107 protein-coding genes, 1 tRNA gene and 1 pseudogene (2 of these 109 cut by a window edge) are annotated in these 111,711 nt (G+C 73.8%); 45 read left to right on the plus strand and 64 right to left on the minus strand.

Features of this window, described 5'->3' with window-relative positions; translation table 11 throughout:
• Positions 1-58 carry the 5' end (the start) of a cystathionine gamma-synthase gene (locus tag Q3W71_RS05480; protein ID WP_302918172.1) on the minus strand. The gene continues 1,085 nt to the left of window position 1, outside the view, so the window shows 58 of its 1,143 coding nt (coding positions 1-58); its start codon is at positions 56-58; its stop codon lies off the left edge, out of view.
• Positions 59-180: 122 nt separating this feature from the next.
• On the opposite strand from Q3W71_RS05480, the gene Q3W71_RS05485 reads away from it, so the two are divergent.
• The 8 genes from Q3W71_RS05485 (at position 181) to Q3W71_RS05520 (ending at position 9,217) form a co-directional block, all read left to right on the plus strand.
• Positions 181-600 (plus strand): HIT family protein, encoded by a 420-nt coding sequence (locus Q3W71_RS05485; protein ID WP_302918173.1) that lies wholly within the window; start codon positions 181-183, stop codon positions 598-600.
• Positions 601-766: 166 nt separating this feature from the next.
• Positions 767-1,429, plus strand: a complete 663-nt coding sequence (gene msrA, locus Q3W71_RS05490; RefSeq protein WP_302918174.1) for a peptide-methionine (S)-S-oxide reductase MsrA — start codon at positions 767-769, stop codon at positions 1,427-1,429.
• A 203-nt stretch (positions 1,430-1,632) separates the two neighbouring features.
• Positions 1,633-3,417, plus strand: coding sequence for an N-acetylglutaminylglutamine amidotransferase (locus tag Q3W71_RS05495; protein WP_302918175.1), 1,785 nt, complete (start codon positions 1,633-1,635; stop codon positions 3,415-3,417).
• A gap of 2 nt (positions 3,418-3,419) precedes the next feature.
• Positions 3,420-5,237, plus strand: a complete 1,818-nt coding sequence (gene ngg / locus Q3W71_RS05500) for an N-acetylglutaminylglutamine synthetase (protein ID WP_302918176.1) — start codon at positions 3,420-3,422, stop codon at positions 5,235-5,237.
• A complete protein-coding gene (locus Q3W71_RS05505; RefSeq protein WP_302918177.1) occupies positions 5,234-6,448 on the plus strand; it encodes an osmoprotectant NAGGN system M42 family peptidase in 1,215 nt (404 codons plus the stop codon). The genes ngg and Q3W71_RS05505 overlap by 4 nt, the downstream gene beginning before the upstream one ends.
• Positions 6,449-6,763: 315 nt before the next feature.
• The gene (locus Q3W71_RS05510; protein ID WP_302918178.1) at positions 6,764-7,693 is read left to right on the plus strand and encodes a ribonuclease Z; all 930 of its coding nucleotides are present in this window, start codon (positions 6,764-6,766) and stop codon (positions 7,691-7,693) included.
• Positions 7,690-8,199 carry a GNAT family N-acetyltransferase gene (locus Q3W71_RS05515; protein ID WP_302918179.1) on the plus strand — a complete coding sequence of 170 codons (510 nt, stop codon included), beginning with the start codon at positions 7,690-7,692 and terminating at the stop codon, positions 8,197-8,199. The genes Q3W71_RS05510 and Q3W71_RS05515 overlap by 4 nt, the downstream gene beginning before the upstream one ends.
• A gap of 61 nt (positions 8,200-8,260) precedes the next feature.
• Positions 8,261-9,217, plus strand: coding sequence for a S1C family serine protease (locus Q3W71_RS05520; RefSeq protein WP_302918180.1), 957 nt, complete (start codon positions 8,261-8,263; stop codon positions 9,215-9,217).
• Between the two features lie 89 nt (positions 9,218-9,306).
• On the opposite strand, the gene Q3W71_RS05525 is transcribed toward Q3W71_RS05520, so the two are convergent.
• Both Q3W71_RS05525 and Q3W71_RS05530 read right to left on the minus strand, forming a co-directional pair.
• Complete coding sequence (locus Q3W71_RS05525; RefSeq protein ID WP_302918181.1) at positions 9,307-10,677, minus strand: cystathionine beta-synthase; 1,371 nt, start codon at positions 10,675-10,677, stop codon at positions 9,307-9,309.
• Between the two features lie 82 nt (positions 10,678-10,759).
• Positions 10,760-11,116: a YkvA family protein gene (locus tag Q3W71_RS05530; protein WP_302918182.1), complete on the minus strand. Its 357-nt coding sequence runs from the start codon at positions 11,114-11,116 to the stop codon at positions 10,760-10,762.
• A gap of 161 nt (positions 11,117-11,277) precedes the next feature.
• Between Q3W71_RS05530 and Q3W71_RS05535 the strand changes: the two are divergent.
• The 3 genes and pseudogenes from Q3W71_RS05535 to Q3W71_RS05545 all read left to right on the plus strand — a co-directional run bounded on the left by Q3W71_RS05535 (position 11,278) and on the right by Q3W71_RS05545 (position 14,794).
• Positions 11,278-12,401, plus strand: a pseudogene (locus Q3W71_RS05535) (SGNH/GDSL hydrolase family protein).
• Positions 12,402-12,477: 76 nt separating this feature from the next.
• Positions 12,478-13,281 (plus strand): SGNH/GDSL hydrolase family protein, encoded by an 804-nt coding sequence (locus tag Q3W71_RS05540; RefSeq protein WP_302918183.1) that lies wholly within the window; start codon positions 12,478-12,480, stop codon positions 13,279-13,281.
• A gap of 250 nt (positions 13,282-13,531) precedes the next feature.
• Entirely contained in the window at positions 13,532-14,794 is a 1,263-nt protein-coding gene (locus tag Q3W71_RS05545; RefSeq protein WP_302918184.1) for an acetyl-CoA C-acetyltransferase, read from the plus strand.
• Between the two features lie 31 nt (positions 14,795-14,825).
• Here the strand turns inward: Q3W71_RS05545 and Q3W71_RS05550 are convergent, their stop codons facing one another.
• The 4 genes from Q3W71_RS05550 to Q3W71_RS05565 all read right to left on the minus strand — a co-directional run bounded on the left by Q3W71_RS05550 (position 14,826) and on the right by Q3W71_RS05565 (position 17,212).
• On the minus strand, positions 14,826-15,146 hold the full coding sequence (locus Q3W71_RS05550; RefSeq protein ID WP_302918185.1) for a hypothetical protein: 321 nt from the start codon (positions 15,144-15,146) through the stop codon (positions 14,826-14,828).
• A 105-nt stretch (positions 15,147-15,251) separates the two neighbouring features.
• Positions 15,252-16,010, minus strand: a complete 759-nt coding sequence (locus tag Q3W71_RS05555; protein WP_302918186.1) for a Bax inhibitor-1/YccA family protein — start codon at positions 16,008-16,010, stop codon at positions 15,252-15,254.
• Between the two features lie 195 nt (positions 16,011-16,205).
• Positions 16,206-17,021 carry a Bax inhibitor-1/YccA family protein gene (locus Q3W71_RS05560; protein WP_109900256.1) on the minus strand — a complete coding sequence of 272 codons (816 nt, stop codon included), beginning with the start codon at positions 17,019-17,021 and terminating at the stop codon, positions 16,206-16,208.
• Positions 17,022-17,131: 110 nt separating this feature from the next.
• Positions 17,132-17,212: transfer RNA gene (locus tag Q3W71_RS05565), tRNA-Leu, on the minus strand.
• 101 nt (positions 17,213-17,313) lie between these two features.
• Here Q3W71_RS05565 and Q3W71_RS05570 point away from each other — a divergent pair.
• Entirely contained in the window at positions 17,314-19,167 is a 1,854-nt protein-coding gene (locus Q3W71_RS05570) for a hypothetical protein (RefSeq protein WP_302918187.1), read from the plus strand.
• Positions 19,168-19,242: 75 nt separating this feature from the next.
• On the opposite strand, the gene Q3W71_RS05575 is transcribed toward Q3W71_RS05570, so the two are convergent.
• From Q3W71_RS05575 to Q3W71_RS05625, 11 genes are all read right to left on the minus strand, one after another.
• Positions 19,243-20,574, minus strand: coding sequence for an NAD(P)/FAD-dependent oxidoreductase (locus Q3W71_RS05575; RefSeq protein ID WP_302918188.1), 1,332 nt, complete (start codon positions 20,572-20,574; stop codon positions 19,243-19,245).
• A gap of 128 nt (positions 20,575-20,702) precedes the next feature.
• Positions 20,703-21,266 carry a hypothetical protein gene (locus Q3W71_RS05580; RefSeq protein WP_302918189.1) on the minus strand — a complete coding sequence of 188 codons (564 nt, stop codon included), beginning with the start codon at positions 21,264-21,266 and terminating at the stop codon, positions 20,703-20,705.
• A 150-nt stretch (positions 21,267-21,416) separates the two neighbouring features.
• Complete coding sequence (locus Q3W71_RS05585; protein WP_302918190.1) at positions 21,417-22,820, minus strand: DUF58 domain-containing protein; 1,404 nt, start codon at positions 22,818-22,820, stop codon at positions 21,417-21,419.
• Complete coding sequence (locus Q3W71_RS05590) at positions 22,820-23,827, minus strand: MoxR family ATPase (RefSeq protein ID WP_302918191.1); 1,008 nt, start codon at positions 23,825-23,827, stop codon at positions 22,820-22,822. The genes Q3W71_RS05585 and Q3W71_RS05590 overlap by 1 nt, the downstream gene beginning before the upstream one ends.
• Positions 23,827-24,414, minus strand: coding sequence for a hypothetical protein (locus Q3W71_RS05595; protein ID WP_302918192.1), 588 nt, complete (start codon positions 24,412-24,414; stop codon positions 23,827-23,829). Before Q3W71_RS05595 ends, Q3W71_RS05590 begins: the two co-directional genes overlap by 1 nt.
• A 114-nt stretch (positions 24,415-24,528) precedes the next feature.
• Positions 24,529-25,266, minus strand: coding sequence for a DUF4129 domain-containing protein (locus Q3W71_RS05600; RefSeq protein ID WP_302918193.1), 738 nt, complete (start codon positions 25,264-25,266; stop codon positions 24,529-24,531).
• A gap of 78 nt (positions 25,267-25,344) precedes the next feature.
• Complete coding sequence (locus tag Q3W71_RS05605; RefSeq protein ID WP_302918726.1) at positions 25,345-26,058, minus strand: uracil-DNA glycosylase; 714 nt, start codon at positions 26,056-26,058, stop codon at positions 25,345-25,347.
• Positions 26,059-26,077: 19 nt separating this feature from the next.
• Positions 26,078-26,764 (minus strand): dienelactone hydrolase family protein, encoded by a 687-nt coding sequence (locus tag Q3W71_RS05610; protein WP_302918194.1) that lies wholly within the window; start codon positions 26,762-26,764, stop codon positions 26,078-26,080.
• Between the two features lie 189 nt (positions 26,765-26,953).
• Positions 26,954-27,427: a hypothetical protein gene (locus tag Q3W71_RS05615; RefSeq protein WP_302918195.1), complete on the minus strand. Its 474-nt coding sequence runs from the start codon at positions 27,425-27,427 to the stop codon at positions 26,954-26,956.
• Positions 27,428-27,590: 163 nt separating this feature from the next.
• Complete coding sequence (locus Q3W71_RS05620; RefSeq protein ID WP_302918196.1) at positions 27,591-28,610, minus strand: hypothetical protein; 1,020 nt, start codon at positions 28,608-28,610, stop codon at positions 27,591-27,593.
• A complete protein-coding gene (locus Q3W71_RS05625; RefSeq protein ID WP_091394259.1) occupies positions 28,607-28,939 on the minus strand; it encodes a PadR family transcriptional regulator in 333 nt (110 codons plus the stop codon). Before Q3W71_RS05625 ends, Q3W71_RS05620 begins: the two co-directional genes overlap by 4 nt.
• Positions 28,940-29,036: 97 nt before the next feature.
• On the opposite strand from Q3W71_RS05625, the gene Q3W71_RS05630 reads away from it, so the two are divergent.
• Positions 29,037-29,663 (plus strand): LysE family translocator, encoded by a 627-nt coding sequence (locus Q3W71_RS05630; RefSeq protein WP_302918197.1) that lies wholly within the window; start codon positions 29,037-29,039, stop codon positions 29,661-29,663.
• Positions 29,664-29,666: 3 nt separating this feature from the next.
• Here the strand turns inward: Q3W71_RS05630 and Q3W71_RS05635 are convergent, their stop codons facing one another.
• The 5 genes from Q3W71_RS05635 to eno form a co-directional block, all read right to left on the minus strand.
• A complete protein-coding gene (locus Q3W71_RS05635; RefSeq protein WP_302918727.1) occupies positions 29,667-30,599 on the minus strand; it encodes a Ppx/GppA phosphatase family protein in 933 nt (310 codons plus the stop codon).
• Between the two features lie 187 nt (positions 30,600-30,786).
• Positions 30,787-31,326, minus strand: coding sequence for an amino-acid N-acetyltransferase (locus tag Q3W71_RS05640; RefSeq protein WP_302918198.1), 540 nt, complete (start codon positions 31,324-31,326; stop codon positions 30,787-30,789).
• Positions 31,323-31,880, minus strand: a complete 558-nt coding sequence (locus Q3W71_RS05645; RefSeq protein ID WP_302918199.1) for a DUF501 domain-containing protein — start codon at positions 31,878-31,880, stop codon at positions 31,323-31,325. The genes Q3W71_RS05640 and Q3W71_RS05645 overlap by 4 nt, the downstream gene beginning before the upstream one ends.
• Before the next feature lie 34 nt (positions 31,881-31,914).
• Complete coding sequence (locus tag Q3W71_RS05650) at positions 31,915-32,553, minus strand: septum formation initiator family protein (RefSeq protein WP_302918200.1); 639 nt, start codon at positions 32,551-32,553, stop codon at positions 31,915-31,917.
• 32 nt (positions 32,554-32,585) lie between these two features.
• On the minus strand, positions 32,586-33,869 hold the full coding sequence (gene eno, locus Q3W71_RS05655) for a phosphopyruvate hydratase (protein WP_302918201.1): 1,284 nt from the start codon (positions 33,867-33,869) through the stop codon (positions 32,586-32,588).
• Between the two features lie 250 nt (positions 33,870-34,119).
• Here eno and Q3W71_RS05660 point away from each other — a divergent pair, with 250 nt between their 5' ends.
• The gene (locus Q3W71_RS05660; RefSeq protein WP_302918202.1) at positions 34,120-34,812 is read left to right on the plus strand and encodes a hypothetical protein; all 693 of its coding nucleotides are present in this window, start codon (positions 34,120-34,122) and stop codon (positions 34,810-34,812) included.
• Entirely contained in the window at positions 34,809-35,684 is an 876-nt protein-coding gene (locus tag Q3W71_RS05665) for an NAD(+) diphosphatase (protein ID WP_302918203.1), read from the plus strand. Before Q3W71_RS05660 ends, Q3W71_RS05665 begins: the two co-directional genes overlap by 4 nt.
• Before the next feature lie 91 nt (positions 35,685-35,775).
• Here Q3W71_RS05665 and Q3W71_RS05670 read toward each other — a convergent pair whose 3' ends face one another.
• From Q3W71_RS05670 to mfd, 4 genes are all read right to left on the minus strand, one after another.
• A complete protein-coding gene (locus Q3W71_RS05670) occupies positions 35,776-37,395 on the minus strand; it encodes a DUF885 domain-containing protein (protein WP_302918204.1) in 1,620 nt (539 codons plus the stop codon).
• Between the two features lie 89 nt (positions 37,396-37,484).
• Positions 37,485-38,471, minus strand: coding sequence for a nucleoside triphosphate pyrophosphohydrolase (locus tag Q3W71_RS05675; protein ID WP_302918205.1), 987 nt, complete (start codon positions 38,469-38,471; stop codon positions 37,485-37,487).
• A gap of 2 nt (positions 38,472-38,473) precedes the next feature.
• Entirely contained in the window at positions 38,474-39,193 is a 720-nt protein-coding gene (locus Q3W71_RS05680; RefSeq protein WP_302918206.1) for a hypothetical protein, read from the minus strand.
• A gap of 127 nt (positions 39,194-39,320) precedes the next feature.
• The gene (gene mfd / locus Q3W71_RS05685; protein WP_302918207.1) at positions 39,321-42,968 is read right to left on the minus strand and encodes a transcription-repair coupling factor; all 3,648 of its coding nucleotides are present in this window, start codon (positions 42,966-42,968) and stop codon (positions 39,321-39,323) included.
• A gap of 421 nt (positions 42,969-43,389) precedes the next feature.
• On the opposite strand from mfd, the gene Q3W71_RS05690 reads away from it, so the two are divergent.
• A complete protein-coding gene (locus Q3W71_RS05690) occupies positions 43,390-44,313 on the plus strand; it encodes a cyclase family protein (RefSeq protein WP_302918208.1) in 924 nt (307 codons plus the stop codon).
• A gap of 205 nt (positions 44,314-44,518) precedes the next feature.
• Here the strand turns inward: Q3W71_RS05690 and Q3W71_RS05695 are convergent, their stop codons facing one another.
• Positions 44,519-45,559, minus strand: coding sequence for a S66 peptidase family protein (locus Q3W71_RS05695; RefSeq protein ID WP_302918209.1), 1,041 nt, complete (start codon positions 45,557-45,559; stop codon positions 44,519-44,521).
• 83 nt (positions 45,560-45,642) lie between these two features.
• Here Q3W71_RS05695 and Q3W71_RS05700 point away from each other — a divergent pair, with 83 nt between their 5' ends.
• Complete coding sequence (locus tag Q3W71_RS05700) at positions 45,643-46,677, plus strand: hypothetical protein (RefSeq protein ID WP_302918210.1); 1,035 nt, start codon at positions 45,643-45,645, stop codon at positions 46,675-46,677.
• 103 nt (positions 46,678-46,780) lie between these two features.
• Positions 46,781-49,567, plus strand: coding sequence for a phosphoenolpyruvate carboxylase (ppc, locus tag Q3W71_RS05705; protein WP_302918211.1), 2,787 nt, complete (start codon positions 46,781-46,783; stop codon positions 49,565-49,567).
• A gap of 284 nt (positions 49,568-49,851) precedes the next feature.
• Here the strand turns inward: ppc and Q3W71_RS05710 are convergent, their stop codons facing one another.
• Complete coding sequence (locus Q3W71_RS05710) at positions 49,852-50,619, minus strand: hypothetical protein (RefSeq protein WP_302918212.1); 768 nt, start codon at positions 50,617-50,619, stop codon at positions 49,852-49,854.
• A gap of 50 nt (positions 50,620-50,669) precedes the next feature.
• Between Q3W71_RS05710 and rmuC the strand changes: the two genes are divergently transcribed.
• Positions 50,670-51,851 carry a DNA recombination protein RmuC gene (gene rmuC, locus Q3W71_RS05715; protein ID WP_302918213.1) on the plus strand — a complete coding sequence of 394 codons (1,182 nt, stop codon included), beginning with the start codon at positions 50,670-50,672 and terminating at the stop codon, positions 51,849-51,851.
• 148 nt (positions 51,852-51,999) lie between these two features.
• Here the strand turns inward: rmuC and Q3W71_RS05720 are convergent, their stop codons facing one another.
• Positions 52,000-52,461 carry a hypothetical protein gene (locus Q3W71_RS05720; RefSeq protein WP_302918214.1) on the minus strand — a complete coding sequence of 154 codons (462 nt, stop codon included), beginning with the start codon at positions 52,459-52,461 and terminating at the stop codon, positions 52,000-52,002.
• Between the two features lie 160 nt (positions 52,462-52,621).
• A complete protein-coding gene (locus Q3W71_RS05725) occupies positions 52,622-53,602 on the minus strand; it encodes a 4-hydroxy-3-methylbut-2-enyl diphosphate reductase (protein ID WP_302918728.1) in 981 nt (326 codons plus the stop codon).
• Between the two features lie 177 nt (positions 53,603-53,779).
• On the opposite strand from Q3W71_RS05725, the gene xseA reads away from it, so the two are divergent.
• Together xseA and Q3W71_RS05735 are read left to right on the plus strand one after the other, a co-directional pair.
• Positions 53,780-55,003 carry an exodeoxyribonuclease VII large subunit gene (xseA, locus tag Q3W71_RS05730; RefSeq protein WP_302918215.1) on the plus strand — a complete coding sequence of 408 codons (1,224 nt, stop codon included), beginning with the start codon at positions 53,780-53,782 and terminating at the stop codon, positions 55,001-55,003.
• 36 nt (positions 55,004-55,039) lie between these two features.
• Positions 55,040-55,249, plus strand: coding sequence for an exodeoxyribonuclease VII small subunit (locus Q3W71_RS05735; RefSeq protein ID WP_167181668.1), 210 nt, complete (start codon positions 55,040-55,042; stop codon positions 55,247-55,249).
• Positions 55,250-55,304: 55 nt separating this feature from the next.
• On the opposite strand, the gene Q3W71_RS05740 is transcribed toward Q3W71_RS05735, so the two are convergent.
• From Q3W71_RS05740 to Q3W71_RS05750, 3 genes are all read right to left on the minus strand, one after another.
• Positions 55,305-56,153 (minus strand): hypothetical protein, encoded by an 849-nt coding sequence (locus tag Q3W71_RS05740; protein WP_302918216.1) that lies wholly within the window; start codon positions 56,151-56,153, stop codon positions 55,305-55,307.
• 302 nt (positions 56,154-56,455) lie between these two features.
• Positions 56,456-57,265 (minus strand): hypothetical protein, encoded by an 810-nt coding sequence (locus Q3W71_RS05745; RefSeq protein ID WP_302918217.1) that lies wholly within the window; start codon positions 57,263-57,265, stop codon positions 56,456-56,458.
• 186 nt (positions 57,266-57,451) lie between these two features.
• The gene (locus Q3W71_RS05750; RefSeq protein ID WP_302918218.1) at positions 57,452-58,189 is read right to left on the minus strand and encodes a DUF4245 domain-containing protein; all 738 of its coding nucleotides are present in this window, start codon (positions 58,187-58,189) and stop codon (positions 57,452-57,454) included.
• A 157-nt stretch (positions 58,190-58,346) separates the two neighbouring features.
• Between Q3W71_RS05750 and glpX the strand changes: the two genes are divergently transcribed.
• The gene (gene glpX / locus Q3W71_RS05755) at positions 58,347-59,378 is read left to right on the plus strand and encodes a class II fructose-bisphosphatase (RefSeq protein WP_302918219.1); all 1,032 of its coding nucleotides are present in this window, start codon (positions 58,347-58,349) and stop codon (positions 59,376-59,378) included.
• A complete protein-coding gene (locus Q3W71_RS05760; RefSeq protein WP_302918220.1) occupies positions 59,375-60,358 on the plus strand; it encodes a DMT family transporter in 984 nt (327 codons plus the stop codon). The genes glpX and Q3W71_RS05760 overlap by 4 nt, the downstream gene beginning before the upstream one ends.
• A 55-nt stretch (positions 60,359-60,413) precedes the next feature.
• Here Q3W71_RS05760 and Q3W71_RS05765 read toward each other — a convergent pair whose 3' ends face one another.
• Positions 60,414-61,343: an NAD-dependent epimerase/dehydratase family protein gene (locus Q3W71_RS05765; RefSeq protein WP_302918221.1), complete on the minus strand. Its 930-nt coding sequence runs from the start codon at positions 61,341-61,343 to the stop codon at positions 60,414-60,416.
• A 140-nt stretch (positions 61,344-61,483) separates the two neighbouring features.
• Here Q3W71_RS05765 and Q3W71_RS05770 point away from each other — a divergent pair, with 140 nt between their 5' ends.
• Complete coding sequence (locus Q3W71_RS05770) at positions 61,484-62,182, plus strand: TetR/AcrR family transcriptional regulator (protein WP_302918222.1); 699 nt, start codon at positions 61,484-61,486, stop codon at positions 62,180-62,182.
• Here the strand turns inward: Q3W71_RS05770 and Q3W71_RS05775 are convergent.
• From Q3W71_RS05775 to Q3W71_RS05805, 7 genes are all read right to left on the minus strand, one after another.
• On the minus strand, positions 62,157-63,143 hold the full coding sequence (locus Q3W71_RS05775; protein ID WP_302918223.1) for a hypothetical protein: 987 nt from the start codon (positions 63,141-63,143) through the stop codon (positions 62,157-62,159). The genes Q3W71_RS05770 and Q3W71_RS05775 overlap by 26 nt on opposite strands.
• Positions 63,144-63,209: 66 nt before the next feature.
• Positions 63,210-64,178: an NAD(P)/FAD-dependent oxidoreductase gene (locus Q3W71_RS05780; RefSeq protein WP_302918224.1), complete on the minus strand. Its 969-nt coding sequence runs from the start codon at positions 64,176-64,178 to the stop codon at positions 63,210-63,212.
• A gap of 115 nt (positions 64,179-64,293) precedes the next feature.
• A complete protein-coding gene (locus Q3W71_RS05785; RefSeq protein ID WP_302918225.1) occupies positions 64,294-64,947 on the minus strand; it encodes a rhomboid family intramembrane serine protease in 654 nt (217 codons plus the stop codon).
• A 158-nt stretch (positions 64,948-65,105) separates the two neighbouring features.
• Positions 65,106-65,792: a lytic transglycosylase domain-containing protein gene (locus Q3W71_RS05790; protein WP_302918226.1), complete on the minus strand. Its 687-nt coding sequence runs from the start codon at positions 65,790-65,792 to the stop codon at positions 65,106-65,108.
• Positions 65,793-66,071: 279 nt separating this feature from the next.
• Entirely contained in the window at positions 66,072-67,487 is a 1,416-nt protein-coding gene (locus Q3W71_RS05795; RefSeq protein ID WP_302918227.1) for a PhoH family protein, read from the minus strand.
• A 408-nt stretch (positions 67,488-67,895) separates the two neighbouring features.
• Positions 67,896-68,228 carry a hypothetical protein gene (locus Q3W71_RS05800; protein WP_088996011.1) on the minus strand — a complete coding sequence of 111 codons (333 nt, stop codon included), beginning with the start codon at positions 68,226-68,228 and terminating at the stop codon, positions 67,896-67,898.
• A 31-nt stretch (positions 68,229-68,259) separates the two neighbouring features.
• Positions 68,260-68,604, minus strand: a complete 345-nt coding sequence (locus Q3W71_RS05805) for a hypothetical protein (protein WP_302918228.1) — start codon at positions 68,602-68,604, stop codon at positions 68,260-68,262.
• A gap of 264 nt (positions 68,605-68,868) precedes the next feature.
• On the opposite strand from Q3W71_RS05805, the gene Q3W71_RS05810 reads away from it, so the two are divergent.
• The 3 genes from Q3W71_RS05810 (at position 68,869) to otsB (ending at position 70,716) form a co-directional block, all read left to right on the plus strand.
• Positions 68,869-69,309, plus strand: coding sequence for a helix-turn-helix transcriptional regulator (locus Q3W71_RS05810; protein ID WP_302918229.1), 441 nt, complete (start codon positions 68,869-68,871; stop codon positions 69,307-69,309).
• A gap of 162 nt (positions 69,310-69,471) precedes the next feature.
• Positions 69,472-69,825, plus strand: a complete 354-nt coding sequence (locus tag Q3W71_RS05815; RefSeq protein WP_302918230.1) for a hypothetical protein — start codon at positions 69,472-69,474, stop codon at positions 69,823-69,825.
• A gap of 66 nt (positions 69,826-69,891) precedes the next feature.
• Positions 69,892-70,716 carry a trehalose-phosphatase gene (gene otsB / locus Q3W71_RS05820; protein WP_302918231.1) on the plus strand — a complete coding sequence of 275 codons (825 nt, stop codon included), beginning with the start codon at positions 69,892-69,894 and terminating at the stop codon, positions 70,714-70,716.
• 39 nt (positions 70,717-70,755) lie between these two features.
• Here the strand turns inward: otsB and Q3W71_RS05825 are convergent, their stop codons facing one another.
• The 4 genes from Q3W71_RS05825 to Q3W71_RS05840 form a co-directional block, all read right to left on the minus strand.
• Complete coding sequence (locus tag Q3W71_RS05825) at positions 70,756-71,526, minus strand: isoprenyl transferase (RefSeq protein WP_302918232.1); 771 nt, start codon at positions 71,524-71,526, stop codon at positions 70,756-70,758.
• Positions 71,527-71,557: 31 nt separating this feature from the next.
• Positions 71,558-72,700, minus strand: a complete 1,143-nt coding sequence (locus tag Q3W71_RS05830; RefSeq protein WP_302918233.1) for a geranylgeranyl reductase family protein — start codon at positions 72,698-72,700, stop codon at positions 71,558-71,560.
• A gap of 789 nt (positions 72,701-73,489) precedes the next feature.
• The gene (locus tag Q3W71_RS05835; RefSeq protein WP_302918234.1) at positions 73,490-74,347 is read right to left on the minus strand and encodes a hypothetical protein; all 858 of its coding nucleotides are present in this window, start codon (positions 74,345-74,347) and stop codon (positions 73,490-73,492) included.
• A gap of 37 nt (positions 74,348-74,384) precedes the next feature.
• Entirely contained in the window at positions 74,385-76,229 is a 1,845-nt protein-coding gene (locus Q3W71_RS05840) for a phosphoenolpyruvate carboxykinase (GTP) (protein WP_302918235.1), read from the minus strand.
• 374 nt (positions 76,230-76,603) lie between these two features.
• Here Q3W71_RS05840 and Q3W71_RS05845 point away from each other — a divergent pair, with 374 nt between their 5' ends.
• Positions 76,604-77,206 (plus strand): GtrA family protein, encoded by a 603-nt coding sequence (locus Q3W71_RS05845; RefSeq protein WP_368050263.1) that lies wholly within the window; start codon positions 76,604-76,606, stop codon positions 77,204-77,206.
• Between the two features lie 63 nt (positions 77,207-77,269).
• A complete protein-coding gene (locus Q3W71_RS05850; RefSeq protein ID WP_302918237.1) occupies positions 77,270-77,995 on the plus strand; it encodes a GtrA family protein in 726 nt (241 codons plus the stop codon).
• 61 nt (positions 77,996-78,056) lie between these two features.
• Here the strand turns inward: Q3W71_RS05850 and Q3W71_RS05855 are convergent, their stop codons facing one another.
• A complete protein-coding gene (locus Q3W71_RS05855; protein WP_302918238.1) occupies positions 78,057-78,629 on the minus strand; it encodes a PH domain-containing protein in 573 nt (190 codons plus the stop codon).
• A 170-nt stretch (positions 78,630-78,799) separates the two neighbouring features.
• Complete coding sequence (locus Q3W71_RS05860; RefSeq protein ID WP_302918239.1) at positions 78,800-79,675, minus strand: biotin--[acetyl-CoA-carboxylase] ligase; 876 nt, start codon at positions 79,673-79,675, stop codon at positions 78,800-78,802.
• Between the two features lie 105 nt (positions 79,676-79,780).
• On the opposite strand from Q3W71_RS05860, the gene Q3W71_RS05865 reads away from it, so the two are divergent.
• Positions 79,781-81,364 carry an acyl-CoA carboxylase subunit beta gene (locus tag Q3W71_RS05865; RefSeq protein ID WP_302918240.1) on the plus strand — a complete coding sequence of 528 codons (1,584 nt, stop codon included), beginning with the start codon at positions 79,781-79,783 and terminating at the stop codon, positions 81,362-81,364.
• A gap of 61 nt (positions 81,365-81,425) precedes the next feature.
• On the opposite strand, the gene Q3W71_RS05870 is transcribed toward Q3W71_RS05865, so the two are convergent.
• The 5 genes from Q3W71_RS05870 to Q3W71_RS05890 all read right to left on the minus strand — a co-directional run bounded on the left by Q3W71_RS05870 (position 81,426) and on the right by Q3W71_RS05890 (position 85,345).
• Positions 81,426-82,328: a hypothetical protein gene (locus tag Q3W71_RS05870; RefSeq protein ID WP_302918241.1), complete on the minus strand. Its 903-nt coding sequence runs from the start codon at positions 82,326-82,328 to the stop codon at positions 81,426-81,428.
• Positions 82,321-82,821 carry a SigE family RNA polymerase sigma factor gene (locus Q3W71_RS05875; RefSeq protein WP_302918242.1) on the minus strand — a complete coding sequence of 167 codons (501 nt, stop codon included), beginning with the start codon at positions 82,819-82,821 and terminating at the stop codon, positions 82,321-82,323. Before Q3W71_RS05875 ends, Q3W71_RS05870 begins: the two co-directional genes overlap by 8 nt.
• Positions 82,822-82,884: 63 nt before the next feature.
• On the minus strand, positions 82,885-83,868 hold the full coding sequence (locus Q3W71_RS05880; protein ID WP_302918243.1) for a ketopantoate reductase family protein: 984 nt from the start codon (positions 83,866-83,868) through the stop codon (positions 82,885-82,887).
• A gap of 30 nt (positions 83,869-83,898) precedes the next feature.
• Positions 83,899-84,507: a class I SAM-dependent methyltransferase gene (locus Q3W71_RS05885; protein ID WP_302918244.1), complete on the minus strand. Its 609-nt coding sequence runs from the start codon at positions 84,505-84,507 to the stop codon at positions 83,899-83,901.
• A 94-nt stretch (positions 84,508-84,601) separates the two neighbouring features.
• Positions 84,602-85,345, minus strand: a complete 744-nt coding sequence (locus tag Q3W71_RS05890) for a M50 family metallopeptidase (protein WP_302918245.1) — start codon at positions 85,343-85,345, stop codon at positions 84,602-84,604.
• 100 nt (positions 85,346-85,445) lie between these two features.
• Here Q3W71_RS05890 and Q3W71_RS05895 point away from each other — a divergent pair, with 100 nt between their 5' ends.
• Both Q3W71_RS05895 and Q3W71_RS05900 read left to right on the plus strand, forming a co-directional pair.
• Positions 85,446-85,991 (plus strand): Uma2 family endonuclease, encoded by a 546-nt coding sequence (locus Q3W71_RS05895; protein WP_302918246.1) that lies wholly within the window; start codon positions 85,446-85,448, stop codon positions 85,989-85,991.
• A 204-nt stretch (positions 85,992-86,195) separates the two neighbouring features.
• Positions 86,196-86,948: a GH25 family lysozyme gene (locus tag Q3W71_RS05900; RefSeq protein ID WP_302918247.1), complete on the plus strand. Its 753-nt coding sequence runs from the start codon at positions 86,196-86,198 to the stop codon at positions 86,946-86,948.
• Positions 86,949-87,052: 104 nt separating this feature from the next.
• Here Q3W71_RS05900 and Q3W71_RS05905 read toward each other — a convergent pair whose 3' ends face one another.
• Positions 87,053-87,280, minus strand: a complete 228-nt coding sequence (locus Q3W71_RS05905) for a hypothetical protein (protein WP_302918248.1) — start codon at positions 87,278-87,280, stop codon at positions 87,053-87,055.
• 89 nt (positions 87,281-87,369) lie between these two features.
• The gene (locus Q3W71_RS05910; RefSeq protein WP_302918249.1) at positions 87,370-89,283 is read right to left on the minus strand and encodes a serine/threonine-protein kinase; all 1,914 of its coding nucleotides are present in this window, start codon (positions 89,281-89,283) and stop codon (positions 87,370-87,372) included.
• A 91-nt stretch (positions 89,284-89,374) separates the two neighbouring features.
• On the opposite strand from Q3W71_RS05910, the gene Q3W71_RS05915 reads away from it, so the two are divergent.
• The 6 genes from Q3W71_RS05915 to Q3W71_RS05940 all read left to right on the plus strand — a co-directional run bounded on the left by Q3W71_RS05915 (position 89,375) and on the right by Q3W71_RS05940 (position 94,134).
• The gene (locus Q3W71_RS05915; protein WP_302918250.1) at positions 89,375-89,587 is read left to right on the plus strand and encodes an acyl-CoA carboxylase subunit epsilon; all 213 of its coding nucleotides are present in this window, start codon (positions 89,375-89,377) and stop codon (positions 89,585-89,587) included.
• Between the two features lie 147 nt (positions 89,588-89,734).
• Entirely contained in the window at positions 89,735-90,190 is a 456-nt protein-coding gene (locus Q3W71_RS05920) for a hypothetical protein (protein WP_302918251.1), read from the plus strand.
• Positions 90,187-91,563: a hypothetical protein gene (locus Q3W71_RS05925; protein WP_302918252.1), complete on the plus strand. Its 1,377-nt coding sequence runs from the start codon at positions 90,187-90,189 to the stop codon at positions 91,561-91,563. Before Q3W71_RS05920 ends, Q3W71_RS05925 begins: the two co-directional genes overlap by 4 nt.
• Positions 91,564-91,607: 44 nt before the next feature.
• On the plus strand, positions 91,608-92,741 hold the full coding sequence (locus Q3W71_RS05930) for a S8 family serine peptidase (RefSeq protein WP_302918729.1): 1,134 nt from the start codon (positions 91,608-91,610) through the stop codon (positions 92,739-92,741).
• Between the two features lie 72 nt (positions 92,742-92,813).
• Entirely contained in the window at positions 92,814-93,470 is a 657-nt protein-coding gene (locus Q3W71_RS05935) for a nucleoside triphosphate pyrophosphatase (protein WP_302918253.1), read from the plus strand.
• 10 nt (positions 93,471-93,480) lie between these two features.
• Complete coding sequence (locus Q3W71_RS05940; RefSeq protein WP_302918254.1) at positions 93,481-94,134, plus strand: O-methyltransferase; 654 nt, start codon at positions 93,481-93,483, stop codon at positions 94,132-94,134.
• A gap of 192 nt (positions 94,135-94,326) precedes the next feature.
• Here the strand turns inward: Q3W71_RS05940 and Q3W71_RS05945 are convergent, their stop codons facing one another.
• From Q3W71_RS05945 to Q3W71_RS05960, 4 genes are all read right to left on the minus strand, one after another.
• Entirely contained in the window at positions 94,327-95,634 is a 1,308-nt protein-coding gene (locus Q3W71_RS05945) for a sugar MFS transporter (RefSeq protein WP_302918255.1), read from the minus strand.
• 60 nt (positions 95,635-95,694) lie between these two features.
• The gene (locus Q3W71_RS05950) at positions 95,695-96,450 is read right to left on the minus strand and encodes an ABC transporter permease (protein ID WP_302918256.1); all 756 of its coding nucleotides are present in this window, start codon (positions 96,448-96,450) and stop codon (positions 95,695-95,697) included.
• A gap of 21 nt (positions 96,451-96,471) precedes the next feature.
• Positions 96,472-97,431: an ATP-binding cassette domain-containing protein gene (locus Q3W71_RS05955; protein ID WP_302918257.1), complete on the minus strand. Its 960-nt coding sequence runs from the start codon at positions 97,429-97,431 to the stop codon at positions 96,472-96,474.
• A gap of 128 nt (positions 97,432-97,559) precedes the next feature.
• Entirely contained in the window at positions 97,560-98,174 is a 615-nt protein-coding gene (locus Q3W71_RS05960) for a PadR family transcriptional regulator (protein ID WP_302918730.1), read from the minus strand.
• A 147-nt stretch (positions 98,175-98,321) separates the two neighbouring features.
• Between Q3W71_RS05960 and Q3W71_RS05965 the strand changes: the two genes are divergently transcribed.
• Entirely contained in the window at positions 98,322-100,073 is a 1,752-nt protein-coding gene (locus Q3W71_RS05965) for a biotin carboxylase N-terminal domain-containing protein (protein ID WP_302918258.1), read from the plus strand.
• 153 nt (positions 100,074-100,226) lie between these two features.
• On the opposite strand, the gene Q3W71_RS05970 is transcribed toward Q3W71_RS05965, so the two are convergent.
• Positions 100,227-101,120 carry a LysR family transcriptional regulator ArgP gene (locus Q3W71_RS05970; protein WP_302918259.1) on the minus strand — a complete coding sequence of 298 codons (894 nt, stop codon included), beginning with the start codon at positions 101,118-101,120 and terminating at the stop codon, positions 100,227-100,229.
• Positions 101,121-101,190: 70 nt separating this feature from the next.
• On the opposite strand from Q3W71_RS05970, the gene Q3W71_RS05975 reads away from it, so the two are divergent.
• Together Q3W71_RS05975 and Q3W71_RS05980 are read left to right on the plus strand one after the other, a co-directional pair.
• Complete coding sequence (locus Q3W71_RS05975) at positions 101,191-101,787, plus strand: LysE/ArgO family amino acid transporter (RefSeq protein ID WP_302918260.1); 597 nt, start codon at positions 101,191-101,193, stop codon at positions 101,785-101,787.
• Between the two features lie 91 nt (positions 101,788-101,878).
• Positions 101,879-103,318 carry a GuaB1 family IMP dehydrogenase-related protein gene (locus Q3W71_RS05980; RefSeq protein WP_302918261.1) on the plus strand — a complete coding sequence of 480 codons (1,440 nt, stop codon included), beginning with the start codon at positions 101,879-101,881 and terminating at the stop codon, positions 103,316-103,318.
• A gap of 41 nt (positions 103,319-103,359) precedes the next feature.
• On the opposite strand, the gene Q3W71_RS05985 is transcribed toward Q3W71_RS05980, so the two are convergent.
• Positions 103,360-104,490 carry a hypothetical protein gene (locus Q3W71_RS05985; RefSeq protein ID WP_302918262.1) on the minus strand — a complete coding sequence of 377 codons (1,131 nt, stop codon included), beginning with the start codon at positions 104,488-104,490 and terminating at the stop codon, positions 103,360-103,362.
• Between the two features lie 56 nt (positions 104,491-104,546).
• Positions 104,547-105,122 (minus strand): TetR/AcrR family transcriptional regulator, encoded by a 576-nt coding sequence (locus Q3W71_RS05990; protein ID WP_302918263.1) that lies wholly within the window; start codon positions 105,120-105,122, stop codon positions 104,547-104,549.
• 85 nt (positions 105,123-105,207) lie between these two features.
• On the opposite strand from Q3W71_RS05990, the gene Q3W71_RS05995 reads away from it, so the two are divergent.
• From Q3W71_RS05995 to Q3W71_RS06010, 4 genes are read left to right on the plus strand one after another with little or no spacing between them, the layout of a single operon-like run.
• Positions 105,208-105,654 carry a DoxX family membrane protein gene (locus tag Q3W71_RS05995; RefSeq protein ID WP_302918264.1) on the plus strand — a complete coding sequence of 149 codons (447 nt, stop codon included), beginning with the start codon at positions 105,208-105,210 and terminating at the stop codon, positions 105,652-105,654.
• A gap of 25 nt (positions 105,655-105,679) precedes the next feature.
• Positions 105,680-106,162: a MarR family winged helix-turn-helix transcriptional regulator gene (locus Q3W71_RS06000; protein WP_302918265.1), complete on the plus strand. Its 483-nt coding sequence runs from the start codon at positions 105,680-105,682 to the stop codon at positions 106,160-106,162.
• A complete protein-coding gene (locus Q3W71_RS06005; RefSeq protein WP_302918266.1) occupies positions 106,156-107,889 on the plus strand; it encodes an ABC transporter ATP-binding protein in 1,734 nt (577 codons plus the stop codon). The genes Q3W71_RS06000 and Q3W71_RS06005 overlap by 7 nt, the downstream gene beginning before the upstream one ends.
• Positions 107,886-109,916: an ABC transporter ATP-binding protein gene (locus Q3W71_RS06010; RefSeq protein ID WP_302918267.1), complete on the plus strand. Its 2,031-nt coding sequence runs from the start codon at positions 107,886-107,888 to the stop codon at positions 109,914-109,916. The genes Q3W71_RS06005 and Q3W71_RS06010 overlap by 4 nt, the downstream gene beginning before the upstream one ends.
• A gap of 3 nt (positions 109,917-109,919) precedes the next feature.
• On the opposite strand, the gene Q3W71_RS06015 is transcribed toward Q3W71_RS06010, so the two are convergent.
• Together Q3W71_RS06015 and thrS are read right to left on the minus strand one after the other, a co-directional pair.
• Positions 109,920-110,798, minus strand: coding sequence for an alpha/beta fold hydrolase (locus Q3W71_RS06015; RefSeq protein ID WP_302918268.1), 879 nt, complete (start codon positions 110,796-110,798; stop codon positions 109,920-109,922).
• Between the two features lie 93 nt (positions 110,799-110,891).
• Positions 110,892-111,711, minus strand: the 3' portion of a protein-coding gene (thrS, locus tag Q3W71_RS06020; RefSeq protein WP_302918731.1) for a threonine--tRNA ligase. It continues 494 nt past the right edge of the window; the window shows 820 of its 1,314 coding nt (coding positions 495-1,314); its start codon lies off the right edge, out of view — the gene reads right to left on this strand; it ends in the stop codon at positions 110,892-110,894.

The following is a 111,711-nucleotide window of genomic DNA, read 5'->3' on the forward strand; positions in this document are numbered from 1 at the left end:
TGCGGGCCTCGGGGTCCTGACCGGCGTGGATGGCGAGCGTCTCGAAGCCGTGACTCATTCCCGGAACGTTAGTCGTCCCGCCCGTCCCAGCCCATGGAACCCGGGGCAGCTCACCTGCGCGCCGAACCTGGTCGACGCGCCGTCCGCCGGGCAGCCGGCGGCCGGGACTACCCTGCCGGGATGAGCGGGTGCGTGTTCTGCGGCATCGTGGCGGGCGAGGTCCCGGCGTTCCGGGTGGCCGACGAGCCGGACGGGGTGGCGTTCCTGGACACCCGGCCGGTCTTCAAGGGACACGTGCTCGTGGTGCCGCGCACCCACCTGGTCACCCTGGCGGACCTGCCGCCCGAGGCGCTCGCCGGCTACTTCGGCCTGGTGCGGCGCATCGCGGTGGCCGTGGAGACCGGTCTGGGGGCCGGCGGGACGTTCGTGGCGATGAACAACAAGGTGTCCCAGTCCGTCCCCCACCTGCACACCCACGTGGTTCCCCGGACCAAGGGGGACGGGCTGCGCGGCTTCTTCTGGCCCCGCACCCGCTACGCCGACGACACCGACGCCGCCGACCACGCCGCCCGGGTCGCCGCCGCCCTGCCCACCCCCTGACCGGGGGCCTCCGGGGTGCGGCCGGGGCGGCTCTGGCGCCACCAACCGCCCCCGGAGCGACGGCCGCGCCAGCGCCCGACGCGGTCGCGCCTGAGTGGTGGTGGGGCGGGTAAGGATGCGGGGTCCACCGGCGTTGCACGCTGGGAGAGGACGAAAGGAGTCCCACGTGTTCCTGCGCCGTATGAAGGCCGATCTTCCGACCCCGGACCAGGCCCTGCCGGGCCGCCCGATCTCGATGCCGGTCGCCGACCGGCACGAGGTGCTGGGCACCCCGCTGAAGGGTCCGTTCCCCGAGGGCGCCCAGGTCGCCGTGTTCGGGATGGGCTGCTTCTGGGGTGCCGAGCGGCTGTTCTGGTCCCTGCCCGGCGTCTTCACCACCTCCGCCGGCTACGCGGGCGGCATCACGCCGAACCCGACGTACGAGGAGGTCTGCTCGGGGATGACCGGGCACGCCGAGGCGGTCCAGGTGGTCTACGACCCCAGCGTGATCAGTTACGAGGACCTGCTCAAGGTCTTCTGGGAGAACCACGACCCGACCCAGGGCATGCGCCAGGGCAACGACGTGGGCACCCAGTACCGGTCGGCGATCTACACGACGACCGACGAGCAGCTGGCCATCGCCGAGGCGTCGCGGGACGCGTTCGCCCCGATCGTGGCGCGGGCCGGCAAGGGCGAGATCACCACGGAGATCCGCCCGCTCGGCACGTACTACCTGGCCGAGGACTACCACCAGCAGTACCTCGCGCCGACGAAGAACCCGAACGGGTACTGCAACCACGGCCCGAACGGGCTGAGCTGCCCGGTCGGCGTGGCGCGTACGGCGGGCTGACCGTCCCGACAGTCCGATTCCGGGCCTGCGGTGTTTGTCACACCGCAGGCCCGGCACATTTCCGGCATCCGTTCGGGCCGGGACAGGAACCACCGCCCGGGACCGCCCGCTACCGAGAGTGGCGGGCATTCTAGCCAACCTGTCATCTGACTGTCATCGGCTCAACGGGCGAACTGCAACATCCTCTGGCAGCATGGGCTCGCATGTGCGGACTTGCGGGTGAGTTCCGCCGTGACGGTTCACGCGCCGATGTGGCGGCGGTGGAGCGCATGGCGGCCACGATGAGTGACCGAGGGCCCGACGACAGCGGGGTGTGGTCCCAGGGGCCGACGGCCCTGGGCCACCGGCGTCTGAAGATCATCGACCTCTCGGCGGCGAGCGGCCAGCCACTGGTCGACCCCGACGCCGGCCTGACCGGCGTCTTCAACGGCTGCGTCTACAACTACCGGGAACTGCGGGCGGAACTGACGGCCCGGGGCCACCGCTTCTTCTCCACCGGCGACAGCGAGGTCGTGGTCAAGGCGTACGCCGAGTGGGGCCTCGACTTCGTCGACCACCTGGTCGGCATGTTCGCCGTGGCGATCAGCGAGCGGGACACCGGACGGCTGGTGCTGGCCCGGGACCGGCTCGGCATCAAGCCGCTCTACCTGGCCGAGACGCCCGGCGTGGTGCGGTTCGCCAGCACCCTGCCGGCGCTGCTGGCCGGCGGTGGGGTCGACACCACCATCGACCCGGTAGCCCTCGCCCACTACCTGAGCTTCCACAGCATCGTGCCGCCGCCGCGCACCATCCTGCGCGGGGTGAGCAAGCTGCCGCCGGCCACCGTCCGGGTCTACGAGCCGGACGGGCGCACCCACGAGCGGGTCTACTGGGATCCGTCGTTCACCCGCGACGCCGGCCGGACCGGCTGGTCCGAGCGGGACTGGCAGGACGCCCTGCTGGAGTCGCTGACCACCGCCGTGCGCCGGCGGATGGTCGCCGACGTGCCGGTCGGCGTGCTGCTCTCCGGTGGCCTGGACTCCAGCCTGGTGGTCGCCCTCCTCGCCGAACAGGGGCAGCGCGGGCTGGCCACCTTCTCCATCGGGTTCGACGCGGTCGGCGGCCGGGAGGGCGACGAGTTCGTCTACTCCGACCTGGTGGCCAAGACCTTCGACACCGACCACCACCAGATCAGGGTGGCCGCCGGCGACCTGGTGCCGCCGCTGGAGGCCGCCGTCGCGGCCATGAGCGAGCCGATGGTCAGCCACGACTGCGTGGCGTTCTGGCTGCTCAGCCAGGAGGTGTCGAAGCACGTCAAGGTGGTCCAGTCCGGCCAGGGCGCGGACGAGATCCTCGGCGGCTACCACTGGTACCCGCCGCTGGCGGGCGTCGACCGGGAGCGGGCCCTCGACACGTACGCCCGGGCGTTCTTCGACCGGGACGCGGCCGGGCTGGCCCGGGTGCTCAACCCGGCCTGGCTGGCCGACGGCGACCCGGCGCGGGAGTTCGTGGCCGCGCACCTGGCCCGGCCCGGCGCGCAGACAGCTGTCGACGCGGGCCTGCGGATCGACACCCAGGTGATGCTGGTCGACGACCCGGTGAAGCGGGTGGACAACATGACCATGGCGCACGGGCTGGAGGCCCGCGTGCCGTTCCTCGACCACGAGTTCGTCGAGCTGGCCGCCGGCTGCCCACCCGAGCTGAAGCTGGCCCAGGGCGGCAAGGGCGTGCTCAAGGAGATCGGCCGCCGGGTGCTGCCGCACGAGGTCATCGACCGGCCCAAGGGCTACTTCCCGGTGCCCGGCCTGACCCACCTGGAGGGGAAGCTGCTCGACCGGGTCCGGGACGCGCTCACCGACCCCGCCGCCCGCCGCCGCGACCTGTTCCGCGCCGACTACGTCGACGCGCTGCTGGCCGACCCGAACGCCGAACTGACCCCGCTGAACGGAAACAAGCTGTGGCAACTCGGACTCCTGGAAATGTGGCTCCAGAGCCACGGAATCGACTGACCGTGACCGACACCATCGCGACCGGGATGGCGCGCCTCGACCGGGCCCGCAGCGACGTCCGGCGGTACGAGCGGGTCGGTCCGGGCGGCGACCCGGTGGCGCCGGGCGGCGACGAGCCGCCGGCCGACGCCGCGGGCGTGGTGCTGGACTGCGGCTGGGGCCGGCTGGTCTTCGGGCAGACCTTCGCCGACCAGGCCGCCGTCGCCGACGTGCTGCGCTCCGAGGCGGCCGGCTCCCGGGACATCTGCATCTACCTGCGGGACCCGCACGTGCTGGTCTCCCGGCTGCCGGACGAGCTCTTCATCGACCCGTCGCTGACCTACCGGTTGCCGCTCGGCCCGGAGCAGCGGGCCGCCGAGGCGCCGGTCGACCTGCCCGGGGTACGCGTCCGGCCGCTGCGCGACGCCGCCGACGCGGACGCGGTCAACCGGATCTACGCGGCCAACGGGATGGTCACCGCGCCGGTCGACGTGCTGGTCGCCAACGCCCGCACCGACCGCTTCCTGCACCTGGTGGCCGAGGCGGCCGACGGCGCGATCGTCGGCACCGTCACCGGCGTGGACCACGTCGCGGTCTTCGGCGACCCGGAGCGCGGCGCCAGCCTCTGGTGCCTGACCGTCGACTTCAACCGGGCCCCGCCCGGCACCGGGCAGGCGCTGATCACCGAGCTGGCGTCCCGGCTGGTCGCCCGCGGCCGGGCGTACGTGGACCTGTCGGTGCTGGCGGAGAACGAGGGGGCGATCCGGCTCTACGAGCGGCTCGGCTTCCACCGGACCGCCACGCTCTGCGTGAAGCGGAAGAACCCGATCAACGAGCGGCTCTTCCTGCCCGCCCTGCCCGACGGCTACGACCGGCTCAACCCGTACGCCCGGATCGTCGCCGACGAGGCGATGCGCCGGGGCATCCGGGTGGAGGTGACCGACCCGGCCTGGGGCGAGCTACGACTGACCAGCGGCGGCCGGACCGTCCTCACCCGGGAATCGCTGTCCGAGCTGACCTCGGCGGTGGCGATGAGCCGCTGCGACGACAAGCGGGTCACCCGGCGGATCCTCGCCGAGGCCGGCCTGTCGGTGCCCCGCGGCCGGACCGCCACCGGCGACGACGGCGACACCGCCTTCCTGGCCGAGGTCGGCCGGGTGGTGGTCAAGCCGGCCCGCGGCGAGCAGGGCAACGGCATCACGGTCGGGGTGGCCGACCCGGCGGCGCTGGCCACCGCGGTCGAGCTGGCCGCCCGGTTCTGCCCGGACGTACTGATCGAGGAGTTGTGCGACGGCGAGGACCTGCGGGTGGTCGTGATCGACCACGAGGTGGTGGCCGCGGCGGTGCGCCGCCCGGCCGCCGTCACCGGGGACGGGGTGCACGACATCGCCGAGCTGGTCGAGCGGCAGAGCCGCCGCCGGGCGGCCGCCACCGGCGGCGAGTCCCGGATCCCGGTCGACGAGATGACCCGGGACGTGCTGGCCGAGGCCGGCTACACCCTGCGCGACGTGCTGCCCGAGGGGGAGGTGCTGGTGGTGCGCCGGACCGCCAACCTGCACACCGGCGGCACCATCCACGACGTCACCGGCGACCTGCACCCGGAGATCGCCGAGGCGTGCGTGGCCGCGAGCCGGGCGCTGGACATCCCGGTCACCGGGCTGGACCTGCTGGTCGGCTCCCCGGACCGGCCGGAGCACGTCTTCATCGAGGCCAACGAGCGGCCCGGCCTGGCCAACCACGAGCCGCAGCCGACCGCCGAACGCTTCGTGGACCTGCTCTTCCCCGGCACCCGGGCCCCGCAGCGGCTCTGGTCGCCGGCCGGCGCGGGAGGTGCCGGGTGAGCCCGCGACCGCTGGAGATCGACCTGGACTACCTGCGCCAGGTGCTGGTGGAACTGCTGGAGATCCCGAGCCCGTCCGGGCGTACCGACCACGTGCAGCAGTACGTCGGCGAGCGGCTCTCCGCGCTCGGCATCGGCTCCACGCTGACCCGGCGCGGGGCGCTGAGCGCCTGCCTGCCCGGCCCCCGGGCCACCGGCGCCGACCGGGCGATAGTGGTGCACACCGACACCATCGGCGGGATGGTGAAGCGGCTCAAGGAGAACGGCCGGCTGGAGCTGAAGCCGATCGGCACGCACAGCGCCCGGTTCGCCGAGGGCGCCCACGTGCGGATCTTCACCGACGACCTGGACCGGGTGATCACCGGCCAGGTGCTCCCGCTCAAGGCCAGCGGGCACCGCTACAACGAGGGCGTCGACTCCCAGGGCATCGGCTGGGAGCAGGTCGAGGTGCGGGTCGACGAGCCGGTCTCCGACATCGCCGGACTGCGGGCGCTCGGCGTCGACGCGGGCGACTTCGTGGCGTTCCTGCCCAACCCGACGGTCACCCCCACCGGGTACGTCAAGTCCCGGCACCTCGACGACAAGGCGGGCGTGGCGGCGGTGCTGACCGCGTTCAAGGCGCTGGTCGACGCCGGCGTGCGCCCGGCGGTCACCGCGCACCTGCTGGTCACGGTGACCGAGGAGATCGGCCACGGCGCCTCGCACGGCCTGGATCCGGACGTGGCGGAGATCGTGTCGGTGGACGCGGCGGTGGTCGCCCCCGGCCAGCAGTCCCGGGAGGACGCGGCCACCCTGGCCATGGGCGACGGGGTGGGGCCGTTCGACTACCACCTGACCCGCAACCTCGCCTCGATCGCCGCCGAGCACGGGGTGCGCCTGGTCCGGGACGTCTTCGACTACTACCGCTCGGACGTGGCGGCGGCGGTGGAGGCCGGGGCGCACGCCCGGGTGGCGCTGCTCGGCTTCGGCGTCGACGCCACCCACGGGCACGAACGCACCCACCTCGACGGGCTGCGCCACCTGACCCAACTGCTCTGCCTCTACCTGCAGAGCGAGCTGGTCTTTCCGGAGTGGGACGCCGAACCGGAGGGCGACCTGGCCGACTTCCCGTCGCTGGCGGTGCAACCGGCCGGCGGGGAGGGCCCCCGGGAGGGCCCGATCGGCATCGCCGACGCCGCCGGGGCCGGCCCGCATTCCCGCTCGGGCATGTGATCGAAATCCGTTGCCGGGGGCAGCGGCACTGGATAGCGTGGCCGTACACGGGAAAGGAGGTGGTCCAGACTTGTATAGCAATCGGACTCGTGAGGTGGCTGTCCGCTAGCCGCTGTCCTCGACAGTAATCCGTCCGCCGCGAGGCGGGCACAGGCACCATCGTCGAGACCGTGTGGCAGCGGTGCGGCGAATCCACGACAGCCACCCGACCCCCGGGGTACCGGCCCAGTCCAGCCGGCCCGCGCGCGAGCGCGGAAGCCCCGGGGGTCGACCCTTTTCCGCCCCCGGGCCGGGGCGGGGCAGCCGGAGGTCAGCGTGTCGATGCGCGAGCTGGTGGTGCTGGGGACGGCCAGCCAGGCGCCCACCCGGCAGCGCAACCACAACGGCTACGTGCTGCGCTGGGACGACGAGGTGATCCTCTTCGACCCGGGCGAGGGCAGCCAGCGGCAGCTCCTCAACACCGGGGTGACCGCCACCGACCTGACCCGGGTCTGCGTCACCCACTTCCACGGCGACCACTGCCTCGGCCTGCCCGGCACCATCCAGCGGCTCTCCCTGGACCGGGTGCCCCGCCCGGTGGCGATGCACTTCCCGGCCGGCGGCGCCGAGTACTTCGCCCGGCTGCGGTACGCGTCCAGCTTCTACGAGACCGCCGAGCTGCGGGTCGAGCCGATCGAGGCCGACGGGCAGCGGATCGCGCTGCGCTGCGGCACGCTGGAGGCCCGCCGGCTGCGACACCCCATCGAGACGTACGGCTACCGGCTGGTCGAGCCGGACGGCTGCCGGATGCTGCCGGAGAGGCTGGCCGCGTACGGCATCAGCGGGCCGGCGGTGGGCGAGCTGCTCCGGGTCGGCCACCTCGACCTCGACGGACGCCGCGTCACCCGGGACGAGGTGAGCGTGCCCCGACCGGGGCAGCGGTTCGCCTTCGTCATGGACACCGGCCTCTGCGACGGGGTGTACGCCCTCGCCGAGCACGCCGACCTGCTGGTGATCGAGTCGACCTTCCTGGAGTCGGAGGCGGCGCTCGCCGCCGAGGTCGGTCACCTGACCGCGGCCCAGGCCGCGCGGGTGGCGGCCGAGTCGGGGGTACGCCGGCTCGTGCTCACCCACTTCTCCCAGCGGTACGCCGACGCGAGCCGGTTCGCCGACGAGGCGCGCGAGCACTTCGACGGGGAGCTGGTGGTCGCGGAGGACCTGCTGACCGTGCAGGTGCCGCCACGGCGGGTAGCCTCGGCCGGGTGAGCGTCACCCTCCGCCCCGCCACCGAGGCCGACCTGATGCCGGTCGGCGCCCTGCACCAGCGCTCCCGGGTCGCCGCGTACTCGTCCTTCCTGCCGCCGGAGTCGCTGGCCGAGCCGACCGCGGAGGCGATGGGGTCGTACTGGGTCGAGCGGTGGGGCTGGGAACGCGACGACCACCTGATGACCGTCGCCGAACGCGACGGCGCGCTGGTCGGCTTCAGCTACGTCGGGCCGGACGACGAGGGTGACCCGGAGACCGGGCTGCTCCACGCGATCCACCTGGCCCCGGCCGAGCGGGGCCGCGGGGTGGGCCGGGAGCTGATGGTCGACGCGCTCGCCACCATGCGGTCCCGGGGCTGGTCCCGGGCGGTGCTCTGGGTGCTGGCGGAGAATGCCCCCGCCCGGCGCTTCTACGAGCGGGGCGGGTGGGCGCCGACCGGGGCGGAGCGGGCGGACCTGATCGGTTCGGCGGTCACCACCCAGCTGCGCTACGCCCGGCCGCTGTGACCGGGCGTTCGCTCTGAGCGGATCGGGGCATGCTCGTCGATCCCGCCGCGTTGCCGGGGTCATGGAGACCGATCACACCGTGCCGGAGCCGGCCGAGGCCGCCGCTCTGGACGCGTACTCCCGGGTGGTCACGACCGTGGCGGCCCGGGTGCTGCCCAGCGTGGCCGCGCTGTCGGTGCGGACCGCGCGCGGGGCCGGGGCCGGCTCCGCGGTCACCGTGGGCGCCGACGGCCTGCTGCTGTCCAGCGCGCACGTGGTGCAGGGCGCCGGCGGCGGGACGGCGAGCTTCGCCGACGGCACCGAGACCCGGTTCCGGGTGGTCGGCGCCGACCCGCTGTCGGACCTGGCGGTGCTGTGGGCCGAGGAGGCCACCGTGGCGCCGGTCGAGCTGGGCGACGCCGACGCGTTGCGGATCGGCCAGCTGGTCGTCGCCGTCGGCAACCCGATGGGGCTGGCCGGCTCGGTCACCGCCGGCGTGGTCTCCGGGCTGGGCCGCTCGCTGCCCGCCCGGGACGGCCGGGTGACCCGGCTCATCGAGGACGTGATCCAGACCGACGCCGCGCTGAACCCGGGCAACTCCGGCGGCGCGCTCGCCGACTCGGCCGGGCGGGTGATCGGGGTGAACACCGCTGTCGCCGGCTACGGGCTCGGGCTGGCCGTACCGATCAACGCCACCACCCGGCAGATCATCGCCGACCTGACCGCCGACGGCCGGGTCCGCCGGGCCTGGCTCGGCGTCGCCGGGGTGCCGGTGCCGCTGCCGCCGGAGGTCGCCGCGCGCACCGGCCAGCGGCGCGGGCTGCGGGTGGTCGAGGTGGTGCCGGGCAGTCCCGCCGGGTTGGCCGGGATCTACCTGGGCGACGTCATCGTCTCGGCCGGCGGGCGGCCGGTGCGCGACGGCCAGGGCCTGCAACGGCTGATGCTCGGCCCGGCGATCGGCACCCGGCTGCCGGTCACCGTGCTGCGCAAGGGCGCCTTCGTCGACGTGGTCGCGGTGCCCACCGAACTGACCCGCTGACCGCCGGCCGCACCGCCGGGCACCGCCGCCGGATACGCGAAGCGGGCCGCTCCCGGCCGGGAGCGGCCCGCTTCGCGGTCGGTCGTGGATCAGCGGGCGCCGAGGTGCGCGAGCAGGTCCTGCCGGGTGAGCACGCCCTTGGGCTTGCCGTCCACCAGCACCAGCGCGGCGTCGGACTTCTCCAGCAGGTTGACCGCCTCGCTCACCGGCTGGCCGCCGCCGATCATCGGCAGCGGGTCGCCCATGTGCCGCTCGATCGTGTCGTGCAGGTGCGCCTGGCCGGTGAAGAGCGCGTCGAGCAGGTCCTTCTCGGCGATCGAGCCGGCCACCTCGCCGGTGACCACCGGCGGCTCGGCCTTGAGCACCGGCAGCTGGGAGACGCCGTACTCGCGCATGTAGTCGATGGCGTCACGGACCGTCTCGGTCGGGTGCACGTGCACCAGCTCGGGCAGCCCGCCCGGCTTGCCGGCCAGCGCGTCGGCCACCGTCGGCTCGGCGCCGGAGTTGTCCAGGAAGCCGTAGCGGGCCATCCACTGGTCGTTGAAGATCTTGGACAGGTAGCCCTTGCCGCTGTCCGGCAGCAGCACCACGACCACGTCGTCCGGGCCGGCCTTGCGGGCCACCTCCAGCGCGGCCACCACGGCCATCCCGCAGGAGCCGCCGACCAGCAGCCCCTCCTCGCGGGCCAGCCGCCGGGTCATCTCGAACGACGCCTTGTCGGAGACCTCGACGATCTCGTCGGCCACGCCCCGGTCGTAGGTCTCCGGCCAGAAGTCCTCGCCGACACCCTCCACCAGGTAGGGCCGGCCGGTGCCGCCGGAGTAGACCGAGCCCTCCGGGTCCGCGCCGATGACCTTGACCCGGCCCTGCGAGGCCTCCTTGAGGTACCGGCCGATGCCGGAGATGGTGCCGCCGGTGCCCACGCCGGCCACGAAGTGGGTGAGCCCGCCCTCGGTCTGCTTCCACAGCTCGGGGCCGGTGGTCTCGTAGTGCGAGCGCGGGTTGGCCGGGTTGCTGTACTGGTTGGGCTTCCAGGCGCCGGGGATCTCCCGGGCCAGCCGGTCGGAGACGTTGTAGTAGGAGCGCGGGTCCTCCGGGGCCACCGCGGTCGGGCAGACCACCACCTCGGCGCCGTACGCGCGCAGCACGTCCTGCTTGTCCTGGCTGACCTTGTCCGGGCAGACGAACACGCACTTGTAGCCCTTGAGCTGCGCCACCAGGGCCAGCCCGACGCCGGTGTTGCCGCTGGTCGGCTCGACGATGGTGCCGCCCGGCTGGAGGATCCCGGCGGCCTCGGCGTCCTCGACCATGCGCAGCGCGATCCGGTCCTTCACCGAACCGCCCGGGTTGAGGTACTCCACCTTCGCCAGCACGGTCGCCTGGATGCCCCTGGTGACGTTGCGCAGCCGCACCAGCGGGGTGTTGCCGATCAACTCGACGACGTTGTCGTAGTACTGCACCTCGTTGTGCCCTTCTCCTCCGGCGCCGGCGCCGGCGGCCGGGCTGGTGATTCGCGGTTTCCCGCGCCCAGGGTACGTCGGGTCAGGGCACCACGTGCCCGGGGATCACCGACCGGCGACGCTCCTCCCACTCCAGGAAGCGCTCGGTCTCGGCGAGCACGCTGCCGGCCAGCCAGGTGACCATGACCGCGTCGTCGGCCAGGCCGAAGATCGCCAGCGGGATCTCCGGAAGCAGGTCGATCGGCGAGACGATGTACGCCGTCGCCGCGGTCATCAGGGCCAGCCGGAGCCCACCGTCGTACTCGCCGCGGGCGGTGGCCCGGATCATCCGGGGCAGCGCCGCCAGCCGCGCCCCGAGCGACGGGCCGCCCCGCGCGCCGGCCATCAGCGCCCGGGCCAGCGCGGTGAACGCCGCGCTCCGCTTCAACGTCTTCGCCATCTCTTCCGCCCCTCTCCGGGTGCCAGGGTGCCGCGCCCGCGCAACCCCGCGCCGGCCGCTCCGGCCGGCACCCGTACCGGTACCCAGCCGTCGTGTTCCCGGCACCCCGCCCGCCGGCACGACGACAGCGTCCTGTCGTGCCGGCGCGATAATGTCGCCTCATGGGGGTCGCGGGTTCCGTCGTACCGGTTGGTCCGGGCTGGCAGCGCGCCCGGCGGGTCGCCCGCCTGGCGGCGATCGGCACGGGCGCGACCGTGGCGGCCGCGGCGGCGACCACCGGCGTGCTGCTCGGCCAGGCCCGGCAGGCCCGGCGCACCATCCCGATGGCCGAGGCACCGCCCCCGCGCTGCGACGGGGTCTACGGCGCCAAGCTGCCCGGCCCGCCGGTCACCATGGTCATCCTCGGCGACTCCTCGGCGGCCGGCTACGGGGTGCACCGTCGCCGGGAGACCCCGGGCGCGCTGCTCGCCACCGGCCTGTCCCGCCGGTTGCAGCGGCCGGTGCGGCTGCACCGGTTCGCCGTGGTCGGCGCCATCTCCGCCGGGCTCCGGCACCAGGTCGAGGCGGCGCTGGAGTGCCGGCCCGACATCGCGGTGATCCTGATCGGCGGCAACGACGTCACCAACCGCACCCCGCTCGGGCTGGCCGTGCGCTACCTGGTCGAGGCGGTCCGGGCGCTGCGCGCCGCCGGCTGCGAGGTGGTCGTCGGCACCTGCCCCGACCTGGGCGCCATCCGGCCGATCCAGCCGCCGCTGCGCTGGCTGGCCCGGCGCTGGAGTCGCCAGCTCGCCGCCGCGCAGACGGTGGCCGTGGTCGAGGCGGGCGGCTGGACGGTCTCCCTCGGCGACCTGCTCGGCCCCCGGTTCGCGGCCGAGCCCACCCGGATGTTCGCCTGGGACCGCTTCCACCCGTCCGCCGAGGGCTACGCGGTGGCCGCCGCCGCGCTGCTGCCCACCGTCCTCTCCGCGCTGGGCGCCGGGCCGGAACGCCGCCCCGCGCCGGTGCGCGGAGAAGGCGTACGGTCGCTGCCGGAGGCCGCGCAGGAGGCGGCCCGGCACGCCGGCACCGAGGTCAGCGGCACCCAGGTCCGGGGCCGCGACCGCGGTCCCGCCGGCCGCTGGGCGCAGCTGCGCCGGCGGGCGTTCTTCGGTGCCGGTGCCGTGCCGCAACCGGGTCGCGCCACCGACTCACCCACAGTGGAGGGACTGGCATGAGCGAGCGATTCATCAGGCTCAGCGCGACGGTGCCTCGTGGCGGCACGCAGCGCAGCGGAGTGCCGTCATGAGCGAGCGCAGCGAGCGAATCATCAGGCTCAGCGCGGAGGTGCCTCGTGGCGGCACGCAGCGCAGCGGAGTGCCGTCATGAGCGAGCAGATGATCACCTCGGGGCTCGCCCGCCGGCTGGGCCGGGCGGCGGCGCTCTCCCTGGTCGCCGGCACGGTGGGCGGCGCGGCCGTCCTCGCCGGCCAGGCCTTCCTCGCCCGCCACCGCCAGTACGCCCAGCCCGAGCTGGGGCTCGCGCTGCGCGCCACGGTCGGCCGCACGGGCGCGCCGCCGCTGCGGCTGGTGCTGCTCGGCGACTCGTCCGCCCTCGGGGTCGGGGTCGCCCGCCTCGACGACACGATCGGCGGCCAGCTGGCCAACCTGCTCGCCGAGGGCCCGTCCGGGCGGCAGGTGCACCTGTCCAGCGTCGGCGTCTCCGGCTCCCGGGCCACCGACCTGGCCACCCAGGTGGCCCGGGCGCTGCTCGGCGAGCGGCCCGACGTGGCGGTGATCCTGATCGGCGCCAACGACGCCACCAGCCTGCGCCGCCCGGCCGACGCAGCCGCGTACCTCGGTGCGGCGGTGCACCGGCTGCGCGAGGCCCGGGTGGAGGTCGTCGTCGGCACCTGCCCCGACCTCGGTGCGGTACGCGCGATCGCGCCCCCGCTGCGGCAGCTCGTCGGCTGGTCCGGGCGGCGCATCGCCCGCGCCCAGACCGCCGCGGTGCTCGACGCCGGCGGCACGGTGGTCGACCTCGGCACCGAGACCGGGCCGGTGTTCCGGGCCGACGCGGGCACCCTCTGCCACGACGGCTTCCACCCCTCCGCCGACGGCTACCGGGTCTGGGCGCACGCCCTGCTGCCCGCCGTGGCCGCCGCGGCGGCCGTCGCCTCCCGCCACTGACCCGCGCCCCCGCCGGGGCGTGACCGCCCGACGCCCTGGCCCGGCGGTCGGCGCCCGGGGCCCGGGGCCGGGCCCAGCGAGATCGTGCTCGATCCTGGATGTAGTGGCCTCCGAGCGCCCCGGTGGCCACTACATCCGGAATCGAGCGCGATCATCCGGCGGCCGGGGGGCGGCGACCGGTTCCCGGGGTGACATTTCCCGCCGGGTGCGCGGCTTCCGTGCCAAGTTACCCGGGGGTTAACGTTGGTTCATGCCGACTGAGTCGTCCCGCGACGCTGTCATCGTCGCCACCGCCCGCTCCCCCATCGGCCGGGCGCACAAGGGGTCCCTGCGCGAGGTCCGCCCGGACGACCTCGCCGCGACCATCGTCCAGGCCGCGCTCGACAAGATCCCGGCGCTCGACCCGACCGAGATCGACGACCTCTACCTCGGGTGCGGCCTGCCCGGCGGCGAGCAGGGCTTCAACATGGCCCGCGTGGTGGCCACCCTGATGGGCCTGGACGGCCTGCCGGGCGCCACCGTCACCCGCTACTGCGCCTCGTCGTTGCAGACCACCCGGATGGCGATGCACGCGATCCGGGCCGGCGAGGGCGACGTCTTCATCTCCGCCGGCGTCGAGTGCGTCTCCCGCTACGCGCGCGGCAACTCCGACGCCCTGCCGCCGGAGGCGCAGGCGCTGGTGGGCGGCGGCTGGGAGAACCCGCGGTTCGCCGAGGCGCGGCAGCGGTCCAAGGCGCGCGCCGAGGCCGGCGCCCCCGTCTGGACCGACCCGCGCGAGGCCGGCGAGCTGCCGGACATCTACCTCGCCATGGGGCAGACCGCCGAGAACCTGGCCCAGGTCTACGACGTGACCCGCGCCGACATGGACGAGTTCGGCGTACGCAGCCAGAACCTGGCCGAGAAGGCGATCGCCGACGGCTTCTGGGCCCGGGAGATCACCCCGGTCACCACTCCGGACGGCACCGTGGTCAGCACCGACGACGGCCCGCGTCCCGGGGTCACCCTGGAGGGTGTCGCCGGGCTGAAGCCGGTGTTCCGCCCGGACGGCCGGATCACCGCCGGCAACTGCTGCCCGCTCAACGACGGCGCGGCCGCCGTGGTGGTGATGAGCGCCCAGCGGGCCCGGGACCTGGGGCTCACCCCGCTGGCCCGGATCGTCTCCACCGGCGTCACCGCGCTCTCCCCGGAGATCATGGGCCTCGGCCCGGTCGAGGCGTCCAAGCAGGCGCTGAAGCGGGCCGGCATGACCATCGACGACGTCGACCTGGTGGAGATCAACGAGGCGTTCGCGGCCCAGGTGATCCCCTCCTACCGCCAGCTCGGCATCCCGCTGGAGAAGCTGAACGTGGCCGGCGGCGCCATCGCCGTGGGACACCCGTTCGGCATGACCGGCGCCCGGATCACCGGCACCCTGCTCAACGCCCTGGAGTGGCACGACAAGAGCATCGGCCTGGAGACGATGTGCGTCGGCGGCGGCCAGGGCATGGCCATGGTCCTCGAACGCCTCAGCTGAGCCAGCACCCGGTGCCGGCAAGGGCCCGGGGTCAGAGCGCGCCGCGGGTCGCCGTCACCTCGGCGGCGGCCCGCGCCAGCACCTCGGGTGGCGGGCCGGCGGCGACCAGGTCGGCGGCGACCACCCGGAGCTGGTCGGGCAGGGCGAGGTCGTTGTCGAGCCGGGGCACCGTACGGCGGGGTTGCCCCTCGGCGTCGGCGGCCAGGTTGGCCACCTCCTGCACCAGCCGGTGCACCAGGTCCCCCCGCGCCGCGTTGCCGCCCGCCGCGGCGGCCGCCCACCGCGGCTGCTCCCAGTGCCCCACCTGCCGCACCAGCAACTCCACCGCCCGCCCCAACTCCGTCCCACTCACCCGCCCACCCTACGACCCCCCCTCCTGTTGATCATGAGGTTGGCGGCGGCAACCGCGATCCACTTCGCCGCCAACCTCATGATCAACGGGGATCCGGGGTGGGGGTTAGCGGCGGAGGTAGGAGAGGAGGCGGAGGATCTGCCAGTAGAGGAAGATCAGGCCGACCAGCACGCCGAAGGCGCAGAGCCAGGCGTACCGGCGGGGCAGGGCGGCCCGGACCGACCGCTCGACCAGGTCGAAGTCGAGGATGAAGCTGAGCGCGCCCGCGATGATGGCGACCACCGAGAAGGCGTACGCGGGCCAAGCGACCTCGCCGGTGAGGCTGTAGATCTCCAGCCCCTGCCGGCCGGTGACCAGGTAGACGACCAGGTTGACCAGGCTGATCGCGACGATGCCGAGCAGCGTGCCGACCACCAGCCGGGCCAGCAGCGGCGTGGCCCGGACCAGCCGGGCCCGGTAGAGCAGCGCCATGCCGAGGAAGACGCCGAAGGTGCCGGCCACCGCCTGCACCACGATGCCCGGGTAGACCATCTCGAACGCCCGGCTGGCCACCCCCAGCAGCAGCCCCTGGAGCAGGGCGTAGCCGACGATCGGCACCGGATTGGTGATGCCCCGCCAGGAGATCACCACGGCGAGCACCACCCCGGCCAGCGCGGTGCCGGCCAGCGCGGCGGGCACCCAGACCGCCTGCGGCACCACCACCCAGGCGGCCGCGGCGGTGACCCCGGTGAGCAGCAGCAGCCCGACCGTGCGGACCACCACGTCGTCGACGGTCATCGCCTCCGCACCGCCGATACCGAGCACCCGCCGCTGCACCCGGCTGGTCTCGTCCAGCCGGGTCAGCACCGGGTTGCTGCTGCGCACGTCGCCTCCTCCGCCGCGTACCCCTCGCTGTCACTCTGCCCCGGCCGGCCCGGCGGCGACGGGCAAACGCCGCGGCCCGGCGCGGGCGGCAGCCGGGCCGGGAAACGACGCCGCGGCCCGGCGCGCGCGGCGGCGGAAAGCGACGGCGCCCGCCACCGCGGTGCGGGGACGGGCGCCGGTCGGCTGCGGGCGGGGTCAGTCGTCGCCCTGGAAGTAGCTCAGCAGGCGGAGCACCTCGAGGTAGAGCCAGACCAGGCTGACCAGGATGCCGAAGGCGGCCACCCAGGAGTAGCGCTGCGGCAGGCCCATCCGGACGCCGTCCTCGACCTCCTTGAAGCTGAGCACGAAGCTCAGCGAGGCGACCACGATGCAGACCAGGCTGAAGCCGATGGCCAGCGGGCTGCCGTCGCGCAGGCCGGTGTTGACGCCGAAGAGCGCGAACACCAGGTTGATCAGCATGACCGCGAAGAGGCCGGCCATGACGGCGATCATGCCCTTGACGAACTTCGGGGTCGCCCGGATGACCTTCGCCTTGTAGAGCATGGCCATCAGGAAGAAGACACCGAAGGTGGCCACCACGGCCTGGAGCACGATGCCGTCGTAGAGCGAGTCGAAGGCCTTGCTGACCATGCCGACGAAGACGCCCTCGACGACGGCGTACGTGACGACCAGCGCCGGATTCGCCATCCGGGAGAACGAGATGATCAGGCCGAGCACCAGACCGACGATCGCGGCGCCCATCCAGGCGACGCCGACCAGAGCGTCGGGCACCAGCACCCAGGCGGCCGCGGCGGAGACGCCGAGGATGCCCAGGAGCGTGACGGTCTTCACCACGACGTCGTCGAGCGTCATGGGGGCGACGGTCGGCGGCGCAACCGGGTAGCCCGCCTCCGTCGGGTACTGCTGGGGGTAGCCGGGCTGTCCGTACGGCCCGGTCGGGGCGTACCCGGCGGAGCGCTCCCGCTCGGCCGCCTGGCCGAGCCGGGCGAGCACCGGGTTCGAAGTCTTCACTGTCAGGCCTCCCTCAGGGGGTTGATGCACGTGAACGTGCACCGTCAAGAGTAAACGGCCCGGCCGGTCCCGTGGAGATCAGCGACCTGAAGGGAAGCTGAAAGTGTCGGTGCCCGGGGCGGGGGTCGAACCCGCACGCCTTGCGGCAGCCGCTTTTAAGGCGGCCGTGTCTGCCGTTCCACCACCCGGGCGAGGGACACCGGCGCGTCGACACGCGCGGTGCAGTGTCACGGTAGCGGGTCGTCGGCGACCCGGCGTACCCCGTCGCCCGGCCCACACTAGGGTCGAGACCGTGAGCAGCGCAGCGCCCACGGCCCCCGACGCCGTCCCTGAACAGGCTGTCCACCCCACCGAAAGGGCGCTCGGGGCCCGACTGGCCCGGCTGCTAGCGGCCGCCCGGCGGCAGCGTACGGACCTGCTCGTCGGGCTGCTCTTCGTGGCGCTCGCCGGTTGGCTCACCCACGGCCTGTGGCCCGACCCGGCCGGCCGGACGCTGGCGCTCAACCCGGCGGACCAGACCCTCTACGAGTGGTTCCTCGCGATGGACTCGCGGGCCCTGCTGGGCGACTTCGGCCTGCTCAGCGACCGGCTCAACGCGCCGGACGGGGTGAACCTGATGACCAACACCTCGGTCATCGCGCTCGGCGTGCTGCTCGCCCCGGTCACCCTGCTGCTCGGCGCGCCGGTCACCTTCGCCCTGCTGGCGGCGGCGAACCTGGCCGGCACCGCGATCGCCTGGTACCTGCTGTTCACCTGGACCCTGCGGGCCCGCCGGCTCGCCGCCGGGCTGGGCGCCGCGCTCTGCGGCTTCGGCCCGGGGATGGTCTCGCAGACCAACAGCCACCTGCACATGACCGCCCAGTGGCTGGTCCCGGTGATCGTCTGGCTGGTGGTCCGGATGCTGCGCGCCGCCGATCCGGGCCCGGCCGCGCCCGGCGCCGACGGCACGGGACGCACCGGGCCGGACCGGCGCCGGCTGACCACCTCGGCCATCGGCCTCGCCGCCGCGGTGACCGCGCAGGTCTTCGTCGGCGAGGAGGTGCTCTTCCTCAGCGCCGTCACGCTGCTGGTCATGGCGGTCAGCTACGCGGTGGTGGACCGGGACCTGGCCCGGCGCGCGCTGCCCGGCTTCGCCGGCGGCATGCTGCTCGCCACCGGGCTGGCCCTGCTCGTGCTCGCCGGGCCGCTGTGGTTCCAGTTCGCCGGCCCGCAGGGCGTCGCCGACGGGATGTTCAGCCCCGACTACTTCTCGGCGGACCTGCGCAGCTGGTGGTCGATCTCCCCCCTGTCGGTGGCCGGCGGCGCCGAGGCGGCCCGGCTCACCACCGGCCCGGCCGAGTACAACACCTTCCTCGGCTGGCCGCTGCTGGCGGTCACCGCCGGCTGCGCGCTCTGGCTGGGCCGCCGCCCGCTGGTCGTCGCCTGCGTGGCCGGCGCGCTCGCGATGGGGGCGCTCTCGCTCGGTCCCCGGCTGGTGCTCGACGGCGACCGCACAGCGGTGCCCGGCCCGTACGCCCTGATCGCCGGGCTGCCGGTGGTGGACGGCGCGCTGCCGATGCGGTTCGCCCTCGCCGTACTGCCGCTGACCGCCACCCTGCTGGTGCTGGCGGTGGACCGGGCGCTGCGCGACACCGGCCGGGTCCGCCGGCTGGTGCCGGCGCTGGTCGGCGCGGCGCTGCTGCCGCTGGCGCCGACGCCGCTGCCCACCGCCGACCGCCCGCCGGTGCCGGAGTTCATCACCGGGGGCCACTGGCGGCAGTGCGTGAAGCCGGGCGGGGTGCTGGTCCCGGTGCCACTGCCCACGCCGAGGGATCCCTGGCCGATGCGCTGGGCGGCCGCCGCCGACGCCGCCTTCGGCATCCCGGAGGGCTTCTTCATCGGCCCGTACGGCCGGGACGGCACCGCCGCGATGGGCACCTTCAAGCAGCCCACCTCGGCGCTGCTGGCCGAGGTCGCCAGGCGCGGCCTGCAACCGGCCATCGGCGACGAGCAGCGCCAGCAGGCGGCGAAGGATGCCGACTTCTGGGGCGCGTCGTGCGTGGCCCTGGCGGTGGACACCCCGCACGCGGAGAGCCTGCGCGGCACCCTGGAGCAGCTCTACGGCCCGGGCACCCGGGTCGCCGACGCCTGGATCTGGCGGGTCTGAGCGCGGGTGGCACGGCCGGGCGCGGAGACGGCGAACGCCCCTCCGGGCGGAGGGGCGTTCGTCGACGTGCGTGGGTCAGCCGCGCGCGGCGCCGACCGGCTGGGACGCCTCGGCGAACTCCTCGCGCGGGTCGTGCAGCTGGCCGAGGGCGACCACCTCGCGCTTGAGGAAGAACGCCAGCGTCCAGTCGACCACCACCCGGACCTTGCGGTTGAACGAGGGGATCCGGCTCATGTGGTACGTCCGGTGCATGAACCAGGCCGGCCAGCCCTTCATCTTGACCCCGTACACCTGGGCGACGCCCTTGTGCAGGCCGAGGCTGGCCACGCTGCCGGCGTGCTTGTGCTTGTACTCCACCGGCTCCCGGCCGCGGATGACGTTGACGATGTTGTCGGCCATCCGGGCGGCCTGGCGCACCGCGTGCTGGGCGCTCGGCGAGCAGTACGCCCCGGGCGGGCCGGTCAGGTCGGGCACGGCCGCGCAGTCGCCGGCGCTCCACGCCCCCTCGACCACCCGGCCGCCGTCGACCACCTGGAGGGTCGGCAGGCAGGTGACCCGGCGCCGCTCGTCGCGCGGGAAGTCGGTCGCGTCCAGCAGCGGCGACGGCTTGACGCCGGCCGTCCAGACGATGGTGTCGGCCTTGAAGCTGTCGCCGTCCGAGAGCTTGACCACCCCGTCGACGCAGGACTCCAGCCGGGTGTCCAGCCGGATGTCCATGTCCCGCTTGAGCAGCTGCTGGACGGTGTAGGCGCCCATGTCCCGGTCGACCTCGGGCAGCACCCGCTGGGTGGCCTCGACCAGCACCCAGCGCATGTCCGTCGGCTTCAGCTCCGGGTAGTAGCGCAGCGCGTCACGGGCCATGTCCTCCATCTCGGCGAGCGCCTCGATGCCGGCGTACCCGCCGCCGACGAAGACGAAGGTCAGCGCGCTGCGGCGGACCTCCGGGTCGGGCGTGGCGGCCGCCACGTCGAGCCGGTCCAGCACGTGGTTGCGCAGGTAGATCGCCTCGCCGATGGTCTTGAACCCGATGCCGTGCTCGTGCAGACCGGGGATCGGCAGGGTCCGGGAGACCGAACCGGGCGCCACCACCACGTGGTCGTACCGGATCTCCCGGGTCGGGCCGCTGATCGGCTGCACCACGGCGGTCCTGCGGTCGTGGTCGATCCGCGTCACCGCGCCCGCCACCACCTTGCACCGGCGCAACTCCCGTCGCAGCGGCACCACGGAGTGCCGGGGGGAGATGTTGCCGGCCGCCGCCTCGGGCAGGAACGGCTGGTAGGTCATGTGGGGCTGCGGGTCCACCACGATGACCTCAGCCTCACGGGAGCTGAGCTTCTTCGACAGGCGCAGGGCCGCGTAGAGACCGACGTGCCCGGCACCCACCACAAGGATCCGCTTCGGATTCACGTCATCTATCTTTCCCCGCGCGGCTCGGCTAATCCCGTTCGCGCCCCCCTTCTGTGACCGAGCACAACCCCTGTGACCTGCGCAACGTGGGTCGGCTGGGGTGGTCGCCGCCGGGCTCGCCCCGGGCGTCACCTGCGCCGCAGCAGCCACCCCAGCAACCCGGTCAGCCCGGCGGCGACCAGCAGACCGGCCACGGTCACCAGCTGGAATCCGCCGTCGCCTCCCGCACCGGCGACCTCCACCAGCAGCACCCCGAGCACCGCGGCGGCGAGCACCACCACGCCGGCCCGGGTCAGCCAGCGGACCAGCACGTCCGGGTCGACCACCGCGTCGTAGGGCAACACCGCGGCCAGCGCGCAGAGGGTGTGCGTGAGGTAGAGCACCGCCGCGACCGCGAGCAGCCGCCAGAGCGCTATCGGCCGGCCGTAGCCGTCGGTGGCCAGCAGCCACCCGCCGACGGTGACCAGCGCCGCGAAGGTCGGCCAGACCCGGCGCGGCCCGACCGCGGGCAGCAGCGCCGCCAGGACCAGTGCCCCGAGCGGCCGCCCGGACAGCACCTGGGCCGGGTACGCCAGCACGAAGCCGACCAGCGCGGTGAGGAAGATGCCGGCGCGGACCAGCAGCGGCACGAGGCTGACCCGGCCGGCCGCGTGCCGGACCGCCCGGACCCGTTCGGTGACCGCGTCGATCATTCCCGCCCGCTCCCGTCCGCCCCCGCCGGCCGCCCCCCGGTCACCTTCGTTCGCGACCGCGGGGTTCGCACGACCGGGCCACTCCTCGCGCTCACCGGGCCACCTTCGTTCGCGACCGCGGGGCTCGCAAACCCGGCTCACTCCTCGCGCTCACCGGGCACCCACCCGGGGGGCCGTGGCCAGCCGGGCCACGTCGCGCAGCACCTGGTCCAGGCTGCCCGCGCCGGCCCAGCCCACCACCGGCACGCCGTGCTCGCGCAGTTGCCCGATCATCGTGTCCCGGTCCAGCCGCCACAGCCGGTACGCCACCTCCGCCCAACCGCGGTCCTTCGGCACCGGCAGCTCGGCCGGCAGGGTGTCCACCGCGACCACGAACCGCCCGGAGCGGGCCAGCCGGGCCAGCATCTGCGCCGACCGTTCGTCCAGCAGCGGGGTGAGCACCACCACCAGGGCGTCCGCGGCCAGCAGCTGCGGCCCGAACACCTGGTCGTAGGGTTCGTGCGGGGAGTGCTCCGGCCGCACGTCGAGCAGCCACTCCAGCACCGTCAGGTACTGCCGGCGACCGGTGGCCGGGCGCAGCCGGCGGGCGCTCGGGCCGTACTCCAGCAGCGAGACCCGGTCGCCCCGGTGCAGGTAGTGCTCGGCGATCGCGGCCGCGGCCCGGACCGTGGTGTCCAGCACCGAGGCGGCGCCGCCGACGCCACCGGAGCGGCCCGCCTCGGCCAGCACGTCGAGCAGGACCACCACCTCCGCGTCCCGGTCGGACAGGGTGGCCGCCACGTGCAGTTGCCGGGCCCGCAGCGAGACCCGCCAGTCGATCCGGCGCAGCCGGTCACCGGGCGCGAAGACGCGCACCCCGGCCAGCTCGCCGCCCTCGCCGGGGCGGCGCGAGTGGTGGGCGCCGACCAGGCCGGCGGCCCGGGGCATCGCCTCCACCGCCTCGAACGGTTCGGTCTTCGGGTAGACCCGGGTGCGGACCGGTTCGGTGATCACCGCGCGGGAGACGAGCAGGCCCTGCGCGGCGGCGACCCGCGCACCGGCCGGGCCGATCGCGTGCCGCCCCCAGCGCCGCGCGGTGCCGGCGAGTTCCAGGTCCGCAGCGGTGGCGGTGGCGAGCGCGGTGACGAACGGGCGGTCGGCAACGGCCGGGGCACCCGGGCCGGGGGCGGTGGCGATCGCGGCGCCGGCGATGCTGGCCCGCTCGATCCGCAGCCAGGGCGAGACCCGGCTGCGGACCACCGCCACGTCGTAGTCGACGGTGTCCGGGTTGCCGACGGTGACTGTGCCGGTGACCTCGCCCCCCTCAACCAGGTGGTCGTCCCCGCCGGCGATCCAGACCTGGGGCAGCGCGGTCGGCCGGCGGCGCAGCGCGTACGCCGTGCCGAGCGCGATCGGCGCGGCCAGCACGATCAGGTCGACCCGGCCGAGCAGCACCGCCGCGATCAGCAGCAGGCCGGTCAGCAGCACCGCCCGGCCGAGCGCCCAGGTGGGCACCCAGCCGGGCGACGGTTCCGGCTCGCCCGCGTCGACCCGCGGCACCGTGGACCCGGCCATCAGCGCCCGGGCCGGCCGGCGGCGTAGCTGGGCAGCGCGCCGCTGGCCGGGGCCGGGGTGCCGGAGAGCACCTCACCCACCACGAAGGACGGATCGACCCGGCGCAGCCACATCTCCGGGCGCAGCGTGATCCGGTGCGCCAGCGCCGGCACCGCCACCTCCTTGACGTCCTCCGGCACCACGTAGTCCCGGCCGGCCAGGACCGCCCGCACCCGGGCCAGCAGCAGCAGCGCCAGCGACCCGCGCGGTGACGCGCCGACCAGCACCGACGGGTGCTCGCGGGTGGCCGCGGTCAGCGCCACGATGTAGCGGCCGACCGAGTCCTCCACCACCACGTCCTCCAGCGCGGCCTGCATGGCGCGCAGCGTGGCGGCGTCGACCACCGGCTTGATGTCGGCCTCCTCGCGGCGGCGGGCCATCCGCCGGCGCAGCACCTCCCACTCCTCCTCGTGCTCCGGGTAGCCGAACGACACCCGCAGCAGGAACCGGTCGAGCTGCGCCTCGGGCAGCGGGTAGGTGCCCTCGTACTCGATCGGGTTGGCGGTGGCCAGCACGTGGAACGGCTCGTCCAGCCGGTACGTCACGCCCTCCACCGAGACCTGCTTCTCCTGCATCGCCTCCAGCAGCGCCGACTGGGTCTTCGGCGGGGTCCGGTTGATCTCGTCGGCGAGCAGCAGGTTGGTGAAGACCGGGCCGGCCCGGAAGGCGAAGTCACCGCTGCGCTGGTCGTAGAGGAAGGAGCCGGTGACGTCGGCGGGCAGCAGGTCGGGGGTGAACTGGAGCCGGCGGAAGTCCAGCCCGAGCGCCTGGGCGAAGGAGCGGGCGGTCAGCGTCTTGCCCAGCCCGGGCAGGTCCTCCAGCAGCACGTGGCCGCCGGCCAGGATCCCGGCGAGGACCAGCTCCAGCGCCTCCCGCTTGCCGACCACGACCTGGCCGACCGCGTCCAGCACCGCCCGGGCGAGGTGGCCGACCTCGGTGGCGGGGATCGTCCGGTCGACGTCGTTCATCACAGTTTCTCCAGTTCGGCGACGATCACCGCGAGGTCGCGCGGCGACGGGGTACGGCGGGGCGGGGTCTCCAGGAAGGTCCACAGCCGCTCGCCCAGCAGGGCACGGGCCCGGGCCGGATCCGACTCGCGGGTCACGCCGTGCCGCTGGCGCAGCCGCTCGTCGGCCAGTTCACCGAGGCGGGGCAGGACCACGGTGGTGAACCGTTCCGGTCGGGTGGCGGACCAGTCCAGCGGGACCTCCCAACCGTTGATCGCGGTGCGCAGCGCGTCCCGGGCGCCCCAGTTCCAGGTGCCCTCGTCCACGCCGATCGAGCTCCGGGGCCCCGCCCCCGGCTGCGGCGGCGGAGGCGTGAGCGCGGCGACGATCCGGCGCACCGCGAAGAGCGCGACCACCCCGGCGATCAGGATCAGCAGGGAGACCCGCAGGCCGACCACGCGCAGCCCGGCGACCAGCACGACCACCACGGCCGCCATGCCGGCCAGGGCGCGCAGCACCTGCCCGACCCGGCCGCCCCGGTCCCGCCCGTCGCCCCGGGGCCGCTCCTCCTCGAAGCTGAGCAGGTCGTCGATGCTGGTACTGCTCACGGCGCCCCCTCGGCTCGCGGCTGCGGGGCTCGCAAACCCGCCTCACTCCTCGCGCTCACGGTGTCACCTCGGCTCGCGACTGCGGGGCTCGCAAACCCGGCTCACTCCTCGCGCTCACGGCGCCGCCTCCGCCGCGACCACCGCGGTGAGTTCGCCACGGAGCCGGCGCAGCGCGGCGCGGGCCTGGTCCCGGGTGTGTTCGTCGACCGGGTGGGTGGCGTACCGCGCCTCCCGGTAGACGTGGGCGAACTCGGCCAGCACGTCGGCGCTGACGATCGCCGGCACGCCGGCGGCCGGGTCGCCGCGCAGCAGGCGGGTGACCAGGTCGGTCGGCGTGTCCCCGGGCAGCCGGGGGACGCCGGCCGCGGCGGCCGCCTCCTCCAGCCGGACCCAGCAGGCGATCACCGCGGTCCGCGGGTCGGTGTCCCGGTCGTCCAGCTCGACCAGGCCCGCGTCGAGGGCGGCGACCACCTCGCGGGCGGTGCCCTCGGCGGTACGCCGGGCCGGCTGCACCGGCAGCGCCCGGGTGGTCCGGCGGATCGCGCCCCGGACCAGGGTCCACACCAGGTAGCCGAAGGCGACCAGCGCGGCCAGCCCGAGCAGCACGATCGCCGCGGTGCCCAGCCACTGTGGGAGCTGCGCCCTGGTGGCCTCCCCCGCGTCGCGTGGCTCGACCGGTATCGACGGTGGCGGCTCCACCGACGGGTAGTCCGGGACGTAGGGCACGTTGTCGGCGGCGGGCGGGATCCGGCTCGCGCCGATCGACGAGTGCGCGGCCGCGAGCGCGGCGAGGGCGAGCAGGGCGGCCACCGCCGCCACCGGCCACCACCTGCGCAACACGCTGAGATCCATCCGGGACTACCTCCGGAGCACCCGGGCACACCACAACGGTCGGTGAGTTCCGTCCGTCATCGCCACCGCCCCGCCGTTTCAGTCCACCCCGGCCAACCGCTTCGCCCGGGCGAACACATCGTCCAGCATCCCTGGTGTCAGCCGTCCCGTGAAGGTGTTCTGCTGGCTGACGTGGTAGCAGCCGAGCAGGTCCGGGGCGGCCGTGCCGGACCAGTGTGCCCCATGGGCGAACGCCGGTCGCGGGCTGGGCGGGCGCTGGCCGTACGTCTCGCGCAGCACCGGCCACCACGCGGCCCAGGCGAACGCGCCCAGCGCGACCACGACACGCAGGGTGGGACGGATCAGCGCGACCTCGCGGTGCAGCCACGGCGCGCAGGTGTCCCGCTCCTGCGGGGTGGGCTTGTTGTCCGGCGGCGCGCAGCGCACCGCCGAGAAGATCCGGATGTCCCGCAGGGTGAGGCCGTCGTCGGCGGAGACGCTGGTCGGCTGGTTGGCCAGGCCGGCCCGGTGCAGCGCGGCGAAGAGCACGTCGCCGGAGCGGTCGCCGGTGAAGATCCGCCCGGTCCGGTTGCCACCGTGCGCGGCGGGGGCCAGGCCGAGGATGGCGATGCGCGCGTCCGGCGGGCCGAAGCCGGGCACCGGCCGGCCCCAGTACTCCTGGTCGCGGAAGGCCGCCCGGCGGGTCCGGGCCACCTCCTCGCGCCAGTCGACCAGCCGCGGGCAGGCGAAGCAGTCGCTGACCGCGCCGTCGAGGTCGGCCAGGTCGGTCGCCCGCGCGGCGCGGGCGACCACCTCGGCGGGCGTACGCGGCTCAGCCAAGCTTGGCCCGGAAGAGTTCGAGGGTACGGGCCCAGGCCGTGGCGGCGGCCCGCTGGTCGAAGTTCTCCGGCCGGTCCTCGTTGAAGAAGGCGTGCGCGGTGCCCGGGTAGTCGTAGGTCTGGCAGCTGCCGCCGGCGGTCTCGATGGCCCGCCGGACGGTCTGTACGCCGTCGGCGGCGGAGGTGCCGTCCGCCTCCGAGCAGTGGATGTGCGCGGCCTTGCCGGCGTAGTCGGCCCACTCGGCGCGCATCCCGTCCCACGGCAGCCGGGGGTAGAAGGCGGCGGTGGCGACGATCCGTTCGGAGCGGGTGGCCGCCCAGAGGGCCAGGCTCGCACCGGCGCAGAAGCCGGCGCACCCGATCTTGCCGGCGACCTCGGGACGGCCGGCGAGGTAGTCGGCGGCGCTGGCGATGTCCGTCGCCGCCTCGTCCATCTGCCGGGCGTTCAGCATTTGCCGGGGCTCGTCCGGCTTGCTGGCCGGGCCGCCGTGCCGGAAATCCGGGGCGAGGGCGACGAAGCCGGCCTCGGCGAACCGGTCGACGACGGCCTGGACGTGGGGCACCAGCCCCCACCAGTCCTGGATGACGATGACCGCGGGGCTCGCCGCACCGCCGGAGGGTATCGCGAGATACCCCTCGCTCGTCCCCCCGTTGCTGGTGAAGCTCACCATTTCGCCCATCGGCCCGTCCTCCTAGCGGTCAGTCATCGTTGGCTGGTCGCCCAGTGGTCCTACGTGCCGGTAGCCTGCCACGCCCCCACCACCGGCGGGAAGACGCGGGAACAGTGGCATTCACCTCCCGTTCGCCTCCCGGTACGCCGACGGCGGCGCGGAGGTGTCCGCGCCACCGTCGGGGTGTCGTACGGGAGGTCAGGCCTTCTTCGTCAGGCAGAGCAGGTAGCCCTTCTTACCCGGCTCGATGCTGTAGAAGACGTAGCCGTCCTCACCCTCCTTGATGTACTGCTCGCAGGCCTCGCCCGTCTTGGCCTGCGCCTCGGTCTGGCCGTCGACCCGGCCGACCACGTTGTACACCGCCTCGCTGGAGGTGCAGTCGACGACCTTGGCGTTGTCGACCTCCTCCTCCTCGGTGCCGGTGATCTCGGGCAGCTCGGCGATGCAGTCGCCCGCCTTCGCCTCGGCGGTCTCGTCGGAGTTCAGGAAGTTGCCGATGGCCGTACCGAGGCCGAACTTCAGCCCGGCGATGACCAGGAACACGACGATCGCGCCCACGACGCCGAACACCTTCTTGCCGCCGGACTTCTTCGGCTCCGGCTCCGCCGGGGGCGGCGCCTGGACGCCCGGCTGGGACTGCGGGGCGGGGGGCGGTGCGACCTGCTCTGACACGGATTTTCCTTCCGAGGGGTTGATGAGCAGACGACACCGTAACGATCACCGGACGACCCCGCTGCCCCGCCGACCTCATCCGTTCAGCCATTTCCCAGCTTCGGCCGGCACGCCGAGACCCCGGTCACTCCACGGTGGGTGACCGGCGTCTCGGGCGGGCTGCTCAGCGGGTGGCGCTCGGGGTGGCGGTGGGGTTCGGGGCCACCGCCGCACCCGGGCCCGGCGTGCCGGTGGCGGTCGGTCCGCCGGTGGGTTCCGGCGTGCCGGTGGGCTCCGGCGTCGGGGTGCCCAGCGGGGGCACGGTCGGCGCCGGTGCGGCCGGGGCGCGCGGCGCGAACGGCGCCTGGTCCGGGCAGTAGGGGTACGTCCGCAGCAGCGGGTTGCCGGTGCCGTTCGGGTCGCGCGGGTCCGGGCAGTCCGGGTAGCCCAGCCGGATCGGGGCGCCGTTCTGGTCGAACAGGCGGGCGTCCTCCACCAGCCGCCCCTCGCTGTCGTAGACGAAGACGTCGCGCACCCGCTCGTACGGGTTCTGCACCGAGATCGGGTCGTAGCCGTAGTCCTGGTAGCCCGCCCGGTCCTCCGCGTTGGCCAGCCCGGCCAGGGCGAAGACGACGAGCACCACGCTGGCCGCGTGCGTCGCCCAGCGGGGCCAGCGCCGCAGCCGCGTCGAGCGGTGGCCGAGCCAGATCGAGGCGAGCACGAGGGCGACCAGCATCACCAGCCCGCCGACCAGTTCGCCGCCGAAGCGCGGCAGCAGGCCGAAGCCGCCGCCCGTGGTGATCACGGTGACCAGCATGGCGGCGAGGTAGCCGCGCACCACCCACCAGGCCGGCCGGAGCAGCCGCAGGAACTCGCTCGCCCGCGCGTAGCCCAGCAGCGGGCCGAGCTGGGTGTCCAGCTGGCGTGCCTGACGGCGGGCCCGGCCGACGGCGGCGGCCACCCGCTGGTCGAGGTTCCGCCCGGCGGCGGTGGCCGGCGCGCCGGCGGCGGCGCGCAGCTCCGCCGCGTACGCCTCGGGCTCGCCGAGGCGCTCGACCAGCGTGCCGTCGGCCTCGGCGGCCACCTCGGCGAGGTGCTCCGGCAGGTCCTCGGTCAGTTCGTCGCGGACCTCCGCCGGCAGGTCGGCCAGCGCGGCCCGGACCCGCCCGACGTAGTTCGCGATCTCCTGCTCCGTGACGGTCATGCCGCCATCCCCCGATCGTCGAGCAGAGTGTCCATGGTGGTGGCGAACGAGCGCCAGAGCTTGCCGGAGCGGGTGAGCTGGTCCCGGCCGGCGGCGTTGAGCGAGTAGTACTTGCGGTGCGGGCCGGACTCGCTGGGCACGACGTAGGTGGTGAGCAGGCCCGCGGCGAAGAGCCGGCGCAGGGTGCCGTAGACGGAGGCGTCGCCGACCTCCTCCAGGCCGGCCTCGCGCAGTCGGCGGAGGATGTCGTAGCCGTAGCCGTCCTCCTCGCGCAGCACGGCGAGGACCGCGAGATCCAGCACGCCCTTCAGCAGCTGTGTGGTGTCCACGATCGGCACACTACTGTGCGATGCGCAGTACCGTCAACGGAATAGTAGCTCGCCACGCCGGTGGCCGGCGGTCGACCGCCCGCCTAGGGTCGGCGGTATGTCGTGGAGCAGCTACGGATCGTTCCTGGTCTTCGCCCTGGTGCTGATCCTGATCCCCGGCCCGGACTTCGCCGTGGTCACCCGCAACACCCTGGCCTCCGGGCGGCGGCGCGGGGTGTGGAGCGCCGTCGGGGTCACCGGCTCCAACGCGGTGCAGGGCATCGCGGCGGCCGCCGGCCTGGGCGCGCTCGTCGTCCGCTCCCAGCCGCTGTTCGAGGCGATCCGCTGGGCCGGCGTGGCGTATCTGGCGTACCTCGGCGTGCAGGCGTGGCGCTCGGCGTGGGTCGGCCGCTACCCGCCGCTGGCCGGCGACGCGGCCCCGCCCGGCCAGGCGGCGGCCGGCTTCCGGCAGGGCTTCCTGTCCAACATCACCAACCCGAAGGTGCTCGCCTTCTACCTGGCCGTGCTGCCGCAGTTCGTCGGCGGGTCGGCGCCGCTGGCGGTGCTGGTGGCGTTCGCGCTCAGCCACGCGGTGCTCTCGCTGCTGTACCTGCTGGTGCTGGTCGGCGCCCTGCACCGGGCCCGGCAGGTGCTCTCCCGGCGGCGGGTCCGCCGCTGGCTGGACGGGCTGACCGGGTTCGCCCTGCTCGGCTTCGGCGCCCGCCTGGCCACCGAACGCGCCTGACCGCTACGGCTGGAGGCTCCAGGCGATGCCGTCGAGGATGTCGTGCTCGGAGGCGACCACCGAGGGCATCCCGGCCCGCTCCATGGCGACCCGGAGCACCAGGGCGCCGGCGCCGATCACGTCGGCCCGGCCCGGGTGCATCACCGGGATCGCCAGCCGCTGCTCGCGGGTCTTGCCGAGCAGGTCGGCCGTCACGTCCGCCACCGCCTGGTACGACACCCGGGCGTGGTGGATGCGGCCCGGGTCGTACTCCTGGAGCCCTTCGGCGATGGCGACCACGGTGGTGACCGACCCGGCGAGCCCGACCAGGGTGGCCGCCTCCCGGCCCGGCACCACCTCCAGCGCCCGGTCCACCGCTGCCGCGATGTCGGCCTGCGCGGCGGCGATCTCGGCCCGGCTCGGCGGGTCGCCGTGCAGGTGCCGCTCGGTCATCCGGACGCAGCCGATGTCCATCGAGATGGCCGCCTCGACCCCGCCGGTGCGGGTGCCCACCACGAACTCGGTCGAGCCGCCGCCGATGTCGATGACCAGGAAGGGCTCGCGCGCGTCGGCGGGCAGCCCGCGGACCGCGCCGGTGAAGGAGAGCCGCGCCTCCTCGTCACCGGTCACCACCTCGGGCGCCACCCCGAGGGTCCGCTCGACCATCTCCCGGAAGTCGGCGGCGTTGGAGGCGTCCCGGGACGCCGACGTGGCGCACATCCGGATCCGCTGCGCGCCGAGCTTGTCGATGTCGGCGGCGTAGGAGGCCAGCGCCACCCGGGTCCGCTCGATCGCCTCCGGGGCCAGCCGGCCGGTCCTGTCGACGCCCTGGCCGAGCCGGACGATCTCCATCCGCCGGCTCAGGTCGACCAGCGGCGCCTCCGGTCCGGCGTCCCGATCGGGCAGGTCGGCCACCAGCAGGCGGATCGAGTTGGTCCCACAGTCGATGGCGGCCACGCGCGTCGTCACGGCAGCAACCCTACGGCAGTCCGCCCACCCCGGCCCGGCGGTCCGGCGCGGCGCGGGCGGGAGCGGTGTTTCCCCGGCGGGTGATACCTCTGAGGCATCGAAATGACTCTCCGGTATCACACTCGTCCACGACCCGCCTCCGGCCGGCCGACCCGCCCGCGGCAGCGACCGGCGCTCAGAGGCGCAGCAGCATCCGGGTGTTGCCGAGGGTGTTCGGCTTGACCCGCTCCAGGTCGAGGAACTCCGCGACGCCCTCGTCGTACGAGCGCAGCAGCTGCTCGTAGACCGGCTGCGGCACCGGCGCACCGTCGATCTCGGTGAAGCCGAACGAGCCGAAGAACCGGGTCTCGAAGGTGAGCACGAAGATCCGGGAGACGCCGATGTCCCGGGCGGCGTCGATCAGCTCACCGACGATCCGGTGGCCGATCTTGCGCCCCCGGCAGGACGGGTCCACCGCTACCGTCCGGATCTCGGCCAGGTCTTCCCACATCACGTGCAGCGCGCCGCAGCCGACCACCGCGTCGTCGGCGGCCCGGACCGCGACCCGGAACTCCTGCACGTCCTCGTAGAGCGTGACGGTGGCCTTGCTGAGCAGCCGCCGGTCGTCGGTGTAGGTGTCCACCAGCCGGCGGATGCCGCGGACGTCGCGGGTGCGGGCCCGGCGGACGACGATCTCGTCCGCGGCGACCCCTGCCTGCTCGGCGACCCCGGTCATTCGCCCGCCGGCACGTCCACGCACGGCCCGGCGGTCCACCAGGGCTCGACCAACTCCAGCGTCTCGTCGCCGAACGGGTTCACCCCGGGCCCGGCGGCCAGCGCGTGACCGAGGTGCACGTGCAGGCACTTCACCCGGCCGGGCATGCCACCGGCGGAGATGCCGGCGATCTCCGGCACGTGCCCGATCGCCTCGCGGCGGGTCAGGTAGTCCTGGTGCGCGGCCCGGTAGCGGGCGGCCAGCTCCGGGTCGGCGGCGAGTCGGTCGGCCATCTCCTTCATCAGCCCGGCGGACTCCAGCCGGCTGCACGCCGCGGTCGCCCGCGGGCAGGTCAGGTAGTACAGCGTCGGGAAGGGCGTGCCGTCGGCCAGTCGCGGCGTCGTCTCCACCACGTCGGGCAGGCCGCACGGGCAGCGGTGGGCCACCGCCCGGGTGCCCCGGGGCGGGCGGCCGAGCTGCGCGGCCACCGCGGCCAGGTCGGCCTCGGTGGCCGGTTCCCGCCGCGGCAGGGGTACGGAATCCGCCGCCGGCTCCTGCGGTGGTACGACAGTCACGGTGCCCATCTCTCGTTCGGTGCCCGGCCGGTGCTCACTTGTCGGGCTGCTCGCCGTTGGCGGCCTCCACGCTCGACCAGAGCGTGTCGTACCAGGGGTCCGGGGTGGTCGGCCGGGCCGGGGCGCCGCGGCCGGCGTCCCGGGCGGCGCCCTCCGGGTCGTTCAGCAGGATCACGATCTTCTCGCCCGGCCGGGTCATGAAGAACCGCTCCCGGGCCTTGGTCTCGATGTACGCCGGGTCCTGCCACTTGGCGGCCTTCTCGGAGAGCTCGGCGATCAGCTTCTCCTGCTCCGCCTGGGACGCCTCCATCCGCTCGATGTCGGCCTGCTGGTCCAGGTAGACCCGCACCGGATAGGTGTAGGCCAGGGCGAGCGCGATCAGCACCGCGAAGAGCACGGTGGCCCGCCCGGTGAAGCGTCGGGGGTGGGGTGCGGTGAGCCGCTTGACCGCGCCGCCGGCCGCCGCGCGCCGGGCGGCGGCCGGCCGGTTCGCGGAGCGTACGCCCTCGGCACCGCGGGCGGCGCCGGGCGCGCGGCCCGCGGCGGCGCGCGGGTCGGCACGGACCCCGCCGTCGCGGACCGATCCCCGGCCGGCCCGGCTCCCGCCCGGCCGGCCCGGCTGACCCGGCCGGCGGGCGGGACGCTGACCGCCCGGTGTGCGGCGCTGCTGCATCGTCACACCCCTCCCCCGAGGCTTCGCGCGACTCAGGCCGAACGGTAGCGCGGGAACGCGCCCGCCCCGGCGTACCGCGCCGCGTCGGCCAGCTCCTCCTCGATCCGCAGGAGCTGGTTGTACTTGGCGACCCGGTCCGAACGGGCCGGGGCGCCGGTCTTGATCTGGCCGCAGCCGGTGGCCACCGCCAGGTCGGCGATGGTGGTGTCCTCGGTCTCGCCGGAACGGTGGCTCATCATGCACTTGAAGCCGGCCCGGTGCGCCAGGTCCACCGCGTCGAGGGTCTCGGTCAGCGAACCGATCTGGTTCACCTTGACCAACACGGCGTTGGCGGCCTTCTCGGCGATGCCCCGGGCGATCCGCTGCGGGTTGGTGACGAACAGGTCGTCGCCGACGATCTGGATCCGGTCGCCGATCGAGGCGGTCAGCGTCTGCCAGCCGCTCCAGTCGTCCTCGGAGAGCGGGTCCTCGATGGACACGATCGGGTAGTCGCCGACGAGCTTGGTGTAGTAGTTGCTCATCTCCTCGGCGGTCTTCGTGGCGCCCTCGAAGGTGTAGGTGCCGTTGTCGAAGAACTCGGTAGCGGCCACGTCGAGCGCGAAGACGATGTCGGTGCCGAGCCGGTAGCCGGCCTTCTCCACCGCCTCGGCGATCAGGTCCAGCGCGGCGGAGTTGGTGGGCAGGTTCGGCGCGAAGCCGCCCTCGTCGCCCAGCCCGGTGGAGAGGTCCTTCTTCTTCAGCACCGACTTCAGCGCGTGGTAGACCTCCGCACCGGAACGCAGCGCCTCGCGGAAGCTGGGCGCGCCGATCGGGGCGATCATGAACTCCTGGATGTCGACGTTGGAGTCCGCGTGCGCGCCACCGTTGAGGATGTTCATCATCGGCACCGGCAGCAGGTGCGCGTTCGGGCCGCCCAGGTAGCGGAAGAGGCTCAGCTCGGCGCTGCCGGCGGCGGCCTTCGCCACCGCCAGGGAGACCCCGAGGATGGCGTTGGCGCCCAGCTCGGACTTGGTGTCGGTGCCGTCGATGTCGAGCATCTTCTGGTCGATGAGCCGCTGCTCGCTGGCCTCGTAGCCGATCAGCTCGTCGACGATCTTGTCCTCGACGTTGGAGACCGCCTTCTCCACGCCCTTGCCCTGGTAGCGGTCGGCGTCACCGTCGCGCAGCTCGATCGCCTCGAAGGCGCCGGTGGAGGCGCCGGAGGGCACCGCGGCGCGGGCCACCGTGCCGTCGTCCAGGCCGACCTCGACCTCGACTGTCGGGTTGCCCCGCGAGTCGAGAATCTCCCGGGCGACGATTCCCTCGATGGTTGCCACTGAGTCGCTCCTCGTTTGTGTGGTTCCGGTCCGTATGGGCCGCGACGGTGCGGCTGAGGCAGGTGTTGAACGCAGCGTATCGGGCGGCGGTCGGGGCCGGGCCGTCCGGGCACACCGGGCCTGCCCTCTCCGACGCAGCTTGACCCGAAACCTGCCCCCGACGGCGGGTTACTCGGACATTCCCGGATTCTCGTACCTCAACCGGCAACGGGTTTGCGTACCGTGGACCCGATCGAGGAGGCTGGGCGCCATGCCCGCCGCCTCGACCACTCTCCGTATGCTCGCCGTGTCGGTCATCGCGTCGCTCACCGTCACCGGCTGCCAGGCCCTCGACGACGCCGGCCGGGCGATCGGGCGTTCCGACCTGGTCAACGACCTCGCCACCCGGCTGGACCGGGCGCTGGAGCTGACCTACTCCGCGGACTACCAGCTGCCGGGCGGGCAGACCGCCAGCATCGCCCAGGCGCAGGAGCCGGCGCGCTCGGCGTACACCTATCCGGGTGGCAAGCTGACCGTCACCGACGAGGCGACCACCCGCTGCGAGACCACCGGCGGCCGCACCACCTGCACCCTGGAGGCGCCGCCCGCGCCGAACAGCAAGCCCTCGGTGGCCGTCTTCAGCGAGGCCAAGCGGCGCGGCCTGGTCACCCCGCCGGTCGTGGTGGGGATGTTGACCGCCGCCGCGCTCGACCCGGACGCGGTGATCACCCAGAGCGACACCACCCTGGCCGGGCGGCACGCCACCTGCGTGGACGTCCGCCAGTCCGCCGGCAACTTCTCCGCCTGCGTCACCACCGAGGGCGCGCTGGGCAGCTTCACCGGGCAGGTCGACGGCAAGCCGGTGGAGCTGGCGCTGAGCCGCTACCGGGAGACCGTCGACCAGGCGGCGTTCGACCTGCCGCCGGGCGCCGGCGTGGTCGACCGCCGCACGACCGACTCGTGACCGCGGCGACCGGCGCCGGCTTCGTGCCCGGGGCGGGGCACGCCGGGCCGCCGGCACCGGAGCACCCGGCGCTGCTGGTGGCCGGCCGGAAGCTGCTGGTCGGGGCGGACGGGCGGCTGCTGCGGGTCGCCGACCTGCCCGCCGACGCCGGCTGGGTGCCGCTCGGCACGCTCGACGGCGTCCCCGTCTGGGGCGCCGTCCGGCCGGGCGACCAGGCCGGCGACCGTCCGGGCGGCGCGGACGACACCGGGTACCCGGGCCGCTGGCTGAGCTGGCGGGCGCTCGCCGCCGAGGTGCCGGAGCCGTTGGCCGCGCTGGCCGGACGGGCCCTGCAGGTGGCCACCTGGCGGCACGCCCACCGCTGGTGCGGCGCCTGCCGCGCCGAGCTGGCCGATGTATCGGGCGAGTCGGCCCGGCGCTGCCCCGACTGCGGCCTGTACGTGCCGATGCAGCTCTCCCCGGCGGTGCTGGTGGCGATCACCCGCCCCGGACCGGCCGGCCGCCCCGACGAGCTGCTCCTGGTGCGCCACTCGTACGGGCCGACCGAGCTCTGGGCGCTGGTCGCCGGGTTCGTGGAGGCCGGCGAGACGCTGGAGGGGGCGGCGCACCGGGAGGTCGGCGAGGAGGTCGGGCTGGCCCTGGACCGGCTGACCTACTTCGGCAGCCAGCCCTGGGCGATGTCCGGCCCCGGGGTGCTGCTGGCCGGCTTCACCGCCACCGTCGCCGACCCGGCCGCCGAGCCGGTCGTCGACGGGCGGGAGCTGACGCAGGCCCGCTGGTTCCCGCTGGACGCGCTGCCGGCGGAGCTGCCGCCGGCGTACTCCATCTCGCGCTGGCTGATCGACGCGGCGGTGGCCGCGGCACGGGCCTGACCGACGACGAGCGGCGGCCCGGTCCCCGAGTGGCTGAGCGCCGACGACCGGCGGCCCTGGAGCCGGGCGGGCCGAGCGCCGGGCGGGGCGGTCAGACGCCGAGCAGGGTGCGCAGGTGGCGCGGGGGCGGGCAGTCGTGGGCGAGCATCGCGTCGTGCCAGTCGCGCACCGGCACCCCGTCGGGACGGGCGGCGGCGATCTCGGCCACCTCGCTGTAGCCGACGAAGTAGGTCGACAGCTGGGTCGAGGTGAGCAGCGCGCGCCGCCACTTGCCGGCCGCCTCCCCCTCCTCCTGGAAGCCGCGCCCGGTCATCAACGCCATCGCCTCGGCCTCGGGCAGCTCCTCGCAGTGCACCAGCTGGTCGAGCAGCGCGTTGATGGTCATCCGCAGCTGCATCTTGAGCTGCTGCAACCGCACCGGCAGGCCGCCGAAGCCGAGCCCGGCCATCAACTCCTCGGCGTAGACCGCCCAGCCCTCGATGAACGGGCCGGAGCGCGCCACCGCGCGCACCCGGGTGCCGCCGACGTACCGGCGGGCGTGGGCGAGCTGGAGGAAGTGGCCGGGCATCGCCTCGTGCACGGTCAGGTTGCGGATCATGTGGTCGTTGTACTCGCGGTAGAACGACTCCACCCGGTGCGCCGGCCAGTCCGCCGGGGTCGGCGCGATGCAGTAGAAGGTGGGCACGTTGGCGGTCTCCAGCGGGCCGGGCGAGTCGCAGTAGGCGACCGCCACGCCCCGGGCGAACTCCGGCATCACCTGGATCACGCACGGGTCGTCGACCAGGGTGACCAGGTCGTGCGCGCGGACGAAGTCGGTCGCCTCGTCCAGCGTCACGCCGGCCAGGTCCACGATGGAGTGGTCGTCCGGGTGTTCGGCGGCGAGCAGGTCCAGCGCCCGGCGTACCGTCTCGTCGTCGGCCGGGCCACCGACCAGCTCGACCGCCGCCGCGCGGATCTCCTCGGTGACCCGGTCCAGGTTGGCCCAGGCGCGGCGCTGGATCTCGGCGGCGCCCAGCTCGGTGTCCAGGGTGTGCCAGAGCCGCGCCTCCCAGCGGCGCCGGCCCAGCCGCGGGTCCCGCCCCGGTCCGGCGTCGGCGGCCAGGCCGGTGCGCAGCCAGGCGACGAACTCCTCCAGCGCCGCGATGGCCGCGGTCGCCGCCGGCGCGACCCGGTCGTGCAGCGCGGGCGCCTGGGTGAGCAGCGCCGACACCTCGTCGCGGATCAGCGCCGCGGTGCCGGTGAACTGCCCCACCGCCGTCTCGGCGTGGATCCGTGGCATGTCGCGCAGCGTCGCGCGGGCGGTGGCCAGCGCGTCCGGTACGGCGGCGAGCCGGCCGGCGAGGTGGGTCAGCCGCACGTCGGCCGGGGCGTACGGGCGGGCGACCAGGGCGTGCAGCAGCGGGCCCGGGTTGTGCCGCAGCGGGTCCCACTCGTGGGTACGGATCTCGGTCACCTCGAACAGCGCCCGGTCGACCAGGCCGGTCAGCAGCGCGTGGTCGACCCGCTCCTCGACGTCCAGCGCGTCCGGGTCGAGTTCGGAGAGCGCGTGCGCGGCGTCGGTCAGCATCGCCCGGTCGGCCGCCACGGCGTCGGCGGAGAGGTCCGGTAGCCGGTCGTCGTACCGGTGGTCCCCCGCCGACGAGGCCAGCCCCGGCCGGCTCTCCAGCAACGCCTCGACGATCCGCTCCGCCACCACCCCGAACGACTCCACCCACCGACCCTAACCGTCCGGCGCGTCCGGCGCGTTGATCATGAAGTTGTTGTCACCCGCCGCGGCGTGTCACGACAACAGCTTCATGGTCAACCCGACTGGTCGGGGGTGCGGGGTTCGGTGGCGCGGATGGCCTGGGCGTAGGCGAGGGTGGTGCGGCGGAGGGCGGCTTCGGGGTCGATTCCCGCCTCGCGGGCCGCGGCGACGGTGGCGAGGAGGCTGGCGCCGAGCCGTGCCTCGGGGTCCACCTGCGACTCGGCGAGCGGGGGCGGCACGGACAGGCCGACCCGGGCGGCCCGCTCCAGGATCTTGGCGGCGAGGGCGAGCGCGGGCTGGCTGAGGGCCACCCCGTCCAGCACCGAGCCGCGCGGCTTCTCGGCCCGCTTGATCCGCTCCCAGTTCTCGGTGATCTCCTCCAGGGTGCCCGCCTCGGCGCCGGCGAAGACGTGCGGGTTGCGCCGGACCATCTTCTCGACCAACCCACCGGCCACGTCGTCGACGGTCCACCGCTCGCCCTCGGGGAGCTCCTCGGCGAGCCGGGCGTGCAGCACCACCTGGAGCAGCACGTCCCCCAGCTCCTCGCGGAGCGCGTCGGTGTCCCCGGCGCCGATCGCGTCGTACGCCTCGTAGCACTCCTCGAGCAGGAACCGGGCCAGGCTCTCGTGGGTCTGGGCCCGCTTCCACGGGTCACCGCCGGGCGAGTAGAGCCGGTCCATCACCGCCACCGCGTCGAGCAACCGGGCGCCGGGCGGATCCCACGAGCCGTACATCAGCTCCAGCTCGGCCAGGCCCGGCTCGCGGGCCAGCCGCAGCCCCAGCTCGCGGGCCAGCGCCTCGTCGCCGGTCGGCCCGGCCAGCCAGACCGCCGTGCCGTGCGCGGCGGCCGCGTCGAGCAGCGCGGCCGTCGCCGCGCTCTCGACCACGGTGACCTCGGCGCCCGCCGCCCGCACGGCCGTGGTCAGCTGGCTCTCCGCGCCGGCCAGCACCGGGGCCTGCCGTACGACGTCCCAGGCCGCCGCGGTCAGCAGACCGGCCGGCAGCCGGGGCGAGGTGACCAGCAGGACGATCCGGGGCATGCTCAGAGGTCGGTCACCGCGTCGGAGCCGGGCTCACCCAGCGGCACGCTCACCGCGGGGGCGTCGCCGGAGAAGCTGAGCACCGGGAACTCCAGCGGCCGGTAGCGCGGGTTGACCGTGACGTCGTAGGACTCGACCGCCTCGGCCAGCGTCTTCCGGGTGGCCAGCGCGCTGCGCAGCTGGTCGCCGTCGAGCTGGCCGGCGGCCGCGTCGTCGGTCACGTCGGCCGGGATCGCGCCCGCCTTGCGGCCGGCCGCGATCAGATCCGCCATCTCCTGCTCGGTCGGCGCGACCGGCGCCGCGGCCGGCACGCCGGACAGGCAGGTGTAGAGAGTGGCCAGCTGCCGCACGTACTCGGTCTCCGGCGAGAGGCCGAGCTGCTGGGCGATCTGCTGCGGCGCCGCCTGCCCGCGCGGCTGGTAGTTCCGCTCGGCCGAGACCCGCTCGCACACCTCGGTCAGCACCAGCACGCTCGCCACCTGACCGCGCCGGGGCAGCTGCGGCCCGGGCAGCTCCGGCTGCTCCTCCTCGGCCGACGGCTGGGCGCTGGGGGACGGCGCCGGGTTCTTCACCCGCGCGTCGTCCAGCACGGCGGTGACCGCATCCTCGGTGATCCGGTGGTCACCGACGTACGCGGCGACGCCGGGCTCGGCACGGCAACCGGAGAGGGCGACGAGGCCGACCGCCACGCTGGCGACGGCGACAAGACGGCGAGCACGCATGGGGGTCACTCTCTCACGCCAACCGACGTCGCTGTGACGCCCCCCACCTCCCCGGTCGGCCCGCCCGGTGACCGGGGAGACGCCGTCGTGGCGCGGCGTCTCCCCGGCCCACCGGAAGCCTGCCGGGTCAGGCGGTCGCGCCGGCCGGGACCGCCGGCGCCGGGTCGCCGAGCACGTCGGAGAGGAGCTGCGCGCACCACTCCAGCAGCGCCTGGTCGCGCAGCGGCTCGCCGCCCACCCGGCGGGTGCTCGGCCGGGGCACGCTGACCTGGTCGAGCGCCGACTTGTAGACCGCGTCCGGGTGGTAGCGCTTGAGCCGCAGCTGCTTCGAGTCCGGCAGCGGCAGCGGGCCGAACCGGATGTGCTTGCCCTGCATGCTCACGTCGGTGAGGCCGTAGCGGCGGGCGAGCAGCCGGAACCGGGCCACCGCCACCAGGTTCTGCACCGGGGCGGGCGGTTCGCCGTACCGGTCGGTCATCTCGGCGACCACCTCGCGCAGCCGCTCCTCGTCCCGCGCTTCCGCGAGCTTGCGGTACATCTCCAGGCGCAGCCGCTCCACGCCGACGTAGTCGTGCGGCAGGTGCGCGTCGACCGGCAGGTCGATCTTGACGTCGACCTCCTCCGCCGGGCGCTCGCCCTTGAACGCCTGCACCGCCTCGCCGACCATCCGCACGTACAGGTCGAAGCCGACGCCTTCGATGTGCCCGGACTGCTCGCCGCCGAGCAGGTTGCCGGCGCCCCGGATCTCCAGGTCCTTCATCGCCACGTACATCCCGGCGCCCAGCTCGGTGTGCTGGGCGATGGTGGCCAGCCGCTCGTGCGCGTGCTCGGTGAGCGGCTTCTCCGGCGGGTAGAGGAAGTAGGCGTACGCCCGCTCGCGACCCCGGCCCACCCGGCCACGGATCTGGTGCAGCTGAGCCAGGCCGAGCAGGTCGGCCCGCTCCACGATCAGGGTGTTGGCGTTCGGGATGTCGATGCCGGACTCCACGATCGTGGTGCAGACCAGCACGTCGAACTCCTTCTCCCAGAAGCCGACCATCACCTTCTCGAGCGCGTCCTCGCCCATCTGGCCGTGCGCCACCGCCACCCGCGCCTCGGGCACCAGCTCGCGGATCCGCCGGGCCGCCCGGTCGATCGACTCGACCCGGTTGTGCAGGTAGAAGACCTGCCCGTCGCGGAGCAGCTCGCGGTGGATGGCCGCGGCCACCTGCCGGTCGTCGTACGCCCCGACGGCGGTGAGCACCGGGTGGCGCTCCTCCGGCGGGGTGGCGATGGTGGACATCTCCCGGATGCCGGTGATCGCCATCTCCAGGGTGCGCGGGATCGGGGTGGCCGACATGCTCAACACGTCGACCGAGGCGCGCATGGTCTTCAGGTGCTCCTTGTGCTCCACGCCGAAACGCTGCTCCTCGTCGACGATCACCAGCCCGAGGGACTTGAACCGGGTGGCCGCCTGGAGCAGCCGGTGGGTGCCGATGACGATGTCGGCGGTGCCGTCGGCGGCCATCGCCAGGGTCTGCTCGGCCTCCTTGGGCGTCTGGAACCGGGAGAGCTGCTTGATGGTCACCGGGAACTGGCTCATCCGCTCGGCGAAGGTGTTGTAGTGCTGCTGCACCAGCAGGGTGGTGGGCACCAGCACGGCCACCTGCTTGCCGTCCTGCACCGCCTTGAACGCCGCCCGGACGGCGATCTCGGTCTTGCCGTAGCCGACGTCGCCGCAGATCAGCCGGTCCATCGGGACCGACTGCTCCATGTCCCGCTTGACCTCCTCGATCGCGGCGAGCTGGTCCGGCGTCTCCTGCCAGGGGAAGGCGTCCTCCAGCTCCCGCTGCCACGGGGTGTCCGGGCCGAAGCTGTGCCCCTTGGACGCCTTGCGGGCGGCGTACAGCTGGATCAGCTGGGCGGCGATCTCGCGGACCGCCTTGCGGGCCCGGGCCTTGGACTTCTGCCAGTCCGAGCCGCCCATCTTGTGCAGGGTGGGCTGCTCGCCGCCGACGTACCGGGAGAGCTGGTCGAGCTGGTCGGTCGGCACGAAGAGCCGGTCGCCGGGCTGGCCGCGCTTGCTCGGCGCGTACTCGATGACCAGGTACTCCCGGGAGGCGCCGTTGACGGTGCGCTGCACGAGCTCGACGTAGCGGCCGATGCCGTGCTGCTCGTGCACCACGTGGTCGCCGGCCTTCAGCTCCAGCGGGTCGATGGTGTTGCGGCGGCGGCTGGGCATCTTGCGCATGTCGCGGGTCGAGGTGCCCCGGCCGCCGGTGACGTCGTTGCCGGTGAGCAGCACGAACCGGGACGCCTCGTCGACGAACCCGCTGGCCAGGCTGCCACAGGTGACCAGCAGCTCGCCCGGGGCCGGCGCGGTCGGCACCTCCTCCACCAGCCGGGCGCCGAGGCCGGCGTCGCGGAGCACCTCGACCGCCCGCTGGGCGGGGCCGTGCCCCTCGAAGACCAGCGCGATCGACCAGCCCTCGCCGGCCCAGCGCTTCAGGTCGTCGACCACCCGGGCGGTCTCGCCGTGGTAGAGCGGGGCGGGCTGGGCGGCCAGGGTCACCGCTATCGCGTCGTCCGGGGTGACCGCCACCTCGGTCGGCTCGTCCTCCCACGGCTGGCGGGCGGGGGCGGCGGCCGGCTCGGCCAGGCCGAACGGGGCGAGCGTCCACCAGGGCTGGCCCAGGGCGCGGGCCGCCGCGCGCACGTCGGCCAGGGTGCGGAAGGCGGCGGCGCCGAGGTCGACCGGGGCCTGTCCGCCGGTGGCGGCCGCGGCCCAGCTGGCCTGGAGGAACTCCTCCGAGGTACGCACCAGGTCGTGCGCCCGGGTGCGGATCCGCTCCGGGTCGCAGAGGATCACGTGGGTGCCGGCTGGCATGGTGTCCAGCAGCAGTTCCAGGCTCTCCTCGCCGAGCAGCGCCGGGACCAGCGACTCCATCCCCTCGACCGGGATGCCCTCGGCCAGCTTGTCGAGGATCTCGGCCAGCTCCGGGTGCCGCTGGGCGAGCGCGGCGGCCCGCTCGCGTACGTCCGGGGTGAGCAGCAGCTCGCGGCAGGGCGGGGCCCAGAGCTGGGCGACCTGCTCGATGGTGCGCTGGTCGGCGACGGCGAAGGTACGGATCTCCTCCACCTCGTCGCCCCAGAACTCGACCCGGGACGGGTGCTCGTCGGTGGGCGGGAAGACGTCCAGGATGCCGCCGCGGACCGCGAACTCGCCGCGCTTGGTGACCAGGTCGACCCGGGCGTACGCCATGTCGGTGAGCCGGCGCGCGACGTCCTCCAGGTCGGCCTCGTCGCCGGCCGCGAGCTGCACCGGCACCAGGTCGCCGAGGCCCTTGAGCTGCGGCTGGAGCAGCGAGCGGACCGGGGCCACGACCACCCGCAGCGGCCCGGTGCGGCCGTGCGCGTCGGCCGAGTCGGGGTGGGCCAGCCGGCGCAGCACGGCCAGCCGCCGCCCGACCGTGTCGGAGCGGGGCGAGAGGCGCTCGTGCGGCAGCGTCTCCCAGGACGGGAAGACGGCCACCTGCTCGGCCGGCAGCAGGCTGCCCAGCGCCGAGGCCAGGTCGTCGGCCTCCCGGCTGGTGGCCGTCACGGCCAGCACCGGCCGGCCGGCTCCCCCGGCTTTCCCGTCGGCGTCCGCCGCGACGGCGGCGACCGCGAACGGCCGCAGCGCCGCCGGCGCGGTGATGTCCAGCCCGTCGACCTGGGCGGCACCGGAGCGCGCCAGGTCACGCGCCCGGGCCAGCCCGGGGTCGGCCAGGGCGGCGGAGAACAGACCGGTGAGCATGTGATCACTTCCAGGGGAGTCGGCACGCGTGGGCAGGCACACGACAGATGCCCCTCGTCCGGCCGGACGGGGGGTGCACGACTGCCAGCCTATCCCCGTCGCCCGACACTCCACGCCCTTCCCGTGCCCGCCGACGAGGGAAGCGGACGCCCGCGCCCCGCGCCCCGCGCCCCGCGCCCCGCGCCCCGCGCCCCGCGCCCCGCGCCCCGCGCCCCGCGCCCCGCGCCAAGATCGTGCTCGATCCTGGATGTAGGGGTGTTCGACACGCCGCGAGGCCACTAGATCCGGGAAGTTGCGCGATCTTGACCTTCGGACGCCGCCCGGGTCGAACGCGATCTTGACCGCCGGGCGGCACCGGGCAGGCCGGGAACGCGGCCAGGGGGAGCTTGACCGGTTGGCGGCTTCATGATCAGGTTTTGCCATGGATGAGGAGTGGCGGGCGCAGTTCGACGCGGAGGTGAGCTTCGCCAACGGCGGCGGGCTGCGGACAGAGGGGTTCCGGCTGGACATCCCGGGCCGGGAGATCAGCGACGCCGACCTGGGCGCGCTCCTGGTACGGCACCTCGGGCTGCTGATGGTCGCCGAGGTCCGGATCAGCAACAAGACGATCATCCAGGAGCCGCACAAGGGCGGCCGCGGCGTGGCCGCCTCCACCGGTGGGACGGCCGGCGCCGGGCGGCGGCTGGTGGAGCTGAGCCACGTCATCAGCGACGGAATGGTCACCCTGCCCGGCTGGCCGGCGCCGCGGATCGGTGACTGGCTGACCTTCGCGGCGTCCCGGGCGAACTACGCGCCGGGCACCGAGTTCCGGGTGGCCCGGATCGACATGATCGCCAACACCGGCACCTACCTGGACTCTCCCGCGCACCGCTGGGCCGACGGGGTCGACCTGTCCGGCGTGCCGCTGGACCGCCTCGCCGACCTGCCCGGCCTCGTGGTCCGGGTGCCCGCCGGCACCCGGGCGATCGACCGGCTGATGCTGGCCCCGTACGACGTCGCCGGGCGGGCGGTGCTGCTGCACACCGGCTGGGACGCGCACTTCGGCACCGACCGGTACGGCGCGCCGGAGGCGCCCCACCTGACCGGGGACGCCGCGCGGGCACTGGCCGAGGCGGGCGCCGCGCTGGTCGGCATCGACTCGATCAACATCGACGACATGAGCCCGGCGGCCGGCGGCGAGCGCCCCGCGCACAGCACCCTGCTCGCCGCCGGCATCCCGATCGTGGAGCACCTGACCGGCCTGGGCGACCTGCCGCCGGAGGGCTTCCGGTTCACCGCCGCCCCGCCGCGGGTCGCCGGCATGGGCACCTTCCCGGTCCGCGCCTTCGCCCTGGTCGACGCCTGACCACCGGCCCGAGCGACCGCCTCGCCGCAGGCGGGCTGACCCGCAGACCAAGATCCACACGAGGTCGGGGATATGGCGGTATCCGCCGCGCCTGGATACCGCCATATCGCCGATCTGGAGTGGATCGCCGCGGGTGGCGCCCCGGGCGCGGCCGGAGCGAGCCGGCGGAGCAGACGTCCGGAGCGGTGGGCCAGCGCCGCGGTGGTCAGTAGCGGACGCTGATGCGGCGTTCGACGGCGTCGACGCGGATCTCGCCGCCGTACGGGACGATCAGCTGCGGGTCGGTGTGGCCCAGGTCGACGTCGAATACCAGCACCGCGTCCGGCGCGTACTCGGCGAACGCCCGGGTCACCGCCGCCCGCTGCGCCGCCGCGTACGCCTGCCGCTGCTCGGGGGTGTGCGGCCGGTCGAAGTCCCAGGCCTTGGCCCGGCCGACCACGGCGGCCGGGAAGGTGGCCAGCAGCCCGCGCTCGCCGAGGTTGCGCAGGATCCGGTAGACCTCGGTGTCCGAGGGCAGTTCCTCGGAGGTCTCGATCAGGAGGACCGAGCCGGCCAACTCGGCGGCCGGGGCGACCCGGTCGGCGGCGAGCAGCCAGTGCAGGATCTCCAGGTTGCCGCCCCAGGTGCGTCCCTCGACCACCCGCTCGGGCCCCTGCCAGGCCCAACCGGCGCCCGGGAACATCAGCGGCTCGTCCGCCAGCGAGGCCGGGTCGCGCCAGTCGTTGGGCTGGTCGCCCCACTCCGTCGCAGGGGTCAGCTCGTACCAGCCCGGGGTGAACAGAGCGGCGCGCAGCGAGTCGACGGTCAGCGGGTGCGGCGAGCCGGGGCGGCCGAGGTGCACCAGCACCGACCCGCCGTGGTAGCCGACGATGCCCAGCCGGTGCAGGTGGTTGAGCACGTTGGTGTTGTCCGAGTAGCCGAAGAAGGGCTTCGGGTTGGCCCGCAGCACCGCGTCGTCCAGGTACGGGGTGACGGTGATCTGGTCGTCGCCGCCGACGGTGGCGAGCACGGCGGTGACCGACGGGTCGGCGAAGGCGGCGGTGAGGTCCCGGGCCCGGTCGCGCGGGTCGGCGCCCATCACCCGGGTGGTCGGGTACTCCACCGGTTCCAGGCCGAGTTCCTCGCGCAGCCGGCGCAGGCCCAGCTCGTACACCTCGGGGAAGAGACCCGGCAGACCGGCGGAGGGTGAGACCACCGCGACCCGGTCGCCGGGCCGGGGCTTGGGCGGATAGCTCAGCGACACCATGATCGAACGCTAACGGGTCGGTCGAACGATTTCCGACCGGCGAAGCCGCATGAACCGGGTGAAATCCCACCTAGGCTGACGGCGTGGGCGAGGCGGCTGAGCTACGGGTACGCGACTGGCTGCCCCGCACCGTCGGGCTGCTGCTCGGCACCCTGCTGCTGGCCACCGCGTTCATCGCCGCCTACGTGGGCGCGCTGCACCGGCCGACCCCCCGCGACGTGCCGGTCGGGGTGGTCCTCGGCGACCAGCGCGCGCAGGCGGTCCTCGCCGCGGTGCGCGGCGAGACGACAGCGATCAAACCGGTCGGGTACGACGACCCGGGCGCCGCCGAGGACGGCCTGACCGGCCGCGAGGTGTACGCGGTGCTCACCTCGACCCCCGAGGGCGGGCTGCTGCTGACCACGGCCAGCGCCGCCGCGCCGAGCGCCACCGACACGGTGACCCGGGTGGTCGGCACCGCCGCCGAACGGGCCCGGCTGCCGTTGCGGGTCAGCGACGCGGTGCCGGTGGCGACGACCGACCCGCGCGGGCTGGTGCCGTTCTACCTCGCGGTCGGCTTCGTCCTCGGCGGCTACCTCGCGGCGACCGTGCTCGGCATCTCCGCCGGCACCGCGCCGCGCGGGCCGCGCCGGGCCGGGCTGCGGATCGCCGCGCTGGCCGGGCACAGCGTGGCGCTCGGGGTGGCCGGCTCGCTGGTCGTCGGCCCGGTGCTGGACGTCTGGGACCACGACCTGGCAGCGATCGCGCTGACCGGGATGCTCGCGTCGTTCGCGGCGGCGATGGTCGCCTCGGCCGTGCAGGGCTGGCTCGGGGTGCTCGGCACCGGGCTGGTGATCCTGCTGCTGGTGGTGCTCGGCAACCCCGGCTCCGGCGGGATCTACGCCCCGGAGTTCCTGCCCGACCCACTGCGCGGGATGCACCGCTGGAACATCCCCGGGCTCGCCACCGACCTGCTCAAGTCGGTGATTTACTTCGACCGCCGCTCGGCCGGCTGGGCGGTGACCGGGCTCGCCCTCTGGGCGGTGCTCGGGCTGGCCGGACTGCTCACCGCGACGCTGGTCCGCGGCCGTACCAGCCCGCGCCGACCGGGCCCGACCGCGCCCGCCGGGGCGGAGTGACGGCGCCCCGGATCGCGGGCCCCCTCCTGTGCACCGGGGCCACGCGGATACGATCCAGGGAGTCGGACAGCGCTGTCCTTCGTACTCGCGTAAGGAGCGCACCGTGACCGACCAGCACGACCACGACGGCCCCGACGCCGCCCTGCGGGCCGACATCCGCCGCCTCGGCACCCTGCTCGGCCAGACCCTGGCCCGCCAGGAGGGCCGGCCGCTGCTCGACCTGGTCGAGGAGATCCGCGCCCAGGTCCGCTCCGACGCCCCGACCGCGGCCCGCCGGCTCGGCAGCCTGGACGTCACCACCGGCACCAAGCTGGCCCGCGCCTTCTCCACCTACTTCCACCTGGCGAACATCACCGAGCAGGTGCACCGGGCCCGCGACCTGCGCCGCCGCCGGGCGATCCAGGGCGGCTGGCTGGACCAGGCGGCCAAGATGATCGCCGAACGCGGGGTGCCGGCCGAGGAGATCGCCGCGGCGGCCCGCCGGCTGGCGGTCCGGCCGGTCTTCACCGCGCACCCGACCGAGGCGGCCCGCCGGTCCATCCTGTCCAAGCTGCGGGCGATCGCCGACGAGCTGGACGCCGAGACGGCCAACGCGATCCTCTACGGGGCCAGCGACGAGGGGCCGGCCAACCGGCGGCTGGCCGAGCTGCTCGACCTGATGTGGCAGACCGACGAGCTGCGGCTGGACCGGCCGGACCCGACCGACGAGGCCCGCAACGCCATCTACTACCTGCGTGACCTGTATGCCGAGGCCGCCCCGCAGGTGCTCGACGACCTCGCCGACACGCTGCGCACCCTCGGCGTGGAGACCTCGCCGACCGCCCGGCCGCTGACCTTCGGCACCTGGATCGGCGGCGACCGGGACGGCAACCCGTTCGTCACCCCGACGGTGACCCGCGACGTGCTGACCATCCAGCACGAGCACGGCATCGCGGCCACCGAGAAGGCGATGGACCACCTGATCAACGAGGTGTCGGTCTCCCGCCGACTGCGCGGCGTGTCGCTGGACCTCTCCGCCAGCCTCGCCGCCGACCTGGACGCGCTGCCCGAGGTGGCGCCCCGGTTCCGCCGGGTCAACGCCGAGGAGCCCTACCGGCTCAAGGCCCGCTGCGTGAAGGCCAAGCTGGCGAACACCCGGCAGCGGCTGCGGCAGGGCACCGCGCACGTGCCGGGCCGGGACTACCGCGGCTCGGCCGAGCTGATCGCCGACCTGGAGCTGCTGCGCGCCTCGCTGGCCCGCAACTCCGGCCAGCTCACCGCCGTGGGCCGGCTCGCCTCCACCATCCGTACGGTCTCCGCGTTCGGGCTGCACCTGGCCACCATGGACGTGCGGGAGCACGCCGAGGCGCACCACGCGGTGCTGGCCCAGCTCTACGCGGCCGTCGGCGAGGTCTCCGACTACCCCTCGCTGACCCGGTTGGAGCGCACCAAGCTGCTCGCCGACGAGCTGGCCGGGCGCCGGCCCTTGTCCACCCTGGACACCCCGCTCACCGAGGCGGCGCGCAAGACGTTCGACGTGTTCGGCACCATCCGCGAGGCGCAGGACCGGTTCGGCAACGAGGTCATCGAGTCGTACATCATCTCGATGACCCTCGGCGTGGACGACGTGCTCGCCGCGGTGGTGCTGGCCCGCGAGGCCGGGCTGGTCGACGTGCACAGCGGCCGCGCCCGGATCGGGTTCGTCCCACTGCTGGAGACCCCGGCGGAACTCAACGCCGGCGGCGAGCTGCTCGACGAGCTGCTCTCGCTGCCGGCGTACCGGGCGCTGGTGGCGGCCAGGGGCGACGTGCAGGAGGTCATGCTCGGCTACTCCGACTCCAACAAGGAGGCGGGCATCACCACCAGCCAGTGGTCCATCCACCGGGCCCAGCGCGCGCTGCGCGACGTGGCCGCCCGGCACGGCGTGCACCTGCGGCTCTTCCACGGCCGGGGCGGCACGGTGGGTCGCGGCGGCGGGCCGACGCACGAGGCCATCCTCGCCCAGCCGTACGGCACCCTGGACGGCGCGATCAAGGTCACCGAGCAGGGTGAGGTCATCTCCGACAAGTACACGCTGCCCTCGCTGGCCCGGGAGAACCTGGAGCTGACCCTGGCCGCGGTGTTGCAGGCGACGCTGCTGCACACCGCCCCGCGCCAGCCCGCCGAGCTGCTGGAACGCTGGGACGCGACGATGGAGCTGGTCTCCGGGGCGGCGTTCCGGTCGTACCGGTCACTGGTCGAGGATCCGGACCTGCCGGCGTACTTCTGGGCGTCCACGCCGACCGAGCTGCTCGGCGCGCTGAACATCGGCTCCCGCCCGGCGAAGCGCCCGAACACCGGTGCCGGGCTGGCCGGGCTGCGGGCCATCCCGTGGGTGTTCGGCTGGACGCAGACCCGGCAGATCGTCCCGGGCTGGTTCGGGGTCGGCTCCGGACTGGCCGCGGCGCGGGCCGAGGGCCGGGCGGACGTGCTGGCCGAGATGCACCGCAACTGGCACTTCTTCCGCACGTTCCTGTCGAACGTGGAGATGATGCTGACCAAGACCGACCTCAGCATCGCCCGCCGGTACGTCGAGACGCTGGTGCCGAAGAAGCTGCACCCGATCTTCCACAAGATCGAGCAGGAGTACGAGCTGACCCGGCAGGAGGTGCTGGCGGTGACCGGGTCCCCGGCGCTGCTGGACGGCTCGCCGGTGCTCCAGCGCACCCTCGCCGTGCGGGACACCTACCTCGAGCCGCTGCACCACCTCCAGGTGGCGCTGCTGCGCCAGTACCGCGACTCCGGCGCCGCCGGCCGCGCGGTGGCCACCGCACCCGGTGGCCGGCGCGCCCCGAGCGACGGGACCGCCCTGGAGCGGGCCCTGCTCACCACTGTCAACGGCATCGCCGCCGGCATGCGCAACACCGGCTGAGCCCTGACCGGCCGGTCGGGCCGCCCCGCCCGGACGCCCGCCGGCGGTTCCCGCCCTTCAGACGCCTCAGCCGGCCGGGCCCGGCCCCGGCTGAGTCCGGCTCGTCGGAGGCACGAGACGGCGCTGGCAGCCGCCTGCCCGCGAGCCTGATACCTGAGAGTCATGAATATGCCTCTCAGGTATCACGCTCGTCCCGAAGGTGGGTCCGCCGGCCGCGCGAGACCGCCGCCGGCGTAACCCCGAAGCCGCCGCCCGGTCGCCAGCACCGCCGGGGCGAGCACCGCTCAGAAGTCGCCGCCGCCGAAATCTCCGCCGCCGAAGTCGCCGCCGCCGAAGTCACCACCGAAGTCACCGGCCTGGTCACCGCCGACGTCGCCGCCCTGGTCGCCGTAGTCGGCGCCGTCGGCGTAGCCCTCCTGGTAACCGGCCTCGTAGCCGTAGCCGGGATCGGCGAAGGCCGGCGAGAAGAGGGCGTCGGCGATCAGCACCCCGCCGAGCACGCCGGCGCCGGCGCCCAGCGCCGTCTTCCACCACGGGGTGGAGTACCAGCCCGCCGGCACCGGCCGGCCCTGGAACCGCCCACCCGGGTAGTAGTAGGGCGTGTCCCGGCCCGGCTGCGGGCCCGCCTTGAACGTCTGCCCCTGCACGTCGACCTGGCGTTCCCGGGTGAGCTGCCCGGCGCCCGCCGCGGCGGCCAGCGGGGGCAGCTCCGGACCGGGGTCGATGCCGAGCGCCACCCGGGCCGCCCGCGCGTACGCGAGCCCCTCCAGCGCGGTCTCCCGGGCCAGCCGGTACTGCTGGACGGTACGGGCCTGCTCCAGCTGGCCGCCGGCGGCGTTGTAGCGCTCACCGGCGTCGACCAGCGCCTGGCGGACCGCCGGGTCGTCGCCGTGCAGGTTCATCACCTGGCCGCCGAGGCGCTCGTACCAGCGCTGGGCGTCGGCCCGCACGTCCGCCAGGTCCCGCGCCTGCCGGGCCGCGGTCTCCCGCCGCCACCACAGGAACGCTCCCAGCAGCAGTGCCACCAGGATCACCACCAGCAGAAGTTCCATGGCCCGAAGGTACCCGCGCCGCTCGCGTCGTACTCTTCTGGCAAGCTCCGGTGGTGGGCTTCTCGACGCTCGCCGTGGTGGTCGTCTGCCTCGCCGCCGGTGGCGCCCTGGGCTGGCTCGCCGCCCGGTCCCGCGCCGCCGCCGAGATCGCCCGGCTGGACGCCACGCTGCGCGCCACCCGCGAGGGCGAGGGCCGGCTGGAGCAGTCCATGCGGGCGTTGAGCTACGAGGCCACCGCGCAGTCCCAGGAGGCGGTCGCCCGGGCGGTCGCGCCGCTGCACGAGACGCTGCGTCGCTACGAGCAGCGGGTCGCCGAGCTGGAGCGCGACCGCGTCGACGCCTACGCCGAGCTGCGCGAGCAGGTCCGCGCGATGAGCACCGTCTCGGGCGAGCTGCGCACCGAGACCAAGCAGCTGGTGGCGGCGCTGCGGGCACCCCAGGTACGCGGCCGCTGGGGCGAGCACCAGCTGCGCCGGATCGTCGAGGCGGCCGGGATGCTGGAGCACTGCGACTTCGCCGAGCAGGTCACCGCCGCCACCGACCACCAGGGGGTCCGCCCCGACCTGGTGGTACGCCTGCACGGCGGCCGGTCGGTGGTGGTCGACGCCAAGGCGCCCTTCGACGCGTACCTGACCGCGATGGAGGCGCGCGACGAGCGCGGGCGCGACACCCACCTCGACGCGCACGCGAAGCACCTGCGGGCGCACGTCGACGCGCTCGCCGCCAAGTCCTACTGGGCGGCGTTCGACAGCACTCCCGAGTTCGTGGTGCTCTTCGTGCCCGCCGACCCCTTCCTCGACGTGGCCCTCCAGCGCGACCCCACGCTGCTGGAGCACGCCTTCGCCCGCAACGTGGTGCTGGCCACCCCGGCCACCCTGGTCGCGCTGCTGCGTACGGTCGCCTACTCCTGGCGGCAGGAGGCGCTGGCCCGCAACGCGGTGGCGGTGCACTCGCTGGCCCGCGAGCTCTACGGCCGGCTGTCCACCCTGGGCGACCACGTCGGCAAGCTCGGCGCCTCGCTGAGCGGCGCGGTGACGGCGTACAACCGGGCGGTGGGGTCGCTGGAGGCGCGGGTGCTGGTCAGCGCGCGCAAGCTCGCCGAGCTGGGGGTCTCCGACCAGGAGCTGGCCGCCCCAGCGCAGATCGAGCTGGCACCGCGCCAACCGCAGGCGCCGGAGCTGCTCGACACCGCCGACGCCGAGATCCCGCCGCACCGCGCCGCGCTGGACTGACGACCTCACCGCCGAGCGCCAGGCCACGACGGACCGCAGTGCGTGCCCGCCCGCACGCGGAGGGCACGGACGGGCCGCGTCGCACGGACGGACCGCGGCGGGGGCGGGCCGAGGCGCAGGCCCGCCGCAGCGCGCGGCCGGCCGGGCGTCAGCCGCGGCGGGCGGATTCGACCAGGAACGGGATGCCCTGCTGGCAGGTGGTCATCATGCCGGGCTGGGCCCGGCCGGTGACGCTCACCTTCGCGCCCACCGCCAGCACGTCACGCGGCCCGCCGATCAGCAGGTAGCCGTCGAGCAGCAGGCAGTTGGGCTCCACCCCGGCGGCGACCGTGCCGGTCAGCGTGGTGCCGCCCACCGGGGGTGGCAGGGTCGGCCCGCCCGGGCGCTTGGTGCCCAGCGGCGGGTCGGGAATCGTCGGGTCGACCGGGTCGTCCGGGACAAGGGTGCTCGGCGACGGGCTGGGGCTCGGCGGCGTCGGGGCGGGCGGGCTGGTCGCCGGCTGCGCCCCGGTCGGGCTGGGGGTGGAGCTGCCGTCGCCGCCGTCCTGGCCGCAGGCGCTCAGCGCCACGCAGACGACCAGCGCGGAGAGGGCGAGCCGAAAGGTCCTCATACCCGTATCGGACGCAGCGGCGCCGGCCGCCGTTCCCGGCCTGGCCGGGCGGCAGACCGTCCGCGCCGCGCCTCGCCGCGCACCACGGCCGCCTCGCCGCGCACCACGGCCGCCTCGCCGCGCACCACGGCCGCCTGGCCGCGCACTGCGGTCGCCGCCGTCAGCCGCGGGCCGCCGCGGCGGCCTTCATGTCGCGCTTGAGCTCCTGCGGCAGCGAGAAGGTCAGCCGCTCGTTGGCGGTGACCACCTCCTCGACCTCGGTGAAGCCGCGCGCGGCGAGGTGGGTGAGCACCTCCTGGACCAGCTCGTCGGGCACGCTGGCGCCGGAGGTCAGCCCGACCGTCCGCGCCCCGGCCAGCCACGCGTCGTCGATCTCGTGGGCGAAGTCGACCAGGTGACCGGCGCGCGCGCCGGCGTCCAGGGCCACCTCGACCAGGCGTACGGAGTTGGAGGAGTTGCGCGAGCCGACCACGATCACCACGTCGCAGTCCGGGGCGATCTCCTTGACCACGTGCTGCCGGTTCGACGTGGCGTAGCAGATGTCGTCGCTGGGCGGCGACTGGAGCATCGGCAGCCGCTTCTTCAGCCGGGCCACCGTCTCCAGCGTCTCGTCGACCGACAGGGTGGTCTGGGAGAGCCAGACGACCTTGTTCGGGTCGCGGACGGTGATCTTGTCAGCGTCCTCCGGGCCGTCGACCAGCTGGATGTGCTCGGGAGCCTCACCGGAGGTGCCGATGACCTCTTCGTGCCCCTCGTGCCCGATCAGCAGGATGTCGTAGTCCTCGGCGGCGAACCGCTTGGCCTCCTGGTGCACCTTGGTGACCAGCGGGCAGGTCGCGTCGATCGCCTTCAGCGAGCGCGCCTTGGCCTGCTCGTAGACCTCGGGGGCGACGCCGTGCGCGGAGAAGATGACGGTGGCGCCCTCCGGCACCTCCTCGTTCTCCTCCACGAAGATCGCGCCCTTGGCCTCCAGGGTGCGCACCACGTGCTTGTTGTGCACGATCTGCTTGCGTACGTAGATCGGGGCACCGTAGAGCTTGAGCGCCTCCTCCACGGTCTGCACCGCGCGGTCGACGCCCGCGCAGTAGCCCCGGGGCTTGGCCAGGAGCACGCGCTTGCCGGTCCGGGAAGTCAGCTTCAGCCTGAGTCACCCGCCCATCTCACGTGCCACCCCACCCACTCACCTGCCCTGCAACCCCCACCCCCACCCCCGCCCCCACCGGTGATCATGAGGTTGGCGGCACGTTCCGAGATCGACATCGCCGCCAACCTCATGATCAACGCGGGGATGGTCGGGGGTGGGCCGTAGGGTGGGCGGGTGAACGCGGGCGAGGTGGCCGGGAAGAGCAGCTCCGAGGAGCCGTGGCCGGTCCGGGTGGTGAGCCAGAAGGTCGGTCAGTGGATCGCCCGGCTGGGGTGGGTGTGGGTGGACGGGCAGGTGGCCCAGATCAGCCGCCGCCCCGGCGCCACCACCGTCTTCCTCACCCTGCGGGACCCGTCGGCCGACCTGAGCCTGACCGTCACCACCAACCGCGACGTCCTCGACGCCGGCGCGCCCGAGCTGCGCGAGGGGGCCCGGGTGGTGCTGCACGCCAAGCCCGAGTTCTACGCCGCCCGGGGCACGTTGAGCCTGCGCGCCGACGAGATCAGGCAGGTCGGCCTCGGCGAGCTGCTGGCCCGGCTGGAGAAGCTCAAGAAGCTGCTCGCCGCCGAGGGGCTCTTCGACCGGGCCCGCAAGCGCCGCCCGCCGTTCCTGCCCAACCGGATCGGGCTGATCACCGGCCGCGCCTCGGCCGCCGAGCGGGACGTGCTGACCAACGCCCGGCGGCGCTGGCCGGCGGTGGAGTTCCGCACCGTCAACGTGGCCGTGCAGGGGCCGAGCGCCGTCCCGCAGATCGTCGACGCGCTCAGGGTGCTGGACGCCGACCCGACCATCGACGTGATCATCCTGGCCCGGGGCGGCGGCAGCATCGAGGACCTGCTCCCCTTCTCCGACGAGGCGCTCTGCCGGGCCGTCTTCGCCTGCCGTACGCCGGTGGTCAGCGCGATCGGCCACGAGACCGACGCGCCGCTGGTCGACTACGTCGCCGACCTGCGCGCCTCCACCCCGACCGACGCGGCCAAGCGGGTCGTCCCCGACCTCGCCGAGGAGGTACGCCTCATCGGCCAGGCCCGGCACCGGCTGCACCGGGCGGTACGCAACCTGGTCGACCGCGAGTCGCACCGGCTCGACGGGCTGCGCTCCCGGCCGGTGCTGGCCCGACCCGAGGTGATGGTCGAGCAGCGGGCCACCGAGGTGACCGCGCTGCGCCAGCGTGCCGGGCGCTGCCTGGAGCATCGGCTCGCCGCCGCCACCGACGACCTGCGGCACACCCTGGCCCGGCTGCGCGCCCTCTCCCCGGCCGCCACCCTCGACCGGGGGTACGCGATCGTCCAGCGCGCCGACGGCCACGTGGTACGCGCCGCGTCCGAGGTGGGCAAGGGTGACCCGCTGCGGGTCCGGCTCGCCGAGGGCGAGCTGGCCGCGACGGTCGACGGCTGACCGGGGCCGGAAGCACGATGTGGTGGGATGGCAGCGATGACTGACGAGAAGAACGACGAGCGGCTCAGCTACGAGCAGGCCCGCGCCGAGTTGGCGTCGGTGGTCGAGCGGCTGGAGGCCGGCGGCACCTCGCTGGAGGAGTCGCTGGCGCTCTGGGAGCGCGGCGAGGCGCTCGCGGTGATCTGCCAGCGCTGGCTCGACGGCGCCCGGGCCCGCATCGACGCCGCCCGCCAGCCCGCCGAGTGACCGGCGCGCCGGTCGTGGTGGGCGGCGCTCAGCCCACCACGACCGCGCGGCCAGCTCAGTTGAAGAGGTTGTACAGCTCCTGCGGGGCCTCGACCACCTGGTCCGCCGGGGGCTTCTGCGCGGCGGTGGCGTTGCCGTAGTCGGAGTAGGTGATGCGGATGTCCTGCGCCTTGTTCTGGCCGGCGGCCGGGATCTGCACCACCAGCTCGCTGAGCCGGCCCTGCGGGTCGAGCCGCGCGGTGAACGGCACCGACTTGGCCTGGGCGCCGAGCGCGGTGATCACGCCGGGGTCCATCGAGCCGGCCTCGGCGGCCTTCGACACGTCGATGGTGCCGGCGTAGCTGCCCTCGCCGGTCTGCCGTACCTCGGTGATGCCCTGGGTCAGCACGTCGCTGCCGGCCGGGTCGAGCTTGTCGAAGTCGAAGCCGAGATTGCGGTTGCCCTTGATCCGGGTCTGGTCGAGGTGCTGGTACTTGCCCAGGTTGAGCTTCTGCACGGCCGGCAGGCTGCCGGCGGTCTTCCCGCCCAGCTCCAGCTTGACCCAGCTGTCCGGCCGGGCGTGGATGAGGTCGAGCTTCATGAACAGGTCGTCGGTCGGTGCGCCGACGGTCACCCGCATCTCGGCACTCTGGCTCGGCTCGTGCACCTGCCCCTCCGCCGTGGAGCCGGCGCCGGACATGGTGAACCGGAAGTTGCCGTTGCTGATCTCGCGGGTGGAGTTCAGCAGCGCCTGCTTGGCGTCACCGGCCGCCGGGGACGCGGCACCGGAGGCGGTGCCCGACGCCGAGACGGTCGGGGTGGCGGACGAGCCCGCCGATGGGGTCCCGGTGGCGTTGCAGGCGGCGAGACCGGGAGTGAAGAGCGCGGCGGCCACCAGGCCGGCACCCAGTCGTCGAACAGTCATCTGTGTCTCCCAAGAGGGTCACCCGACGCACCTGGCGGCGGCCGGAAACCGGGCGACGCGGCAGCACTGTCGGCCACGCCGCGCGGGCCCGCCGGAGTCGGCCGGGCGAGTCCGCTGCTCTGTTGTTCCCTGCCGCCGCGTCGCACAATCACCGTTCTGTCCGGTTGCCCCGGCCGGGTGACCGCGGGGCGGGCCCGCCACCGCCGCCCGATCCCCGCCGCAGCCGCACGCGGACCGGCCGAAACAGGCCCCGACATGCGGAAACGGGGCGGCCGAGGCCGCCCCGTCCCGGTCGTGACGACCTACTTGAACATCTCGTACGTCTGCTCGGAGGCCTCGACCACCTTGCTCGCCGGCGGCTTCTGGGCGGCGGTGGCGCTGCCGTAGTCGGCGTACGTGATCTTCACCTCGTGGGCCTCGGCCTCACCGGCGGCCGGGACCGCGATGGCGATCTCGGTGAGCCGGCCCTGCGCGTCGACCTTGGCCGTGAACGGCAGCGCCTTGGCCTGCGCGGCGAGCGCCTCGACGACCTCCTCGTCGAGGGCGGCCGACTCGGTGGCCCCGGTGATGTCGATCGTGCCGGCGAAGCTGCCCTCACCGGTGCGCCGCACCTCGGTGACGCCCTTGATCAGCGCCGCGCTGTCGGACGGGTCGAGCGTCTCGGCGTTGAGCTGGAGCCCCTTGGCGCCCTCGATCTTGGACTGGTCGAGGTGCTGGTACTTGCCCTTGTTCTTGTCGGCGCCCAGGGCCTCGAACATCTTGCCGCCGAGGTCCAGCTTGACCCAGCTCTCCTTCTCGATGTAGATGAAGTCCACGTCCATCGACACGTCGCCGGTGCCGTCGTCGAACGTCATCGTGAACTGGGCGCTGTTGCTCGGCTTGTGCACCAGGCCCTTGCCGGTCGACTGGTGGCCGACGACGGTGAAGGTGAAGTTGCCCTTGCCGATCTCCCGGGTGGAGGCCAGCAACGCCTCCTTGGGGTCGGCGGGGGCAGCGGCCGACGCGGACCCGCCGGGGGCCGCCGACTCGGCGGTGTCCGACTTGCAGGCGGCGAGGCCGGGCACGAGCAGGGAGGCGGCGAGCACGCCGACGCTCCACCGTCGAATGTTCACAGGCTTTCCTTTGCGCATGCGGAATCGCCCGGCCGACGGAGTCGGCGGGCACGGTGATGGTCACCCCACCGGCTGGTCGGACCGGGCCGGGGCGGTGAGCCGGGGCAGCCTAACCGACCCGACCGACCTCGTGGGGGCCACCGGGGCGCACAAGTGGTCGTCGATGGCGGGGTCGGCCGGCGCTCCTCAGCGCAGCGAGGTGGCGAGGTGGCGCAGTTCGTTGTCCCGGGCGTCACCCACCACGATCACCGTCCGGTTCGGCTCCAGCAGCACCAGCGCCTGCTCGTTGCCCCGGGCGGTGTACCGCTGCCAGGTGCGCCCGCCCAGGTCGGTCTGCCCCTGCGGCTGGCCCTGGTCGGTCAGCTCGGTCGGCAGCAGCCGCTCCGCCGGCACGTTGCTCTGCACCAGCTGGGCGCCCCGACCCTCCGGGGTGAGGTAGCCCAGGCGCAGCGTCGACCCGCCCTCGACGGTCTGGAAGTTGGCGCTGACCGTCCGCCAGCCGTCGCCCAGGTCGGCCGGAACAGCCACCGGGAACGCGTTGGCCGCCCGGGCCGACTCGACGGCCGGCGCCGGATCGACGGTGATCGGCTCGTCGCCGCCGAGGAAGCCCCGGTAGAAGGCGAGCAGCAGGGCGATCGGGATCAGCAGCACCAACAGCGAGATGGCCATGTCCTTGGGTGACCGCTCGGACTTGCCCGCGTCCACCCGCGGCGGCGGGGCGGGCACCTCCCCGGTCTCCGCGGCGCCGTCGACCTCGGCGCCGCCGGCCCCTTCGCCGGGTACGCGGGCGGCCGGGCCGGGCTCGACCAGGGCCGGCTCGGCGGCCGGGGCAACGGGCGGTCGGGCGCCCTCCGGCACCGGCGGGTGGCCCTCCGGCGGAGTCGAGTCGGCGGGTACGCGATCGGCAGGCTGTGCGGGTTCCACCGTGCCATCTTCCCGCACCGCCCGACCGGCGGTATCCGGGCCATCACCGCCCCGCCCCGGCGTCGGGTCGGCCATCGTGTGAGGATCAGCGACAAACCGGCAGCCGCGACACCGAATGCTGCCGGCCCACCCCGCACCGTCGCGAGGAGGAGCCGTCATGACGAACACCAGGACGCGGATCCCACAGGATCTCGACCGCAACCTTGCCCTCGACCTGGTCCGGGTCACCGAAGCCGCGGCGATGGCGGCCGGCCGGTGGGTCGGCCGGGGCGACAAGGAGGGCGGCGACGGGGCCGCCGTCGACGCGATGCGCAAGCTGATCAACTCGATCCCGATGCGGGGCGTGGTGGTGATCGGCGAGGGCGAGAAGGACAACGCGCCGATGCTGTTCAACGGCGAGGAGGTCGGCGACGGCACCGGCCCGGAGGTGGACGTCGCGGTCGACCCGATCGACGGCACCACCCTGATGAGCAAGGGCATGCCGAACGCCCTGGCGGTGCTCGCGGTCGCCGAGCGGGGGGCGATGTTCGACCCCAGCGCGGTCTTCTACATGGAGAAGCTCGCCGTCGGCCCGGTCTACGCCGACGTGGTGGACATCAACGCCGGGGTGGCCGAGAACCTGCGCCGGATCGCCAAGGTCAAGGGCACCGACGTCTCCGAGGTGACGGTCTGCGTGCTCGACCGGTCCCGGCACGACGACCTGGTCGCCCAGATCCGCCGGACCGGCGCCGGCATCCGGTTCATCTCCGACGGGGACATCGCGGGCGCCATCGCCGCCGCCCGCGGCGAGTCGGACGTCGACGTGCTGATGGGCATCGGCGGTACGCCGGAGGGGATCACCGCCGCCTGCGCGCTCAAGTGCATGGGCGGGGCGATGCAGGCCAAGCTCTGGCCGCGCGACGACGAGGAGCGGGAGAAGGCGCTCGCCGCCGGGCACGACCTGGACCGGGTGCTCACCACCGACGACCTGGTCACCGGGGACAACTGCTTCTTCGTGGCCACCGGCGTCACCTCCGGCGACCTGCTGCGCGGGGTCCGCTACAAGGCCGGTGGGGCGTACACCCAGTCGATCGTGATGCGCTCCAAGAGCGGCACCATCCGGGTGATCGACTCGTACCACCGGCTGGAGAAGCTGGCGCTCTACTCGGCCGTCGACTTCGACGGCCGTCCGCTGGCCGAGCAGGAGTGAGCGCCGCCGGGACGACGGTCCGACCCGTCCCGCCGGCGACCCGCCGGATCGTCGGGGTGGGCTTGGCGATCGCCTCCGGGGTCGCCGTGGCCGTGCAGTCCCGGATCAACGGCGAGTTGGGCGTACGGCTGGCCGACGGGATCGCCGCCGCGGTGGTCTCCTTCGGGCTGGGCCTGCTGGTGCTGCTGGTGCTGGTGCCCGCGACGCCGACCGGGCGGCGGGGGCTGGCCGCCCTGCGCCGCGCGCTGGCCGCCGGCGAGCTGCGGCCGGTGCAGTGCCTGGGCGGCGTCTGCGGCGCGTTCCTCGTGGCCAGCCAGGGGCTGACCATCGGCGCGCTCGGTGTGGCGGTCTTCACCGTGGCGGTGGTCGCCGGCCAGTCGGCGAGCAGCCTGGCCGTGGACCGCGCCGGGGTCGGCCCGGCCGGCCGGCAACCGGTCACCGGCCAGCGGCTGGCCGGCGCCGGGCTGACCGTGGTCGCCGTGCTGCTCGCCGTCGGCGACCGGTTCGGCGACCCGGCCGCGCTGGCGCTGGCCGTGCTGCCGCTGCTCGCCGGGGTGGCCATCGCCTGGCAGCAGGCGGTCAACGGCCGGGTACGGGTGGCCACCGGCAGCGCGCTGACCGCCACGCTGGTCAACTTCACCGCCGGCACGCTGGCCCTGCTCGTCACGTTCGCCGTCGACCTGGCGGTACGCGGCCGCCCGACGGGCGGGCTGCCCAGCGAGCCCTGGCTCTACCTGGGCGGCCCGATCGGCATCGTGTTCATCGCGCTCGCCGCCGCGATCGTCCGGTTCACCGGCGTGCTGCTGCTCGGCCTGGCCACCATCGCCGGCCAGGTGGTCGGCGCCGTGCTGGTCGACCTGGTGCTGCCCACCGCGGCCTCGCACCCCGGCCCGGCCACGCTGCTGGGCGCGGCGCTGACCCTGGTCGCGGTGGTGGTGGCCGCCGTGGGCCCACCCGTGCGCCGCCCCGCCATCCGCTGAGCGGGTGGGGCCGGCGACCGACGGCCGGGCGTCACCCGGGACGAACGCCGGTGGGTCAGCCGGTGACCCGGGCCGGGGCGGGCAGGGTGGCGGCGAGCGCCTCGTCGAGCGGTGTGGGGTCGATGCCGAAGGTCGCCGTGGTGGCCGTGGAGTCGAGCAGGAACGGCCGCTCGAACTGGTAGGCCACCTCGCGCATCTCCTTCGCGGTCGGGTCGAACAGCCCGCCGAGCCAGAGCACCGGGCCGGGCATCCGGGTCAACCGCGGGGCCGGCGCGCCGGCCAGGGTCGCCGCCCGGGTGGCCAGTTCCCGGATCGAGACCGCCGGCGGTGACGGCACGTGCCAGGGGCGGCCCCAGCCGCGCTCGTCACCGGCCACCGCGACCAGCGTCCGGGCCACGTCACCGACGTACGTCCAGCTGTGCGGCGCGTCCAGGTCGGCCGGCACCAGCGCCCGCCGGCCGGCCGCCACCCGGGGCAGCACCAGCATGGTCACCAGCGACTGCGCGCCGGCGCCCAGGTAGTCGGAGCCCCGCACCTCGGTGACCCGGACCCGGCCGGCCCGGTGGGCGGCCAGCGCGTCCGTCCACATCCGCACCCGGACCTGGCCCTTCACGCTGTTCGGCCGCAGCGGCGTCGACTCGGTCATCGGCGCGTCGACCGGGCCGTAGCCGTAGTGGTTGCCGACCGTGGCGAGCACCGCGCCGCCGCGCTCGGCGGCGGTGAGCAGCGCGCCGGCCAGCGGCGGCCAGTCCGTGGTCCACCGGTGGTAGGCCGGGTTCGCGCAGTTGTAGAGCGCCACCGCGCCGGTGGTCAGCTCGGCCAGCCGCTCGGCGTCCGTGGCGTCCGCCGCTACCCGCTCGACGCCCGGGTGCTCCGGCCCCCCACCGCGGCGGGTCACCAGCCGCACCCGCTCGCCCCGGTCGGCCAGGAGTCGGGCGGTGGCCGAGCCGACGGGGCCGGCGCCGACGATCACATGCAGTGCCATCAGGATTCACTCTCCAGAGCGGTCATACGTTTTGAGAGCACTGCTCTCGGTTGAGCACCAGCATGCCCCCGCCGGCCGGGCCGCGTCAAGAGCAGTGCTCTCGATTTTGATACGCGCTCTCTCCATGGCAGGGTGAACGCATGTCCGCGTCCTCGATCCGCGCCCGGGTCCGCGCCGAGATGATCGACGAGATCAAGGCGGTGGCCCGGCGGCACCTGGCCACCGACGGCGCCAACCTCTCCCTGCGGGCGGTGGCCCGTGACATGGGCATGGTCTCGTCGGCGATCTACCGCTACTTCCCCAGTCGGGACGAGCTGCTCACCGCGCTGATCATCGAGGCGTACGACGCGCTGGGCAGCGCGGTGGAGGCCGCGGACGCCGACCGCGACCGCGCCGACCTGCGCGGGCGCTGGCACGCGGTCTGCCGCGCGGCCCGCGGCTGGGGGCTCGCCCATCCCGCCGAGTACGCGCTGCTCTACGGCAGCCCGGTGCCCGGCTACGCCGCCCCGGACGCCACCATCGGGCCGGCCCAGCGGCCGCCGCTGACCCTGATCGGCATCCTGCGCGACGGGTTCGCCGCCGGCCGGATTGAGCCGCCGCCGGCCACCGAGCCGGCCGGGCCGCTCCGCGCCGACCTGGCGGAGCTGGCCGCGCAGCTCGGTGGCGGCCTGCCCGAGGCGCTGCTGGCCCGCGGCATGGCCGGCTGGACCCAGCTCTTCGGGCTGATCAGCTTCGAGCTGTTCGGCCGGATCAACCGCGCGCTCCCGCACCGGGACCACTACTTCGACCACCAGATCGCGCTGATGGCCGACCTCATCGGCCTCCCGCGTCCGGCTTGACCCGGCCGCCGTCCGGCACACCGGGCGCGGGGCCGGCGGGGCGCGGTGCAGGCCAGGGCGGGTCAGGATCATCCGGGCTGCCGGCGCCGACCAACCGTGCCGCCCGCCATCCCAGCACCAGTCCCGGCCCGGCGGCCAGCACCGCCAGCAACACCGCCACCCGGGCGTACGCCGGCCGGCCGTAGAGCCATCCCGTCAACGGCAGCGCGGCCAGGGCCACGGCGACGGCGCCGGCCAGCAGCACCTCCAGGCTCCACCGGCCGGGTGCGCCCCGGCTCCAGAGCGGTACCAGCGCGAACAGCATCCCGGCCAGTAGCGCCACGAGGAGGGCGAGCAACGCCGCGATCGCGGTGACGGACTGGTCCAGCCACACCGCGGCCAGCAGGGTCGCGGCGATGGCGCCGAGCGAGGCCAGGCAGACGGGCAGCCACGGACCGTATCCGGCGCGACGCCCGGCCCGCGCGGCGGACAGGAGGAGCACCGCGACGCCCAGGGTGAGCCCGAACATCGCGGCCCGGAGCGGATCCCCGCCCCGGTCGGCGGGAGTGCTCCGGCCGAGCGTCGGAGGGCGTCCGTCGAACGGATGCCCGCTCACCTGCGCGCCGACGAAGCCGACCCGCTGCCAGGTCCCGTCGGGGCCACGGAGGGCCGACGCGCCGGCGGCGACGTACCCGCTGGACTTGACAGCGGTGAAGCTGGCGGCGACGAGACCGAGCCCGGCCACGGCGGCGGTTCGGGCCGGCAGTCGCGGCGCCAGCAGGGTGAGCAGCACCGCGACCAGCGGCGGCGCGAGGACCAGTCCGGCGACGTCGCTGAGCTTCCCGGTCAGCAGGCCCGGGAAGGCCGGCTTGAGCAGGTGGTCGTTGACCACGAGGAGGACCAGGGCGGCGACCGTCGTCGGATGGCCCAGCCAGGCCAGGGTCGCCGGCGCGCCGTCACGCTGCGGGTTCGGGTCGCTCATCGGCCCACGGTCGCAGCAACGGATCTCGATCCGGCCACGACCGGGCCAGCATCCGGTACCGCTGCGTCAGGTGCCGTCGGAGGAGTGCCCGGGGAAGAGGTGGGCGCTCGGGTCGATGGCCACCGCCGCGTTGTTCACCGCGGTGGCGGCCTCCCCGAAGCCGGTCGCGATCAGCCGCACCTTGCCCGGGTACTCGGTGATGTCGCCGGCCGCGAAGATCCGGGGCAGGTTGGTCGCCATCGCGCTGTCGACCACGATGTGCCGGCGGTCCAGCCGCAGTCCCCACTCGGCGAGCGGCCCGAGGTCGGCGGTGAAGCCGAGCGCCGCGATCACGGTGTCCACCGGCAGGGTCTCGGCGGCGCCGCCGCGTACGGTGATCTCGGCGCCGGTCACCGAGCCGTCGCCGTGCAGCCGGGTCACCTCGGCGTTGACCACCACCCGCACCGGCATGGCCAGCACCCGGGCGACAGTGGCGGCGTGCGCCCGGAACTTCTCCCGCCGGTGCACCAGGGTCACCGACCGGGCCAGCGGCTGGAGGGTGGCCGCCCAGTCGAACGCCGAGTCGCCGCCGCCGACGATCAGCACGTCCCGGTCGGCCAGCTCGGCCGGCTGCGGGACGAAGTAGACGATCCCGGCGCCGACGAAGTGCTCGGCGACCGGCAGCGGGCGGGGCGTGAAGCTGCCCAGCCCGCCGGTGATGATGACCGCGCCGCAGCTCACCTGCTCGCCACCGGCCAGCCCGAGCACCGGGCGCTCGCCGGCGTAGCCGAGCTTCTCGGCCCGGGCGCCGAGCAGGTAGAGCGGGTCGAACGGGGCGGCCTGGGCGACCAGGTTCGCCACCAGGTCGCGCCCCTTGATCGACGGGAAGCCGGCCACGTCGTGGATCAGCTTCTCCGGGTACATGGCGGTGATCTGCCCGCCGGGCTCGGGCAGTGCGTCGACCACCGCGACGGACAGCCCGCGGAACCCGGCGTAGTACGCCGCGAACAGCCCGGCCGGGCCGGCCCCGATCACCGCGACATCGACCTCGCGCATGGGCGTACCGTCGCTTTCCGCTCACGGATCTACGCGTGCTGATCCCGACGGTAGGGCCGGCGGCGGGCCCGGGCAAGCACGTCCCACCGCGCCGCGGGCGACGCCGGTGGCCTGGTCAGGGCAGGGTGAGCGAGGACTCGGAGTGGTAGGGGCCGCCGAGGTCGGGGCGGCGGCGCCGGAAGACGATCGCGGCCACCACCCCGCCGAGCAGCCCGAACAGGTGCCCCTGCCAGGAGATCCGGTCGTCGGTGGGCAGGATGCCGACCAGCTGCCAGCCGTAGAGGAGGCCGACCAGCAGGACGACAGCGAAGTTCCACCAGCTCCGCTCGACGATGCCCCGGGTGAGCAGGATGCCCAGGTAGCCGAAGATGACCCCGCTGGCGCCCACCACCACCGAGTTGGACGAGCCGGTGAACCACACCCCGAGCCCGCTGACCAGCACGATCACCAGGGTGGACCAGAGGAACCGGCGGGCGCCCGCGGCCAGCACGAAGGTGCCGAGCAGGATCAGCGGGATGCTGTTGCTGTAGAGGTGGTCGAAGCCGTGGTGCAGGAACGGCGAGAAGAAGACCCCGTCCAGCCCGTCGATGCGCTGCGGGATGATCCCGGCGGCGGCGTCCAACCCGAAGGCCAGGCCCTGGTCGGCGGCCTCGACGAGGAACAGGAACGGCACCACGGCGCACATGGCGACGAAGGCCCGGCCGAGCGCGGCGTAGAACGCCTCGGTGCCGAACCGGTGCGGGTCGCCGCTTCCGGGGAGCAGGGTCACCCTCCAATGGCTATCAGCAATCGCCGGCCGCCGCCACTCAGGGCCCGGATCGGCGATCCGCGACGGCGGCGGGGCGGGTGGCACGCCACCCGCCCCGCCGGCCGTTCCGGACATCGCGGCGCGGGGTCAGGCCCGCCGCGCCGGAATGGTCGCCGCGATCAGTACCAGCCCACGTCCTGGGAGTGGGCCCACGCCTTGCAGGGCGTGCCGTAACGGCCCTCGATGTAACCGAGGCCCCACTTGATCTGGGTGGCCGGGTTGGTCTGCCAGTCGTCGGCGACCGAACCCATCTTGCTGCCCGGCAGCGCCTGCGGGATGCCGTACGCCCCGGAGGAGGAGTTGCGGGCCTTGTGGTTCCAGCCGCTCTCCTTGTCCCAGAGCTTGTTCAGGCAGGGGAACTGGTCGATCGCGAAGCCCGCATCGAGCATCAGCGCGCACCCGACCTTCCGGTTGCCGCTGAACTCGGCGCAGGACGCCGGGATCGGCCCGTCGTACGGCTTGCTCTCGGCCGCCTTGCGCTCCGCCTCTTCCCGCGCCTTCTTCCGCGACGCCGCGGCGGCCTCGGCCTCGCGGGCCCGCCGGGCGGCCTCCTTGGCGGCCGCCTCCGCGCGCAGCTTGGCCTGGTACTCGGCGGCCCGCTGCTTGGCGGATTCCAGCTGGTGGGCGGCGTGCCGCTCGCGCTGGTAGTCGAACTCGGCCTGCTCGACCGCGACTGAAGCCTGCGCGGTCAGGCCCTGCTGCTGGGTCTCCCGGTCTTCGCCCAGGTAGAAACCGCCGGCAACGCCCACGGAGAGCAGCGCGACAGCGGCCGTGCGGGCGCCGAACCGGCTCCACAGCCGACTCACGAAGTGGTCCCTTCGTCGGGTGCAAGGACACGGCACGGAGGACGCCCTGGCCGGGCGGTCCACGCCGTGAGCGCCGGCGGCCCTGGGCCGGTGACGACCGGCTCGCCGGGCCGCACCGCCGGGGCCGTCCGCCGTGTGACGAACGATCACCAACGATCTTCCCGGTACCTGGGCGCTCGTGGGACACCATCGCGCACAGTGAGGCTGATGGGAAACCAAGAGCCTCAATTGTGACTTGCACCACTACGAAAATGCGGACAAACGCCCAGGAAACGGTCGTCAGGTCGGGATGTCCTCCAGCAGATCCGTCACCATCGCGGCGATCGGAGAACGCTCCGAACGGCTGAGCGTGACGTGGGCGAAGAGCGGATGGCCCTTCAGGGCCTCGATGACGGCGGTCACGCCGTCGTGCCGACCGACCCGGAGGTTGTCCCGCTGGGCGACGTCGTGGGTGAGCACCACCCGAGAGCCCTGGCCGATCCGGGACAGCACGGTCAGCAGCACCCCGCGCTCCAGCGACTGCGCCTCGTCCACGATGACGAAGGCGTCGTGCAGGCTGCGGCCCCGGATGTGGGTCAGCGGCAGCACCTCCAGCAGGCCGCGCGAGGTGACCTCCTCCAGCACGTTCTCGTGCACCACCGAGCCGAGGGTGTCGAAGACCGCCTGCGCCCAGGGCGACATCTTCTCCGACTCCGATCCGGGCAGGTAGCCCAGTTCCTGCCCGCCGACCGCGTACAGCGGCCGGAAGACGATCACCTTCCGGTGCCGGCGGCGTTCCATCACCGCCTCCAGTCCGGCGCAGAGCGCGAGCGCCGACTTGCCGGTGCCGGCCCGGCCACCCAGCGACACGATCCCGATCGACTCGTCCAGCAGCAGGTCGAGAGCGATCCGCTGCTCGGCCGAGCGGCCGTGCACGCCGAACGCCTCCCGGTCGCCGCGGACCAGCCGGACCGTCTTGTCGGGCAGCACCCGAGCGAGCGCGGAGCCCCGGGCCGACTGCAGCACCAGGCCGGTGTGGCAGGGCAGGCCGGCGGCGCCGTCCAGGTCGAGCGTCTCACCGGCGTAGAGGCGGCCGATCTCCTCCTCGGCCAGCTCCAGTTCGGACATCCCGGTCCAGGTCGGGTCGCTGGCCTGGCCGTGCCGGTACTCGTCGGCGCGCAGGCCGACCGAGGCGGCCTTGACCCGCAGCGGCATGTCCTTGCTGACCAGGGTGACCTCGCGCCCCTCGGCAGCCAGGTTCAGCGCCACGGAGAGGATCCGGGCGTCGTTGCTCTCGTTGCGGAAGCCGGGCGGCAGCACCCCGTCGTCGGTGTGGTTCAGCTCGACGCGCAGCGTGCCGCCGGCGTCGTTGGCGGGCACCGGCCGGTCCAGCCGGCCATGCCGCACCCGCAGCTCGTCCAGCATGCGCAGGGACTGCCGGGCGAACCAACCCAGCTCCGGGTGGTGCCGCTTGCCCTCCAGCTCCGAGATCACCACCAGCGGCAGCACCACCTCGTGCTCGGCGAAGCGGTGGAAGGCCGCCGGGTCGGAGAGCAGTACCGAGGTGTCCAGGACGAAGGCCTGGCCGCCTGGTCGGGGCTCCTCGGGATCGGCCGGCGCGGCGGCCGCCGTACGGCGGCTCCGGGTGGCGCGGCGGGTCGTGGCAGTCGCGGCCGGGGTCTGGTCGACACCGGCGGTCGTACGGCGAGTCGTCACAGGCCTGCTCCGGCGGATGGGCACCCGGCCACCCGCGTTCCGCCTCGTCCGGTGCCCGGGGACACGGGGTCGGATGCGGGCCCCGTGTGCGAGGTCGCAGGTCCGGGCTGGCCGGCTGGCCCGGGACAACCCCGTGCCATGCCTAGACGCTAGCCGCGCGCGACCGTCCCGGCTAGAGGGCGATCGTGGATCTCTGGTAACGCTCCCGTCAACGACGTGTGACCCCGGCTCGGAGCCGTTCTCGGGCGCGGCGGAACCGGCCGGGATGCATGCCCCCTGCGCGCATCCCGGCCGGCGGGGACCACCGTCACCGGTCTGACGTGGTCCCGACGGTGCGTGTCCGCCGCGGACGACGCACCGTGCCCTGGGTCCGGCCGGCGGGGCTCTCGGGTACCCCGTCGACCGGGCTCAGCCGGTCCGTCGGACGAGGGTGCCGGTCGGGTGCCGCCCGGTGACCGGGGCGGCCGGCGCCGAGAACGACGAGCCGGTGTACGTGGTGCCCGGACGGACCACCGTGGCGCTGACCCGGGTGGTCGGCGGCGGGGTGGACAGCGCGGAGGCGATGGCCGCCTGGGCGTCGCGGCGCCGGCGGTTCCAGGCGCCCCGGTCGCCGTCGAAGTAGCCCTGCCGGTAGCCGAACCGGTAGCCGATCCGGTAGCTGAGCTGACCGTGCAGCCGCCCGGCCGCATAGCTGGTCGAGCCGAGCAGGAGGACGAGGAAGACCGCGAGGAAGGGGCTCATCGGGCGGCTCCGGTCGGTCGGGGGTACCGGGTCATCGCTCCTCCGGCTCGACCGAGGTGGGGTCGACCACCAGGAGCCGGTCCAGGTCGTCCGTGCTGACCTCCTCGACCAGCTCGACACTGATCCGGCAGCCGTCGAGGACCACCTCGGCCACCGACGAACGGCGGATCTCGCCGCCGGCGTCGTAGACCCGGACGCTGAGTTCGGGGCAGCCGAGATGGGTGCGCCACGCGTTCCACTCGGCCCGGTCGGCGACGCTGAGGGAGAGGAACCGGCAGCCTCGGGCGAGATAGAGCCGCCACGGCGCGCTGAGGCCCGCGGCCACCCCGTCGGCGATCAGGGCGAATGCCTGGGCACGGGTAGCGAGCTCGGTCACCACACCCCCCTCGCGCCGGGGGCGTGACGCATGTGAGCACTGATCGTCTCAAGCACGTGACACACCGTAGGTTGTCTCATGAGCGTGACAGTATCAGCTTTTCGTCCGTTTACCCCCGCACCTACGGGCATCTATTCTGCCCGCGTGACACCCCTCGAAAAGCGCACTGGATCGTTAACGGGGAATCCGAAGATCCCGTCACGTCAGCGTGACAGGAGCGTGCCGGGGCGCCCGTCGACGACGAACTGGCCGTACCGTCGCGACGTGACCGAGACGGCCAACGCACGGAAGATCGCCTTCGCCACCTTCGTCCGCCGCGCGCTCGACGAGGCGCGCGCCACCCGGGCCTGGAGCGGCACCGAGGTCTCCCGACGCACCGGAGTCTCCCGACAGACCATCAACCGCTGGGTACGCGGCGACTGGGCCAGCGACCCCGAGGCGGAACGCGTGGTCGCCTTCTGCGAAGGGCTCGGCCTCGATCCGGCCACCGCGTTCGCCGCACTGGGCTGGGACCGGGCCGCCCGGCCGCGGAGCACCCCGACGCCCCCGCCGATGGACCCGGACGTCGAGGCGCTGCTGCGCCGGCTGGTCGACCCCAACGTTTCCGACGCGGAGAAGTTCCACATTCGAGAGACCATCCGTTACCTCGCATACCGCCCAACCCTGCCGGTCGATGTCCGAAAGCGAGGTAAACAAGCCGGCTAGTTCCTCAGATGGCGAAAGAACAGCAGGTCAGACTCATTCGTTTCGCTCCGGGGCCGGAACGGGCGCGCTAGCGTCCCTATTCGTACTGCTTGGGCTCGTCGTCGGCGGGGGGACGGGACAAGGCCGAACCCAGCCCTGCGGGACAGAAGGAGGGGTCTGTCCATGACCCTGAAATGGTTGGCAGTCGTAGTGGCCACCGTGTCGCTGACACTGTGCGCGACCGGGAACGCGGTGACCCTCGCGGTCGACGGCGGGCAGCTTCCCCTGCTCGTCAATCTCTTCGCGCTCACCACCGCCGGCACCGCGGTCGTCCTGGCCGTCGTCGCCGAGCTGCACGACCGGCTGAACGACCGGGTCAGCGCGCTCACCGAGTTCATGGTGGCGCGACTCAACGAGATTGAGGCCCACACCGGCGACCGCAACACCGGCTTCGTGGAGGGCTACCTGCTCAGCCACGGCCAGGACGCGGCGGTCGTGCCGTTCGGACGCCGGGGACGGGGAGCCGCCGAAGGCTGACCTCCCGCGCCAGGCCGCCTTTCCGGCCGAGGAATGACCCCTCGGAGCCGGGGTACGCTGTCGCGCGTGCCGCCGTTGAATCTGGGCAACCAGCAGCCGAGGACCCCGTTGGACGTCGACCAGGCGTGGCGGACGACCGCGCCCCGGGCGGCCGAGACCGTGCTCTTCTTCGACTTCGACGGCACCCTCGCCCCGGTGGGCGACGACCCGACCGCGGTGCGGCCGGCGCCGAAGGTGCTCGAGGCGATCGAGGCGCTCGCGCCGGCGGTCCGGCGGATCGCGATCGTCTCCGCCCGGCCGGTCGAGTTCCTCCGTGACCACTTCGGCGGGCTCACCGGCGTGGACCTGTACGGCCTCTACGGGCTGGAGCACAGCCACTCCGGTGGCGAGACGGTGACCGAGCCGGCCGCGCTGCCCTGGGTGCCGACCATGGCCGACCTGGCCGACCTGGCCCGGGCGGAGCTGCCGCCCGGCGCCCTGGTCGAGTACAAGCGGCTCTCCGTGGCGCTGCACTACCGCACCGCACCCCAGCTCGCCGCCGCCGTCGAGGAGTGGGGCCGGGCCCAGGCCGAGCGGCTCGGGCTGCGGATGCAGGCCGGCCGGATGGTGCTGGAGCTCAAGCCCCCGGTCGACCGGGACAAGGGGCTGGTGATCGGCGAGGTGATCCGGGACGCCGGAGCGGCCTGGTACTTCGGCGACGACGTCTCCGACATCAAGGCGTTCGCGGCGCTGCGCGCCCGGGTCGCCGCCGACCCGGCGTTCTACGGCGTCTGCGTCGCCGTGGCGAACCCGGAGACCGGCGACGAGGTGGCCTCAGCGGCCGACCTCACCATCGACTCCCCCGCCGCCCTGGGCGACTTCCTCACCCAGGCCGCCCACCACCTCCGCTGACCACGCCGCGCCGCCGGCGCCCCGAGTGCAGCCCGGCGGTCAGGCGCCGTAGCGGCGCTGGCGGTTGGCGTACGAGCGCAGGGCGCGGAGGAAGTCGATGTGCCGGAAGTCGGGCCAGTTGAGTTCGCAGAAGTAGAACTCGGAGTGCGCCGACTGCCAGAGCATGAAGTCGGAGAGGCGCTGCTCGCCGCTGGTGCGGATGACCAGGTCGGGGTCGGGCTGGCCGCGGGTGTAGAGGTGCTCGGCGATGTGCTCGACGTCCAGCACCTCGGCCAGCTCCTCGATGGTGCCGCCGGCGGCGGCGTGCTCCAGCAGCAGCGAGCGCACCGCGTCGGTGATCTCCCGCCGGCCGCCGTAGCCGACCGCGATGTTGACCTCGGCTCCGCCGCTGCGCTCCCGGGTGCGTTCCTCGGCCGCCTTGAGCGAGGCGGCGGTCTGCGCCGGGAGCACGTCGAGCGCGCCGACCATGCGCAGCCGCCAGGGGTTGCCCTCTTCGGCCAGCTCGACGACCAGGCGCTCGATGATCTCAAGCAGCGGGTCCAGCTCGCTGGCCGGCCGGCGCAGGTTGTCGGTGGCGAGCAGATAGAGCGTGACGTGCGCGATGCCGGCCTGGTCACACCAGCCCAGCACGTGCTTGATCTTGGCGGCGCCGACCCGGTGCCCGTCGTTCGGGTCGACGAAGCCCATCTCCTTGGCCCACCGACGGTTGCCGTCGCACATCACGCCGACGTGCCGGGGCACCGGCTTGCCCGCGAGCTTCGCCGTCAGCCGGCGCTCGTACACGGAGTAGAGAAGGTTCCGCAGCGTCATCACCTTGCAGCGTAGCGACCTGCCGGGCCGATCACGGCCCCGGAGCCCGTTCCCACGCCGACAGACCGATGCCGATCATGCCCAGCGTCCGCGCGTCCAGCCGGCCGTCGCCCAGCCCCAGCTCGACGATGGCCCGGTAGGTCCGGTCGTCGCGGCGAGCCGCGCGGACCGCCGCGTCGACCACCCGCCGCCGCCGGGCCAGCCAGGCCGCGACCGAACTGTGCCGCAGGTGGGTGCCGAGGCGGCGGCGCAGCGCGGCGGCGTACCGGCGGCCGGCCTGCTCGGGCGCGCCGGCCGCCGCCGCGCCGGCCAGCGCGCCGGAGAGCAGGGCGTAGAAGATCCCCTCGCCGGTGAACGGGTTGATCAGCGAGAGCGCGTCGCCGGCGAGCACCACCCGGCCCCGGCCGGGCGGCGGGCGGTGGGTGGACAGCGGCAGGTGGTGGGCGCGCAGGTCACCGACCGTGGCCGGGTCCGTCCCGGGCAGCAGCGCGCCGAGCCGGTCGAGCAGGTGGGCGCGGGTCAGCGGCTCGCCGCGCAACACCTCCCCGTACCCGACGTTCGCCCGGCCGTCGCCGATCGGGAACGACCAGGCGTACGCCGGCCAGCGCGGCGCCGAGGTGACGATGAGCTGCTCGGGCGGGCCGGGCAGCGCCGGGGCGTACCCCCGGATGGCCAGCGCCAGGTGCCGGTCGGGGTTCACCGGGTGGCCCAGCGCCCGCCGCACCACCGACCCGGCGCCGTCCGCCCCCACCACGGCCCGCGCGGACAGTTCGCCGTCGAGCACCACCCGGTCGGCGCGGACCTCGACCCGGCGCACCGCGTGGCGGCGCAGCCGCGCGCCGGCCGTCACCGCCGCCGCCACCAGCCGGGCGTCGAAGACCGCCCGGGGCACCGTGTACGCGGGCCGGGGCAGCGCCCGGGCCACCGCGCCGCCGCCCGGGCCGATCAGCCGCAACGCCGGCAGCGGCGGGTACCCGGCGACCGCGTCGGGCACCCCGAGTTCGGCGAGCACGTCCAGCGCGTGCGCGGCGACGCCGTCCCCGCACGCCTTGTCCCGCGGGAAGTCGGCCCGGTCCAGCAGCAGCACCCGCGCGCCTCGGCGGCGGGCCGCCAGGGCGGCGGCCGACCCGGCCGGGCCGGCCCCGACCACCACCACGTCGAACTCGTCGCTCACCGCGTCGCCTCCCTCCGGCCCGCGGCTCGGCTACGCCCGGGCCCTGTGCGCTGCGTGCACGTCACCCGGCGTCCCCCACACCGGCGGCTCCCACCGGCCATCCTGCCCCGCGCACGCTCACGATCGCCGATACCGCACCGGGCCCTGTCCCTCGTTTTCGCTGATCGGGCCGGCCCTCACCCGGCCGCTGTCGACCTTCCCGTCGCACGGCCGCACGGGCTTCCGCCGAGGCGGTCGAAACGGTCAGTCCGCAGGGCGGTCCACGGCGACCGGCCGTCCCCCCCGCAAACGCAGCAATCCCCGCCCGGTCGCAGCTCTCCACTACCACACCACGCGACGGCTACCAACCCACGCGACGGCTACCGCACCACGCGGCGGCGACCTGGTCTCCCCGTGGTGGCTGGCGGGGCTGGACCCGGCCCGCTGGCAGGTCTCTACCCCTCCCCCCAGACGCTTCAGAGCTGCCCCGTCTGTGGGGGCATGCGGGGGTGAGTGCGAACGGAAGGATCCGGTCGCCAGCCGGCGGACCGGTCGCCAGCCCAGAGGACCGGGCCCCAGCAGGAGGACCGGGCCCCAGCCCAGAGGACCGGTAGCCAGCCACTGGTCCCATGGACGGGGCAGCTCTGAAGCGCACCGACCGCACTCGTGTGCTCCCGCCTGGCGGTGGTGGCCCGGGCGTCGCACCGCCGGGTCAGCGCCCACCGGTCGGGACCGGCCGGCACCCGTCCCGTCGCATTCAAGCCGAGGCGGTGCGCTCGGCGCGAGTGGCCCGCCACAGGCCGTGGGAGGTCAGGCCGGGGCGGCGCGCTCGGCGCGAGTGGCGCGCCACAGGCCGTAGAAGGTCAGGGCGGCCGCGGCGACCAGCGGGCCGCCGTCGCGGACCAGGCCGTCCACGCCGAGCAGCCACCAGCACAGGGGCAGGTCGACGGCGAGCACGACGAGGGTGACCACCACCAGCAGGCTGCGGGCCCACCGCTTGCCGCGCATCAGGAAGGCGGTGCAGAGCAGCACCGCGTAGCTGGTAGCGATGCCGGCGCCGAACCAGAGCAGCACCGCCGGCGCGGCGATCAGCCGGCCGTCCAGGATCGCGGCGGCGGCCACCAGCGCCGGGACCAGCATCAGCGGGCTGTAGGTGAACGCGGCCACGCGGCTGGTCAGCAGCCAGCCGCTGACCTGCGGGCGGCGGGGCGGGGTCTCCCGCCAGGAGATTCCCGACCGGTCGATGACCAGCCGGGGCCGGTGCCGCACCAGGTGCCCGGCCAGCGCCGGCGAGCGGTAGAGCAGCCAGACCACGGCGGCGCAGAGCGCGCTGAGCACGGCGAAGCCGACCAGGCCCGGCAGCGGCGGCACCCCCTGCCGGGGCACGATCAGCCGGCCGACCGCGAAGACCGTGGTCACCGCGAGGATCAGCCCGAACGGGCGGGCCACCGTCCGGCCGCGCCGGACGTGCCCGATCAGCAGCAGGAAACCCAGCGAGCGCAGCATCGCCCAGCCGGTCCGGGCGGCCAGCCCGAAGCCCTGCTCCGGGGCGTACCACCAGTTGAGCAGCTCGACCGCGACGGTGGCCGCCGCGGTCAGCGCGAGCAGCGCGGTCAGCGCCCGGACGGCGGACGGCCGCCGGACCTCGGTCTCGGCGGCCGTCCTCATGGGATCCGATGGTGCCCGGTACGGGCAACCGTCACACCTACCTGCGCGGCTGCTCGGCGTCCAGCCGGGCGCGCAGCGCGTCCAGCTCGGCCCAGAGCACACCGGGCAGCTTGTCGCCGAACTTCTCGAACCACTCGGTGACCAGCGGCAGCTCGTTGCGCCACTCCTCCGGGTCCACCTTGAGCGCGATCCGGACGTCCTCCGGGGTCATGTCCAGGCCCTCGACGTCGAGCGCGTCCGGCGCCGGCACCATGCCGATCGGGGTCTCCACCGCCTCGGCGCGCCCCTCGATCCGCTCGATGATCCACTTGAGCACCCGGGAGTTCTCGCCGAAGCCGGGCCAGAGGAAGTTGCCCTCCGGGTCCTTGCGGAACCAGTTGACGTAGTAGATCTTCGGCAGCTTGGACTCGTCGCCGTCGGCGCCCTTGCCCATCTCGATCCAGTGCCGGAAGTAGTCACCGGCGTGGTAGCCGATGAACGGCAGCATCGCCATCGGGTCGCGCCGGACCACGCCGACCGCGCCGGAGGCGGCGGCGGTGGTCTCCGAGGAGAGCGTGGCGCCCATGTAGACACCGTGCACCCAGTCGCGCGCCTCGGTCACCAGCGGGACGGTGTCCCGGCGGCGGCCACCGAAGAGGATCGCGTCGATCGGCACGCCGTTCGGGTCGTAGTAGTCCTCGGCGAGGATCGGGCACTGCGTGATCGGGGTGCAGAACCGGCTGTTCGCGTGCGAGGAGAGGCTGTCGCTCTCCGGCGTCCAGTCGTTGCCCTTCCAGTCGATCAGGTGTGCCGGCGGCTCGCCCATGCCCTCCCACCAGATGTCCCCGTCGTCGGTCAGGGCCACGTTGGTGAAGATGGAGTTGCCGCGGTCCAGCGTCCGCATCGCGTTGGCGTTGGTCTTCCAGTCGGTGCCCGGCGCGACGCCGAAGAGGCCGTACTCGGGGTTGATCGCGTAGAGGCGGCCGTCCGGGCCGAACCGCATCCAGGCGATGTCGTCACCGATCGTCTCGACCTTCCAGCCCGGGATGGTCGGCTCCAGCATGGCGAGGTTGGTCTTGCCGCAGGCCGACGGGAAGGCGCCGGCGATGTGGTAGACCCGGCCCTCCGGCGAGGTGATCTTCAGGATCAGCATGTGCTCGGCGAGCCAGCCCTCGTCCCGCCCCATCACGCTGGCGATCCGCAGCGAGTAGCACTTCTTGCCGAGCAGCGAGTTGCCGCCGTAGCCGGAGCCGAAGGACCAGATCTCCCGGGTCTCCGGGAAGTGCGAGATGTACTTGGTCTCGTTGCACGGCCACGCCACGTCCTGCTGGCCCGGGGCGAGCGGGGCGCCGATGGAGTGCAGCGCGTGGACGAAGTCCGCGTCGTCGCCCATCGCCTCCAGGATCTTCGACCCCATCCGGGTCATGATGCGCATCGAGGCGACCACGTACGGGCTGTCGGTGATCTCCACGCCGAACATGGGGTTCTCGGCCTCGACCGGACCCATGCAGAACGGGATGACGTACATCGTGCGGCCGCGCATCGACCCGCGGTAGAGCTCCGTCATCGTCCGCTTCATCTCGGCCGGCGCCATCCAGTTGTTGGTGGGGCCGGCGTCCGCCTCGTCGACGGAGCAGATGAAGGTGCGCTCCTCGACCCGGGCGACGTCCGTCGGGTCGGTGCGCGCGTAGAACGAGTTGGGCTTCTTCTCCGGGTTGAGCCGGATCAGGGTGCCAGCCTCGACCAGTTCATCGGTGAGCCGACGCCATTCCTCGTCGGAACCGTCCACCCAGACCACCCGGTCGGGGGTGGTCAGTTCGGCGACCTCACGGACCCAGGCGAGAAGTTTGGGGTGGGACGTCGGGGCCTGATCGATACCCCGAACGGTAGCCGGAGCAACCATGACACATCTCCTTGTGGTCGACGCTGACCGGTGTATGGGATGCACGAGTCTCGGCGGCGCGATGCGTCGCCTTCGTGGAAACCTGGGATTGGGCTCAGCGTAAACCGGTGGACCTCGCCAGTCAGTGGTACTGGTTGTGAAGAACTGCACAAGGTACGGTCACGCTGCGGCATCACGAGCTAATACCCGCTTTCGCGCGCAGTTTCACGCAAATCCTGTCGCGCACCCTCGACCGACGGCGGATCGGTGACCCGCCGGGGCGTCGCGGTACGACCCGGCTCACGCCGGCTGGTTACCCGCGAATCGACGCCGGATTCCCCTCCCGACGGTTACGCTCCGTTCATCGACATCGCACCCGCCGAGGCGGCTCGCCGTTGCTACCCGTACCGGGTGACGGCAGCCGGTACGCTCGCTCCGTGGCCGCGACGATGACCGGGGAGCCGAGCTCCCGGCAGGAGCCGAGCTCCCGGGGGAACCGCCCGGGTCTCGTCCGCTCGCTGCTCGACCGGTTCGGTCATCTCGTCCGGGAGATGAGCAAGTTCGCCACGGTGGGCGGGATCGCCTTCCTCATCGACTTCGCGCTCTTCAACTACCTGACCGGCGTACGCGACGTCGAGCCGGTCATCGGGAAGACCATCTCGACGGTCATCGCGGCCACTGTCGCCTTCCTGGGCAACCGGTTCTGGACGTGGCGGCACCGCAGGGGGGCCAACCCGGCCCGCGAGTACGCACTGTTCTTCTTCTTCAACGGGGTGGGCCTGGGCATCGCGGTCGCCTGCCTCGCGGTGAGCCGTTACGGGCTCGGCAGCATCTGGCCGGAGGTGTTCCAGACCCCGCTGGCGGACAACATCGCCAGCTTCATCGTGGGCACCGGCCTCGGCACGCTGTTCCGATTCTGGTCGTACCGACGGTTCGTCTTCGTGGAAGCGGGAACTCCGGCCGTTCCGGAAGTGACGCACGACCGACCCGGGGCGTGACCTGCCGCCCACCTCGTCCGGCCGGCCCCTGCCGGCCCCGTCCACTGGCCTAAGGTGTTCCGCATGCGTCTTGTCCGTCTGCTGCCCGAGCGCTGGCAGAAGTTCATCCACGAGGCGCTCAAATTCGGCATCGTCGGCGGCATCAACACCGTCATCAATTACGCGGTGTTCAATGCGCTGGCACTCACCGTTTTTGTCGACGGTCAACTCAAGGCCACGGTCATCGCCACCGTGGTGGCGACGATCACGTCGTATCTGATGAACCGGCACTGGACGTACCGCGACCGTCCGAAATCGGCCCTACGGCGCGAATACGCCCTGTTCTTCCTGTTCAATGCGACCGGCCTGCTCATCGAGTTGGGCGTGCTCGCCCTGGCCAAGTACGGCCTCGGCGTGACCAGCCTGCTCGCGTTGAACGTGGCCAAGACCGGCGGCGTGCTGCTGGCCACGCTGTTCCGGTTCTGGTCGTACCGCACCTTCGTCTTCCAGCCGGCCCCGGCGCCGGCCGAGCAGACCTGGCACAGCATCCCGCGCGACGAGTGGGACACCATGGCCGAGATGGACCCGGTGGCCGAGCTGGCCGAGTCGATCTCCGAGCTGGAGGAGGTCCAGCCGCCACCGGCCGGCGGGAGACGCGCACCGGCCGCCGAACCGGCGCCCGGCCCGGGCGCCCCGGTGCAGGGCCGCCCGGTGCCGCTCGACGCCGGCGTCGGCGCCCTGGACCGCGAGCTCGAGGCCGAACTCGCCGCCGAACTCCAGGCCACCTCCCGCCGCACGCCACGCCGCTGACCCGAAGCCGCCGCGCGCCCACCGGCCCGGGAGCCGGGGGCGAGCGGAGATCAGGCGGGTGTCAGGTGGTGGGATCGCGCAGCGGCTTGCCCTCGTTGAGGTCGGCGAGGATGTCGCGCATTTCAGCGTCGCCGAGCGAGTGCTTGTCGTGGTGCGCCTCGACCAGCTCGTAGAGCTTGGTCTGGACCTGGCCCACCCGGGGCACGTCGTGGAGCACGGACTGGCCGCGCTCGCCGGCCGACTCGATGGTCAGCGTGCCGCAGCCGAGCAGCCGCTCGACGAAGCGCTGGTTCATCGCGTGGTCGTTGATCCGGGTGAGCGGGATGTCGCGGCGGTCCCGGGAGAGCACCCCCTGCTGGAGCAGCACCCGCTCGTTGGTGAACAGGTAGTGCGTGGTGCGCCAGACCAGGAACGGCCAGAGCGCCAGCCAGAGCGCCGCCACCAGGGCCAGCACCCCGATCACGGCGAGCGCGATCGACCCACCCCCGCCGGACGGCAGCAGGACCACACCGGCCACCACCGCGCCGACGGCGAGCACCAGCACCGCAACCGGCCGGATCAGGGCCTTCCAGTGCGGGTGCAGATGCAGCACGACGTGCTCGTCCTCGGTGAGCACGTCTTCGGGGAACGCCACGGGAACCTCCTCGCAGGAACAGTCGCGCTGACCGTAACCGCTCGACCCGCGCCCGGACATCAGCCGCGCGGGCGGCACGTCCCGCCACGCGCGATCGTGCACTCGCCGGCCCTCGCTCGGGCTTTCATCCCCCTCGCCCGGGGCGTCACGCACCATCGCGGGCAGTGGGGTCACCGCAGGTGGAGGACGTCGCCGGCGGCCAGGTGGCGCTCACCAGTCGCGGTGCGGAGGAGGAGTTGGCCGTCCGGGTCGACGCCGGTGGCCAGGCCGGTCACGTCCGTCCCGTCCGGCAGCAGCACCTTCACCTCCTTGCCGACCGTGACGCAGGCGGCCAGGTACGCGTCACGCAGCCCGCTGGCCACCGCGTCGCCACCGGCGGTGCGCCAGCGGTCGTACCAGTCGGCGACCGCGCGCAGCAGGGCCCGCAGCAGCGGATCCCGGTCGGTCGCCGCCGCGCCCGCCAGCTGGAGCGAGGTGGCGGGCAGCCCGGTCGGGTTCGCCGGCAGCTCGTCGGCGCGCAGCGTGACGTTCAGCCCGACGCCGAGCACGATCGCGGGCGGCTCACCGGCCCGGGACGCCGGCACCGCCTCGGCGAGGATCCCGGCGCACTTCGCGTCGCCGACCAGCAGGTCGTTCGGCCACTTCAGGCCGGCGTCCAGCTCCGCCAGCAGGGCCACCGCCTCGACCAGCGCCACCCCGGCCAGCAGCGGCAGCCAGCCGTACCCGGTCGAGGGCGCCGCCGGCCAGCCGCGCTCGGGGACGGCCTCGCCGGGCCGGAGCAGCACGCTGGTCGCGATGCCGGCGCGCGGCGGCGACTGCCAGACCCGGCCCCGGCGGCCACGCCCGGCGGTCTGCCGCTCGGCGACCACGACCAGGCCCTCCGGCTCGCCGGCCTGCGCCGCCTGCGCCGCGTCGGCGTTGGTCGAGCCGGTCTCGGCCCGCAGCTCCAGCCGGTTCCACGGCCCGTACGGGGCGACCAGCGCCCGCCGCAGCCGCGCCGCCGACAGCGGCGGGCGGTCCAGATCGGTGTACGGCGAGCCCGGCATTCCGCCAGCCTACGGCCCGCCCGTCGGCGGCTCGCCGGGTCGCCCCGACGAAGCTGAGGCGAACTGCACAGCGGCGACGACCTGAACCATCGTTATATTCCCTGGGTGACTACCGAGACCGGGATCAACATCCACAGCACCGCGGGCAAGCTGGCGGACCTGGAGCGCCGGGTCGACGAGGCGGTGCACGCCGGATCGGCGCGCGCCGTGGAGAAGCAGCACGCGCGGGGCAAGAAGACCGCCCGCGAGCGGATCGAGCTGCTGCTCGACGAGGGCTCGTTCGTCGAGCTGGACGAGCTGGCCCGGCACCGGTCCACCAACTTCGGGCTGGAGAGGACGCGCCCGTACGGCGACGGCGTCATCACCGGCTACGGCACCATCGACGGCCGGCAGGTGTGCGTCTTCGCCCAGGACTTCACGGTCTTCGGCGGCTCCCTCGGCGAGGTCTTCGGCGAGAAGATCGTCAAGGTGATGGACCTGGCCATGAAGATCGGCTGCCCGGTCATCGGCATCAACGACTCCGGCGGCGCCCGGATCCAGGAGGGCGTCGCCTCGCTCGGCCTCTACGGCGAGATCTTCTTCCGCAACGTGCGGGCCAGCGGCGTCATCCCGCAGATCTCCCTGATCATGGGCCCGTGCGCGGGCGGCGCTGTCTACTCCCCGGCGGTCACCGACTTCACAGTGATGGTCGACCAGACCTCGCACATGTTCATCACCGGCCCGGACGTCATCAAGACGGTCACCGGCGAGGACGTGGCGATGGAGGACCTGGGCGGCGCCCGGACGCACAACACCCGCAGCGGCAACGCGCACTACCTCGCCACCGACGAGGAGGACGCGATCGAGTACGTCAAGGCGCTGCTGTCGTACCTGCCGTCGAACAACCTGGACGAGCCGGTGGTCTACCCCGTGGACGTCGACCTCGACGTCACGGACTCCGACCGGGAACTGGACACCCTGATCCCGGACTCGGCGAACCAGCCGTACGACATGCACCGGGTCATCGAGCACGTCCTCGACGACGGCGAGTTCCTGGAGGTCCAGCCGCTCTACGCGCAGAACCTCGTGATCGGCTACGGCCGGGTCGAGGGACGGCCGGTCGGTGTGGTGGCCAACCAGCCGATGCACTTCGCCGGCACGCTGGACATCGCCGCCAGCGAGAAGGCCGCCCGCTTCGTGCGCACCTGCGACGCGTTCAACATCCCGGTGCTGACCTTCGTCGACGTGCCCGGCTTCCTGCCCGGCACCGGCCAGGAGTGGGACGGCATCATCCGCCGCGGGGCCAAGCTCATCTACGCGTACGCCGAGGCCACCGTCCCGAAGGTCACCGTCATCACCCGCAAGGCGTACGGCGGGGCGTACGACGTGATGGGCTCCAAGCACCTCGGCGCGGACCTGAACTTCGCCTGGCCGACCGCGCAGATCGCGGTGATGGGCGCGCAGGGCGCGGTGAACATCCTCTACCGGCAGGAACTGGCCGCCGCCGAGGACCCGGCCGCGGTCCGCGCCGAGAAGATCGCCGAGTACGAGGACACCCTGGCCAACCCGTACATCGCCGCCGAGCGCGGCTACGTCGACTCGGTGATCCCGCCGCACGAGACCCGCGCCCAGATCGTCCGCGCCCTGCGGGTCCTGCGGACCAAGCGGGAGACCCTGCCGCCCAAGAAGCACGGCAACATCCCGCTCTGAGCACCGTCCCGCCGCGCGGCTTCCGGAGTTGCCCGGCGGCCGCGCGGATCGTCGCCGGCGGTCAGCAGGCGGGGTTGGCGGCCACGCACATCCGGCGCGCCGCGGTCCGGCCCAGCGCCTCCAGTTCGGCGTGGCTGAGGCCGCGGTCGGGGCGGTTGCCATCGACCGTGTCCGCCACGGTGTCCGGGCCGGTCGCCACCACGGTGACCAGGTCGCCGACGCGCACCACCATGGTGACCTCGACCGGCGGGGTCTCGGCCATCGGCTTGCCGGCCGGGCGGGTGCGCGGCGCCAGCGGCACGTGGCGCACCATCACCGACTCTTCGCCGGCGAAGCCGCTGACCGGCGCCTCCCACCGGTGGGTCTGCACGGTCGGCACGACCCGGCCGTTCAGCACGGCGGAACCGTCGAACTCCCACTCCGCGCAGGCGTGCAGCAGCAGCTTGACCAGGCCGAAGACCGCCAGGCTCTGGCCCGGCTCGACCCGGTAGACGTCCTGGGTGAGCAGCGGGCGCTGGCGCTTGGCGTCGGCCGCCGCCGGCAGCAGGGTCTGCGACCGCGAGTAGCGGGAGGTGGGGGCGGTCGACGGGACGCCGCGCTCGCGCCCGCAGGACTCCAGCATCGGGTCGAGGCGCACCGGCTCCCGCAGGCCGGCCTCACCGAGTCGGGTGCCGGTCTTCAGCGGCACGTCCCCCGGGTCGAGCAGGGCCTCCTGCGGGATCTCGGCCCGCCCGGCGGTCGCCGGCGGCACGGGGGCGGCGGCGACCAGGGGCTCCGGCGACACCGACCGCCCGGCCGCCACGTACGCGGAGCCCGACATCACGGCGAGCACGGCGGTCGCCGCCAGCACCGCGGTGCGGCGGCTGCGCCGGCGGGCCCGGGCCCGGATCTCGGCCGGCTCCGGCCAGTCGACCTCCCGCAGCGCGCGGTTCAGCCGTTCGACGACCGTCACGTCCTCACGCATCGGCGGCCTCCTCCAGGTCAACGACGGCGAGCAGCCCGGCGAGCGCGGCCCGCCCCCGGGAGAGTCGGGCCTTGACCGTGCCGACCGGGGCGGCCGTCTCCCGGGCCACCTCGGCGACCGGCATCCCGAGCAGGTAGTAGAGCGCGATCGCGGTGCGCTGCTCCTCGGGCAGCCGGCGCAGCGCGGCGACCACCTCGACGGTGTCGGTGTCCGGCCCGGGGACGCTCTCGGTGGCGCCGTGCCGCAGGTAGGCCCGCGCCCGGCTGCGCAGGCTGCGCCACCGGCTCACCGCGATCCGGGACGCCACCACCCGCACCCACGCCTCCGGTTCGTCGTACCGGCTCACCGTCGACCAGCGCTGCCAGGCCCGGATGTACGCCTCCTGGACCGCGTCCTGGGCCTCGGCGAAGTCGCCGGTGAGCACGTAGACGAAGCCGAGCAGCCGTTGCCGGCTGCCGCGGTAGAACTCGTCGAACTCGTCGACGTCCGACACCTGGTTACCTCCCCCGTGGCGGTCCCAGGGGACACGCGCGAACCGGTGCCGTCGGTTGCCGGCTCAGCCGATCATCTTCGTCAACTCGGCGAGCGGGAACCCGCCGGCCGGGATCCGCTCCCGTACCGCGCGGCGGACCGCCACCTGCACCGCGGCGTTAACCGGCGTCGGTACGCCGTGCAGCCGGCCGAGCAGGACGATCTCGCCGTTGAGGTGGTCGGCCTCGGCCGAGCCGGCGCCGCGGGCGAGGCTCTGCCAGGTGGAGCCGCCGGCCCGTTCCTCCCCGCCGACCGGGCGGTGCCGGACCAGGTCACCCCGCTCGGCCGCCTCCTCGGCCCGGCTGGTGTACCCGATGCCGGCGGCGACGAGCACCGCCTCGGCCTCGGCGCGCACCCGGTCGGCGAGGTCCTCCGGGATGTCCCGGCCGAGCAGCGCCTGCAGGCCGTTGCCGAGGTTGGCCAGCAGCTTGCCGTACTTCCAGCGCATCACGTCGTCGCGGACCGGGGCCACGAAACCGGCGCCGGTCAGGTCGGCGGCGACGGCCCGGTCGACCGCGTCCGAGCCGGTGGGGTAGCGGCCCAGGTGGAGCATCCCCGGGTGCGGGTGGCCGTTGGCCACCACCAGTCCCGGTTCCAGGTGGGTGGCGGGCAGCCAGACGCAGACCGGGTGCACCGCGGCGAAGAGCCGCAGCGCGGCCGGTTCGTTGGCCACCCCGTTCTGCGCGGTGAACAGCGGCAGCCGCTCCCCCGCCGTACCGCCGCCGGCCACCGGGGCGTCCGCCCAGGTGGCGAGCGCGCCGGCGGTGTCCTGCGACTTGACGGTCAGCACCAGCACGGTGTCCGCGGGCAACGGGCGATCCCCGGGCCGGTCCACGGCGGGCAGCCGGGCGGTCTGCTCGCGCTCCGGTTGGCGCAGGGTGAGACCGCGCTGCCGGATCGCGTCCAGATGCGCGCCGCGGGCCACCAGGGTGACGTCGTGGCCGGCCTCCGCCAGCCGTACGCCGATGGTGCCGCCGACCGCGCCCGCCCCGATGATCACATATCGCACGGGGCCATTCTGCCTGGTGCCCGGCGCGGCTCAGCAGGCGGCGACGGCCAGGACGGCCAGCCACGACTCGCCGACCGGCGAGCTGTCCCGTTCTCGGCGCAGCGGAACGAGGCCGGCGCCGGCGAGCACCGCCTCGATCTCGGGGAGCCGGTAGCGGGCGAAGTAGCGGTCGACCGCCTCGCCGGGCCAGCGTTCCCAGCGCTCGCCGTCGCCCTCCTTGAGGCTGAGCAGCAGCGGGCACCCCGGGCGCAGCACCCGGCGGACACCGGCCAGCGCGGCCGGCGCGTCGGCCTTCGGCAGGTGCAGCAGCGACGCCGAGCACCAGACGCCGCCCAGGGTGGCCGGCCGGAACGGCAGCCGGAGCAGATCGCCCTGCACCAGCGGCACCGACACCCGGGCGCGGGCGCGGGCCAGCATCCCGGCCGACAGGTCCAGCCCGACGCCGGCGAGCCCCAGCCCGGCCAGGAACGCCAGGTCCCGGCCCGGGCCGCAGCCCAGGTCGAGCACCGGCCCGTCGACCCGGGCGCGGAAGTCGTCAACCAGCGCCCGGTAGGTCGCCGGCACCTCGGGGTTCCGGGCGTCGAAGTCCGCCGCGATCCGGTCGTACGCCGCCCGGTTCCGCTCGATCAGCTCGGTCATCCTCGTCTCCTGCCGTCGTTCGTGCCGGGCACCGATGTTCGTGCCGGTGACCCGCTTCCGTGCCGGTCGCCGGCGGCCACGGGCGACCGTGGGGTCAGCGGATGAGGCCGGCGTCGGTGAGGATCGGGCCGGCCAGCAGGAGCGCGCCGGCGGCCAGGGTGGCCAGGTTGACCAGCGCGAACACGGTCACCCAGAAGAACGCGGGCAGCGGGGTGATGCCGGCCAGTTGGTCGGCGTCGGATTCCGGCATCCGGCCCCGGCCGCGCAGCCGTTGCAGCTCCAGCACCGGCCGCACGCCGCCGAGCAGCAGGAACCACACCCCGGTGTACGCGAACGCGGCCTGCACCTGTGGCGAGGCGTACCAGGAGACGGCGAACACCAGCCCACCGGTGACCAGCAGCGACAGCACCCCGAACACGTTGCGGATCATGACCAGCATGGCGAGCAGCAGCACCACGGCGACCCAGAGCAGCAGGGTGATCCGGTTGCCGCCGAGCAGCCACGCTCCGGCCAGCCCGACCAGCGGCGGGGCGAGGTAGCCGGCGAGCAGCGTGAGGATCATGCCGGGGCCGGTGGGCCGGCCGGCCGAGAGGGTCAGCCCCGAGGTGTCCGAGTGCAGCCGGATGCCGCGTAGCCGACGGCCGGTGAGCAGGGCGGCCAGCGCGTGACCCCCCTCGTGCGCGATGGTGACCGCGTTGCGGGCGATCCGCCAGGGCAGCCGGGTCGAGACCACCACCAGCGCGACGGCGGCGGTGAGCAGCACCAGCAGCGGTGGCGGATCCGGCTGCGCCCCCAGGAGGCGGTCCCAGATCCCGGTCAACCCGTCGATCGACACCATGGGGCGCGAGCCTACCGGCCCGTTCAGGTGTCCACCGCGGTCCGTCGGCTCGTATCGTGTGAGACTGACGGGTGGCGATCGGAGCGGGAGGTGAACGCCGGTGAGCGCGGCCCCCCTGGGAAACCATGTCGGACTCTGGACGGAGGCCGACTACTTCGCCATGGGCGAGACCCCGAACCGGATCGAGCTGCTCGACGGGAGCCTGATCGTGAGCCCTGCCCCGAGCAAGCGGCACCAGCGGGTGTCGCGCCTGCTGGCCAACAGCGTCGAAGCCGCGGCCGACGGCCTCGCGGTGTTCGAGGCGGTCAACGTCCGGCTCGGTGTCGACCGGATCGTCATTCCGGACGTGGTCGTCGCCGATACCGACGACGAGGGCACCGTGGTGGAGGCCGGGGAGGTCGCCCTGGTCTGCGAGATCGTCTCACCGGGGAACGCGGCCGCCGACCGGCTGGTCAAGATGCAGCTCTACGCCATCGCCCGGATTCCCTGGTACCTGCTGGTCGAGCAGGACGGCCAGAGCCACTCGTTGCGACTGTTCCGGCTGGACGGCGCCCACTACGTCGAGGACCGGGTCGCCAAGGCGGGCGAGGAACTCAGCCTGACCGAACCGTTCCGCTGGCGCGTCGACCCCGCATCGCTGCGCTGAGCAGCGCCCGCCACGGCTGCGCCCGGCACGTCGGGCATCCCGCCACCACGCAGCGTGTCGACCTGGACACGTCGCGCCAATTCCGTACGGCACGACGTAAGGCAATGTCGAACATCGATGTAGATTTCTTTAGCGCCCCTTGTGATCGAGGGCACTTACCTCCAAAGATAGGCGTCAATCCCATCGGCGTCCTTGGAGGCATCCATGACCCGTACCAGATCACCGCTGCGCAGAATGCTCGCCGCCGGCCTCACCGTGCTCGCCACCGCGGCGGCGGGGCTCGTGGCCACCACCGGACCCGCGCAGGCCGCCACCGTGCCCGGCATCGACGTGTCCCACTACCAGGGGGCCATCAATTGGACCAGCGTCCGCAACGCCGGCATCCAGTTCGCCTTCATCAAGGCCACCGAGGGCACCAGCTACAAGGACCCGCGGTTCAACACCAACTACGTGGCCGCCTACAACGCCGGCGTCATCCGGGGCGCGTACCACTTCGCCCGGCCCAACATCTCCTCCGGCGCCGTGCAGGCGAACTACCTGGCCTCCAACGGCGGCGCCTGGTCGGCCGACAGCCGCACCCTGCCCGCCGCGCTGGACCTCGAGGCCAACCCGTACTCCGGTGGCTACTGCTACGGCCTGAGCACGACCGGCATGCGCAACTGGGTGCAGGACTTCCTGAACACCTACCGCTCCCGCACCGGCCGGTACGCGGTCATCTACACCACCACCAGCTTCTGGAACACCTGCACCGGCAGCTGGAGCGGCCCGTGGGGCAACCACCCGCTGTGGATCGCCCGGTGGGCCAGCTCGCCCGGCACGCTGCCGCCCGGCGCCCCGTTCTGGAGCTTCTGGCAGTACACCAGCACCGGCAGCGTCGCCGGCATCGCCGGCAACGTGGACCGCAACTACTGGAACGGTGACCGGAGCCGGCTGATCGCGCTGGCCAACAACACCTGACCCGCCCTGATCCGCCCCTGGGAAGGCAGTTGGCGGCAGCGGGATCGGCTGTCACCGTACGGTGAACAACTGGTCCGGCTGCCGCCACGCCGCCCGGCCCGGGGTCAGGCCCGTCGCCTCGCCATCGCCGGGACCGGGGACTCCTCGCGGGCGAGGGCGCCGCGCCGCGACAGTCGCCAGCCAGCCACTCCGGCAACGGTGACGGTCACGACGCTGAGCAGCGCGACCAGCACCGGCAGCCCCAGGCTGGCCAGGACCAGGACGATGTCGCCGAGCGCGACGAGCATCCACAGTGCCACCCGGGGGCGGGCGTCCTTGCGTCGGTAGCCCATGTCGTACCTCCTTCCGTCGTGCCGGTGGAGATACCCCGGACAACGGAAGGCCATGCGAGTCAATCTCGCACCGGCGGAAATCGCGCCGATCAGTCCTGGCGGTCGGGCACGAAGCCCTTCGCGATCAGCTCGAAGTTGGGCAGGTTGGCCTGCCAGTCCTTGTCGGCCACCTCCCAGCGGAGGGCGTAGCCGCGGTCCTTGGCCGTGACGAAGCCGCGGTTGCGGACCCGGATCCGGGTGTTGTCGCGGGTCTCCCGCCAATCCCAGTCCGCGCAGGTCTTCCAGAAGTCGCAGCGCACGATATCGATGTACTCGTAGTTGTTGACGACGTTCTTCCGCGCCGGCTCGATCCTCCGCCAGTCGGCGACCGCGTCCCGCTTCGGGGTGCTGGTCCACTGGACGAGCAGCTCCCGGACCCCGTTCGGCTCCTGGAACACCACCGTGGTCCCGTCAGGCTGGCTGCGGGTCCAGCCCTCGGGCAGCGGTAGCGTGAAGCCGGCCGGGTCCTTGTGCAGCTTCCAGCCGGGCGGCAGGACCAGGCCGGACGCCGACGCCGAGGCGGAGGGGGTCGGGCTGGGGGCGGCGCTGGTCGGCGGGGGCGGAGCCGCCGCGGAGGTCGGCGCCGGGGCCGAGGTCGCCGCGGCGCCGGTCGGATCGGCCTGCGGGTTCTCGTCGTCACCGCTGTTGAGCAGCGGCACCACCACGACCAGGCCGAGCAGGAGCAGCGCCACCACCACCCCGATCAGCACGTTGCGCCGGGTGTTGTCCGGCTTCGTACCGTCGGAGGCCAGCACCGGCGCCCGCCCGGACGGCGGGCTCACCGGGGCAGGCATGACGGAGGTCGGGTTCACCGGCTTGCGCGGCTCGGCCTTCGCGCCACCCCCGCCCGGCGCCGGCGGGTCGACCTTCGTGGTGGGGCCGGCGTCCACGCTGGACGGCGGCGGCTCGACCTTCGCCGTGGGCGCGGCGTCGGAGCCGGCCGGCACCTTCGCGGTGGCGTCCTCCGCGGCCGCCCCCGCGGCGGCCGTCGAGGCGGGTGCCTGCGGCGCCCGGGGCGCCGGCGGGCTGACCGGCCGGTGCTCCTCCGCCGGTCGCGGCGCGGGCACCAGCGGCGGGCGCGGTTCGCGCGGGCCGTTCGGCCCCGGCCGGCGTACGCCGTCGAGCAGCGGGATGGTGCGCGCCCGCTTGCCGCCGGCCCGGCGGAGCAGCCGCTCGGCGACCTCGGCGGTGATCCGGTCGTTCGGGTCCTTGCGCAGCAGGCCGTTGAGCACCGGCTTGAGCGGCCCGGCGTTCTTCGGCGGCGGCAGCGGTTCGGTGGCGAGGGCGGCCAGCGTGGCGATCGCCGAGGGCCGGGCGTACGGCGACTTGCCCTCCACGGCCGCGTAGAGGGTGGCGCCCAGCGACCAGAGGTCGGCCTCCGGCCCGGCGGTGCCGTCGCGGGCCCGCTCCGGCGCGATGTACGCCGGCGAACCGAGCACCATGCCGGTGCGGGTGACGTTCGGGTCACCGGGGATGGTGGCGAGGCCGAAATCGGTCAGCACCACCCGGCCGTCGTTGCCGAGCAGCACGTTGCCCGGCTTGACGTCCCGGTGCATCACGCCGGCCTTGTGCGCCGCCTTCAGCGCGCCCAGCACGCCGAGCCCGATCTCCACCGCGCGGGCGGGCGACACCGGGCCGTCCTCGGCGAGAGTGTCCTGCAGGGACTTCGACGGCACGTACTCCATGACGATCCACGGGTCGCCGTCGGTGCGGAGCACGTCGAAGATGCGGACGACGTTGATGTGGTTGAGCCGGGCGATGGCCCGCGCCTCCCGCAGCGAACGTTCGCGCATCTCGCGGCGCTCGTCGTCGGTGAGGCTGGGCGGCGGGACCAGTTCCTTGATCGCCACATCCCGGTGCAGCACCTCGTCGCGCGCCTTCCACACCCGACCCATGCCACCCTGACCGAGCGGCGATATCAGCCGGTATCGGTCAGCGACGAGTTGGGGAAGCGCGTTCGACATCGCAGAGACGGTACCCGGAGGGCCCGACCGTCACACCGGCGGCACGCCACTGTGCGGCGTAGGTCAACTTCTGGACGCGTACGCTGGCGGCATGTCTGCCGAAGAGCCGCTGTTCCGGGTCGTCCGCGGCGTACCGACCGCCGAGGAGCTGGCCGCCCTGGTGGGCGCGATCGCCGTGCGGTCACGGCCGGCCGCCGCGCCCGCGCCGGCCGCCGGCTCGGCCTGGGCGCGCAGCGCGCGACCGGCCGGCGCGGCCGTCGCCGCCGGTCCCGGCGCGTGGCGCGCCTCCGGCCTGCCCCGCTGACTTTTTCCGGATACGGATCACCGCAGCTCGCTGGCCGTGATCCGGAGACCGGGTGACGGATGTCCACGGCCTGGGGGCTGCCGCCGCCGTCGCGCAGCCACTAACCTCACTCAGGGAAACCGCGCCGTAACAGGTAGGGAGGGGCCGATGATCCCCGAGGAGGACCGCCCAGCGTCCTGGCTCCGCGGCTACGGCGGCATCGAGGCCGACATCCGCAAGATGCGCGAGTTCGCCGACCGGCTCCAGGCCGAGGTGGAACGCAACTACGCACCGCACCTGTCGTACATCGCCGAGGACATGACGGCGAAGGTGCCCAACCCGGCGGACGCCTTCATCGAGCTGGTCGACTTCCTGCGCACCCACCACGAGACCCAGCAGGCCACCGCCGACATGGTCTGGGGCGTGGGCGGCGCCACCGGGCACCTCGCCGCCGCCGCCGCGACCGTCGCCGAGCAGTACACCGGTTCCGACGCCTTCTCCTCCGCCCGGGTGGCCGACGTCGAGCGGGCGCTCGCCGCCCCCGGCCCGGCCGCGCCGACCGCTCCCCCGCCGATGCTGGGCGATCCCACCGGCCCGGAGAGCGGGCCGGTGGTGCTGCCGTGATCGAACGGGGCAGCGGCCGCACGTCCGGCCTCACCGACTGGCGGCTGATGGACGTGGCCAGCATGTGGGCCTGCCTGCAGGACCACGACACCACCAACCATTGGAAGCAGGTCGCCGGCTGGCGCAAGGTCTGCGACCTGGCCCAGACCCACCTGGCCCGGCTCCAGGAGTACCGGCGCGGACTCGCCGAGGCATGGCCGCCGGAGACCAACGAGGCCGCCCGCGCGTACCTGCGCGAGCTGGACGAGCTGATCGACAAGGTGCGGCGCACGCACGACGCCGCCACGGCCAACTACACGGCGCTCTCCGCCGCCACCCAGGCCATCGGCAGCAGCCGGGCGCAGCTGGAGAAGGTGTACGAGGAGTGGGCGGTCAAGCTCCAGCAGAAGCGGGCGTACGAGGCGACGGCCGCCGACCCGAAGGCGGCGATGGGCAGCCGGGTCCCGGACCAGCCGGTGACCGACGCCGACCTGGAACGGCTCAACGTCCAGGCGCGCGGCATCATGTACGGCCTCAGCACCGAACTCCAACACGCCCAGGTAATGCTCCAAAAGCCCCCGCCGATCAGACCAAAGAAGCAGACAGAGAACCCAGACATATACGGTGGTGCCGCTCCCCCAGAGATCCCGCCGATCGTGCCGATGCCAATCGTCTCCGTCGGGACTACCCCATCTGTGACCCGCCGCCCTGACGCCAACCGGCCGGTACCAGGCCCTACTGCCCCCCGTGGAGGTCCCGTGCTCGGGGCCGCCAGCGGTGCGCTAGCACCAGCACCTCCGAGCTTGCCGGGCGCGACATCCACCGCACCGCCCGCCGCTTCTTCGAGCATCGGAGTTCCACCGGTAGTTCCCGGGGCCCAAGGTGGCGCTAATGGTCTGGCCCGCGGTCAGACCGGGCCCGCAAGTAGGCCAGTCGCCGGGCCTACGAGCGGCACGCCGCACGCCAGCCCTCCAGGGTCGCCCCGAGCCATGCCCCCTGGTGGTCTGATCGGTGGGACGCCGGGAATGGGACTCAGCCAACCGGCTGCGGGCAACAATCAGCCACGACGGGTCAACCCAATCGGTGGAGTCATCGGTGGTGGTGGCGCTGGAACCGCTCCGTCCGGTGGGGCAGGTTCCCGCCCGGGCGGTGGACGTAGCTTCGCCGCTGCCCACGGCATGCCGCCGATCGGTGGTGGCCCCGCCTTGGGCGGTATCGCCCGGGTGAGCGGCGCCGATGGACCGCACAACCATGCAGAGCGGAATGTCCGGGAGCCACATGCCTGGGATCCCGATCACCCATGGGCAATCGATCAGGGGGTAACACCGGTCGTCCGCTCGCCGGACGAGGACGGCCCTATCGATCCCGGGCCCGCCATTGGCCTCAATCGGTGAGGTACGGCATCTTCCGTCCCTTGCTCGCTCTGCTAACGCTGTCGATGGCGTCGCTCCTCCCACCCACGGCTGGGGTTAGCGCCGGCCCAGGAGCTACCGCACCCACTGCTGGGGCGAGCCAGATACGTGGGGACCAATGGCACCTGCGCTACCTCAAAGTCGCGGAAGCGCACCATCTATCACAGGGTGAAGGCGTTTCGGTCGCAGTACCCGATACTGGCGTTAGTCCTCATCCCGACCTGCTTCGAAATCTACTCAGTGGAATCGACACCATTCCCGGAGGAAGCGGCGATGGTCAGCAAGATCGGGATAGCCACGGCACCTCGATGGCCGGCTTAATCGCCGCACATGGTCGCGGCAACAATACCGGCGCGTTGGGCCTCGCCCCGAGAGCAAAGATCCTGCCGATCTTCGTATCGCCACCACAGAGCGATGGAGCGCCCGACGCTCTAGCCGAAGGGGTCGAGTTCGCGATTTCACGCGGCGTTGATGTGATCAGCATCTCCAGCGGTGGCTCAACGAGCACTCGGCTCGATCGCGCGATCGGAACTGCCATCGCATCCGACATTGTTGTAGTAGCGGCAGCGGGCAATAAGCCAGAGGATTCGAGAGTCACCTATCCGGCTTCGAGGTCTGACGTAATCGCGGTCGGCGGGGTTGACCGTTCTGGCCGGCATGCAACGGTTTCAGTAGCAGGTCCGGAGGTCGATATAGTCGCGCCAGCTGTCGACATTTACAGCACTAGCTATGACGGAAAGTATTCGAAGGGTGAAGGTACGTCGGGTGCCACTGCCATTGCGGCTGGAGCAGTGGCTCTGATTCGGTCGAGGTTTCCTGACCTGCCCGCGTCGGAGGTGGCGCATCGGCTCACGGCTACCGCCGTCGACAAGGGGCCGCCCGGCCGCGACGACCAGTACGGCTACGGGGTGATCGACCTGGTGGCGGCACTGACGGCAGACGTACCGCCGCTGGGTTTCGGGTCGGCGACGGCGAGCGCGCCGGCCGCCGGTACCCCGAGCACGACGGCGGCCGCCCGCCCGGGCGACGACGGCGACGGCGGGGCCACCGTGCGCGGCTGGGTGACGCTCGGCGTGCTGGTGGCGGCGGGCACGGCGTGGGTGCTGATCGCGCGCCACCGCCGGAGGAGCGACGACCCGCCGCCCCGGATCAGCCGCTGACTCCCAACCCGCGAACCCGTTCCCCGGCCCGCCGGCCCACGCCGGGCCGAGGCGGCCGGTAACGTCGGCGACGTGTCAGACGCCGCGCCGCTTCGCCTCGTGCTCGCCTCGGCGAGCCCTGCCCGTCGCAAGAGCCTCCAGGCTGCCGGCATCGAGCCGGATGTGCTGGTCAGTGGGGTGGACGAGTCTCTCGTCGTCACCGACCGGGCCGAGGAGCTGTGCCTGGAGCTGGCCCGTCTGAAGGCCCAGGCGGTGCTCACCCGGCTGCGCCCGACCGACGACGAGCGGACCCTGGTGCTCGGCTGTGACTCGGTGCTGGCCTTCGACGGCGAGATCCTCGGCAAGCCGGCCGACGCGGCCGACGCCACCCGGCGCTGGGAGCGGATGCGGGGGCGCAGCGGCGTGCTGCACAGCGGGCACTGCCTGATCGACATCGTGGCGGGCCGGCGGGCCGAGGCGGTGGCCTCCACCACTGTGCACTTCGCCGACATCAGCGACGACGAGATCGCCACGTACGTGGCCACGGGCGAGCCGCTCGCGGTGGCCGGCGCGTTCACCATCGACGGGCTGGGCGGGCCGTTCGTGGAGCGGATCGAGGGCGACCCGGGCACCGTTGTGGGGCTCAGCCTGCCACTGCTGCGCCGCCTGCTCGCCGACCTCGACTGCCGGATCACCGATCTGTGGACGAAGATCGCGCCCGGCAACCAGACGGTCGAACCGCTCGGTTAGCGTCGCGGCCATGACCACCAAGTCGATCCCGCTCACCGACGAGTTGCACGCCTACCTGGTCGGGCACGGCGCCCCGCCGGACGAGATCATGCGTGACCTGGCCGAGGAGACCCGGGCGGTGCTGCCGCAGCACGCCCAGATGCAGGTGGCGCCGGAGCAGGCGGCCTTCCTGACCTTCCTCACCCAACTGCTGGGCGTACGGCAGGCGGTGGAGGTCGGCACCTTCACCGGGCTCTCGTCGCTGGCGATCGCCCGAGGGCTGGCCGAGGGCGGGCGGCTGACCTGCTTCGACATCTCCGAGGAGTTCACCGGCATCGCCCGGCGCTACTGGGACCGGGCGGGGGTGGCCGACCGGATCGAGCTGCGCATCGGGCCGGCCGGTGACCGGCTGCACGAACTGCCGCACGAGCGCTACCTCGACTTCGCCTTCATCGACGCCGACAAGACCGGCTACCCGGTCTACTGGGCCGAGCTGGTGCCGCGGATGCGCCCCGGCGGCGTGATCGCGGTCGACAACGTGTTGCGCGGCGGCCGGGTGATCGCCCCGCAGAGCGCCGACGACCGGGCGATCGCCGCGTTCAACGACGAGGTGCTCGCCGACGTCCGGGTCGACGCGGTGATGCTGCCGGTCGCCGACGGCCTGACCCTGGCGCGGGTGCGCTGACCACCACCTCCAGGTGGCTACTTGATCCACACGGGATACGCGATATGGGGGTGTCCGCGACATCCGGACACCGCCATATCCGGGAAACGGTGTGGATCAACCCCAGGCGACCGGCGCGCTGGACGGTGGCCCGGGAAACGGTGTGGATCAACGGGCGGCCGGCCGCGCTGGGCGGCCGGGGAACGGTGTGGATCAGCCCGGAACGGCCGCGAGTGGCGGCTGGTCGGCCGGGCGCTGCGCGCGCAGCGCGCGGCCGAGGCGGACGGCGAGCAGCACGGCGGCCGCGACGAAGCCGGGCACCAGCAGGAACGCCAGGTGCGGCCCCACCCCGTCGGCCACCCAGCCGAGCAGCACCGGCGCGATGCCGAAGCCGACCCCCATCGAGTACGACGCCCAGCCCGCCGCCCGGTCGGCCGCCGGCCCGGCCACGGCGAGCGCGATCGAGATGGCCAGCGGGTAGTGCAGGGCGTTGCCGAGACCGAGCACCACCAGGCCGGCGACCGCGAGCCAGCCGATCGGGGCCACCCAGAATACGGTGAACCCGGTCAGCGAGACGCCCAGCGCGGCGAGCAGCAGCGGCACCGGCCGGTACCGGAGCGCGATCCGGCCGCCGAGCAGCCGCCCGAGGAACATCCCGACGACGATCGCCGCGACCGCGGCCGAGGCGGCGCCGGCGGTCATCCCGGCGTGCGAGCGGAGCACGTCGGCGGTCCAGAGTGACAGGCACACCTCGATCGAGCCGGTGACCGCCATCAACACCCAGGCGATCCAGTACGCCCGGGGCAGCCGCCGATCCGCCCCGCTGCCATCGCGGGCCCCGGCACCAGCCCGAACGCCGGCATCAGCCCGAACGGCGGAACCGGCCCGGGCCCCGGCACCCGCCCGAACGCCGGCACCGGCCCGGACGCCGGCACCGGCGCGGGCTCCGGGGGCGGCGGCCGGCGGGCGTACCCGGAAGGTCAGGGCGACGAGCGCGACCAGCGTGATGAGGCCGACCTCGACGGCCATCACCGGTCGCCAGCCCCAGCCGGCGTCGACGCTGGCGCCGATCACCAGCGGCGCGAGGATGCCCATGCCGGCGCAGGCGGCGTTGGCCTCGGTGAGCGCGGCCGGCGCGGCGGGGCCGTGCCGGGCGGTGAGCACGACGTTGACCCCGCTGATCACCATCATGCCGAAGGTGGCGATCACCGCGACCGCGGTGATCGTGGCCGGCAGGGCGCGGAACGTGCCCAGGGCGGCGACGCCGACCGCCACCCCGGCCAGGCCGAGCCAGGTGGCCGGTCCCCGGCCGAACCGCCGGGCCAGGGGCGCGAAGAGCGCTCCGCCGGCCAGCGAGCCGACCGCGATGCCGGTGCTGTGCAGGCCGGCGACGGCGGCCGAGGTGCCCTGCTCGTCGCGGAGCAGCGGCACGACCGGGCCGAACCCGTAGAGGAAGAAGCCCCACAGCCCCAGTTGGGCGTAGGTCAGCCAGGTGATGCAGTCACGGGTGAGGCGGGGCACCGGCCTTACGCTACAAGCGCTCGGCCGGCACCCCGCCCCGGATGAGAGGCAACTCTCGGGTCAGCGGACGCTGCGGGCGAACTGGCGGGCGGCCCAGACCACGCCGGCGGCGGCCAGCACCGCGATGATGCTCAGCCCCTGCCAGACCTTGTCGTCGCCGAGGTTGCCGGCGAAGAGCGCGCGGGTGCCGTCGACCGCCCAGGAGAACGGGTTCCAGTCGGCGATGCCCTGCAACCAGCCGGGCGCGAAGGTGAGCGGCAGCAGGATGCCGGAGAGCAGCAGCACCGGCTGCGCCACGGTGTTCATCAGCGGGGCCAGCGCGTCCTCGCTCTTGACCTTGAGCGCCACGCCGTAGGAGACGGCCGAGGTCATCAGCGCGATCAGGGCCAGCATGAGGTACGCCAGCAGCAGGTCGCCGATGAAGACCCGCAGGTCGAACAGGAGCGCGAGCAGGGTGATGATGACCGCCTGCACGATCAGCGACACCACGTCGCGCAGCGAGCGGCCGAGCAGCAGGGCCAGCCGGCTGACCGGGGTGACCCGGGAGCGTTCGATGACCCCGGCGCGAAGCTCGGCGATCAGGCCGAAGCCCTGGAACAGGCCGCCGAAGATGGCCAGCAGCACCAGCAGGCCGGGTACGAAGATCTTGTAGGCCTCGGCCTGGCTGGGCGCGTTCAGCGCCGGCTTGAGCAGCGGGGCGAAGAGCAGCAGGTACATCACCGGCTGGAAGACGCCGACGAAGACCCAGACCGGGTTGCGCAGCAGGAGCTGGAGCTGGCGCTGGAAGATCAGCCAGGTGTCACGGGCGAGTTTCATGAGGTCTCTCCGGGTCTCGGGTCAGGACTCGCGCAGCGAGCGGCCGGTCTTGGTGAGGAAGACGTCGTCGAGGCTGGGCCGGTGCAGCTCGATGGAGCTCAGCGCCAGGCCGGCGTTGTCCACCCGGCGCAGGATCTGCGGGATGGCGGTGGCCCCCTCGTCGACGTAGAGCCGCAGCCCGCCCTCGTCGGCGGTCTCCAGCTTGTTGACGTACGGCTCGCTGTCGAGCAGTTGCGCGGCCTGCGGGGTGGCCGCGACGTCCAGCCCGAGCAGCACGACGTCGCCGGAGATCTCGCGCTTCAGGTCGGCCGGGGTGCCCTCGGCGACCACCTCGCCGTGGTCCATGATCGCGATCCGGTCGCAGAGCGCGTCGGCCTCGTCCAGGTAGTGGGTGGTGATGAAGACAGTCATCCCCTCGGTACGCAGCCGCCGGATCTCGTCCCACATGTGCGCCCGGCTCTGCGGGTCGAGGCCGGTGGTCGGCTCGTCCAGGAAGACGATCTTCGGCTCGTGGATGATGCCGAGGGCGATCTCGACCCGCCGGCGCTGGCCGCCGGAGTAGGTCTTGCACTTGCGGTCGGCGTACTCGCTGAGCTGGAAGGCGTCCAGGGCGCGGGCGGCCCGGCGGTGCGCCTCGGCCTTGCCGATGCCGTACATCCGGGCGTGCAGCACCAGCTCCTCGCGGGCGGTGGACTCGTCCCAGGTGCTGCCACCCTGGGCCACGTAGCCGATCCGGCGGCGCACCTCGGCCGGATCCTTGCGCAGGTCGGCCCCGGCGATGGTGGCCTCGCCGCCGTCGGGCTCGATCAGCGTGGCCAGCATCCGCAGGGTGGTCGTCTTGCCGGCGCCGTTCGGGCCGAGGAAGCCGAAGATCTCGCCCTCGGCGACCTGCAGGTCGACCCCGCGCACCGCCTCGACGGTCTTCGTCTCCCGACCGGCGCGGGAGCGGAACGACTTCCGCAACCCTCTGGTCTCGATCATCTCTGCTCCTGGTCGTCCGGGCCGGCGGCGGCCGGCCGGCTGTCCCCTGGGGACGGACGCCGGACGGCGCGCGTTCCCCCGTGTACCGCGAAAGGCTAACGCGATATAGCTTCTGTGGTCAACGTTGACTATTCGGTTGCGGAGCCACGGCTCGAGTGCCCGTCCTCCTGCCACCCGTTCCAACCCTCCGCCTCCGCCACCCCATCAGGCAGGTACGACACACCCGAGTCGATGCGTTCGGCGACCCGCTCGCACCAGGCCGCCTCAGTCTCCGCCCGGGCCACCCAGAGCTCGAACATCCAGGCCACGTGCGCCGGCTTGCTGGCCCGGATCCAGTCGGACTCCAGCGACGCGCGGGTCGAGTCGGCGGTGGCCCGCATCAGGTTGGCCCGGTTACGCAGGGCCGCCGCCGCCTCCTGCCGGGGCAGCGCGGGCAGGAAGGAGAACGCGGCCAGGAACGGGTCCTGCGGCTGGTGCACCTGCCACCACTGGCCGCGCAGCAGCGTCTCGAACTCGTCCTCGCCCTTGGCGGTGACCTCGTACGTGGTGCGGGCCGGCCGGGCGCCCACCTGCTCGGTGGCCACCTCGCGCAGCAGCCCCTCCTCGGTCAGCTTGCGCAGGGCGTGGTAGATCGATCCCGGTTGCACGTTCGCCCATCTGTCGGCGCTCCAACTGAGCAGCTCGCGGCGGACGTCGTAGCCGTGCACCGGCTGCATCCAGCGGACCAGGCCGAGGATCATCATTCGCGTGGCAGACACCGACCAAGCGTAATAAACAAGTTTGACTAACTGCCCTCCGGACAGTGCGGCATCCCACACTGAGCGATCGTTAGGGCCATCAGGGTGGCCGATACACTCCCGGTCAGTAACCTCCCGGGAGGAGCCCCCAAGGTGCGCAAGGTACTCATCGCCAACCGCGGCGAGATCGCCGTACGCGTCATCCGCGCCTGCCGTGACGCCGGTCTGGGCAGCGTCGCTGTCTACGCCGACTCCGACCGGGACGCCCTGCACGCCACGCTGGCCGACGAGGCGTACGCCCTCGGCGGAGACACCGCCGCCGAGAGCTACCTGCGCATCGACAAGCTGATCGACGTCGCCGCCCGGTCCGGGGCGGACGCCGTCCACCCCGGCTACGGCTTCCTCTCCGAGAACGCCGACTTCGCCCAGGCCGTCATCGACGCCGGGCTCACCTGGATCGGCCCCACCCCGCAGGCGATCCGCGACCTCGGCGACAAGGTGACCGCCCGGCACATCGCCCAGCGCGCCGGCGCCCCCCTGGTCCCCGGCACCCCGGACCCGGTGGGCAGCGCCGACGAGGTGATCGCTTTCGCTGTCGACCACGGCCTGCCGGTGGCCATCAAGGCCGCCTTCGGCGGCGGCGGCCGCGGCCTGAAGGTCGCCCGCACCATGGAGGAGATCCCGCACCTGTTCGAGTCGGCCACCCGCGAGGCGGTCGCCGCGTTCGGTCGGGGCGAGTGCTTCGTCGAGCGCTACCTGGACAAGCCCCGCCACGTCGAGGCGCAGGTGCTGGCCGACCAGCACGGCAACGTGATCGTGGTGGGCACCCGCGACTGCTCGCTCCAGCGCCGGCACCAGAAGCTGGTCGAGGAGGCCCCCGCGCCGTTCCTCACCGACGCGCAGCGCGCCCAGATCCACGACAGCGCCAAGGCGATCTGCCGGGAGGCCGGCTACCACGGCGCCGGCACGGTGGAGTACCTGGTCGGCGCGGACGGCACCATCTCCTTCCTGGAGGTGAACACCCGCCTCCAGGTGGAGCACCCGGTCACCGAGGAGACCGCCGGCATCGACCTGGTCCGCGAGCAGTTCCGGATCGCCGACGGCGAGAAGCTGCGGTTCACCGCGGACCCGACGCCGCGCGGGCACGCCATCGAGTTCCGGATCAACGGCGAGGACCCGGGCCGCAACTTCCTGCCCGCCCCCGGCACGGTCACCGCGCTACGGCTGCCGAGCGGCCCGGGCGTGCGGGTGGACACCGGCATCTCGGCCGGCGACGTGATCGGCGGCAACTTCGACTCGCTGCTGGCCAAGGTGATCATCACGGGTGAGACCCGCACCGAGGCGCTGGAGCGGGCCCGCCGGGCGCTGGACGAGATGGTCGTCGAGGGGATGGCCACCGCGCTGCCGTTCCACCGGCTGGTGGTGCGGGACGAGGCGTTCACCGCCGAGCCGTTCACCGTGCACACCCGCTGGATCGAGACCGAGTTCGACAACACCGTCCCGCCGTTCACCGCCGCCGCCGGCGCCGCCGAGGCGCCGGCCGAGCGGGAGACCGTCGTGGTCGAGGTCGGCGGGAAGCGGCTGGAGGTCACCCTCCCGGCCGGCCTCGGCGGGGGTACGGCCACCGCCGCGCCCGCCGCCCGCAAGCCGGCCCGCCGGGGCGGCGGGGCCAAGACCGGCACCGCGGTCAGCGGCGACGCGCTCACCTCCCCGATGCAGGGCACCATCGTCAAGATCGCGGTGGCCGACGGCGACACGGTGGCCGAGGGCGACCTGGTCGTGGTGCTCGAGGCGATGAAGATGGAGCAGCCGCTGCACGCCCACAAGGCCGGTACGGTCAGCGGCCTGAACGCCGAGGTCGGCGCGGTGATCACCGCGGGCGCGGCCATCTGCACCATCGCCTGACCGAGGGCGGGCGACCGCTCCCCGTTTCACCCACCCCGGCAGAACGCCTCCCGGCCGGGTCGAGCCGCACCGTCGCCGGGCCACCGGGCGTGCCCTGCCGTCCGGCCGGTCCGGCGGCCGCACCCGGGCCGGTCGCGGGGGTTTCGGCGCCGGTCAGCGCAGGGTTTCGGCGGCCACCGCGCGGACGGCTGCGGTGAGGGCGTTCAGCACGTCCGATTCCAGCCGCCAGTGCTGCCAGTAGAGCGGGATGTCCAGGTGCCGGCCGGGCGCCAGGTCCACACAGCGCCCGGTGGTCAGGTCGGCGGCGGCGATCTGCTCGGGCACCAGGCTCCAGCCGAGGCCTAGCCGGATCGCCTCGCTGAAGGCGGGCACCGACGGCACGTAGTGCACCGGCGGCTCCAGCGGGTGGCCGGTGACGGCGCGCAGGAACCGGTGCTGCACCCGGTCCTTGCGGTCGAAGACCACCAGCGGCGCCGCGGTCACCGCCTCCGTGGTGAGCCCGTCGGCGAAGTGGGCCGCCGCGAACTCGGGGGTGGCCAGCGCCTGGTAGCGCATCGCGCCGAGCCGGATCACCCGGCACCCCTGCACCGCCTCGCGTTGGGCGGTGACGGCCGCCGTCACCGAGCCGTCGCGGAGCAGCTCGGTGGTGTGGTCCTGGTCGTCCTGGCGCAGGTCGAAGAAGAGCCCCGACCGCTGCGGCAGCCGGGCCAGCGCGGCCGGGAACCAGGTGGCCAGCGAATCCGCGTTGACCACCACGGCGACCCTGGTCCGGCCGCCGCCGGTCAACGGGCCGCGCGCGTCGGCCAGCGCCTCGCGCTCCAGCAGCGCGAGCTGCCCGGCGAGCCGCAGCAGCGGCCGCCCGGCCTCGGTCGCCGAGCAGGGCCGGGTACGCCGGACCAGCACCTGGCCGACGGTCTCCTCCAGCGCCTTCACCCGCTGGCTGACCGCGGACGGGGTGATGTGCAGCAGCCGGGCCGCCGCCTCGAAGCTGCCCTCGGCGACCACCGCGGCGAGCGTCCGCAGCTGCGCCGAGTCCAGACCCTCCATAAGTTCAGCTTAAGCCACCTCAGGATCTTTAGCTGGACTGATGTTCGGCGGCGGCTCTAGCGTCGTCGCCGTGCTCACCTCCGCCGTCGCCGGGTTCTCCATGTCCATCGCGCTGATCGTCGCCATCGGCGCCCAGAACGCCTTCGTCCTGCGCCAGGGGCTGCGCCGCGAACACGTGGTGCCCGTGGTCGTCACCTGCGCCGCCTCGGACGCGCTGTTGATCGCGGCGGGCATCGCCGGGGTCGGCACCCTGGTCACCGGCCGGCCCGTCCTGCTCACCGCGATCCGCTGGGGCGGTGCCGCGTTCCTGCTCTGCTACGCGGCTCTGGCCGCCCGCCGGGCGCTGCGCCCCGGCGCGCTGCTGCCCACCGAACGCCCGCCGGCCACGCTGCGGGCGACCCTGCTCGCCTGCGCCGCCTTCACCTACCTGAACCCGCACGTCTACCTGGACACCGTGCTGCTCCTCGGCGGGATCGCCCAGCAGCACCCGCACCGCTGGCTGTTCGGCGTCGGCGCCGCGCTGGCCAGCGTGGTCTGGTTCACCGCGCTGGGCATCGGGGCGCACCGCCTCGCCCCGCTGCTCGCCCGTACCGTCGCCTGGCGGTTGCTGGACGGCCTGATCGCCGCCGTGATGGCCGCGCTCGCCGTCGCGCTGCTGCTCGGCTGACCGGGCCGCCCACCGGTCGAGCGGGGCGGGTCGAGGGTGTTTTCCGCGACCACCGGGGGCGGGCCGAGCGGTGGTCGCGGATGATGGCCGGGTGCGGTTCCTTCATGGCGCGGTCCCCGCGCACGACCTGACCTACAACGACGTCTTCATGGCGCCGGCCCGCTCCGACCTGGGCTCGCGGCTCGACGTCGACCTGGCCACCAGCGACGGTACGGGCACCACCATCCCGCTGGTGGTGTCGAACATGACAGCGGTGAGCGGACGCCGGATGGCCGAGACGGTGGCCCGGCGCGGCGCCATCGCGGTGATCCCGCAGGACATCCCGATCGAGGTGGTGGCGAACGTCGTCGGCTGGGTGAAGCAGCGCCACCTGGTGCACGACACCGCGATCACGCTCGGCCCGACCGACACCGTGGGTGACGCCATCCACCTGCTGCCGAAGCGGGCGCACGGCGCGGTGATCGTGGTCGACCCGGCGGGCCGGCCGCTGGGCGTGGTGACCGAGGCGGACACCGTGGGGGTCGACCGGTTCGCCCAGCTGCGCCACGTGATGTCCACGGAGCTGCACACCGTGCCGGCGGACGCCGACCCGCGTACCGGCTTCGACCGGCTCTCGGCCGGCCGGCGCCGGCTCGCTCCGGTGGTCGACGCCGAGGGCCGGCTGGTCGGGGTGCTCACCCGGCAGGGCGCGCTGCGCGCGACCCTCTACCGGCCGGCGGTCGACGACCGGGGCCGGCTGCGGATCGCGGCGGCCATCGGCATCAACGGCGACGTCACCGGCAAGGCGGCGGCGCTGCTGGAGGCGGGGGTGGACACCCTGGTCGTGGACACCGCGCACGGGCACCAGGAACGGATGATCTCCGCGCTGCGGGCGGTCCGCAAGCTGGACCCGGCGGTGCCGGTGGCGGCCGGCAACGTGGTCACCGCCGAGGGTGTACGCGACCTGGTGGAGGCCGGCGCGGACATCGTGAAGGTGGGCGTCGGGCCGGGCGCCATGTGCACCACCCGGATGATGACCGGGGTGGGCCGGCCACAGTTCTCGGCGGTGCTCGACTGCGCCGCGGCGGCCCGCGACCTGGGCCGGCACGTCTGGGCCGACGGCGGCGTACGGCACCCGCGGGACGTGGCGCTGGCGCTGGCCGCGGGCGCGTCGAACGTGATGATCGGCTCCTGGTTCGCCGGCACCTACGAGTCCCCCGGCGACCTCTACACCGAGCCCGACGGCCGGCGCTACAAGGAGAGCTTCGGGATGGCCTCGGCGCGGGCGGTCAGCGCCCGCACCGCCGAGGACAGCCCGTACGACCGGGCCCGCAAGGCGGTCTTCGAGGAGGGCATCTCCTCGGCCCGGATGTACCTGGACCCGAACCGGCCCGGCGTGGAGGACCTGATCGACGAGATCATCGCGGGCGTCCGCAGCGCCTTCACCTACGCCGGGGCGCGCAACCTCGCCGAGTTCCACGAGCGGGCCGTGGTCGGGGTGCAGAGCACCGCCGGCTACACCGAGGGGATGCCGCTGCCCACCAGCTGGTGAACGGCCGGTCGGTACGGCGTCCGGCCCGGACGCCGTACCGATCAGCTCTGCCGCAGCGGCGGCATCGGCACCGGGACGTCCAGCGCGGTGGCGCCGGCACCGACGCCGCCCTCGCAGGTGTACGGCGGCACCGTGCCGATCCCCCGGGTGGCGGGGCGTTCGGCGGCCCAGAACATGAAGCCGAGCATGCCGGCGGTCGCGCCCGCGCCGTTCGGGGCGACCGTCTGCACGTACGGGGCGGTGGCCCGCTGGACCGACGTGGCCCAGTCCACGCACTCGGGCAGCGGCCGACCGCCGTAGGCGATGTAGATGCCGCCGGTGAACTTGGCCGGGGCCAGCGGCGGCACCGGGGGGCTGTACTGCGGCTTGCCGTCGACGTGTTCCTGCCAGTTGGCCTGCGCGCTGCTCGCCGAGGCGGGCCGGGCGGTCACCATCGCGTTGGCGTAGTCGAGCACCGGCCGGTCGGTGCGCAGCCAGTCGGCGGTCGCCTTGCGGTTCAGCGCGATCAGCCAGCGGTCACCGGCCGCCACGTCGATGGTGAGCCGGGCCTGCGGCCGGGCGCCGGTGGCGTCGTACGGGTGCACCGCCCGGTAGGCGTCGATGAACGCCTGGAGCGCGGTGAGGTTCGGGTCGGTGTTCTGCTCGTAGTCGATCTCGATGCCGACGCCGAGCCGGGTGGCCACCGCGGCGGCGCGCTGGCCGAACAGCGTCGGGTTCTCCGCGAGCGCGGCGTCCCAGTCGTCGGTGTAGGTGATCCCGCCGATGGAGAGCATGACCCGGATGCCCCGCGAGGTGAAGTAGTTGACGATCTCGGGGGTCATCCCCCGCGGCACCCCGTCCAGGGTGGCCTGGTCGGTGGTCTGCCGCAGCAGTGCCAGCGGGTTGACGAAGCTGAGCACCACCAGGTTGACCGAGGGGCGGCCGTCGCCCCGGTCGACCAACCAGCGGTTCTGGGCGTCGAACTCGGCGACGCTGCGGACCGTGCCCCAGGTGCAGAAGTCGTTGCCGCAGTGCCACGCGCCGTAGATCTGCACCGGGGTCGCGGCCCGGGTCGTCGGGCCGGCCCCGGACGCGGTGCCGGCCGGCGAGCGGGGGGCTGGGCCGGCGGCGGCCGGCGGGGCCGCCGTGGCCAGGAGGAGCAGGGCCACCACGAGCAGGACGGACCGTCGCATCGGGCACCTCCGCGAGGCATCGGTGCACCTTGTTTACAGTAAGGCCGTCACATAGGTCAATGTCCGCCCGGAGACCAGGCGAAGAGGCGGGAGATCACTGTCCGGGCCGCCCCGCGCGGATCGCCGCCGATCCGGGCCGGCAGCGCGCCGGAGAGCCAGAGCGTGGCGAAGCCGTGCACGATCGACCAGGCCGCCAGCGCGTCCGGCCCCGGGTCGACCGCCCGCCGGCCCGGCAGCGCCGCCACTCCCGAGTAGAGCGCCGCGCGGGCCCGCGCGTTGGCGGCCCGCACCTCGGCGGCGTCGGCCCGGTAGAGCTCGGGGCGGAACATCACCTCGAAGTGGGCGCGGTGCCGGACCGCGAAGTCGACGTACGCCACACCGGCCTCCAGCATGTCGTCGCCGGCGCCGTGCAACCGGTCGGCCAGCAGGTCGAAGCCCTCGACGGCGAGCGCGGTGAGCAATCCCGCCTTGTCGCCGAAGTGGTGTGCCGGCGCGGCGTGCGAGACGCCGGCCCGGCGGGCCAGGTCACGCAGGCTGAGCGCCGTGACGCCGGACTCCTCGATCGCCTGCACCGCCGCCGCGAGCAGGGCGCGCCGCAGGTCGCCGTGATGGTAGCCAGGTTTGCCGGTCATGCGACGATCCTATCTTTCCATTGACAAGATGCCACCGTAGCCGGCAATCTTGTCGGCGACAAGATTCGTTCCCTGGGAGGTACCGATGGCGCCACTGATCGCACTCGTGTCGGGCACCGCGCTCGCCCGCCTGGCCGGGCTGTTGGGCCTGGGTGCGCTCGACGGCTGGCATCCCGCGCTGCGGGTGGGGCTCGCGCTCATGTTCGTGGTGACCGGTGTCGCGCACTTCGCGCCCGGCTACCGGGCCGACATGATCGCGATGGTGCCGCCCGCCCTGCCCCGACCCGACCTGCTGGTGACGGTCACCGGGGTGCTGGAACTGGTGGGCGCGGTCGGGCTGCTGCTGCCGGCGACCGCCCGCTGGGCCGCGGGCGGACTGGCCCTGCTGATGCTGGCCATGTTCCCGGCGAACGTCTCGGCGGTGCGGCGTGGGCTGACCCTGGGGGGCCGGCCGGCGACCCCGCTCGGGCCGCGGACAGTGGAGCAGATCTTCTTCGTCGGCGTGGCCGCCGCTATTTCGTTTGGGGCCTGACGATTAGGGGGCTAACATAGTCCTCGTGCATCTGGTCACCCTCGACGACGTTCCGATCGGCCGGCTCCTGGTGGTCGCCGGCCATGTGGTCAGCCAGCGGTGGAACCGCCTGCTGGCGGAGAAGTTCAACCTCACCCAGGCCGGCATGGTCACGCTGATGACGCTCGCCAAGCACGGTGCGCTGCCGCATGGCGAGGTCGCCCAACGCTGCTTCGTCCGGCCGGCCACCCTGACCGGCATCATCGACACCCTCGAACGCGACGGCCTGGTCGAGCGGCAGCGTGACGAGACCGACCGGCGCAGCATCCGGCTCGCCATCACCGACGCGGGGCGGGAGCGGCTGGGGTCGCTGACCACCCTGATCCAGTCCAATCCCCCGCTCACCTCGGTCGACGCCGACCCGGCGAAGGCCGCCGTGATCCGCGAGTTCCTGTTGGAGGTCATCGGCAGCGCCGAGGAACCGCCGGTGACGGGCCGCGCCGACCTGCCGGGAGGCCCGGCGTGCTGATCCGACTGCTCCGCGACCACCTGCGCCCCTACCACCGGGCGCTGACCGCGGTGGTGCTGCTCCAGTTCGTCGGCACCATGGCCTCGCTCTACCTGCCCAGCCTCAACGCCGACATCATCGACCTGGGCGTGGCCCGCGGCGACACCGACTACATCCTGCGTACCGGCGGTTGGATGCTGCTGGTCAGCCTGGCGCAGATCGTCTGCTCGATCGGCGCGGTCCACCTCGGCGCGCGGACCGCGATGGGCTTCGGCCGGGACGTCCGGGCCGCCGTCTTCACGCACGTCAACCGGTTCTCGGCCCGCGAGGTCGCCCGCTTCGGGGCACCGTCGCTGATCACCCGCAACACCAACGACGTCCAGCAGGTGCAGATGCTCGTGCTGATGAGCTGCACCATGCTGGTGGCCGCACCGATCATGAGCGTCGGCGGCGTGGTGATGGCGCTGCGCGAGGACGTCGGGCTGTCCTGGCTGATGCTGGTCAGCGTGCCGGTGCTCGCCGTCACGCTGGGGCTGGTGACCCGGCGGATGGTGCCCGGCTTCCGGCTCATGCAGACCCGCATCGACGCGGTGAACCGGGTGCTGCGCGAGCAGATCACCGGCATCCGGGTGGTCCGGGCGTTCGTCCGCGAGCCGTACGAGACGCGCCGCTTCGCCACCGTGAACGCCGAGCTGACCGCGACCGCGTTGCAGACCGGCCGGCTGATGGCGCTGGTCTTCCCGGTGGTGATGCTGGTGCTCAACGTCTCCAGCGTCGCCGTGCTCTGGTTCGGCGCGCAGCGGGTGGACGCCGGGGCGATCCAGGTGGGCGCGCTGACCGCCTTCCTCCAGTACCTCATGCAGATCCTGATGGCGGTCATGATGGCCACCTTCATGCTGATGATGGTCCCGCGCGCGGCGGTCGGCGCGGAGCGCATCGTCGAGGTGCTGGACACCGACTCGTCGGTGCTGCCGTCGGCGGCCCCGGTGACCGAGGTGCCGACGCGCGGCGAGTTGGAGCTGCGCGGGGTGCGGTTCCAGTACCCGGGCGCGGCCGAGCCGGTGCTGCGGGACGTCTCCTTCCGGGTCACCGCCGGGACCACCACGGCGATCGTCGGCAGCACCGGCGCCGGCAAGACCACCCTGCTGTCGCTGGTCCCCCGACTGGTCGACGCGACGGCCGGGGCGGTGCTGGTCGACGGGGTCGACGTCCGCGAGCTGGCGCCGGACGAGTTGTGGCGCCGGATCGGCCTGGTGCCGCAGCGGCCGTACCTGTTCACCGGCACGGTGGCGAGCAACCTGCGCTACGGCAACCCGGACGCCACCGACGCGGAACTGTGGGCGGCGCTGGAGATCGCCCAGGCCCGGGACTTCGTGGCCGCGATGCCGGAGGGGCTGGCGGCCCCGATCGCGCAGGGCGGCACCAACGTCTCCGGTGGGCAGCGGCAGCGGCTGGCGATCGCCCGCGCGCTGGTCCGCCGGCCGGAGATCTACCTCTTCGACGACTCGTTCTCCGCGCTCGACCTCGGCACCGACGCGCGGCTGCGGGCGGCGCTGCGGCCGGTCACCGCCGACGCCGCCGTGGTGATCGTGGCCCAGCGGGTCTCCACGATCGTCGACGCCGATCAGATCATCGTGCTGGAGAACGGGGGCGTGGTCGGGGTGGGCCGACACGAACAGCTACTGAAGACCTGCCCGACCTACGCGGAGATCGTCGCCTCCCAGCAGACGGCGGAGGTGCCGGCATGAGCGAGCAGCAGGAAGCGCGGGCGGCCGTACCCGCGCAGAAGCCGGCGGCCGACGGACCGACGCCGAAGCGGTTGCCCGGCGGTGGGCAGCGCGGCCCCGGGTGGATGGGTGCCGGGATGCCCGCCGAGCGGTCGATGACCTTCGGGCCGTCCGCGCGGCGGCTGCTCGGCCGGCTCCGGCCGCACCGGCTCCAGCTCACCGCGATCATCGCGCTGGCGGTGGTCAGCGTCGGGCTCAGCGTGATCGGCCCGAAGGTGCTCGGCCACGCCACCGACCTGATCTTCACCGGGGTGATCGGCCGGCAACTGCCGGAGGGCACCACCGCCGAGCAGGCCGTGGCCGCCGCCCGGGCGGCCGGCAACGACAGCTTCGCCGACATGCTCGCCCGGATGGACGTGGTGCCCGGGGTGGGCGTCGACTTCGCGGCGCTGGGCCGGGTGCTGCTGCTGGCGCTCGGGCTCTACCTCGCCGCCAGCCTGCTGATGTGGTGGCAGGGTTGGCTGCTCACCGGCGTCGTGCAGCGGACCGTGCAGCGGCTGCGCGCCGACGTGGAGGAGAAGCTCAACCGGCTGCCGCTGCCCTACTTCGACCGGCAACCGCGCGGTGAGCTGCTCAGCCGGGTCACCAACGACATCGACAACATCTCGACCAGCCTCCAGCAGACGCTGAGCCAGCTGCTCACCTCGCTGCTCACCGTGGTCGGCGTCCTGGCGATGATGTTCTGGATCTCGCCGCTGCTGGCCCTGATCGCGCTCGTCGCGGTGCCGCTCTCGGTGCTGGTCACCCAGCGGATCGCCAGGCGGTCGCAGCGCCAGTTCATCGCCCAGTGGACGCACACCGGCCAGCTCAACGGTCAGATCGAGGAGGCGTTCACCGGCCACGAGCTGGTCAAGGTCTTCGGCCGCCAGCGGGAGGTGGAGGCCGCCTTCGCCGCCAAGAACGAGGAGCTGTTCAAGGCCAGCTTCGGCGCCCAGTTCATCTCCGGGATCATCATGCCGTCGATGATGTTCATCGGGAACCTCAGCTACGTGGCGATCGCCGTGGTCGGCGGCCTGCGGGTGGCCACCGGGGCGATGAGCCTCGGCGACGTGCAGGCGTTCATCCAGTACTCCCGGCAGTTCACCCAGCCGCTGACCCAGGTCGCCTCGATGGCCAACCTGCTCCAGTCCGGGGTGGCCTCGGCCGAGCGGGTGTTCGCGGTGCTCGACGCCGAGGAGCAGAGCCCGGACCCGGCCGAGCCGGCCCGGGTCCGCGACCCGCGCGGCCGGGTCGAGTTCGAGCACGTGTCGTTCCGGTACGAGCCGGACAAGCCACTGATCGAGGACCTGTCGCTGGTGGCCGAGCCGGGGCACACGGTGGCCATCGTCGGGCCGACCGGGGCCGGCAAGACCACCCTGGTCAACCTGGTCATGCGCTTCTACGAGCTGGACGCCGGCCGGATCACCCTGGACGGGGTGGACGTCACCACGATGCGCCGCGACGACCTGCGCGGCCGGATCGGGATGGTGCTCCAGGACACCTGGCTCTTCGGCGGCACCATCCGGGACAACATCGCCTACGGGCGGCCCGATGCCACCGACGAGGAGATCCTGGCCGCCGCCCGGGCCACCTTCGTGGACCGGTTCGTCCGCAGCCTGCCGGACGGCTACGACACGGTGATCGACGAGGAGGGCAGCAACGTCAGCGCCGGCGAGAAACAGCTGATCACCATCGCCCGGGCGTTCCTCGCCGAGCCGTCGCTGCTGATCCTGGACGAGGCGACCAGCTCGGTCGACACCCGTACCGAGGTGCTGCTCCAGCGGGCGATGGCCGCGCTGCGCTCGGACCGGACCAGCTTCGTGATCGCGCACCGGCTCTCCACCATCCGGGACGCCGACCTGATCCTGATGATGGAGGACGGCCGGATCGTCGAGCAGGGCACCCACGAGGAGCTGCTCGCCGCCGGCGGCGCGTACCACCGGCTGTACCAGGCCCAGTTCGCCCAGCCGGTGGTCGACGAGGTCGACGCCGAGCCGGTGGCGCGGTGACGGTCAGCGGTGGACCCGGTCGAGGAAGCCCCGCAGCAGGCGCACCACCTCGTCGAGGTGCGTCTCCAGCAGCCAGTGCCCGCCGTCGAGCAGGTGCAGCTCCGCGTCGGGCAGGTCCCGCAGGTAGGCGCGGGCCGCGCCGGCCGGCATGTAGCCGTCGTGCGGTCCCCACACGATCAGCGTCGGCGGCCGGTGGCTGCGCAGGTACTCCTGCTGGCGGGGGAACCAGGCGACGGTGCTGCCCTGGTCGGCCAGGAGGCGGACCAGGGCGTCCCGCCGCGCCGGTTCGGCCCGCACCTGGGCCCAGGACAGCCGCCACAGGTCTGGGCTGACCCGGTCGGTCAACCGGTCCGGCAGCTCGCCGAGGAACTCGCCGCGGAAGCCCGCCTCGCTGACCGCCTCGGCGAGTCGGGCCCGGCCCTCGTCGGTGGGGTCGCGCCAGAACCGCTTCAGCGGCTCGTACTTGGGGCCGTGCTGGTCGGGGTAGATGTCGCCGTTCTGGATGACCAGGCCGGCGACCCGCTCCGGCGCGGCCATCGCCAGCCGCAGCCCGAACTGGCTGCCGTAGTCCTGGAGGTAGATCACGTAGCGGGTGAGCGACAGCACCTCGGTGAACCGGCGCAGCAGCGCGGCGTAGGCGTCGAAGGTGTACCCGAACCGGGCCGGGTCCGGCGTGTCGCTGTAGCCGAAACCGGGCAGGTCCGGTGCGATCGCCCGCCACCGGTCGCCGAGCGCGGGCAGCAGGTTGCGGAACTGGAACGACGACGACGGGTAGCCGTGCGGCAGCAGCACCACCGGGGCGTCCGGCGGCCCGGACTCCCGGTAGAAGACGTCGATCCCGTCGACGTCGACGGTGCGGTGCGCGACAGCTGCGTGGGCCACGGTCCCCTCCTGACCGCCACGCTACGGCCGGACGCCCCGGCCCGGGTCGGAACCGACCGGGCCGGGGACGCCGGCGACCTGCCCGGCGCGGGCTCAGCCGACGCCGAGCAGGTCCGCCGAGCGGGCGGCCACCACCCCGGCGACCAGCCCGAGCGCGTCGCCGGCGGGCATCGGGTCCAGCCCGCGGCCGTCGCGCAGCCGCAGCGAGACCCGTCCGTCGGCGGCCTCCCGGGGCCCGATCACCGCGACGTACGGCAGCCGGCGCCGGGCGGCGTCGCGTACCCGGGCGCCCAGCGAGCCGGCGCGGTCGACCTCGGCCCGCAGCCCGGCCGCCAAGGCGTCGGCGGCGAACCGGTCCGCCGCCTCGGCCTGCCCGTCGTCGACCGGCAGCACCACCAGCTGCACCGGGGCGTACCAGGCCGGGAACGCGCCCTGGTGCACCTCGATCAGGTACGCGAAGAGCCGCTCCATGCTGCCCACCAGGCTCCGGTGCACCATCACCGGCCGGCGCCGCGCCCCGTCCGCGTCGGTGTACCAGAGGTCGAACTTCGCCGGCTTGTCGAAGTCGAGCTGCACGGTGGACAGGGTCGACTCCCGGCCGGCGGCGTCCACGACTTGGATGTCGATCTTCGGACCGTAGAAGGCGGCGTCGCCGGGCGCCTCGGCGTACTCCACCCCGGCCAGGGCCTCCCGCAGCAGTTCCTCGGCGCGCGCCCACTGCGCGTCGTCGCCGACGTAGCGCTGCTCCGGCCCGCGCAGCGACAGCCGGTAGCCGGCGGGTCGTACGCCGAGCGCCGCGTGCGCCGCGCGGATCAGCCCGAGGATGGCGCCGACCTCCGCGCCCACCTGCTCCAGGGCACAGAAGTTGTGCGCGTCGTTGAGCGAGATGGCACGGACCCGGGACAGCCCGCCC

Source organism: Micromonospora sp. C28SCA-DRY-2, from assembly GCF_030519475.1.
In the GTDB taxonomy this organism is placed as follows: domain Bacteria; phylum Actinomycetota; class Actinomycetes; order Mycobacteriales; family Micromonosporaceae; genus Micromonospora.

What these genes read in the sequence shown, in the direction of transcription:
- Q3W71_RS05485 (WP_302918173.1), top strand. Translation starts at nt 181, where the DNA reads ATGAGCGGGTGCGTGTTCTGCGGCATCGTGGCGGGCGAGGTCCCGGCG.
- Q3W71_RS05495 (WP_302918175.1), top strand. Translation starts at nt 1,633, where the DNA reads ATGTGCGGACTTGCGGGTGAGTTCCGCCGTGACGGTTCACGCGCCGAT.
- Q3W71_RS05520 (WP_302918180.1), top strand. Translation starts at nt 8,261, where the DNA reads ATGGAGACCGATCACACCGTGCCGGAGCCGGCCGAGGCCGCCGCTCTG.
- Q3W71_RS05530 (WP_302918182.1), bottom strand. Translation starts at nt 11,116, where the DNA reads ATGGCGAAGACGTTGAAGCGGAGCGCGGCGTTCACCGCGCTGGCCCGG.
- Q3W71_RS05540 (WP_302918183.1), top strand. Translation starts at nt 12,478, where the DNA reads ATGAGCGAGCAGATGATCACCTCGGGGCTCGCCCGCCGGCTGGGCCGG.
- Q3W71_RS05545 (WP_302918184.1), top strand. Translation starts at nt 13,532, where the DNA reads ATGCCGACTGAGTCGTCCCGCGACGCTGTCATCGTCGCCACCGCCCGC.
- Q3W71_RS05580 (WP_302918189.1), bottom strand. Translation starts at nt 21,266, where the DNA reads ATGATCGACGCGGTCACCGAACGGGTCCGGGCGGTCCGGCACGCGGCC.
- Q3W71_RS05585 (WP_302918190.1), bottom strand. Translation starts at nt 22,820, where the DNA reads ATGGCCGGGTCCACGGTGCCGCGGGTCGACGCGGGCGAGCCGGAACCG.
- Q3W71_RS05590 (WP_302918191.1), bottom strand. Translation starts at nt 23,827, where the DNA reads ATGAACGACGTCGACCGGACGATCCCCGCCACCGAGGTCGGCCACCTC.
- Q3W71_RS05600 (WP_302918193.1), bottom strand. Translation starts at nt 25,266, where the DNA reads ATGGATCTCAGCGTGTTGCGCAGGTGGTGGCCGGTGGCGGCGGTGGCC.
- Q3W71_RS05610 (WP_302918194.1), bottom strand. Translation starts at nt 26,764, where the DNA reads ATGGGCGAAATGGTGAGCTTCACCAGCAACGGGGGGACGAGCGAGGGG.
- Q3W71_RS05620 (WP_302918196.1), bottom strand. Translation starts at nt 28,610, where the DNA reads ATGACCGTCACGGAGCAGGAGATCGCGAACTACGTCGGGCGGGTCCGG.
- Q3W71_RS05630 (WP_302918197.1), top strand. Translation starts at nt 29,037, where the DNA reads ATGTCGTGGAGCAGCTACGGATCGTTCCTGGTCTTCGCCCTGGTGCTG.
- Q3W71_RS05640 (WP_302918198.1), bottom strand. Translation starts at nt 31,326, where the DNA reads ATGACCGGGGTCGCCGAGCAGGCAGGGGTCGCCGCGGACGAGATCGTC.
- Q3W71_RS05650 (WP_302918200.1), bottom strand. Translation starts at nt 32,553, where the DNA reads ATGCAGCAGCGCCGCACACCGGGCGGTCAGCGTCCCGCCCGCCGGCCG.
- Q3W71_RS05660 (WP_302918202.1), top strand. Translation starts at nt 34,120, where the DNA reads ATGCCCGCCGCCTCGACCACTCTCCGTATGCTCGCCGTGTCGGTCATC.
- Q3W71_RS05675 (WP_302918205.1), bottom strand. Translation starts at nt 38,471, where the DNA reads ATGCCCCGGATCGTCCTGCTGGTCACCTCGCCCCGGCTGCCGGCCGGT.
- Q3W71_RS05680 (WP_302918206.1), bottom strand. Translation starts at nt 39,193, where the DNA reads ATGCGTGCTCGCCGTCTTGTCGCCGTCGCCAGCGTGGCGGTCGGCCTC.
- mfd (WP_302918207.1), bottom strand. Translation starts at nt 42,968, where the DNA reads ATGCTCACCGGTCTGTTCTCCGCCGCCCTGGCCGACCCCGGGCTGGCC.
- Q3W71_RS05690 (WP_302918208.1), top strand. Translation starts at nt 43,390, where the DNA reads ATGGATGAGGAGTGGCGGGCGCAGTTCGACGCGGAGGTGAGCTTCGCC.
- Q3W71_RS05695 (WP_302918209.1), bottom strand. Translation starts at nt 45,559, where the DNA reads ATGGTGTCGCTGAGCTATCCGCCCAAGCCCCGGCCCGGCGACCGGGTC.
- Q3W71_RS05710 (WP_302918212.1), bottom strand. Translation starts at nt 50,619, where the DNA reads ATGGAACTTCTGCTGGTGGTGATCCTGGTGGCACTGCTGCTGGGAGCG.
- Q3W71_RS05720 (WP_302918214.1), bottom strand. Translation starts at nt 52,461, where the DNA reads ATGAGGACCTTTCGGCTCGCCCTCTCCGCGCTGGTCGTCTGCGTGGCG.
- Q3W71_RS05735 (WP_167181668.1), top strand. Translation starts at nt 55,040, where the DNA reads ATGACTGACGAGAAGAACGACGAGCGGCTCAGCTACGAGCAGGCCCGC.
- Q3W71_RS05740 (WP_302918216.1), bottom strand. Translation starts at nt 56,153, where the DNA reads ATGACTGTTCGACGACTGGGTGCCGGCCTGGTGGCCGCCGCGCTCTTC.
- glpX (WP_302918219.1), top strand. Translation starts at nt 58,347, where the DNA reads ATGACGAACACCAGGACGCGGATCCCACAGGATCTCGACCGCAACCTT.
- Q3W71_RS05765 (WP_302918221.1), bottom strand. Translation starts at nt 61,343, where the DNA reads ATGGCACTGCATGTGATCGTCGGCGCCGGCCCCGTCGGCTCGGCCACC.
- Q3W71_RS05770 (WP_302918222.1), top strand. Translation starts at nt 61,484, where the DNA reads ATGTCCGCGTCCTCGATCCGCGCCCGGGTCCGCGCCGAGATGATCGAC.
- Q3W71_RS05775 (WP_302918223.1), bottom strand. Translation starts at nt 63,143, where the DNA reads ATGAGCGACCCGAACCCGCAGCGTGACGGCGCGCCGGCGACCCTGGCC.
- Q3W71_RS05780 (WP_302918224.1), bottom strand. Translation starts at nt 64,178, where the DNA reads ATGCGCGAGGTCGATGTCGCGGTGATCGGGGCCGGCCCGGCCGGGCTG.
- Q3W71_RS05800 (WP_088996011.1), bottom strand. Translation starts at nt 68,228, where the DNA reads ATGAGCCCCTTCCTCGCGGTCTTCCTCGTCCTCCTGCTCGGCTCGACC.
- Q3W71_RS05815 (WP_302918230.1), top strand. Translation starts at nt 69,472, where the DNA reads ATGACCCTGAAATGGTTGGCAGTCGTAGTGGCCACCGTGTCGCTGACA.
- Q3W71_RS05825 (WP_302918232.1), bottom strand. Translation starts at nt 71,526, where the DNA reads ATGACGCTGCGGAACCTTCTCTACTCCGTGTACGAGCGCCGGCTGACG.
- Q3W71_RS05835 (WP_302918234.1), bottom strand. Translation starts at nt 74,347, where the DNA reads ATGAGGACGGCCGCCGAGACCGAGGTCCGGCGGCCGTCCGCCGTCCGG.
- Q3W71_RS05840 (WP_302918235.1), bottom strand. Translation starts at nt 76,229, where the DNA reads ATGGTTGCTCCGGCTACCGTTCGGGGTATCGATCAGGCCCCGACGTCC.
- Q3W71_RS05850 (WP_302918237.1), top strand. Translation starts at nt 77,270, where the DNA reads ATGCGTCTTGTCCGTCTGCTGCCCGAGCGCTGGCAGAAGTTCATCCAC.
- Q3W71_RS05860 (WP_302918239.1), bottom strand. Translation starts at nt 79,675, where the DNA reads ATGCCGGGCTCGCCGTACACCGATCTGGACCGCCCGCCGCTGTCGGCG.
- Q3W71_RS05870 (WP_302918241.1), bottom strand. Translation starts at nt 82,328, where the DNA reads ATGCGTGAGGACGTGACGGTCGTCGAACGGCTGAACCGCGCGCTGCGG.
- Q3W71_RS05885 (WP_302918244.1), bottom strand. Translation starts at nt 84,507, where the DNA reads ATGACCGAGCTGATCGAGCGGAACCGGGCGGCGTACGACCGGATCGCG.
- Q3W71_RS05890 (WP_302918245.1), bottom strand. Translation starts at nt 85,345, where the DNA reads ATGGTGTCGATCGACGGGTTGACCGGGATCTGGGACCGCCTCCTGGGG.
- Q3W71_RS05900 (WP_302918247.1), top strand. Translation starts at nt 86,196, where the DNA reads ATGACCCGTACCAGATCACCGCTGCGCAGAATGCTCGCCGCCGGCCTC.
- Q3W71_RS05905 (WP_302918248.1), bottom strand. Translation starts at nt 87,280, where the DNA reads ATGGGCTACCGACGCAAGGACGCCCGCCCCCGGGTGGCACTGTGGATG.
- Q3W71_RS05910 (WP_302918249.1), bottom strand. Translation starts at nt 89,283, where the DNA reads ATGTCGAACGCGCTTCCCCAACTCGTCGCTGACCGATACCGGCTGATA.
- Q3W71_RS05915 (WP_302918250.1), top strand. Translation starts at nt 89,375, where the DNA reads ATGTCTGCCGAAGAGCCGCTGTTCCGGGTCGTCCGCGGCGTACCGACC.
- Q3W71_RS05920 (WP_302918251.1), top strand. Translation starts at nt 89,735, where the DNA reads ATGATCCCCGAGGAGGACCGCCCAGCGTCCTGGCTCCGCGGCTACGGC.
- Q3W71_RS05930 (WP_302918729.1), top strand. Translation starts at nt 91,608, where the DNA reads ATGGCGTCGCTCCTCCCACCCACGGCTGGGGTTAGCGCCGGCCCAGGA.
- Q3W71_RS05940 (WP_302918254.1), top strand. Translation starts at nt 93,481, where the DNA reads ATGACCACCAAGTCGATCCCGCTCACCGACGAGTTGCACGCCTACCTG.
- Q3W71_RS05950 (WP_302918256.1), bottom strand. Translation starts at nt 96,450, where the DNA reads ATGAAACTCGCCCGTGACACCTGGCTGATCTTCCAGCGCCAGCTCCAG.
- Q3W71_RS05955 (WP_302918257.1), bottom strand. Translation starts at nt 97,431, where the DNA reads ATGATCGAGACCAGAGGGTTGCGGAAGTCGTTCCGCTCCCGCGCCGGT.
- Q3W71_RS05960 (WP_302918730.1), bottom strand. Translation starts at nt 98,174, where the DNA reads ATGATGATCCTCGGCCTGGTCCGCTGGATGCAGCCGGTGCACGGCTAC.
- Q3W71_RS05970 (WP_302918259.1), bottom strand. Translation starts at nt 101,120, where the DNA reads ATGGAGGGTCTGGACTCGGCGCAGCTGCGGACGCTCGCCGCGGTGGTC.
- Q3W71_RS05985 (WP_302918262.1), bottom strand. Translation starts at nt 104,490, where the DNA reads ATGCGACGGTCCGTCCTGCTCGTGGTGGCCCTGCTCCTCCTGGCCACG.
- Q3W71_RS05990 (WP_302918263.1), bottom strand. Translation starts at nt 105,122, where the DNA reads ATGACCGGCAAACCTGGCTACCATCACGGCGACCTGCGGCGCGCCCTG.
- Q3W71_RS05995 (WP_302918264.1), top strand. Translation starts at nt 105,208, where the DNA reads ATGGCGCCACTGATCGCACTCGTGTCGGGCACCGCGCTCGCCCGCCTG.
- Q3W71_RS06010 (WP_302918267.1), top strand. Translation starts at nt 107,886, where the DNA reads ATGAGCGAGCAGCAGGAAGCGCGGGCGGCCGTACCCGCGCAGAAGCCG.